Source organism: Streptomyces sp. SID13031, assembly GCF_010548305.1.
Lineage (GTDB): Bacteria > Actinomycetota > Actinomycetes > Propionibacteriales > Kribbellaceae > Kribbella.
Map to the genome: position 1 here is coordinate 1 of NZ_JAAGLV010000016.1, position 115,343 is coordinate 115,343.

Annotated in this window: 98 protein-coding genes and 2 riboswitches (1 of these 100 running past the window's edge); of the genes, 47 read left to right on the forward strand and 51 right to left on the reverse strand. The window is 67.9% G+C overall.

Features of this window, described 5'->3' with window-relative positions; translation table 11 throughout:
* The coding region (locus G3I17_RS28230) for a DDE-type integrase/transposase/recombinase (protein ID WP_239062993.1) at positions 1–512 on the forward strand (512 nt) is incomplete at its 5' end.
* A gap of 1,148 nt (positions 513–1,660) precedes the next feature.
* Positions 1,661–2,749, forward strand: coding sequence for a hypothetical protein (locus G3I17_RS28235; RefSeq protein ID WP_203590870.1), 1,089 nt, complete (start codon positions 1,661–1,663; stop codon positions 2,747–2,749).
* Positions 2,750–2,812: 63 nt separating this feature from the next.
* On the opposite strand, the gene G3I17_RS28240 is transcribed toward G3I17_RS28235, so the two are convergent.
* Positions 2,813–3,301, reverse strand: coding sequence for a GNAT family N-acetyltransferase (locus G3I17_RS28240; RefSeq protein ID WP_164600654.1), 489 nt, complete (start codon positions 3,299–3,301; stop codon positions 2,813–2,815).
* 1,657 nt (positions 3,302–4,958) lie between these two features.
* Here G3I17_RS28240 and G3I17_RS28245 point away from each other — a divergent pair.
* The 3 genes from G3I17_RS28245 to G3I17_RS28255 all read left to right on the forward strand — a co-directional run bounded on the left by G3I17_RS28245 (position 4,959) and on the right by G3I17_RS28255 (position 8,208).
* Positions 4,959–5,180, forward strand: a complete 222-nt coding sequence (locus G3I17_RS28245) for a hypothetical protein (RefSeq protein ID WP_164600655.1) — start codon at positions 4,959–4,961, stop codon at positions 5,178–5,180.
* A gap of 1,107 nt (positions 5,181–6,287) precedes the next feature.
* Positions 6,288–7,352, forward strand: coding sequence for a helix-turn-helix domain-containing protein (locus G3I17_RS28250; RefSeq protein ID WP_164600656.1), 1,065 nt, complete (start codon positions 6,288–6,290; stop codon positions 7,350–7,352).
* Between the two features lie 85 nt (positions 7,353–7,437).
* Positions 7,438–8,208 (forward strand): hypothetical protein, encoded by a 771-nt coding sequence (locus G3I17_RS28255; protein ID WP_164600657.1) that lies wholly within the window; start codon positions 7,438–7,440, stop codon positions 8,206–8,208.
* A 391-nt stretch (positions 8,209–8,599) separates the two neighbouring features.
* On the opposite strand, the gene G3I17_RS28260 is transcribed toward G3I17_RS28255, so the two are convergent.
* Together G3I17_RS28260 and G3I17_RS41760 are read right to left on the reverse strand one after the other, a co-directional pair.
* Entirely contained in the window at positions 8,600–8,827 is a 228-nt protein-coding gene (locus G3I17_RS28260; RefSeq protein ID WP_164600658.1) for a hypothetical protein, read from the reverse strand.
* Positions 8,828–9,771: 944 nt separating this feature from the next.
* On the reverse strand, positions 9,772–9,906 hold the full coding sequence (locus G3I17_RS41760; protein WP_275402563.1) for a hypothetical protein: 135 nt from the start codon (positions 9,904–9,906) through the stop codon (positions 9,772–9,774).
* Between the two features lie 271 nt (positions 9,907–10,177).
* Here G3I17_RS41760 and G3I17_RS41130 point away from each other — a divergent pair, with 271 nt between their 5' ends.
* From G3I17_RS41130 to G3I17_RS28275, 3 genes are all read left to right on the forward strand, one after another.
* The gene (locus G3I17_RS41130) at positions 10,178–10,753 is read left to right on the forward strand and encodes an esterase-like activity of phytase family protein (protein ID WP_343238441.1); all 576 of its coding nucleotides are present in this window, start codon (positions 10,178–10,180) and stop codon (positions 10,751–10,753) included.
* A gap of 286 nt (positions 10,754–11,039) precedes the next feature.
* Entirely contained in the window at positions 11,040–11,453 is a 414-nt protein-coding gene (locus tag G3I17_RS40060) for a hypothetical protein (protein ID WP_203590872.1), read from the forward strand.
* Between the two features lie 328 nt (positions 11,454–11,781).
* Positions 11,782–12,624, forward strand: coding sequence for a carbon-nitrogen hydrolase family protein (locus G3I17_RS28275; protein WP_164600659.1), 843 nt, complete (start codon positions 11,782–11,784; stop codon positions 12,622–12,624).
* 44 nt (positions 12,625–12,668) lie between these two features.
* Here the strand turns inward: G3I17_RS28275 and G3I17_RS28280 are convergent, their stop codons facing one another.
* Positions 12,669–13,787 (reverse strand): serine hydrolase domain-containing protein, encoded by a 1,119-nt coding sequence (locus G3I17_RS28280; protein ID WP_203590874.1) that lies wholly within the window; start codon positions 13,785–13,787, stop codon positions 12,669–12,671.
* A 133-nt stretch (positions 13,788–13,920) separates the two neighbouring features.
* Here G3I17_RS28280 and G3I17_RS28285 point away from each other — a divergent pair, with 133 nt between their 5' ends.
* Positions 13,921–14,376, forward strand: coding sequence for an NUDIX domain-containing protein (locus tag G3I17_RS28285; protein ID WP_203590875.1), 456 nt, complete (start codon positions 13,921–13,923; stop codon positions 14,374–14,376).
* Between the two features lie 110 nt (positions 14,377–14,486).
* Here the strand turns inward: G3I17_RS28285 and G3I17_RS28290 are convergent, their stop codons facing one another.
* Positions 14,487–14,984, reverse strand: a complete 498-nt coding sequence (locus tag G3I17_RS28290; RefSeq protein WP_164600661.1) for a hypothetical protein — start codon at positions 14,982–14,984, stop codon at positions 14,487–14,489.
* 311 nt (positions 14,985–15,295) lie between these two features.
* Here G3I17_RS28290 and G3I17_RS28295 point away from each other — a divergent pair, with 311 nt between their 5' ends.
* The 6 genes from G3I17_RS28295 (at position 15,296) to G3I17_RS28320 (ending at position 19,805) form a co-directional block, all read left to right on the forward strand.
* The gene (locus tag G3I17_RS28295; RefSeq protein WP_164600662.1) at positions 15,296–16,378 is read left to right on the forward strand and encodes an XRE family transcriptional regulator; all 1,083 of its coding nucleotides are present in this window, start codon (positions 15,296–15,298) and stop codon (positions 16,376–16,378) included.
* Positions 16,375–17,589 carry a hypothetical protein gene (locus G3I17_RS28300; RefSeq protein ID WP_164600663.1) on the forward strand — a complete coding sequence of 405 codons (1,215 nt, stop codon included), beginning with the start codon at positions 16,375–16,377 and terminating at the stop codon, positions 17,587–17,589. Before G3I17_RS28295 ends, G3I17_RS28300 begins: the two co-directional genes overlap by 4 nt.
* Positions 17,590–17,638: 49 nt before the next feature.
* Positions 17,639–18,484, forward strand: coding sequence for a PD40 domain-containing protein (locus tag G3I17_RS28305; protein ID WP_164600664.1), 846 nt, complete (start codon positions 17,639–17,641; stop codon positions 18,482–18,484).
* 164 nt (positions 18,485–18,648) lie between these two features.
* A complete protein-coding gene (locus G3I17_RS28310; RefSeq protein ID WP_164600665.1) occupies positions 18,649–18,939 on the forward strand; it encodes a DUF6247 family protein in 291 nt (96 codons plus the stop codon).
* An 8-nt stretch (positions 18,940–18,947) separates the two neighbouring features.
* Positions 18,948–19,181: a hypothetical protein gene (locus G3I17_RS28315; protein WP_164600666.1), complete on the forward strand. Its 234-nt coding sequence runs from the start codon at positions 18,948–18,950 to the stop codon at positions 19,179–19,181.
* Between the two features lie 120 nt (positions 19,182–19,301).
* On the forward strand, positions 19,302–19,805 hold the full coding sequence (locus tag G3I17_RS28320; protein ID WP_239062994.1) for a class I SAM-dependent methyltransferase: 504 nt from the start codon (positions 19,302–19,304) through the stop codon (positions 19,803–19,805).
* A gap of 46 nt (positions 19,806–19,851) precedes the next feature.
* Here the strand turns inward: G3I17_RS28320 and G3I17_RS28325 are convergent, their stop codons facing one another.
* The gene (locus tag G3I17_RS28325; RefSeq protein WP_164600667.1) at positions 19,852–21,279 is read right to left on the reverse strand and encodes an MFS transporter; all 1,428 of its coding nucleotides are present in this window, start codon (positions 21,277–21,279) and stop codon (positions 19,852–19,854) included.
* Positions 21,280–21,371: 92 nt separating this feature from the next.
* Between G3I17_RS28325 and G3I17_RS28330 the strand changes: the two genes are divergently transcribed.
* Positions 21,372–22,052, forward strand: a complete 681-nt coding sequence (locus tag G3I17_RS28330) for a TetR/AcrR family transcriptional regulator (RefSeq protein WP_164600668.1) — start codon at positions 21,372–21,374, stop codon at positions 22,050–22,052.
* Positions 22,053–22,165: 113 nt separating this feature from the next.
* Positions 22,166–22,351: a YegP family protein gene (locus tag G3I17_RS28335; RefSeq protein ID WP_164600669.1), complete on the forward strand. Its 186-nt coding sequence runs from the start codon at positions 22,166–22,168 to the stop codon at positions 22,349–22,351.
* Between the two features lie 79 nt (positions 22,352–22,430).
* Here the strand turns inward: G3I17_RS28335 and G3I17_RS28340 are convergent, their stop codons facing one another.
* Positions 22,431–22,793 carry a YciI family protein gene (locus tag G3I17_RS28340; protein WP_164600670.1) on the reverse strand — a complete coding sequence of 121 codons (363 nt, stop codon included), beginning with the start codon at positions 22,791–22,793 and terminating at the stop codon, positions 22,431–22,433.
* A gap of 87 nt (positions 22,794–22,880) precedes the next feature.
* Here G3I17_RS28340 and G3I17_RS28345 point away from each other — a divergent pair, with 87 nt between their 5' ends.
* Together G3I17_RS28345 and G3I17_RS41765 are read left to right on the forward strand one after the other, a co-directional pair.
* On the forward strand, positions 22,881–23,843 hold the full coding sequence (locus G3I17_RS28345; protein WP_164600671.1) for a threo-3-hydroxy-L-aspartate ammonia-lyase: 963 nt from the start codon (positions 22,881–22,883) through the stop codon (positions 23,841–23,843).
* A 271-nt stretch (positions 23,844–24,114) separates the two neighbouring features.
* A riboswitch (cyclic di-AMP (ydaO/yuaA leader) is annotated at positions 24,115–24,307 on the forward strand.
* On the forward strand, positions 24,307–25,161 hold the full coding sequence (locus G3I17_RS41765) for an NlpC/P60 family protein (RefSeq protein ID WP_164600672.1): 855 nt from the start codon (positions 24,307–24,309) through the stop codon (positions 25,159–25,161). It overlaps the preceding riboswitch by 1 nt.
* A 117-nt stretch (positions 25,162–25,278) precedes the next feature.
* Here the strand turns inward: G3I17_RS41765 and G3I17_RS28355 are convergent, their stop codons facing one another.
* Complete coding sequence (locus tag G3I17_RS28355) at positions 25,279–25,935, reverse strand: response regulator transcription factor (RefSeq protein ID WP_164600673.1); 657 nt, start codon at positions 25,933–25,935, stop codon at positions 25,279–25,281.
* A gap of 51 nt (positions 25,936–25,986) precedes the next feature.
* Complete coding sequence (locus G3I17_RS28360; RefSeq protein WP_164600674.1) at positions 25,987–27,123, reverse strand: histidine kinase; 1,137 nt, start codon at positions 27,121–27,123, stop codon at positions 25,987–25,989.
* A gap of 167 nt (positions 27,124–27,290) precedes the next feature.
* Between G3I17_RS28360 and G3I17_RS28365 the strand changes: the two genes are divergently transcribed.
* The 3 genes from G3I17_RS28365 to G3I17_RS28375 all read left to right on the forward strand — a co-directional run bounded on the left by G3I17_RS28365 (position 27,291) and on the right by G3I17_RS28375 (position 29,434).
* Complete coding sequence (locus G3I17_RS28365; RefSeq protein ID WP_164600675.1) at positions 27,291–28,178, forward strand: ABC transporter ATP-binding protein; 888 nt, start codon at positions 27,291–27,293, stop codon at positions 28,176–28,178.
* Positions 28,179–28,213: 35 nt separating this feature from the next.
* Positions 28,214–29,029, forward strand: coding sequence for an ABC transporter permease (locus tag G3I17_RS28370; RefSeq protein ID WP_164600676.1), 816 nt, complete (start codon positions 28,214–28,216; stop codon positions 29,027–29,029).
* Between the two features lie 216 nt (positions 29,030–29,245).
* Positions 29,246–29,434, forward strand: a complete 189-nt coding sequence (locus G3I17_RS28375) for a DUF3073 domain-containing protein (protein ID WP_020389018.1) — start codon at positions 29,246–29,248, stop codon at positions 29,432–29,434.
* Positions 29,435–29,715: 281 nt separating this feature from the next.
* On the opposite strand, the gene purM is transcribed toward G3I17_RS28375, so the two are convergent.
* A complete protein-coding gene (purM, locus tag G3I17_RS28380) occupies positions 29,716–30,795 on the reverse strand; it encodes a phosphoribosylformylglycinamidine cyclo-ligase (RefSeq protein ID WP_164600677.1) in 1,080 nt (359 codons plus the stop codon).
* 52 nt (positions 30,796–30,847) lie between these two features.
* Positions 30,848–32,410 carry an amidophosphoribosyltransferase gene (gene purF / locus G3I17_RS28385; RefSeq protein WP_164600678.1) on the reverse strand — a complete coding sequence of 521 codons (1,563 nt, stop codon included), beginning with the start codon at positions 32,408–32,410 and terminating at the stop codon, positions 30,848–30,850.
* Positions 32,411–32,673: 263 nt separating this feature from the next.
* On the opposite strand from purF, the gene G3I17_RS28395 reads away from it, so the two are divergent.
* From G3I17_RS28395 to G3I17_RS28405, 3 genes are read left to right on the forward strand one after another with little or no spacing between them, the layout of a single operon-like run.
* A complete protein-coding gene (locus G3I17_RS28395) occupies positions 32,674–33,657 on the forward strand; it encodes a LuxR family transcriptional regulator (protein ID WP_203590877.1) in 984 nt (327 codons plus the stop codon).
* A gap of 3 nt (positions 33,658–33,660) precedes the next feature.
* Entirely contained in the window at positions 33,661–34,290 is a 630-nt protein-coding gene (locus tag G3I17_RS28400) for a hypothetical protein (RefSeq protein ID WP_164600680.1), read from the forward strand.
* Entirely contained in the window at positions 34,287–34,652 is a 366-nt protein-coding gene (locus G3I17_RS28405) for a helix-turn-helix domain-containing protein (protein ID WP_164600681.1), read from the forward strand. Before G3I17_RS28400 ends, G3I17_RS28405 begins: the two co-directional genes overlap by 4 nt.
* A 63-nt stretch (positions 34,653–34,715) precedes the next feature.
* Here the strand turns inward: G3I17_RS28405 and G3I17_RS28410 are convergent, their stop codons facing one another.
* From G3I17_RS28410 to G3I17_RS28430, 5 genes are all read right to left on the reverse strand, one after another.
* Positions 34,716–34,901, reverse strand: a complete 186-nt coding sequence (locus G3I17_RS28410; protein WP_164600682.1) for a hypothetical protein — start codon at positions 34,899–34,901, stop codon at positions 34,716–34,718.
* 170 nt (positions 34,902–35,071) lie between these two features.
* Positions 35,072–36,442: an NAD(P)(+) transhydrogenase (Re/Si-specific) subunit beta gene (locus tag G3I17_RS28415; protein ID WP_164600683.1), complete on the reverse strand. Its 1,371-nt coding sequence runs from the start codon at positions 36,440–36,442 to the stop codon at positions 35,072–35,074.
* Positions 36,439–36,744, reverse strand: coding sequence for an NAD(P) transhydrogenase subunit alpha (locus G3I17_RS28420; protein WP_164600684.1), 306 nt, complete (start codon positions 36,742–36,744; stop codon positions 36,439–36,441). The genes G3I17_RS28415 and G3I17_RS28420 overlap by 4 nt, the downstream gene beginning before the upstream one ends.
* The gene (locus G3I17_RS28425) at positions 36,741–37,865 is read right to left on the reverse strand and encodes an NAD(P) transhydrogenase subunit alpha (RefSeq protein WP_164600685.1); all 1,125 of its coding nucleotides are present in this window, start codon (positions 37,863–37,865) and stop codon (positions 36,741–36,743) included. Before G3I17_RS28425 ends, G3I17_RS28420 begins: the two co-directional genes overlap by 4 nt.
* Before the next feature lie 52 nt (positions 37,866–37,917).
* The gene (locus tag G3I17_RS28430; protein ID WP_164600686.1) at positions 37,918–39,243 is read right to left on the reverse strand and encodes a dipeptidase; all 1,326 of its coding nucleotides are present in this window, start codon (positions 39,241–39,243) and stop codon (positions 37,918–37,920) included.
* 82 nt (positions 39,244–39,325) lie between these two features.
* Between G3I17_RS28430 and G3I17_RS28435 the strand changes: the two genes are divergently transcribed.
* Positions 39,326–40,267 carry a hypothetical protein gene (locus tag G3I17_RS28435; RefSeq protein ID WP_164600687.1) on the forward strand — a complete coding sequence of 314 codons (942 nt, stop codon included), beginning with the start codon at positions 39,326–39,328 and terminating at the stop codon, positions 40,265–40,267.
* A 4-nt stretch (positions 40,268–40,271) separates the two neighbouring features.
* On the opposite strand, the gene G3I17_RS28440 is transcribed toward G3I17_RS28435, so the two are convergent.
* A complete protein-coding gene (locus G3I17_RS28440; RefSeq protein ID WP_164600688.1) occupies positions 40,272–41,768 on the reverse strand; it encodes a serine/threonine-protein kinase in 1,497 nt (498 codons plus the stop codon).
* 188 nt (positions 41,769–41,956) lie between these two features.
* Here G3I17_RS28440 and G3I17_RS28445 point away from each other — a divergent pair, with 188 nt between their 5' ends.
* The 11 genes from G3I17_RS28445 (at position 41,957) to G3I17_RS28495 (ending at position 52,467) form a co-directional block, all read left to right on the forward strand.
* Entirely contained in the window at positions 41,957–42,283 is a 327-nt protein-coding gene (locus G3I17_RS28445; RefSeq protein ID WP_164600689.1) for a hypothetical protein, read from the forward strand.
* Complete coding sequence (locus tag G3I17_RS28450; protein WP_164600690.1) at positions 42,280–43,482, forward strand: hypothetical protein; 1,203 nt, start codon at positions 42,280–42,282, stop codon at positions 43,480–43,482. Before G3I17_RS28445 ends, G3I17_RS28450 begins: the two co-directional genes overlap by 4 nt.
* A 2-nt stretch (positions 43,483–43,484) precedes the next feature.
* Positions 43,485–44,690: a hypothetical protein gene (locus G3I17_RS28455; RefSeq protein ID WP_164600691.1), complete on the forward strand. Its 1,206-nt coding sequence runs from the start codon at positions 43,485–43,487 to the stop codon at positions 44,688–44,690.
* A 17-nt stretch (positions 44,691–44,707) separates the two neighbouring features.
* Entirely contained in the window at positions 44,708–45,925 is a 1,218-nt protein-coding gene (locus G3I17_RS28460) for a hypothetical protein (RefSeq protein WP_164600692.1), read from the forward strand.
* A gap of 319 nt (positions 45,926–46,244) precedes the next feature.
* On the forward strand, positions 46,245–46,466 hold the full coding sequence (locus tag G3I17_RS40065) for a hypothetical protein (RefSeq protein ID WP_203590878.1): 222 nt from the start codon (positions 46,245–46,247) through the stop codon (positions 46,464–46,466).
* A 17-nt stretch (positions 46,467–46,483) separates the two neighbouring features.
* Positions 46,484–47,614, forward strand: coding sequence for a histidine kinase (locus G3I17_RS28470; RefSeq protein ID WP_164600693.1), 1,131 nt, complete (start codon positions 46,484–46,486; stop codon positions 47,612–47,614).
* A gap of 10 nt (positions 47,615–47,624) precedes the next feature.
* Positions 47,625–48,371 carry a LytTR family DNA-binding domain-containing protein gene (locus G3I17_RS28475; RefSeq protein WP_164600694.1) on the forward strand — a complete coding sequence of 249 codons (747 nt, stop codon included), beginning with the start codon at positions 47,625–47,627 and terminating at the stop codon, positions 48,369–48,371.
* A complete protein-coding gene (locus G3I17_RS28480) occupies positions 48,368–48,748 on the forward strand; it encodes a hypothetical protein (protein WP_164600695.1) in 381 nt (126 codons plus the stop codon). The genes G3I17_RS28475 and G3I17_RS28480 overlap by 4 nt, the downstream gene beginning before the upstream one ends.
* Complete coding sequence (locus tag G3I17_RS28485) at positions 48,749–50,296, forward strand: cation acetate symporter (RefSeq protein ID WP_164600696.1); 1,548 nt, start codon at positions 48,749–48,751, stop codon at positions 50,294–50,296.
* A gap of 186 nt (positions 50,297–50,482) precedes the next feature.
* Positions 50,483–50,827: a DUF485 domain-containing protein gene (locus G3I17_RS28490; protein WP_164600697.1), complete on the forward strand. Its 345-nt coding sequence runs from the start codon at positions 50,483–50,485 to the stop codon at positions 50,825–50,827.
* Complete coding sequence (locus G3I17_RS28495) at positions 50,824–52,467, forward strand: cation acetate symporter (protein WP_164600698.1); 1,644 nt, start codon at positions 50,824–50,826, stop codon at positions 52,465–52,467. Before G3I17_RS28490 ends, G3I17_RS28495 begins: the two co-directional genes overlap by 4 nt.
* Before the next feature lie 225 nt (positions 52,468–52,692).
* Here G3I17_RS28495 and G3I17_RS28500 read toward each other — a convergent pair whose 3' ends face one another.
* Entirely contained in the window at positions 52,693–54,174 is a 1,482-nt protein-coding gene (locus tag G3I17_RS28500) for a CYTH and CHAD domain-containing protein (RefSeq protein WP_164600699.1), read from the reverse strand.
* Between the two features lie 126 nt (positions 54,175–54,300).
* Between G3I17_RS28500 and G3I17_RS28505 the strand changes: the two genes are divergently transcribed.
* Entirely contained in the window at positions 54,301–55,794 is a 1,494-nt protein-coding gene (locus G3I17_RS28505) for a PLP-dependent aminotransferase family protein (protein ID WP_164600700.1), read from the forward strand.
* On the opposite strand, the gene G3I17_RS28510 is transcribed toward G3I17_RS28505, so the two are convergent.
* A complete protein-coding gene (locus tag G3I17_RS28510) occupies positions 55,745–57,931 on the reverse strand; it encodes an MMPL family transporter (protein WP_164600701.1) in 2,187 nt (728 codons plus the stop codon). The genes G3I17_RS28505 and G3I17_RS28510 overlap by 50 nt on opposite strands.
* A 108-nt stretch (positions 57,932–58,039) precedes the next feature.
* Here G3I17_RS28510 and G3I17_RS28515 point away from each other — a divergent pair, with 108 nt between their 5' ends.
* Complete coding sequence (locus G3I17_RS28515) at positions 58,040–58,681, forward strand: TetR/AcrR family transcriptional regulator (protein WP_203590880.1); 642 nt, start codon at positions 58,040–58,042, stop codon at positions 58,679–58,681.
* Here the strand turns inward: G3I17_RS28515 and G3I17_RS28520 are convergent.
* The 8 genes from G3I17_RS28520 to G3I17_RS28555 form a co-directional block, all read right to left on the reverse strand.
* Complete coding sequence (locus G3I17_RS28520) at positions 58,611–59,423, reverse strand: ABC transporter ATP-binding protein (protein WP_164600702.1); 813 nt, start codon at positions 59,421–59,423, stop codon at positions 58,611–58,613. The two genes, G3I17_RS28515 and G3I17_RS28520, sit on opposite strands and share 71 nt — an antisense overlap.
* A 1-nt stretch (position 59,424) precedes the next feature.
* Positions 59,425–60,453, reverse strand: a complete 1,029-nt coding sequence (locus G3I17_RS28525) for an iron chelate uptake ABC transporter family permease subunit (RefSeq protein WP_164600703.1) — start codon at positions 60,451–60,453, stop codon at positions 59,425–59,427.
* Positions 60,450–61,472, reverse strand: coding sequence for an iron chelate uptake ABC transporter family permease subunit (locus tag G3I17_RS28530; protein WP_343238442.1), 1,023 nt, complete (start codon positions 61,470–61,472; stop codon positions 60,450–60,452). Before G3I17_RS28530 ends, G3I17_RS28525 begins: the two co-directional genes overlap by 4 nt.
* Positions 61,469–62,485: an ABC transporter substrate-binding protein gene (locus tag G3I17_RS28535; protein ID WP_203590881.1), complete on the reverse strand. Its 1,017-nt coding sequence runs from the start codon at positions 62,483–62,485 to the stop codon at positions 61,469–61,471. Before G3I17_RS28535 ends, G3I17_RS28530 begins: the two co-directional genes overlap by 4 nt.
* Before the next feature lie 21 nt (positions 62,486–62,506).
* Positions 62,507–62,691: riboswitch (cobalamin riboswitch) on the reverse strand.
* A 160-nt stretch (positions 62,692–62,851) separates the two neighbouring features.
* Complete coding sequence (locus G3I17_RS28540) at positions 62,852–63,826, reverse strand: hypothetical protein (RefSeq protein ID WP_203590882.1); 975 nt, start codon at positions 63,824–63,826, stop codon at positions 62,852–62,854.
* An 11-nt stretch (positions 63,827–63,837) separates the two neighbouring features.
* Positions 63,838–65,562 (reverse strand): thiamine pyrophosphate-dependent enzyme, encoded by a 1,725-nt coding sequence (locus tag G3I17_RS28545; RefSeq protein WP_164600705.1) that lies wholly within the window; start codon positions 65,560–65,562, stop codon positions 63,838–63,840.
* An 11-nt stretch (positions 65,563–65,573) separates the two neighbouring features.
* Positions 65,574–67,163 (reverse strand): FMN-binding glutamate synthase family protein, encoded by a 1,590-nt coding sequence (locus G3I17_RS28550; RefSeq protein WP_164600706.1) that lies wholly within the window; start codon positions 67,161–67,163, stop codon positions 65,574–65,576.
* A 10-nt stretch (positions 67,164–67,173) separates the two neighbouring features.
* Positions 67,174–68,472, reverse strand: coding sequence for an MFS transporter (locus tag G3I17_RS28555; protein WP_164600707.1), 1,299 nt, complete (start codon positions 68,470–68,472; stop codon positions 67,174–67,176).
* Between the two features lie 135 nt (positions 68,473–68,607).
* On the opposite strand from G3I17_RS28555, the gene G3I17_RS28560 reads away from it, so the two are divergent.
* Complete coding sequence (locus tag G3I17_RS28560; protein WP_164600708.1) at positions 68,608–69,417, forward strand: hypothetical protein; 810 nt, start codon at positions 68,608–68,610, stop codon at positions 69,415–69,417.
* A gap of 111 nt (positions 69,418–69,528) precedes the next feature.
* Here the strand turns inward: G3I17_RS28560 and G3I17_RS41145 are convergent, their stop codons facing one another.
* On the reverse strand, positions 69,529–69,858 hold the full coding sequence (locus tag G3I17_RS41145) for a sterol carrier family protein (protein WP_164600709.1): 330 nt from the start codon (positions 69,856–69,858) through the stop codon (positions 69,529–69,531).
* Between the two features lie 136 nt (positions 69,859–69,994).
* Between G3I17_RS41145 and G3I17_RS41150 the strand changes: the two genes are divergently transcribed.
* Positions 69,995–70,582, forward strand: a complete 588-nt coding sequence (locus G3I17_RS41150; RefSeq protein WP_239062995.1) for a hypothetical protein — start codon at positions 69,995–69,997, stop codon at positions 70,580–70,582.
* Positions 70,583–70,621: 39 nt separating this feature from the next.
* Here the strand turns inward: G3I17_RS41150 and G3I17_RS28575 are convergent, their stop codons facing one another.
* The 8 genes from G3I17_RS28575 to G3I17_RS28610 form a co-directional block, all read right to left on the reverse strand.
* Positions 70,622–72,151 carry an alpha/beta hydrolase gene (locus G3I17_RS28575; RefSeq protein ID WP_203590885.1) on the reverse strand — a complete coding sequence of 510 codons (1,530 nt, stop codon included), beginning with the start codon at positions 72,149–72,151 and terminating at the stop codon, positions 70,622–70,624.
* A gap of 2 nt (positions 72,152–72,153) precedes the next feature.
* The gene (gene ricT / locus G3I17_RS28580; RefSeq protein ID WP_164600815.1) at positions 72,154–73,296 is read right to left on the reverse strand and encodes a regulatory iron-sulfur-containing complex subunit RicT; all 1,143 of its coding nucleotides are present in this window, start codon (positions 73,294–73,296) and stop codon (positions 72,154–72,156) included.
* Positions 73,297–73,364: 68 nt separating this feature from the next.
* Complete coding sequence (locus G3I17_RS28585) at positions 73,365–74,357, reverse strand: DUF4190 domain-containing protein (RefSeq protein WP_164600712.1); 993 nt, start codon at positions 74,355–74,357, stop codon at positions 73,365–73,367.
* Between the two features lie 11 nt (positions 74,358–74,368).
* Positions 74,369–75,037, reverse strand: a complete 669-nt coding sequence (locus G3I17_RS28590) for a DUF4190 domain-containing protein (protein WP_164600713.1) — start codon at positions 75,035–75,037, stop codon at positions 74,369–74,371.
* Positions 75,038–75,143: 106 nt separating this feature from the next.
* Positions 75,144–76,313, reverse strand: a complete 1,170-nt coding sequence (locus tag G3I17_RS28595; RefSeq protein ID WP_164600714.1) for a DNA polymerase III subunit delta' — start codon at positions 76,311–76,313, stop codon at positions 75,144–75,146.
* Positions 76,310–78,394 (reverse strand): dTMP kinase, encoded by a 2,085-nt coding sequence (tmk, locus tag G3I17_RS28600; RefSeq protein ID WP_203590887.1) that lies wholly within the window; start codon positions 78,392–78,394, stop codon positions 76,310–76,312. The genes G3I17_RS28595 and tmk overlap by 4 nt, the downstream gene beginning before the upstream one ends.
* A 91-nt stretch (positions 78,395–78,485) precedes the next feature.
* On the reverse strand, positions 78,486–80,369 hold the full coding sequence (locus tag G3I17_RS28605) for a family 2A encapsulin nanocompartment cargo protein cysteine desulfurase (protein WP_239062997.1): 1,884 nt from the start codon (positions 80,367–80,369) through the stop codon (positions 78,486–78,488).
* Positions 80,344–81,285, reverse strand: a complete 942-nt coding sequence (locus G3I17_RS28610; RefSeq protein ID WP_164600716.1) for a family 2A encapsulin nanocompartment shell protein — start codon at positions 81,283–81,285, stop codon at positions 80,344–80,346. Before G3I17_RS28610 ends, G3I17_RS28605 begins: the two co-directional genes overlap by 26 nt.
* A gap of 165 nt (positions 81,286–81,450) precedes the next feature.
* Between G3I17_RS28610 and G3I17_RS28615 the strand changes: the two genes are divergently transcribed.
* Positions 81,451–82,383 (forward strand): LysR family transcriptional regulator, encoded by a 933-nt coding sequence (locus G3I17_RS28615; RefSeq protein WP_164600717.1) that lies wholly within the window; start codon positions 81,451–81,453, stop codon positions 82,381–82,383.
* A 177-nt stretch (positions 82,384–82,560) separates the two neighbouring features.
* On the opposite strand, the gene G3I17_RS28620 is transcribed toward G3I17_RS28615, so the two are convergent.
* The 8 genes from G3I17_RS28620 to G3I17_RS28655 all read right to left on the reverse strand — a co-directional run bounded on the left by G3I17_RS28620 (position 82,561) and on the right by G3I17_RS28655 (position 93,599).
* Positions 82,561–85,488, reverse strand: coding sequence for a glycoside hydrolase family 2 TIM barrel-domain containing protein (locus tag G3I17_RS28620; protein ID WP_164600718.1), 2,928 nt, complete (start codon positions 85,486–85,488; stop codon positions 82,561–82,563).
* A gap of 62 nt (positions 85,489–85,550) precedes the next feature.
* The gene (locus tag G3I17_RS28625; RefSeq protein ID WP_164600719.1) at positions 85,551–86,813 is read right to left on the reverse strand and encodes a crosslink repair DNA glycosylase YcaQ family protein; all 1,263 of its coding nucleotides are present in this window, start codon (positions 86,811–86,813) and stop codon (positions 85,551–85,553) included.
* Positions 86,814–86,825: 12 nt separating this feature from the next.
* Positions 86,826–87,143 (reverse strand): XRE family transcriptional regulator, encoded by a 318-nt coding sequence (locus G3I17_RS28630; RefSeq protein ID WP_164600720.1) that lies wholly within the window; start codon positions 87,141–87,143, stop codon positions 86,826–86,828.
* A 24-nt stretch (positions 87,144–87,167) separates the two neighbouring features.
* Positions 87,168–87,377 carry a type II toxin-antitoxin system RelE/ParE family toxin gene (locus tag G3I17_RS28635; protein ID WP_343238444.1) on the reverse strand — a complete coding sequence of 70 codons (210 nt, stop codon included), beginning with the start codon at positions 87,375–87,377 and terminating at the stop codon, positions 87,168–87,170.
* 250 nt (positions 87,378–87,627) lie between these two features.
* The gene (locus tag G3I17_RS28640) at positions 87,628–88,074 is read right to left on the reverse strand and encodes a Fur family transcriptional regulator (RefSeq protein ID WP_164600722.1); all 447 of its coding nucleotides are present in this window, start codon (positions 88,072–88,074) and stop codon (positions 87,628–87,630) included.
* Positions 88,074–90,842 carry a type I DNA topoisomerase gene (gene topA, locus G3I17_RS28645; protein WP_164600723.1) on the reverse strand — a complete coding sequence of 923 codons (2,769 nt, stop codon included), beginning with the start codon at positions 90,840–90,842 and terminating at the stop codon, positions 88,074–88,076. The genes G3I17_RS28640 and topA overlap by 1 nt, the downstream gene beginning before the upstream one ends.
* Before the next feature lie 160 nt (positions 90,843–91,002).
* Positions 91,003–92,139, reverse strand: a complete 1,137-nt coding sequence (locus G3I17_RS28650) for a hypothetical protein (protein ID WP_164600724.1) — start codon at positions 92,137–92,139, stop codon at positions 91,003–91,005.
* A gap of 125 nt (positions 92,140–92,264) precedes the next feature.
* Positions 92,265–93,599 (reverse strand): lipase, encoded by a 1,335-nt coding sequence (locus G3I17_RS28655; RefSeq protein WP_164600725.1) that lies wholly within the window; start codon positions 93,597–93,599, stop codon positions 92,265–92,267.
* 304 nt (positions 93,600–93,903) lie between these two features.
* On the opposite strand from G3I17_RS28655, the gene G3I17_RS28660 reads away from it, so the two are divergent.
* The 3 genes from G3I17_RS28660 (at position 93,904) to G3I17_RS28670 (ending at position 104,268) form a co-directional block, all read left to right on the forward strand.
* Positions 93,904–97,521, forward strand: a complete 3,618-nt coding sequence (locus G3I17_RS28660) for an NPCBM/NEW2 domain-containing protein (RefSeq protein WP_203590889.1) — start codon at positions 93,904–93,906, stop codon at positions 97,519–97,521.
* A gap of 388 nt (positions 97,522–97,909) precedes the next feature.
* Positions 97,910–99,130 (forward strand): cytochrome P450, encoded by a 1,221-nt coding sequence (locus G3I17_RS28665; RefSeq protein WP_239063011.1) that lies wholly within the window; start codon positions 97,910–97,912, stop codon positions 99,128–99,130.
* A gap of 353 nt (positions 99,131–99,483) precedes the next feature.
* The gene (locus G3I17_RS28670; RefSeq protein ID WP_164600727.1) at positions 99,484–104,268 is read left to right on the forward strand and encodes a choice-of-anchor P family protein; all 4,785 of its coding nucleotides are present in this window, start codon (positions 99,484–99,486) and stop codon (positions 104,266–104,268) included.
* Between the two features lie 49 nt (positions 104,269–104,317).
* On the opposite strand, the gene G3I17_RS28675 is transcribed toward G3I17_RS28670, so the two are convergent.
* On the reverse strand, positions 104,318–105,532 hold the full coding sequence (locus G3I17_RS28675) for a sigma-70 family RNA polymerase sigma factor (protein WP_164600728.1): 1,215 nt from the start codon (positions 105,530–105,532) through the stop codon (positions 104,318–104,320).
* On the reverse strand, positions 105,532–105,948 hold the full coding sequence (locus G3I17_RS28680; RefSeq protein WP_164600729.1) for a YciI family protein: 417 nt from the start codon (positions 105,946–105,948) through the stop codon (positions 105,532–105,534). The genes G3I17_RS28675 and G3I17_RS28680 overlap by 1 nt, the downstream gene beginning before the upstream one ends.
* A gap of 416 nt (positions 105,949–106,364) precedes the next feature.
* Here G3I17_RS28680 and G3I17_RS41775 point away from each other — a divergent pair, with 416 nt between their 5' ends.
* Together G3I17_RS41775 and G3I17_RS42270 are read left to right on the forward strand one after the other, a co-directional pair.
* Positions 106,365–107,942 (forward strand): GGDEF domain-containing protein, encoded by a 1,578-nt coding sequence (locus G3I17_RS41775; RefSeq protein WP_203590890.1) that lies wholly within the window; start codon positions 106,365–106,367, stop codon positions 107,940–107,942.
* 49 nt (positions 107,943–107,991) lie between these two features.
* Positions 107,992–109,560, forward strand: a complete 1,569-nt coding sequence (locus G3I17_RS42270) for a GGDEF domain-containing protein (RefSeq protein WP_203590891.1) — start codon at positions 107,992–107,994, stop codon at positions 109,558–109,560.
* A gap of 143 nt (positions 109,561–109,703) precedes the next feature.
* On the opposite strand, the gene G3I17_RS28695 is transcribed toward G3I17_RS42270, so the two are convergent.
* From G3I17_RS28695 to G3I17_RS28715, 5 genes are all read right to left on the reverse strand, one after another.
* Positions 109,704–111,158 carry a class I SAM-dependent methyltransferase gene (locus tag G3I17_RS28695; RefSeq protein WP_164600730.1) on the reverse strand — a complete coding sequence of 485 codons (1,455 nt, stop codon included), beginning with the start codon at positions 111,156–111,158 and terminating at the stop codon, positions 109,704–109,706.
* An 88-nt stretch (positions 111,159–111,246) separates the two neighbouring features.
* A complete protein-coding gene (locus G3I17_RS28700) occupies positions 111,247–112,041 on the reverse strand; it encodes a DUF2785 domain-containing protein (RefSeq protein ID WP_164600731.1) in 795 nt (264 codons plus the stop codon).
* Positions 112,042–112,179: 138 nt separating this feature from the next.
* Positions 112,180–112,944: an ABC transporter permease gene (locus tag G3I17_RS28705; RefSeq protein ID WP_164600732.1), complete on the reverse strand. Its 765-nt coding sequence runs from the start codon at positions 112,942–112,944 to the stop codon at positions 112,180–112,182.
* Between the two features lies 1 nt (position 112,945).
* Positions 112,946–113,947, reverse strand: coding sequence for an ATP-binding cassette domain-containing protein (locus G3I17_RS28710; RefSeq protein ID WP_164600733.1), 1,002 nt, complete (start codon positions 113,945–113,947; stop codon positions 112,946–112,948).
* 361 nt (positions 113,948–114,308) lie between these two features.
* Positions 114,309–115,343 carry the end of a sodium-translocating pyrophosphatase gene (locus tag G3I17_RS28715; protein ID WP_164600734.1) on the reverse strand. Its footprint extends 1,272 nt past the window's final position, so the window shows 1,035 of its 2,307 coding nt (coding positions 1,273–2,307); its start codon lies beyond the right edge, outside the window; its stop codon occupies positions 114,309–114,311.

The following is a 115,343-nucleotide window of genomic DNA, read 5'->3' on the forward strand; positions in this document are numbered from 1 at the left end:
CCATCGCAATGAACACGTGGAGAGCCGGATGCGGTGGAAGTCGCACGTCCGGTTCGGAGGGCGGGCCAGGGAAACCCACCAGCCGAAAGGCTGACAGGGCGCCCAGGTCCGACCCCTACACCGAACACGCCACCGCCGAGGGCAAGCTCTACCTGTGCGCGATCAAGGACATCTACTCCAACCGGATCGTCGGCTACTCCATCGACTCCCGCATGAAAGCGTCCCTGGCCGTGGCGGCTCTTCGCAACGCTGTCGCGCTGAGAGCACCAGCACCTGGCCTGATCGTTCATTCCGACCGCGGCAGCCAGTTCAGGTCCAACAGCTACCTCCGAACTTTGAAGACCCACCAACTGCGCGGATCGATGGGCAGAGTCGGAGCCTGCGGCGACAACGCCGCGATGGAATCCTTCTTCGCGCTGCTCCAAAAGAACGTCCCGGACCGGCAACGCCAGCTCGGCAAACTCACACCCATCGAGTTTGAGACAATTCAACCCGCCGCACACGCGGCCTGAACCACCACACCCCGCGAGTCAACTGAACCCGGGGCAGTCCCCCCGAGGCGCGGCCCCCAACCGGGAACCGCCCTCAGCGATCCTCTGTGGCGCACCCGCGACTAGAGCCTGACCGCCGATCGCCATCGCGATGGAGGGCCTGATTTCCCCATCGCCTTGCATCTGGTCGACCAGGACCGGCCGCCGATCCCCCAAGCTCGACCCGTCACCCCCGGGCGAGGTACCGAGGGGTCACGTCGGTGCCTCATCTGGCCTGTACCTCTCCTTCTCCCTGCTCGCCCTGGCGATCCACCGCAGCTGGCTCCGCACCCTGACGGGTCATCGTCTGCCTGACGATGCCCCTACTCGTTACGGTTGGTACCGTCACCGCAACCGAGCCGGGAACCGAAACTGTGTCCGAGCTCGCATCTCAGCACGCTGGACGACTCGCCAAGCGGACCGGTATCAACTCTCTGCTCCGGTGTACCGTGGCATTTCCCGTCGAACATGCGGAAGTGATCGTGGGCCCGTCGTCAGAGGCTGTGAGACCAGCCAGGAGATTTCGCGCCCTGCGAGGAAACCAGGAGCCAGTACGGACACGGTCCGCGTTCGCGCAAACGTCGACTGACGACTCGCGGGCGGTCGTGACGACGCTGAACGACCCGGAGTTGCCACCAGCGGGCCGTCGGCTCTCCTATGCGTTGTTTGTCTCCTGTCCCGGCCAATCGGCCACGGACACTCCAATCCTTAGGCGCGAGAACGACGTGTCGTCCGATCAACAAGAGACGCCGCCCGGCAGGAGGTCGGTGCACCCCGGGGGCGTCGGAAGCGTGCCGATCATGACTCGCGCCAGCTTCGCTTTGATGTACCTCCCTGCCGATTCCTACGCGCCGATCGAAGTGTGTGCAGGTCATCGGCGATGTCGCCGTCCGAGAAGGCAACAAGACCGTCTCTCCGACGAGTCCCCGAGGGATCCCTGCCGATCATGAACGGCGAGGCGATCGCGCTCGATCTCAAGATCCCGGCAACCAGCTCGATCAATGGTCTCCAGGTAGGGAGGTAGCTACCCGTTGAGTCGCCAGTACAGACACCACATGTCCCACGCTTCACTGCTGCGAGACGTTTCCGGTGTCTCTCCCTCGTCAACTCGCAACGGAATTGACGCGATAGTGGTTCCGGCGAGTCGGCCGTCGGCGCAACGCGCCATCAACCTTTCTGCAGAGCTGTCCATACCGCTGGTCATCCTCTGCAGCCGTCAGGCGAAGGCGGAGAGCATTGCCGAGCGAGTAGAGAAGACTTTCGGCGCACGAGCACTTGTCATCCACGTCCCCGACAGTTACGCGCTCTTACCGACGCCACTGCTGACCTCGAATCCTTACTTCGCCAAACTGAGCGCCGGTCGCTCCAGCGATCTCAGCGTCAAGCGCAATCTCGGCCTACGACTGGCGCGGCTCAGAGGTTGGCGAAAGATCCTCTTCCTCGACGACGACATCTCGAGCGTCCGCCCTCAAGACATCGCCCGGCTCAGCGGCTACCTCGACAATCACTCGGTCGCAGCGATGGCCAGCCGTACGTTCCCGGACAACTCAGTGGTGTTCCATGCCCGACGCCAAGCCCGCTTCAGGCAAGACGTCTTCGTAGGCGGTGCGGTGCTAGGAGTCAACATCCAAAACCCGGCCACCTCTTTCTTTCCGGACGTCTACAACGAGGACTGGTTCTTCTTCGCGCGGTTTGCTGCTCAACGCTCGCTGGTCAAAGTCGGCGAGGTGCGGCAGGACGAGTACAAACCATTCGACGACCCTCGGCGCGCTGCCCGCGAGGAGTTCGGAGATTTTCTCGCCGAGGGGCTCTACGCGTTGTTTGAGAGCACGTCGGACTTGAACTTCAACGATCAACTGACGGCAGCAGGCGACAATCACTGGCGCTGGTTCAAGGAGATTCGCCTGGAGATGATCGCGGCGACCTCGGCAGAGCTCCAACGGCAACTGACTGACGCCGACCCGGTGGAGTACCGCACTGGACTGCAAGCACTCGAATCCTTGCGTTTCGCCGGCGAGCACCTGCAGGCCATTTCTTCTGCGGATTGTGTCGAGTTCATCCGCAGATGGAGATGGGACGAGCGGACATGGAGACTGACGATGGCCAGGAGTGACTTCGGGCTGAGCGAACGCGATGCCCTCGATGAACTCGGCCTGACGACATGGTTCTCTTGTGGGTACGGGCGGTCCTCCAGGAACGGCTCAGTGGACTGCGCCTGACGACCGACTATCCTTCAGGCGATCGCATCACGGCGGCGAAGAGGGTTCGCCCTCCTGCTCGGCCTATCGGAGCCCTTTTTGGAACTCCTTTTCTGTCGTCACCCTGTCCACGCTGATCTTGATGTCCTGGTCCCTGACAAACTCGTAGCCCATCTTGACGTAGTACTGCCAGGCATCGGTGTTGCCGACAAACACCCAGAGTGCGATCTTCTCCTCACCCTGCCTTTTGGCCTCACTCTCGAGACGTTCGAGCAGAGCCCGGCCCACACCCGCCGTCCGATGGTCGGGTTCCACCCACATCGACTCGATGTGCAGGTACTTGTCTGGCCCGTGCCTCTTCGCCAGCATCCCCAGGCCGACATTTCGGCCGTCGAGCTCCGCGGCGAACCACTCTTCGTTGTTGCATCGACGCTTCCAAGCTGACGGTTTCAATGCGGACTCGGTGGCAAAGTCACCAAGGAACGCGTCCGGAGACTCTTCCAGCGCGAGTAGCCGCAGTCGTCTCAGCTCGGCCCACTCGACCGCGGAGATCCGAGACGTTGTGGGGCACATACGACCTTCTGAAGCGATCGTTTGAAGCTGCGACATGCGTGGTCTAGTCCCCTAAGTCGCCGGAGATACACCGAGCCATTGCGAACCTCGGTGCTAGTCTCCGACATTTTTGACCAGCATTGTCCGACGGAGTGTCGGACGCAAGCGGCCAACACTGTTCCAGTTTGATCTCGAAATGTTTCACTGGACGGCGAGCTCTCTTGGCAGGGGTCGGTTGGGCGCCCCAACGATGGGTGCTCTGCAGGATGAGGAGGTCGAACTTGAGGCCCCTGGACAGGGTAGGGGTCACGGAGGGGACTCAAGGGGACCTCGAAGGCAGGGTCGCCGATCACGCACCCGACTCCCTCCGTGTGCTCGGCGAGCCAGATGTCGAGGACGTCCTGCAGTTGGTCGATGGAAGCGTGAAAGACAGTGATGCGCGCTGGCGCGGATGGGGTCGCGACGTTCGCGCCTGGGAGGATCGAGTGGATGACCGGCTCGGCCTTCGTCATGACCACTCTGATGTGCGGTAGTTGATGGTCAGCGCGGCCAGGTTGATCCGATCGAGGCCGACTCGCTCAAGCCTCTCCTGCCACGACTCGGTGAGCGGTGCCGGGCTTGGGTGCGGTCGCCGACGACGACGGTGACGCTTCTCGACGGGCGGCGGAGCAGCACGTCTGCCATTCCGCGTCGGTCAGTTCCTGCGCCTCGTCGACCACGACGTGCGCGAACGGCCGGCTAGCAGGTCGGGTCGGTCGTGGGTAGTGGGGTGTGGTCAGTCAACGCCTCCTGATGTCCTTGCCGCGCAGCACCGGCGCCCAGCCCTCGTTGTCGGCCTCGATGATGTTGTCGATGACGTCGGACATCCGTTCGCGCTCGATCGCCGCGGGCCTCTGCCGACGCTTTCCCCGAGAGGCCCCGAGTCGTCGAGTCGCTGGCGCGCCGCATCCAGGAACAGCAGGCCGGACACCATCCACGCCAGTTGGTCTTGCGCTGCAGCAACTTCACGTCGTCGGGGCTGAGCACACATCCGGAGGTAAACCGGTAACGATCACAGATCGCCGACCAGGTCGGTCGGCTCGATCAGCGGCCACATAATGCCGAACGCGTCGACGAGATCCTCGTTGCTCTCCGGCGATCAGCGTATCAGGGCGAGTGAGACGTCCTCCTCGGCGTACGCTCTCGTACTTATCTAGCAGGATTGTGAGCAGGTCCTCCCAGACCTGGCCGCGCGCCTCGTTGTGCGGCGTACTGGGGTCGGCCGATCCGAACGCTTCGGCCCAGTCGGCTGGGCTCAACCAGATACCCGATCAATGGGGTCTCGACGGTCATCCCCTTGGTCGGCCCCCTGCGAGGAAGTCCCTCAGCGTGCAGGACTGCACGCCTTCCTCACCGAGACCGGGAAGGACGTCCGAGACGTATGCCACATAGGGCCTGGCGAATCGCCGCGAAGTGTTTCTCATCAGGCGATCAGACCGGCTCGGCCTTCGCCGTGAGGTTGGCCGGAAGCGTCGAATGCGTTGGTGGTCTAAATTAACGTCAGCGGCTCCCATTGAGCAACAGCGTCGCTGCCCTGCGCGGATCGTGCCGGCCACGGCGGTAGCCCATACGGCGGTCTCTGGGGTCAAGGCGGCTTCGAGTGTGGTCGACAGAGACTCAGTGGTCGGCATCGGCCGTCGTGCGCGACGCCGATGCCGAGGTCGGTGACGCGGCTGGCCCAGTGGGGCTGGTCGGTCGACTGCGGGATCACCGTTTGCGATGTATCGGCGCGGCGGCAGTCATCGCCTACCGGATCCGCCGTGGTGACGACGGCGGCAACGCGGCCGAACAGCTTCTGCTGGTTGATCTCATCGACGGCGAGAGACCATCTCCGTCGTCGATCAAGGCGAGCTCGGCCTAGCCACGACGGATGACGGCCCGGCGGCCCTACGTGCGCACCGCCTCGATAGCCAGCTGAGCGGCGTTGGCCAAGGCGTGCATGGGCGTGCTGCCGAAGTCCACGAATACAGCCGGTCCGCCGTTGTCGAGGGACTCGAGCTGTCACCGGGAACCGGACGCTCGTCCGGCAGGATCCACGCTCCGGTCCGTACGACGTCGAAGGTGGACGGCTCCTGCCCTGGATCCAGGACCGGATCGGTTGGCCAACCAGAGCCTGCCGCCGATGACGTAGTCGCGGACGTTGTCGAGCAGCGTCAGCCCGTGCTCGACCCGGATGAAGTTGAGCGCCCGCTTAAGAACACATTGTTACTGTCGGCATCCAGATCCCACAGCAGCCGGCTGCCGGTCACCTCCGGCGGGAGCTGGCGGCCCAAAGAGCCTGCGGCCGATGGGTCGGCGATGGCAAGGTAAGTCGCTGGAACGTCAACGACATGGCGTGGATCCAAGGCTTCTCGCCTACCGACAGCGAACAGCAACGGCCGGGCAGTAGGCCAGTCGCCACGATCAGGTCGTACCCTGGCCGCCTCGCGAATCACCTCGAACCGTTCCGCGCCCGTCGGCCGCGCGCTCGGGACTGGACGAGGGCGGAGGCGCCACCTTCGTCAACGCTGGCGCCGACCGCCCGATCCTCACGAACGGCACACCAACCGGCCCACCAGTTCCGCGAAGTCCTGCGGCGTGCACAGCAACGCCAACGCACCGCCGCTGCAGTTTCAGCGCTAGCGCCACCATCGGCTAGACGTCGCCCTGACCGTAGGTCGACAGAACACCCGGATCCACACTGTCCACTCCTCGAGGTCCTGGCTACGAGGAGCGATTCTCCGCCCAGAACGAGGCCTCGCTGCAAGCCCGGGGGTGCGCTGTAGGTCGGATAGTGGAAAGAGGTCCTCGGCTTCTCCCACCTTTTGTGCCCACACCGAGTAGGGCGACTGGCAACGTTGTGTCCTGTGCCTTGTGAGGGTTCACCGCGAACTTGATCGGCTGGACGGCTCGCCGCCGAAAGGCGTTGTGCAGGTACTCCGGGTAGCGTTGTACTCCCGTCGATGCCTCGGGAGGGACCGTGGCCCCTTTGCCAGAGGCCGTTCGACTCGCCAACCGACTCCGAGACCTGCGCGAATCTCACGGCGCCGGACTGTCCCAGCAATCGCTGGCATATGCGCTGAGCGACGACGTGCAGGTGACAGCCACGACAATCAACTCCTGGGAATCATCGATCGACGCAGAGCTGCCAACGGCAGGACGCTTGCGCTCTTACGCCCTCTTCTTCTGCACCGATCGAACAATCGACGGCACTCCCCGTCTGATCCCTGCGCGCGAACTGATGCCCGCTGAACAGGAACGCTTCGAGGAACTCTACGAGGAACTGATCGAGGCCCGCGAAGCCGTTCGCGCAGGGGCCGGTTCGCCGGGCAGTGGCTCCGACCGTACCTGGGTTTTCGAGAGCGGCCCAATCACGATCATCTGCCCCGAGGCGCCGCTCGAAGTGCGGTCACAGCTTTCCGATGAACGCGAGCACAATTACACCCAGATGTACCGGTACGGCGATCTTGACGCGCTGATCGAGTTGTGGGGTCATGTCCGCGCCTCCAACCCAGAACTTGAGGTCTCGCACCGGCTACCTGAAGAGGTTACGGCTGACGACTTGTCGAGCCATCTGGTTATGCTGGGCGGGATCGCCTGGAACCACGCGACCAGGCGACTGCTGAAGTATTTGCACGAACTGCCCATCGCCCAAGTAGAGGTCCCGGACCTGGACGACGGAGAAATCTTCAGGGCCAAGGACACTGGGACGGAGTTCTGGGCGCAGTACGAGCAGATCGATGACGTCCGTGGCGAACTGGTTGAGGACGTTGCTCTGTTGGCACGAGTGCGAAACCCGTACAACCACGACCGAACGATCACCATCTGCAATGGAATTCACAGCCGCGGAGTCCTGGGAGCGGTGCGGACGCTCACCGCTCGAAGCGTTCGCAAGCGCAACGAGGCTTATTTGTCGAAGCTGTTCCCCGACGGGTCGTTCGCCCTGCTCCTGAGGGTGCCGGTGATGAACGGCCAAGCTATCGCGCCCGACCTGGAAATTCCCGAGAACCGGCTCTTCCAGTGGGCGCCTCATGGAAATTCCAATATCGAATGATTCACGCAGGCCCGCCGTCGCTCGGCGCCGATCGAGCGCGCTGAGTCTGTCTGTCTGACTGCACGATTAGGAGAGGGTGGCTGTCGTGGACGGTGGCGAGATCTGGGACCACATCAACGACAGCGCGGATGCGGCATGGCCGCTGACCGTGCTGGTCTGCGGCTTGGTGTTCATGCTGTTGTTTCGCCGCCAGATCGGCGAGCGGATCTCGAAGATCGTCAAGGCCAAGGCGGGCATGGTCTCGCTGGAACTCGACGCGAATCAGCAGGCCAACGAGGTCTTCGGCGAGGCGGTGCCCGAAGTGCTCGCGCGGCCCGAGCGGAAGGCAATCACCGCTGGACCTGGCGATACGGCAGAAGTTGACGGGAGTTCCCAGACTGTCACCGCGAGCGGTCAAGTCATGGGTCGCACGGAGGCAGCCACCAGGGTGGACGCCAAAAGCGGCTCCGGGGATCCAGCGGATGCCTTTGCTGTAGAAATAGACGACCTCTTCGCCCGGCGGGAACAGATCGAGGAGATCATCCGTGCATCGTGGCGCGCCGGCGTCGAGGTAGGCCAGACGACCTCGTTCGCTGAGCCACCGGAACCAAAGATCGTCTGGACCGGATCCAAGCCCTCGATTGTCGGCTGGAACGTAGCCGTACGACCGACCAGCATTCGGGGCGCGGAGGGCGGCGGCACACCGAGCGGCGTAGAAAGCGCTAGCGAGGAGTTCCGCCGACTGGAGGACGAGATCCGTCGGCTCCGGGCAAGCGGCGCGGACAACCTACGCAAGGGCATGACCCCGGACTACTTGCTCTACCTGGAGTTGCTGGAGAAGCTACGACGCCTCGACCCCAACTCGCCGGTCACTTGAGAAGGCACGTCCCGGAGTAGGGCGTGCCCTCTGGAGTGGCGAAACACGAGGTCCGGCCCGTGAGAGACGACCACATCGTGCGCTGAGCAGCGGAAACACCGGTCGGATGACCTCTCGTCAGAGTGGCGGAGGATACGAGATTCGAACGCGTGAGGGGTTGCCCCCCAACACGCCCAGCATCCTCGATGAGATCGCATAGCAACTAATCGCAATTCCATAGCTGCGGCCGTACGGTCATTTCTAGGCTTATGCCATGAATGTGGAAGTGGTCGTGTTCTCGGTCGCAACCGGAGTCCTCGCCGTGCTGTTGGTTGTGGATTGCCTGCGTGACATGGCAGGGCGATAGTGCGTGAACGCTTCCGACACTTTCTATCCCGATGGTTCGGGCGACTCAATGATCACTTCCGGCGTCGCCGCGACGACGATCGATGACGAGGCCGACGGCCTGGTGGTGCTCGGCTACATGCGGCAGCACTTGTTGATGACGCAGATCGAGACCTGGCCCGCAGCGTTCGAGGCGTTCGTTGCCGACGCGATGTGCGACAGTATCAGCGGGGTCCTGCTGCCCAGCATGCTGCACTTCTCCGTCCTCGAGCCACCGCCGATGATCAAGCGGCACTTTGAGCGCCTCACTAAGACACGTGCGTCGCCGGTCGGGATGGGGCCGTGGCTTCCTCCGATGACTACTACCAGGTCGTCGAACTCGACAGCGTGGGCTCGGAGGTCGGGTTCGCAGACGGCGTGGTTGAGGACGAAGGTGAGGGGTGCTGGCCTCGGCTCGGGTGAGGCTTTCGACAGACTGCGACGGCGACGATCGCGCTCGACAGGCCCTTCGCGGCGAAGGACCAGGCCGGTACGGTCGCAGGGCCGCTACTGGTGTCCGCTTCGGTGGTTCCCAAGGAAGCGCCGGTGATCGTGAGGGTGCACGAGGACGCCGGGATGTCTCGGCAGTTGTTGTGAGGGGCTCCGATCGCTTCGGTCAGTGTGAGGCGGGCGTCGAGCACGCTCACCGGAAGGCTCGATCCGTTGGCGAAATCGACGCGCGAAGGGCCACCTGATCCGAGTTGGACGCCCGGTGCGATGGCAGCCCTCCCGGACGACCACGCGGACTTCGGCTCGGTCGTGTCGAAGGCCAGGCCGGGAATACGGGATGAGCGTAGGAAGATCCCTGTCGGAGGTTTCGGAATCCCGGCGGCCCGAACAACCTGCGCCACGACGTGTGCGCGGTCGAGAAGTGCTGCGGTCGGAGGGGCTGGCGGCAGCGTCGGAATTCCATCGCCGGCCGTTGTCGGACCGGCGGTGGGCGTTGCGCTGGTTGTCGCTTCAGAGGTTGGCGTTGCCTCGGTGCCGTAGGCGACAGGAGAAGACCGATGAGAGCGAAGACGGGACCCAAGTATGCACAGCATTTCCCAGCGCGGTTCATGGGCATCATGTTTGGTGACACTCGGGACCGCCGAATCGTTGCATTGGCCGTTGTAGGTCGAGTATCCGCACACTCCGGCGAAGAAACCACGACCAGCGGGCACCCGCATCATGCCCGCCGCCGGCCGGCAGGGCACACGGTCAGTTCCTTTCTACTGCTTCGTTGACGCCTTGCCTGGCCGCGTTGGCGCCTTTCGAGATCATCGACGTCGCTCTCGACCCGGTGCCGGCGGCGACACTGCCGGCGTTGATGGTGCCGCCGCCGGCGACGTACACGCCGCTGTTCTGGATGATCGTTTGGGCGTTGGGTCAGCTCGGCGGTGTCGATCCCTGGCTCGTACTGGGTTTCGGTCGAGAACGGACCGTATGTCACGCACTTCGACGCGAACGGGTACGAACTGGGTCGGCTGACTCCGTACCGGAACAGCCCGGACAATGCGTTCCACAAGATCATCGGGTACTTGCCGGCTGAGCTCGCGAATCGCGTGAAGAACAAGGGGATGGAGGGCCTGACGGTGACGCCGGACGGGTCGACGCTGGTGGGATCATGCAGTCCGCGTTACAGCAGCCGGATCTCGGGAGCACGAAGGCCGGCGGGGTTTCGCCGGCCCGCATCGTGGCGATCGACCTGCGGACGCACGAGTCGAAGCAGTACCTGTATTTGCTGGACAACCCGGCGACGACGGGTGACGCCAACAGCGAGATCACCGCGCTGTCGAACACGAGGTTTCTTGTCGACGAGCGCGATGGCACCTTCGGGCCGTTCGCCCAGAAGACTCTCTACGAGATCGACGTCAACGGTGCCGGGGTCACCGTCGCGCAGAAGCAGCCATACGTGAACGCTGGAATGCTGGTGAGCCGACTCGACCCGACCGGCAAGTTCTTCTCACACGACAAGGTCGAGGGCGTCGCCACGGCGGATGCGGGCCGGACCTTGTACCTGTCCAACGACAACGATTTCGGTATCGACATTATCGTGGTCGCCCCCGACGGCCAATGGACGGTTCACCAGAAGGCGTTGCCGACGACCGGCCGAACCGACAACGGCGAAATCCTGAAGATCGACACCACCAAACTCCCCGCAGTCCTGAAAACCGTCACGGTGACGATCCACGTGCGCTGACGCACTTCTAGGGCGGCGGGGTGAGCTCATGAAGACAGATCCGACTCGAGGGGCGAGCCGTTGCCTGGTTGGACCCTGGGAGTCGACCGGGGTGGTCGGTTCGGGTGGTGAAAGACGGTCCGCTGGCGAAGCAGGCCGTGGTCGGCGATTAGGAGCGCAGCAGTACCGGCCAATTCCCTCGCGGAATGACAGAGGTGGCAACTTGGGATGGATTGGCACTTGAGGACCCGGGGTCCGGTAGCGTGCGGCCGTTGAGGTGGGGTTGTTACTAGGGGTGGGGATTGTTGTGAATCTTGATTTCGGGCTTGATCCGATGTTCTCGTGGTACGTCGTTCTGCTGTGTCTCAGCGGCATCGTGATGGTCGTTCTGGGGGCGATCAACAAGGCCGAGCAGTCGGCTGGATCGCGCGCGCTGAGCGTGATCGCCGGGCTCGGATTCCTTGGGTACGGGGTTTATCTGGGGTTCATCTTCGATGGCGGCAGCTACATGATGTTCTTCCAGGCCTTCATCCTGCCGGTGCTCCTGGTCGTCAACTTCATCCGCTCGGTGGTCACGAAGCCGACCCCGCCGCAGCCGTACATGGGCGCTCCCGTGCAGGGCCAGTACCCCGGTACTCCCGCTCAGGGGCAGCCGTACGCCGGTGGGCCCGTGCAATCGTATCTGGGTCAGCCCCAGGCCGGCCCGACGCAGCCGAGCTGAACCGGCCTGCCGCGCTGTCGGCGGGTCGCTGATTGACGGGCTTGGTGGGGTCGGGCAAGATGTCGAGTCCGGCGTGGCTCGCGCCTCACCTTCGTTGACCGGTCCCAGCCTGGTCCGCTGAGAAGGCAAAGGGATTTCTGGTCTCGGGCCGCTCGTCCTGGTCAACTGCCCCGGGCGGGATCGCTGGGGGATCGCGTCCGGGTGCGTGGAAGGCCAGATGACAGCGCACAGGAACTTCAAGCGACGGGTTCGCGCCCGCGCCGCCAAAACGGGCGAGTCCTACACGGCTGCCCTCCGGCACTTCCGTCCGACTCCATCAGGAGAAGACATGCCGGAGAACACCCAGACCACCCTGCGGATCGCCGTCGCCCAGTCGACGGTTCGCGAGGATCCCACCGATGCCGACGGGCTGCGTGCGAGCGCGGCGGAGGTTCGTCGGCTCATGCAGGAAGCGGCGGGCGAAGGCGCCCGCCTGGTGCACTTCACCGAGGGGGCGCTCTGCTTCCCCAGCAAGGTCGTGATGTCCGAGCTCGGCCCGGACGAGATCGGCCCGTCCGACTGGAGCAAGGCCGAGTGGACCGTGCTCCAGGGTGAGCTCGACCGGATCGCAGTACTGTCCGGTGAGCTCGGCATCTGGACGGTGATCCCGTCGGTGCACCAACTGCAGCCCCGGCCCCACAACAGCATGTACGTCATCAACGACCAAGGCCGGATCGTCGACCGGTACGACGAACGCACGCTGTCGACCACGAAGGTCACCTGGATGTACTCCCCGGGCGAGAAGCCGGTCACCTTCGAGGTCGACGGGTACCGGTTCGGGCTCGCGCTCGGGCTGGACGTGCTCTTCGCCGAGCTGTTCACGGAGTACGACCGGCTCGATGTCGACGCCGTACTGGTGTCGTACGCGACCACCGGCATGCCGCATCACGAGCACATCGAGGTACAGACCCGCGGGCACGCCGTGACGAACACCTACTGGATCAGCCTCGCGGCACCCGCCGACCCCGGAGCCGGCCTCGAGTCGGGCATCACCAATCCGTACGGCCAGTGGACGGTCCAAGGCCCGGCGGATAGTACGCCGGGGATTGCGGTGACCGACCTGCATCATGCTGAGGTCACCCAGATCGGGCGCTCCTTCCGCAGCAAGACCCGAGTCCGCATCAACTCCTGACCGGCTCGAGCTGAGGGGCGCTTCCGGGCGCCCCTCACCTCGACTCAACCGCAGATGGCCTTGTCCAGGAATGCGTTGACGCCGGCGTCGGGGTCGCCGCGGAAGTTGGGCGTGAGGGCGATGGTGACCTGGCGACGGCCATCCGCCGTGGAGAACGACCAGGCGTTGTACGCCAGCGCATCGCCGTCGTTGCCATAGACACGCACCCCGCAGGTGGTGTCCTTCCACGCCAGCCCGAGCCCGTACTTCTTGGTCGACGTACCGGGCGTCTTCATCTCGTCCAGCAGGTACTGCGGCAGCAGGCGCCCGCCCAGCAAAGCGGCGAAGAACCGGTTGAGATCCCTCGTCGTGGAGATCATCTCGCCACCCGCACCCATCAGCGACGGGTTCATCTCCGTGTAGTCGATCAGGGGCGGCGTTGCGCTCCGCTCGGTCGGCAGGTAGCCGTGCGGATGCGGCCCAGGAATCCGAACAGCCGTTCCCGCCACTACGGTGCCGCGCAACTGCAACGGCTCGATGATCCGGCGCTTGATCTCCTGCCCGTACGACCGTCCCGTCACCTTCGAGATGACCTGTCCGAGCAGGAGATACCCCGTGTTCGAGTACGCGTAGGTCTTACCCGGCGTATCGGACGTCGGCGGGTGGGCCAGAGCGCGCTGCACCTGCTCGGTCGCGGTCCAGGTGCGCCAGCGATCGGCGAAGAACTCCGGGCTCGGTGGGAACGGGATCGTGTTCACGTAGTCGTACAACCCGCTGGTGTGGTTGAGCAACTGGCGCAGGGTGATGTTCTGACCATTGGGTACGACACCAGGCAGCCACCTCTCCACCGTGTCATCCAGCCGCAGCCGCCCCTCGCCGACCAACTGCAGCACAACGGTGGCAACAAACGTCTTGGTAATGCTCCCTACCCGGAACAGCCCATCAGTCGGCACCGCCCGCGACGTCCCCAGCACAGCGACCCCACTGGTCCCCCGCCAAACCCCACCCTCGCCCCGCACCTCCACCAGCGCCCCCACCGCACTAGCAGCCGCTACCCCATCCAACTCCCTCTGCAACCCGGCCCTACCCGGCGCTGCACCACCCCCCGCACTGGCAACGGCTGGTACCGACCCCACCGCCAGTACCGCCGCCGCAGTCACCAACACCCGAAGCACCCGCTTCATCCCGGCCTCCCATTCGCCATGAGCCACCCTGCGTCGCCGGCCACCGAGACCACATCGGGGAACACCCCCGTTCTTCCCACGGGAGGCGATGGGGGATTCGCTAGGGTCGGCGGATGCAGAGGAGTCGGTCGTAGTGCGGGCTGGGGTCATGCTGCTGGGGCATCGAGCACTACGGATCTGGTGGCGGCTGCGGCGGCCTACGACGTACGGGGTGAAGGCTTTGCTGATGCACCCCGACGATCCCGGGAAGTGCTTGGTGGTTCGGCATTCCTACGTTGATCGGGACCGCTGGGGCCTGCCCGGCGGCGGGTACAGCCCGCAGAAGGAGAGCGCTGAAGGTGCGGCCGTACGGGAGGTCGCCGAAGAGCTCGCACTGACGATCACCGAGCCGCCGACCGTACTGCACACCCTGACGACCACCTACGAGGGAAAGGTCGACAACCTCACCATCGTGGTCGCCACACCGACCTCGGCAGAGTTCCACCTGAACGCGGAGCTGACCGAGGCCCGCTGGGTATCCGTCGACCTCTCAGACCTACCGACAAACGCCCGCACCTCCCGCTGGCTCCGGCTGGCGCTGGCCGAGTAGCCGAATAGGCCGACCGTCACGCCACAGATACGGCCTCGTAGAGACCGTCTTGTCCAGGTCTCTGAGCCATCCGCCAGGCGTTCTATGCCCAGGTTCGCACCGGAAGGCGGTCAGCCTGTGCTGACTCGACCCACGGCGGCTGCGGCCGGCCTGACAATTCGTTTGAGCGCCAATTGCCGCAGTCCGCGGTACTGGTCAGCGCGATCCCAGGCAAATCTGGTCATGCCCCAGCCCGTCGGAAGAGCGAGACGCTGCAGGTTGGACGTACTGCACAGGAAAGCGTCGCGGCGACGATCCGCGAGCTCGGCGATCTGAGCCTCCAGTACCGCGATCTCCTCGTCTGGCGGACTCTTCGGCGTCCAGGTCTCGAGGTCGAACTCCACCCAGCAGGCTGCCTCGATGACCGCTAGCACCAGGATCCGCCGGTCGCCCGTCAAGCCGGCAGAGCTCTCGGCCTGTCGCCGGAGTTGCCGCAGCCCACCCTGCTCGCGGCAGACCAACCGGATCGCGTCGCACCGATCCTCGTCCCGCAGCAGGCGCTGGGCTGAGCGCCACTCGCCGATCTCGAGCGCGAGAATCGGATCGGTCAAGCCGGTCGCGGTACCCATGCGCACATGCTCTACTCACTTGCGGAGTAACTTCGGTGACTACACGCAGACTTCAGTACATACAGTAGAACCGTGACCATAAGTGGTCAACTCTGAGCGCGTAGCTCACATTCTGTATCCAGTCCGCTACTTTCCGTGAATTACTGCTTTTCAAACAGTCGCTTCCCATCCTCGGCGAGCCATGCCGGTCAAGCCGAGGCTCCGCTTTCCGGTAGTGGCCGGTAGTACAAGTATTTTCGGGTGTAAGTAGGTGTAGCATCGGCTTGAAGTTGGCCCGCGATGCGCGTGGGCGCCGACATCCGGGAGTAATTGTGGCCCCTTCACCAGAGGCCGTACGACTTGCCAGGAGGCTCCGCGGCCTGCGCGATTCCCATGACGCCGGGCTGACACAGTCCCAACTGGCCAAGGCGCTGAGCCGGGACACCCGGGTCGCCATTGCGACGATCAGCTCGTGGGAGTCGCTGACCAATCCCAAACTGCCGCCGGCCGAACGGTTGCGCTCCTACGCGTTGTTCTTCTGCACGGACCGGACGAACCGGGACGGCACACCCGAGGTGGTGTCCGAGCGCGAACTGACGCTGGACGAGCGAGAGCGCTTCGAGGAGCTGAACGAAGAACTGATCGGGCTCCGCGACGCCGCCCGCAGCCAGAGCGGCGGGACCGGTTCGTCGACCAGAGGCGCCTACAGCTGGGAATTCGAGAGCGGTCCGATCACGATCATCTGCCCGGAGTCGCCCGAGGGGGAACGTCCGGCCCTGGCCGACGAACGAGACCCCAACTACACCCGGATGTATCGATACGCCGACCTCGACGCGCTGATCGAGTTGTGGGGCCACCTGCGCGCCTCCAACCCGGAACTGCAGATCTCGCACCGGCTGCCGTCGGAGGTCAAGGCGGACGACATGTCCGGCCACCTGGTGGTGCTCGGTGGCATCGGCTGGAACCACGTGACCCGGCGGCTGCTGAAGACCCTGCGCGAGATGCCCATCTCCCAGTTCGAGATCTCCGACCTGAAGACCGGCGAGATCTTCAAGGCCAGTGGCGCCGGCGGCAAGGAGTTCTGGCCGCAGTTCGAGGACACCGACGGCGTTTCCGAACTGGTCGAGGACGTCGCGTTGCTGACCCGGCTGCGCAATCCGTTCAACCACAGCCGCACTATCACCATCTGCAACGGCATCCACAGCCGCGGCGTACTGGGGGCGGTCCGGACGCTCACCGACGTCGCCGTCCGCGAGCGCAACGAGGCCTACCTGTCCCGCCACTTCCCGGACGGATTGTTCGCTCTACTGCTGCGGGTCCCGGTAGTGAACGGCGAAGCAATTTCGCCCGATCTGGAGATCCCCGAGAACCGGCTCTACCAATGGGAGCCTGGGGAGACGGTGAGCCGCCCGTGAGCCGCTTCAAGCATCAGCAGTCGCACGCGTCCCTGCTGCGCGATGTGTCTCGATCTTCTGTCAGACTGACCCGCAGCGGCCTCGATGCGATCGTGGTTCCAGCCGCGCGGACATCCCCGCCACAGCACCTCATCGCCCTTTCCGTCGCGATGTCCGTGCCACTCGTCGTACTGTGCAGCCGGCGGGCACGGGTCGAACAAGTCGCCGATCGTGTGTCGGCCACCTTCGGCGCTCGCGGACTGATCATCGACGTACCCGACGGCTACCCACAGTCCTGGACCCCACTGACCTCTGGTCAGGCTTTCAACGCAGTGAGCGCGGGACGTTCGAGCGACCTCAGCGTCAAGCGCAACATCGGTCTCCGGCTGGCCCGCATGCGAGGCTGGAAGAAGATCCTCTTCGTCGATGACGACATTTCTCAGCTCAGCCCGCGGCACATCGAGCGGTTGACGGTCCAGCTCGACCGAAACCCGGTCGCATCGATGGCCAGCCGGGAGTTCCCGGACAACTCGGTGGTCTGTCACGCCCGGCGCCTAGCAGGCTTCAAACAGGACGTCTTCGTCAGCGGTGCAGTACTGGGCATCAGCACCTACCACCCAGCAGTGTCCTTCTTCCCAGACGTCTACAACGAGGACTGGTTCTTCTTCGCACGCCCTGCGGCCACCCGGTCGCTGCCCAAGATCGGCGAGGTCCGGCAGGACGAGTACAAACCGTTCGCGGATCCGTTGCGCGCCCGGCACGAGGAGTTCGGCGACCTGGTCGCCGAGGGCATGTACGGGCTGTTCGAGAGCAGGCCCGGATGGGACTTCGAGGATCAACTGCATGCCGCGGAGAGCCCGCGCTTCTGGCAGCGGGTGATCGACAATCGAAGGTCCTTCATCCACGAGACCGAACGACGTTTGTCCAACGCGATGAACAGAGGGCCTGCGAACTCCTGGACGATGACCGAGGCGTTGAAATCACTCAGCCACGCCGAGGACCAGTTGAACGCCATCTCCTCGGAGGTGTGCGTCGAGTTCATCGCCAGCTGGCGAGAGGACGACGCCCGCTGGCGCGCGGTACTGCGAAGTGACTACTCCGGTCTCAACGAACGCGACGCATTCGACGAGCTCGAGCTGAAGACCTGGATCTCCTGCGGTTATGGGGCGGAGAAGGCAGTGCGCCGCCGGCGCCACATTTCGATCCGGCCCGAGCTGTCGGCCAGCGGCTGACCAACTGACGCACGACAAACGGTTGCCAGAGGTCGCCTAGGCTGGCAACGTGCTCCGAAAATTGTGTCCAGGTCAGACCGCTGAGCTTTACGTCGTTGACGTCGTGACGAACGAGTCCCGATTGGTGTATGCGTCGGCGGTGGTGTTGTTCGAGGCGCCCAACTGGGTTGGGGATCGCCTGGTCGTGAACGGGGATGGCGGGTTGTTCTCGGTGCCGGTGGCTGGGGGTGAGCTGGTGCCGATCGAGTTGGGTGGGGTGCCGGAGATCAACAATGATCATGTGGTCGGGCCAGACGGGGCCACGGTTTACGTGTCGGCGGAGGATGGGCATCTGTACGCCGTACCGATGGCTGGTGGGGTGGGGCGGCGGGTGAGCAACGAGCATGGCGTTCACCATTACCTGCATGGGGTTTCGCCTGATGGGGAGCGGTTGGCCTATATCGGGTTGGCGAACAGGGGCGGTCGACGGATCACCAATGTGTATACGGTTCCGGCGGCCGGCGGGGTCGATGTGCAGGTCACGGATGACGAGTTCGCGGACGACGGTTCGGAGTACGGGCCTGATGGGGAGTGGATCTACTTCAACTCCGAGCGGGCGGGGCAAGCGCAGTTGTTCAGGATCAAGGGTGCGGTGGTCGAGCAGTTGACGTTCGACGAGCGGGTGAACTGGTTCCCGCATCCGTCGCCGGATGGTTCGCTGATCGCGTATGTAAGTTTTCCGCCGGGGACGGAGGGGCATCCCGCTGATGTCGAGGATGTGCGGGTGCGGTTGCTCTCGGCGGATGGACAGGTCCGGGAGGTGGCGACGGTTTTCGGTGGGCAGGGCACGATGAATGTGCCGAGCTGGTCGCCGGACGGGAGTTCTTTCGCGTACGTCGCCTATCCGATCAAGTAGTCGAGCGCTGCCTGTACTCCGTAGGTGTCAGGCCGGACAGCGTGCGGAAGCGGCGGGCGAAGTACGTGGGATCCGGCCAGCCGACCTCGGCGCCTATACGGCAATCGGCAGGAGTGAGTTGGCCAGGAGAGCATCGGACGCACCTGACCGAGTAGTCTCGGGTTGTGACCGCACAGCCGCATCAGGAGTCGCCGGACGACCCGGCCGAGATCTTGCTCGTGCTCCCGGCGAAGTGGCACGAGCAGTTTCTGCAGGAGTACCACGGCGCTCTGGACGCCGCGCACGAGGTTTGGCGGTTCCAGCAACTCCGCGACGTGTTGCACGTCTGGCGGCTCCGCGCCCTCGCGTACTCACGACCCGGGTTCGAGGAGGCCGCACAGGCCGCCCGCGAAGGCAGAGCCGACGAGTTCATCCCAGCTGACCAAGTCATCCCCGGCTGGGCCGAAAGGCAGTGAGCTATCGCGTGGAGTTCCACGCGGCCGCCCTCGCTCAGCTCGACGGACTACCCCCAGAGGCTTTTGACGCCCTGGTCGACCAAGTCGTCAAGCTCGTGGACGCTCCGTGGGACGCTCAGCCCCTCTCACCCGACGAGCCACAGTTTCGCCAATGCCAGTTCGGCGGGCTCGGACTGCTCTCCTTCTACGTCGACGATGACGGCCGGGTGTTGCGGATCTTCGACGTGACCTGGGCCGGTTGATTGCCGGGGAGGCAGGCTGGTTGCGTGGTGAGATGGGGTATGGGCGCTTTGGTGAGCAAGGTGGTTTTGAAGGGGTTTGGGCTGCCTGAGGGGGTGTTCGGGCGGTTCGGCGGGTGGGTTATGGCTCGGGGGAACGGAGCGATCGAGAAGCATGTGGTGAAGATGGCGCGGTTGCAGGGTAAGGAGCATGTGATGGTGCTGGGGCCGGGGCCCGGGGTCGGGCTGGTGGCCGCGGCCGAGCGCGCGGCGATCGTGGTGGGGGTGGATCCGTCCGACACGATGTTACTGGCGGCCCGGCATCACTGTGGTGAGCTGGTCGAGGCCGGCAAGGTGCAGTTGATTCGTGGGGATGCGGCCGACACGCACCAGCCGGATCACTCGGCGAGTGTGGTCATCTCGGTCAACAACGTGCAGCTGTGGGCGGACCGGCCGGCGGCGTACGCGGAGATCCGGCGGGTGATGAAGCCGGCTGCGCGGCTGCTCGTCTCGGTGTCCGAGAAACGGGCCCCAGGCAACCTTCTCGCCGAGCTCGAGAGTGCGGGGTTCAGCAACGTCAAGGTCAGCACGTGGGATCCGCCCGGCCGTCGCACCACCGCGGCCGCCATCTATACAGCGGACCGTTAGAAATGCCTTCACCCCCGCCGGAGATGCGGGGGTGAAGGCAAGAAGATCAGGCAGCGGCTGTTGCCTCGGTGAGTTGCTCCGCGGTGGGCTGCAGTTGCGGGGATGCCAACGTCAGCAGGACATTGGCTACCGCGAAGCCGGCTGCCACCAGTAGGCCACGCTGGAAGCCGTCGACCAAGGCCTGCTGCTGCGCGACTCCGTGAGCCAGTGCGTCCGTAGTACGGGTGATGGACAGCGTGGTCACGATCGCCAGGCCCAGTGCGCCACCGACCTGGTACATCGCGTTCACCACGCCCGACGCGGCACCGGCCTCGTGGTTCTCGACCTCGGAGACCGCGGTGATCTGCCCCGGTACGCCGACTCCGAGGATGCCGAAGCCGAAGATGATCAGACCCGGCAGGATCTGGCTGACATAGCTACCGGTTGCGTCAGCCTGCGAGAGGAGCAGGAGCCCGATCAGGCTGAGCACCGCTCCGCCCAACTGGACCGTGCGCGTGCCGAGCGTCTGGACAAGCTGCGAGGCGAGTACTGCGGCCACAATCGCGGCGCCACCCATCGGCAGGAAGTGCACGCCCGCCTCAAGCGCGGAGTCGCCGCGGACCTGCTGCAGGAAGATGGCGGTCAGGAAGAACATCGACAGGAAGCCCGCGCCGTTGAGCGCCAGCGCACCGCCCGACACGCTCAGCGCCCGCGACCGGAACAACCGCAGCGGAACCAGCGGTGCCTTCGACCGCGCCTCCACCATCACGAAGGCGGCGAGCAGCGCGACTCCGCCGATCAGGAAGAAGAGCACCTCACCCGAGCCCCACCCCTTCGGCTCCGACCGGACGACGCCGTAGACGACGGCCAGCAGACCACCGGTACCGAGCACTGCGCCCGCCGTGTCGAAGGCCCGGTTGGCGTTCTCGTTGTGCCGGGTGTCGCGGATGAAGGCCGGGATCAGCGCGACCAGGACGGCGACGATCGGTACGTTGACGAAGAACACCCATTGCCAGCTCAGCGAGTCGACCAGCAGACCGCCGGCCACCACCCCGAGCGTGCCGCCGAGGCCGGCCAGGCCGCCCCAGACGCCCATCGCGATGTTGCGCTCCCGGCCGTGCGCGAAGGTGACGGTCAGGATCGCGAGCGCCGCGGGTGACAGCAACGCACCACCCAGACCCTGGACCGCGCGGGCGCCGATCAGGAACTCCGGCGAGTTGGACAGCCCCGCGATCAGCGAGGTGACGCCGAAGATCACCAGTCCGCCGATGAAGACCCGGCGCGGGCCGAGCAGGTCGGCCATCCGGCCGCCGAGCAGCAGGAAGCCGCCGAACAGCAGCGTGTAGGCGTTGATCACCCATTGCAGGGAGTCGGCGGAGAAGTTCAGATCCGCCTGGATGTCGGGCAGCGCGACGTTCACGATCGTCACGTCGAGCACCACGATGAACTGCGCTAGAGCCAATACCGCGAGTGTCGCCCAGGGACTGCGTCGCATGCCTACCTCACAGGAGAGATGTTGTCTACGTTGTATGTATACGTTGTATGCGTACTTAGTAAACCGTAGGTCTACGTTGTAAACTTGTCAACATGCCCCCGACCAGCAGCCAAGCCGCCAAGCGGCTCGATCCGCAGACCCTCGCGACGAGCGCGCTGGAGATCGCTGACGCCGAGGGGCTGGACGCGCTGACCATCCGCCGGCTCGCCCAGCTGCACGACGTGACGCCGATGGCGCTCTACCGGCACTTCAGCGACAAGGACGACCTGCTCGCCGCGGTCGCCGACCGGATCCTGGCCGACATAGCCCTGCCCGAGCCGAGCGACGAGGCCTGGGACGTCCAGCTGCGCGCCGTACTGACGTCGTTCGTCAAAGCCCTTCGGCCGCATCCCAAGGTGGCGGGGCTGACGATGTTCCGCATCCTGATCTCGCCGGCCGGGCTCGCGTTGGCCGAGCGGACGATGGAGCTACTGACCCAGGGCGGCTTCTCCACCGACGACGCGGCAGAGGTCGGACGGCAGTCGGTCTGCTCGCTCATCATCCTGGTCACCGCGGAGCCCGGCGCCACCGAGGACACCGATCCGGTCGCTCGCGAAGACGGCCTGCGCGCCAAGCGCGCCTCCCTCGCGGCCCTTTCACCCCACCGCTACCCACTGATCACGTCAGCGGCAGACACCCTGGTCTGCCCGGCTTCGACCGACCGGTACTACGCGCTGGGCATCAACCTCGTCGTCGCGGGCATCCGTGGCGTGCTGGCCGACCCCGACGCCTGACCCCGACGCATGACGCCTGACGGTCGGCGACACTCGCGCCGGGTCCCGCCACTGGTCAACTACGGGGTCTACGCTCCGAAGCGGAGTCAGACCACCACACGGAGGGTTTTGCCATGGCGGGCAAGTTCGAGCTGTACGAAGACAAGTCGGGCGAGTACCGGTTCCGCTTGAAGGCCGGCAACGGCGAGGTGATCGCGACCGGCAGCGAGAGCTACAAGACCAAGGCTGCCGCGCTGAACGGCATCGAGTCGATCAAGAAGAACGCCGGCGACGCGAAAGTCGACGACCAGACTTCCTAGTACTTCCCAGTAGTACAGAACAGAACGGCAGGAACTCCCCGAAGCGGAGCTCCTGCCGTTCTGTCGTTCCAGCGGTGGATCAGAGGCCCAGCTCGTGGATCACCGCGCGAACCTCGACCCCGAGACCCTCGATCGACGCGTCCGGGATCATCGCGGCCAGCTCCTGCGCCCGCTCCGGAGTCGCACAGTCCAGGAGGTAGTACCCGGCCAGGAACTCCTTGGCCTCCAGGAACGGCCCGTCCGTCACCGCGGGCACGCCGTCGCGCACCTTGACCACCGACGTCTTGGCCGGCTCGGCCAGCGCCACCGTGCTGTGGAACTCGCCTGACTCCTGCACGACCTGCAGAAACTTCTCGTGCCCACTGAAGATCGCCTGCTGCTCGTCCTCGGTCAGCGCGTTCAGGACGTCGGGATTGATGTTCAGCACAACGAGGTATTTCACGATCTCTCCTTCGCCGTCGGCTCCCGGCCGGGAGCCTCTCGTCATCAGTACGGAGCGGGCTCCGCCACTTTGACATAACGTCGCGTCATGACTGAGCTGACTCTCGCGGACGTGCAAGCGGCGGCCGGACGGATCAAAGGCTTCGCGCACCGTACGCCGGTGCTGACCTCGCGCACGCTGAACGAGCGGGTGGGCGCCGAGGTGTATCTGAAGGCGGAGAACTTCCAGCGGATCGGTGCGTTCAAGTTCCGCGGCGCCTTCAACGCGATCAGCCGGCTCTCCCCCGCCCAGCTCGCCAGTGGCGTGGCGGCGTACTCGTCGGGCAACCACGCCCAGGCGGTCGCACTGGCCGCCAAGCTCGCCGGTACGTCCGCGGTGATCCTGATGCCGACGGACGCGCCGCCGACCAAGATGGCGGCCACCCGCGGGTACGGCGCCGAGGTGGTCACCTACGACCGGTACGGGCAGGACCGGGCAGCCCTGGCCAAGCAACTGTCCGAGGAACGGGGGCTGACCCTCATTCCGCCGTACGACCACTACGACGTGATGGCCGGGCAGGGCACGGTCGCCCTCGAGCTGGTCGAGGAGGTCGGCCCGCTCGATGCACTGCTGGTACCGATCGGAGGCGGCGGCCTGATCGCGGGGTGCGCGACCGCGGCGACCGCCTTGTCACCAGGTATCCGGGTAATAGGTGTGGAGCCGGCCGCGGGCGACGACACAGCCCGGTCGCTGGCCGCCGGCAAGCGGGTCGAGATCGAAGTACCGCGGACGATCGCCGACGGCCAGGCGATCTCCAGCCCGGGCGAGCTGACCTTCCCGATCGTTCAGCGGCTGGTGGACGGCGTCGAGCTGGTCAGCGACGACGAGATCCGGGCTGCGATGACGTTCCTCTTCGAGCGAGTGAAGGTCGTCGCGGAGCCGAGTGGCGCCTGCGCGCTGGCCGCGCTGCTGGCCGGACGGATCCAGAACCTGCCCGACCGCGTCGGAGTACTGATTTCAGGCGGGAATGTGGGCCTGGAGCGGTGGCTGGAGCTGCTCGGAAAGCGATGATCCCAGGCCTACCTGAGGGGAGCCTGAGTACGGACTGTGCTCGTTGTCACAGAAAGCCACCACGCGATGTGACTGGGGTCACACGAATTCGCTGTGCGGCCACCTGAGAGACGCTCAGACACGCTCAGGACACCTGGTGTTCAAGGTGGGTCCCTGATCCGTCAGAGAGCCGTCTGACGGCTTTTCGGAGGGTCTCTGTGGATCTGAGGGTTTGCGTCGTGATCATTCTGTTATACAGTCGTCGGCGGTTCGACAAATGCGCCGAACTGCGAGTGTGTCAACGCCGAGTCCTGCCAGGCACACCCGCTCCCCTCGAACAACCATGGCAGGAGTGGGGGACCCAGGAAGTTGGGTTTCGACCGTGAGTGGTCGGGACCCTGGGGTGAAGTCCGCGGGAGCGGACCGGGCTATTGTTTCTCAGCCCGAACCCGACAGCTAACTTCACAGGCGTCGGGAGACAACCATGCCCGTCACTGCCCGACGGACAGCGCTTCAGAGCGCCGTCAGTCACACCGGCGATGCCAGTACCCGGCCCACCGGCCGCGGATTGGCAAAGCACCGTAGGTCCAGCAAGTCCGCCACGGCCCCCCGGGCCGCAGCCGCCGTTCTTTCGGTCGGCCTAGCCGTCAGTGGTGGAGCCGCGCTCAGCGTGGTCGCCGCCCCGACGACCGCTTCAGCTGCAAGCACCACTGCCGGCCAGGTCCGCGGCAGCAGCACCATCGCCAGTCGCCCCCTGATTCGCTTCCGCGACTCGGGCTCTACCGTCAAATACATTCAGAAGACCCTGCACCTCAAGCAGGACCGGTACTTCGGCAACAGCACGGTCGCCGCGGTGAAGAAGTTCCAGGCTTCCTGGGGCATCCGCGTCACCGGCTACATGAGCGCGCCGACCTGGAACCGCTTGACCTGGGCCGCCCGCCACGGCGTGCTCTACGGCAAGGGTGGCGCTGCCAGCAGCACCACGACGACCTTCCGGGCCAAGGTTCTGCGCGAGGCCGCGAAGCTCAAGGGCACCCCGTACCGCTACGGCGGCACGACGACCAAGGGCTTCGACTGCTCCGGCTACACCGGCTACGTGTACAAGAAGGCCGGCAAGACGCTGCCCCGTACGTCGCGTCAGCAGTACAGCGCGACGAAGCACATCAGCCGCTCCGCCGCCAAGCCGGGCGACCTGGTGTTCTTCCTCAGCGGTGGCAGCGGCGTGTACCACGTCGGCATCTACGCCGGCGCGAACACGTTGTGGCACTCGTCGAAGCCTGGCAAGCCGATCGCCAAGGCGAAGATCTGGACCAGCAGCGTGGCCTTCGGCCGCGTCTGAGGTTCAACCCCGTCAGCGCCCCCGACTCCCCCCTCGGGCCGCTGACCTGACAACCGGTCGTGGCGTCGTCGCCCCCCACCCCTCAGACGACGCCCGGCCGGTTGTCCATGTCCGGGCTCAGGTGTCGAGCACTCCCGCGTCGTGGGCGAGGATCGCCACCTGGACCCGGTTGGTGGCGTTCAGCTTCACCAGCACCCGGGAGACGTGCGCCTTCACGGTCGCCTCGCTCATGAACAGCTCCCGGCCGATGTCGGCGTTCGACAATCCGCGCGCGACCGCCGCCAGTACTTCGCGCTCCCGGTCGGTGAGCGCGAGCAGCCGCTCCTTGGCGATCCGCTGCCGGTCCGTCCGCGGGTCCGCCGCGAAGTGCCCGATCAACCGCCGCGTCACGGCCGGCGACAGCATCGCGTCGCCGCCCGCCACCACCCGGACCGCCTGGACCAGCTCGCGCGGCGGGGTGTCCTTGAGCAGGAACCCGCTCGCCCCGGCCTGCAACGCCCGGAACACGTAGTCGTCCAGGTCGAACGTGGTCAGGACGATGACCTTCGGCGGATCGGGCAGCGCCTGGACCTCGCGGGTCGCGGCCAGGCCGTCCAGCCGTGGCATCCGGATGTCCATCAGGACGACATCCGGCTGGTGCCGGCGAACCATCGCGGCCGCGTCCGCGCCGTCGTCGGCCTCGGCGACCACCTGGAGATCGTCAGCCGACTCCAGGATCATCTTCAGCCCGGCCCGGACCAGCGCCTCGTCGTCCACGATCAGCAGCCGCGTCATCGTTCTCCTTCATTTGCCCGTCGGACTCTGCCATCTCTGCCCCAACCCCGGTCACCAGGGCAGCCAGGCCTCGACCCGCCAGCCGCCGTCCTGAGTCGGTCCGGCGTCGAGCCGGCCACCGGACAGGGTCACCCGCTCCCGCAGCCCGACCAGCCCCGCACCGGAGCCCGGCAACAGTGAATCAGCCGCCACCGGCCGTACGTTCGTCACCCGGACGTTCACCCCGGTACCGGGCGCGCCCTTCACCAGTACTTCGGTCGTAACGCCCCGCGCATGCTTGTGCACATTGGTCAGCGCCTCCTGCACCACCCGATAGACCGTTCGCCCGACCAGAGCCGGTACCTCGTCCGGCAGGGTCAACGAGCTCGTCACCTGTACGCCGGCCGCGCGCGACGCCTCGACCAGGCGGGCCAGGTCAGCTGCACGTGGTACCGGAGCCAGCTCCGCACCGCTCTGGCTCAGGTCGGTTCGCAGGACGCCGAGAACCTCGCGGAGATCCTCCATCGCCTGCCGGGCGGTCTCGCGGATCAGCCCGGCCGTGCTCTCCACCTTCTCCGGACCGACGGCCGGGTTCACCTCGAGGCCGCCGGCGTGCAGAGCGATCAGCGACACCTTGTGGGCGAGCACGTCGTGCATCTCCTGCGCGATCCGGGCCCGCTCTCCCAACCGGGCCTGCTCGGCCCTCAGCTCCCGCTCCGACTCCGCCCGCTCGGCCCGGTCGCGCAGGGACACCATCAGGTCGCGCCGGGCGCCGATGTAGGCGCCGATCGCGACCCAGGTGCCGATCACGAAGGGGCCGGTGAAGATCGGCACCGTGGGATCGCCGCTGGCCGGCCGGTTCCCGATCACGTACGCGACGTACGCCGCGAAGGTCAGGACGGCCAGTACGAGGTCGCGGCGGCGGATCGCGAGTGTCAGCAGCGCGAGCCCGATCGGCATGAAGATCCCGGCGACGCCCATCGCGACCACGGCCATGACGGTGACCAGGACCGGATACTTCCGGCGCCACCACAGAGCCAGTGAGGCGATCGCGCCGAGGGCGAACACCATCCAGTCGGGATGCCAGCCGGGATTGCCCCCTGCCGCCTGCAAGACGATCGTGAGCAGGCTGAACCCGACGTACATCAGGTCGCGGAAGCGCGGCGCGTGCCGGACGAACCAGGCATACCAGCGCCGCAACCGTTGCATTGAGTCAGCGTAGTCGCGGCACGTCACGACTTACGTCCCTCTTTCGGTGATGCCTGTCCTCCCCCCTGCGGTGGGGGGTCAGGGTCATTCCCGACGACTTAAGTAGGGGGTGACTGCAGACGCTCGGTCGATGTGGCGAGGGGGTCCCGACCGGTTGAGTAGGGGACATGATCACCGTCGAGAACCTCAGCAAGCGCTACGGCCAGCACACCGCCGTCTCCAACGTCTCCTTCACCGTCGAGCCCGGCAGCATCACCGGCTTCCTCGGCCCGAACGGCGCCGGCAAATCCACCACGCTGCGCATGCTGACGGGACTCACCCCGCCCAGCTCGGGCCACGCGACGATCGCCGGCAAGAAGTACTCCGACCTGCCGAACCCCGGGCGCGTCGTCGGCGTGATGCTCGACGCGGCGGCCCAGCACCCGGGCCGTACCGGTCGCGAGACGCTGCTGCTCAACGCGTCGCTGCTCGGCGTACCGAGCAGCCGTGCGGACGAGATGCTGGACGCCGTCGGCCTGACGCCGGCCGCCAAGCGCCGCGTCGGTCAGTACTCGCTGGGGATGCGGCAGCGCCTGGGGATCGCGGCCGCTCTGCTCGGCGACCCGGCCGCGCTGATCCTCGACGAGCCCGCGAACGGCATGGACCCCGAAGGCATCCGCTGGATGCGCGGCCTGCTGCAGGACTTCGCCTCGCGCGGCGGCACGGTGATCCTGTCCAGCCACCTGCTGGGCGAGGTCCAGGCGACCGTCGACCGGCTGGTCGTCATCGGCGGCGGCAAGATCGTCGCGAACGGCTCGCTGGAAGAGCTGCTGGCCGGTAGCGGCACGCTCGTCCGCGGCCTCGACCCGATCGGCCTGAACCAGGCGCTGACCGCCGCCGGGCTCGACCTCGAGCCCCTGTACGACGGCGCGCTGCGCGTCGACGCCACCGCCGAGCAGGTCGGTCGCGCCGCGGCCGCCGCCGGCCAGGTCCTGCTCGAACTGCGCGAGAGCGACGGCGCCGGCCTGGAGGAGCTCTTCTTCCAGCTCACCACGCCCGCCGCCGCAGCTGCCTGAAACACCGACCTTTCTACCTCCTGGAGTCCAAGATCATGGCTGTTTCCGAAATCACCTCTCCGGTCGTCGCGGCGACTCTGGGCAAGCACCGCGCCGCCGTCGCCACCTCACTGCCGCCCGCGCGCGCCCAGTCCTTCCTCAAGCTCGTCACGATCGAGCTGCGTAAGTCGGTCAACACCCGCAGCGGCCGGTTCCTGATCCTGGGCATCCTGGCCCTCGCGGTGGCCGCACTCACCTGGCAGCTGACCCACCTGACCGACGGCAAGCAGGCCTTCGACGGCTATCTGAGCGCCGCGTCGACCGGTGTGCTGTTGCTGCTGCCGGTGATCGGCGTGATGGCGATGACGAGCGAGTGGACCCAGCGGACCGCGCTGACCACCTTCACGCTCTCGCCGCGCCGGATCCGGGTCCAGCTCGCCAAGTTCACCTCCGCGATCGCACTGAGCGCCGTCGTCCTGACCGTGACCGCCCTGCTCGCGCTCGCCGCCACCGCGCTCGGCGGGGCCATCAGCGGCGACGGATCGACGTACGCCGGACTGGGCGGCGCGCTGGCCGGGGCCTACCTGACGACCGCGCTGAACGTCGTGATGGGTGCCGCCTTCGGTGCGGTGATCGCCCAGACCGCGGTCGCGATCCTGGTCTTCTTCGTCGCCCCGACCGCCTGGGCCCTGGCCGGGCCTGCCCTGTTCAAGGACAACGCCAACTGGCTCGACGTGTTCGGCGCCTTCGGCCGGATCGCCGAGCGCGATCTGCACGGGATGCTGCCCGAGACGCTCACCGCGATCGCCGTCTGGGTGGTCCTGCCGACGATCGTCGGACTGTGGGCAAGCTCACGTCGCGAGGTGAAGTAACACCCCCGTCAGGGGTCAAAGACGCGGGAGGCCTGGCCGGTTTGAGGGGACTGGTCAGGCCTCCCGGCCTGTTCTCGGACTTCTTCGGGGGTCCAGTCAGGGGCCGGTGCGTGTGTCGGACACCGGGTCCGGGTAACCTAGAGGCACGATTACTGACGACTGATCCGTGGGCGCCACGCTGCGTACCCGGTTGACTTGTGCGAGGGGGTCGACGCTATGGGGCGCGGCCGTGCAAAGGCCAAGCAGACGAAGGTCGCACGCGACCTGAAGTACCGCACCTGGGACACCGACTTGGACCAGCTCAAAAAAGAGCTGTCCGGCGGCGACGAGGGTGGTACCTCTGCGAACGGCAACAACGACACAGACGTCGGCGATGACGCCGACGACTACCACCCCCGTCGGTAAAGCCGCAGTAGCACTCTGATCGACCTGCCCAGCGCCTCAGGGCGCCTGGGCAGGTCGACTGTGCTTGGCCGACGAATTTCCACCACACGGCAGGACAGGGCACGCCAGCCTGCCCTTACGAAGCGTTCGCTGTGCTGAGATCCACAGTGCTGCGTTCGTTGCGCGGATGACCTCCGGCGCCCGAGGAAGCTCCTGGGCGCCTGAGGACCGTCGTCATGGGCCTTGCTCGTCATAGGCCTGCGCTGAGGGCCGTCGTTGCCTGGCCTGCAGCCGCGGCTGGATCAGCCGGCGTAGGTGCCTTGCAGCTCGACGCCTGTCGTGGCGTCGGTGACCGTGCTGACCTCGCCACACACCCAGGCGGCGATGTCGCGCTCGGCCAGCGCCGCGATCGCGCGGTCCGCCGCGGCCGGATCGAGGATCGCGACCATGCCGACACCCATGTTCAGCGTCTTCTCGAGCTCGAGCTGCGGGACGCCACCCAGCTGACCGACCAGGCCGAAGATCGGCGCCGGGGTCCAGCTGGACCGATCGATCCGGACCGCGAGGTCGTCGGGGATGACGCGGGCCAGGTTCGCCGCGAAGCCACCGCCGGTGATGTGGGACATCGCGTGCAGAGGCTTGTCCTCGGCTGCGTTGAGCTCCTGGATCAGCTCGAGGCAGTGCTTGGCGTAGACCCGGGTCGGGATCAGCAAGGTGTCGCCGAGCGTGCCGCCGAGCTCGGGGACCTCGCGGTCGAGCTGCCAGCCGGCCCGGTCGAAGAACACGTGCCGGACGAGGCTGTAGCCGTTCGAGTGCAGCCCGGAGGACGCCATCGCGACCACCACGTCACCCGCCCGGACCCGGTCGGCGCCGATCACCTCGTCGGCCTCCACGACTCCGGTCGCAGCGCCGGCGACGTCGTACTCGTCGGCCTCCAGCAGACCCGGGTGCTCGGCCGTCTCGCCGCCGACGAGCGCAGTACCGGCCTCTACGCAGGCCTCGGCGATGCCCTTGACGATCTGCGCGATCGTCTCCGGCACCACCTTGCCGGTGCAGATGTAGTCGGTCATGAACAGCGGCTCGGCGCCGCAGACGACCAGGTCGTCGACGACCATGCCGACCAGGTCGAAGCCGATCGTGTCGTGCCGGTCCATCTTCTGGGCGATCGCGACCTTGGTCCCGACGCCGTCCGTGGAGGTGGCCAGCAACGGCCGCCGGTACGCCGTCAGCGCACTCGCGTCGAACAGCCCGGCGAAGCCGCCGAGCCCGCCGACCACCTCGGGGCGGGTCGCCTTGGCCACCCATTCCTTCATCAGCTCGACGGCCCGGTCACCGGCCTCGATGTCGACGCCGGCGGCCGCGTAGCTCGCGCCCTCGCTCACTGTGGTTCTCCTTCTTGGGGGCCTGATGCACTGCAGACAGAACAGTCGGGCCTTACGGCCGGGACAGCGCGTCCGCTGCGCCGGCGCCGCCGGACACTGTGGCGAGGCCGTCGATATCGGTGTTCACCGGTACTTCGAGCAGGTGCTTGCCGAGGTGCTCCGGCTCCGGCAGCGCGATCGGGTAGATCCCGTCGAAGCAGGCGCGGCAGAGCTTGTCCTTGGGCACCGAGGTGGCCTCGATCAGCCCGTCCAGGCTGACGTACCCGAGTGAGTCGGCGCCGATCGAGCGGCAGATCTCCTCGGTGTTCAGGCCGTTCGCGATCAGCTCGGCCCGGCTGGCGAAGTCGATGCCGTAGAAACACGGCCACTTCACCGGCGGCGACGAGATCCGGACGTGGATCTCGGCCGCGCCCGACTCGCGCAGCATCCTGATCACCGCGCGCTGGGTGTTGCCGCGGACGATCGAGTCGTCGACGACGACCAGGCGCTTGCCCTCGATCACCTCGCGCAGCGGGTTCAGCTTCAGCCGGATGCCCAGCTGGCGGATCGTCTGGCTCGGCTGGATGAACGTGCGGCCGACGTAAGCGTTCTTGACCAGGCCGGACCCGTAGGGGATGCCCGACTCCTCGGCGTACCCGATGGCACCCGGCGTACCGGACTCCGGGGTGGCGATCACCAGGTCGGCCTCGACCGGGTGCTCGCGGGCCAGTTGGCGGCCGACCTCGACGCGAGTCGTGTGAATCCGCTGACCGGAGATCTGGGTGTCCGGGCGGGCCAGGTAGACGAACTCGAACAGGCAGCCCTTGGGCTCCGGCTCGGCGAACGTGGTCGAGCGCAGGCCGTCCTCGTCGATGGCGACGATCTCGCCCGGCTCCACTTCACGGATGAAGCTCGCGCCGACGATGTCGAGCGCGGCGGTCTCGCTGGCCACCACCCAGCCCCGCTCGAGCCGGCCGAGCACCAGCGGGCGGACGCCCTGCGGGTCGCGGGCGGCGTACAGGGTGGTTTCGTCCATGAAGACCAGGCTGTAGGCACCCTTGACCTTCGGCAGCACCTTGGCGGCAGCCTGCTCGATGGTCAGGTCCGGGTAGCCGGCCAGCATCGAGGTGAGGATGTCGGTGTCGGAGGAGGCGTTGTGCTTGGCATTCGCCCGCGCGTGCTCGATGTCGACGTCCAGCCCCAGGTCGAGGTCGTCGTTGCCGGCAAGCGTCGCGGCCAGTTCACCGGTGTTGGTGAGGTTGCCGTTGTGCCCGAGCGCGATCGAGCCGGTCGCGGTCGACCGGAACGTCGGCTGGGCGTTGGCCCAGACGCTCGACCCGGTCGTCGAGTACCGGCAGTGACCGACGGCTATATACCCCTTCAGGGATGCAAGCGTCGCCTCGTCGAAGGCCTGGCTGACCAGACCCATGTCCTTGTAGACCAGGATCTGACTGCCGTTGCTGACCGCGATGCCAGCTGACTCCTGCCCCCGGTGCTGCAGAGCGAAGAGTCCGAAATAGGAGAGTTTGGCAACCTCTTCCCCCGGAGCCCAGACCCCGAAGACGCCACAAGCGTCCTGCGGGCCTAGGTCCTGCGGGTCAAGATCATGAGTGAGCCGACCATCGCCACGAGCCACGCGGCTCAGTGTACGGGAGGGCTACATCCCCCAGCAGACCGCGGTGATCCCGCAGCCGGGTTCGGCCGGAGGCGGCGCCGCCTCGGCAGCGGTCTTGCCGGGCAGGAGCGTAATAGCCGTGAAAACCAGAGCAGCGACGACTACAGTGAGCCACTTCTTGATCACGAGACGTCCTTTCGAAATAATCGGGTGACCAATCAAGCGCTCATTGTCGGCGCGCTCTGTATATGGTCGGTTCCAAACAAGTACCGAAGGAGTGCGCCGTGCTGGAACCGCTGGGTGTGGATGGGGCCACCTTTGCGGTCTACCACGCCCTCCTAAGCCATCCCGACAGCACTCCGGCGGAGATTTCGGCATTGGTAAAGCTACCTTTGGCCGAGGTCAGCCAGATCCTGGACGATCTGCGGAAACTCGAACTCCTGGTCCCGACCTGGACCAACCCGGACGCCGAGCACGCGGTGCATCCCCGGGTCGGACTGTCCGGGCTGGTGGAGCGCCGCCGCGGCGAGCTGAACCGGATGGCCGACGAGCTGCGCCAGGCGGAGACCTCGGCCGAGGTGATCTCGGAGCAGTACAACGAACTGCTCACCTCCCGCAGCAGCGGCGACGTCGAGGTGCTGAAGGGACGCGCCAACGCGTCGCGCCGGATCGAGGAGCTCGGCCTGAACGCCCGCGGCTCCTTCTGGGGAATGATCCCCGCGCACATCGACGACACCATCCACCCAGACTCGGTCACCCCCGACCTGCAACTGCTCCAGCGCGGCATCAAGCTGCGGACCCTCTACCTGCAGAACATGACCGTCTCCAAGCCCGGGCTCGACTACGCGGCCACCCTGCACCGGCACGGCGGTGAAGTCCGGGCGACCCCGACCCTGCCGATGCGGCTGCTGATCATCGACCACGAGCTGGCCGTGATGGCGATGGACCCGCAGAACCCGACGGCAGGCGCGCTCATCCACCGCAGCCCCGCCGTCGTCGCCCTCGCGATGTCGCTGTTCGACTCCTACTGGTCGCGCTCCGCGGAGCTTTTCTCCCCGGAAGACCGCGACGACAACAACCCGCTCACCCCGCACGAGGCCGAGGTACTACGCCTGCTGGCCGGCGGCGCCAAGGACGAGCAGGTGGCCCGCCTCCTCGGCATCTCGCTGCGCACCGCCCGCCGCATCACCGCCAACCTCTCCGAACGCCTGGACGCCACCTCGCGCTTCGAACTGGGAGTGGCCGCCGCCAAACGCGGCTGGGTCTGACGGGTGTTCGAGTCACTTGGCGTCACAGAGCAGACGCTGACCATCTACCGCGCCCTCCTGCAGCGGCCGCAACTGCTGCAGGGGTCTGGCGGAGAGCTTCAGACCTCCCTCGCCGCTCAGGCAGCGATCACCGAGGCCGAGGCCGTCCGGGAGCTCGGGCGACTGCGGGAACTCGGACTCATCGTCCCGCGCTGGAACATCGCAGACCAGGAGTACCCGCTCGACCCCGCGGTCGGATTCGAACGCCTGGCCGCCCGGCAGCGGGAGCAGATCGACGGTCTGGCCGAGACCTTGAAGAACGACGAGACGAACGCCAAGGGATTCACCGCGGACTACCACGAATTCCTGACCCAGAAGACTGCCCGCGAGGTCGAATTACTCGAGGGCAGCGAAGCCGCCTATCAGCGACTGCAGAAGTTTCAGCCGCAAAGATTGGTCGGGGGAATGTTGCCGGCCAATGGAGTGCGCACCCACGAACTCGAGGATTCGCCGGACCGGCCATTTCTCGAACGCGGTGTAGATGCCCGGTATTTGCTCACCGAAGCGCATTTGAAGACGCCGGGCGCCCGGGAATACGCGCTCTGGAGCATGGGTTACGGCGCCAAGTCCGCACCGTGCCGTCACTGCCGATGAAACTGGTCATCTTCGGCGATGCGGTGGTGTTGGGCATCGACCCCCAGGACAATTCCGTCGGCGCCGTCGTGCACCACAGCATCGCGGTCGTGAACCTGGCGCGGGAGTACTACGAGAGCTACTGGCGCCGCGCCGACGACCCGTTCGCCGATGAGCAGCGAGACGAGGACGGGATCAGCTCGCTGGAGGCTGAACTGCTGCAGTTGCTGGTACAGGGGGCCACCGACGAGCAGGCCGGGCGGAAGCTTGGGGTTTCCTTGCGGACGATCAGGCGGATGGCGGCGAAGCTGAGTGAGCAGGCGGGGGCTTCGGGGCGGCTTGAGTTGGGAGTGCGGGCGGCTCAGCGGGGGTGGGTTCGGTGAATTTACGGACTAGACCATTTGGCGATGATCGAAGCATTTGATTGATGAGCGGACTGGACCGGTTCAGATACACCAGCCAGGTTTGTGGCCGGAAGCTGCCATCGGGTGGTGATCGCGGCAGAAGGATGCCTGCTGCGGCCAGTGTTCGATGGTGGTCGAAAGCCGGGCGGTGAGGCCGAGCAGGATGATGATCAGTACGGTGGTGGCGGCGAGAACGGCCGGTGAATACACCATACGTTCGGCAATCATGGGCGTCGACCACTTTCGGGCATGGCAATGAGACCGCATGAGCGGTGCCATTGACGCGGGGCGGAATTCGGTGCGGGACTATCGCCGCAACTGGGCGAAGTGGTCCACTTCGCCCACCAGCGAACTTATTTCCCGCCCCGTGCGCGGCGCGGTAGTGCGAGGTCGGGGCGCTAGACGTTCTTGACGGCGGCCAGGAGTTTGGTGAGGGAGTCTCGGGCGTCGCCGAACAACAACGTGGTCTTCGGGTCGTACAGGAGTTCGTTCTCGATGCCGGCGAAGCCGGGGCGCATGGAGCGTTTGAGGAAGATGACCCGCTGGGCCTCGTCGGCGTTGAGGATCGGCATGCCGTAGATCGGGGCGCTCGGCGTAGTCCGGGCGGCCGGGTTGACGACGTCGTTGGCGCCGACGACCAGGACGACATCGGTGGACTTGAAATCGCCGTTGATCTCGTCCATCTCGCGCAACTGCTCGTAGGGCACCTGGGCCTCGGCGAGCAGGACGTTCATGTGGCCGGGCATCCGGCCTGCCACCGGGTGGATCGCGTAGTCGACCTTGACCCCACGGCTCTGCAGCTCCTCGACCAGGTCGCGCAGGATGTGTTGGGCCTGGGCGACGGCGAGACCGTAGCCGGGCACGATGACCACGCGCTGGGCGTAGCCGAGCAGGATCGCGACGTCCGTCGCGGTACCGGAGATGACCGGCCGGTCGGACGCGACCCCACCACCCAGGGTCGAGCCGCCCTTGACCGCGCCGAAGAGGATGTTGAAGACCGAGCGGCCCATCGCGTCGGCCATCATCTTGGTCAGCAACGTACCGGCCGCGCCGACCAGCGTTCCCGCGATCAGCAGCAGCGTGTTGCCGAGCACGTAGCCACCCGCGGCAACGGTCAGACCGGTGAACGCGTTCAGCAGCGAGATGACGATCGGCACGTCGGCACCGCCGACCGGCAGCACCAGCATGACCCCGAGCGCGAGGCCGACCAGGCAGAGCAGGACACCGACCCAGACGCGCGGATCCGAGACCAGCCAGACCGAGAGCGCGACGCCGCCGACGATGCCGGCCACGAACAGCACGGGCAGCCCGGGGAAGGTCACCGGACGGCTCGTCATCAGATCCTGCAGCTTGGCGAACGTCACCACCGAGCCGGAGAAGCTGATCGCCCCGACCACGATCGTGAAGGCCGTCGCGATCGCGGCGATCGTCTCACCGTCGCGCACCTCGCCGAGCTCCATCAGCGCGACCAGGGCGGCAGCGCCACCGCCGACGCCGTTGAACAGCGCGACCAGCTGAGGCATGTGCGTCATCTGCACCCGGCGCGAGCCGACCACCCCGGCGACCGTGCCGATCAGGAGCGCGATCAGGATCGGTACCAGGTGGTCCGGCTTGTACGCGACGAAGGTGATGATCACCGCGAGCACCGCACCGGCCGCGCCGAGCAGGTTGCCACTACGCGCCGACTTCGGCGACGAGAGGGCCTTCAGCGCGACGATGAAGCAGACCGCCGAGATCAGATAACCGATCTGGGCCCAGGTGTCGATCACTTGTGCAGCTCCTTCTTGCGCGCCGCCGGACCGCGGAACATCTGCAGCATCCGGTCGGTGACGACGAACCCGCCGACCATGTTCACCGTGGCCAGTACTACCGCCAGCAGCCCGACGATCACCACCGGAGTGGAGTCGGCCGCGCCGGTGACGATGATCGCGCCGACCAGGATGACGCCGTGGATCGCGTTCGCGCCGGACATCAGCGGGGTGTGCAGGGTCGAGGAGACCTTGCTGATCACCTCGACCCCGACGAACGCCGCGAGCACGAAGATCGTCAGCAAAGCGATGGTCTCGGTCATGCCATCGGTCCTTCCAGCAGCTCGCGGGTCGGCTCGTGCAGCACGGTGCCGTCGTGGGTGAGGCAGCAGCCGCTGACGATCTCGTCGTCGAAGTCCGGGTTGAACTCCGCGTCCCGGGTCATCAGCGCGATCAGGTTCGCGATGTTCTGCCCGTACAGCCGGCTGGCCGGTCCGGCCATCTGGCTGGGCACGTTCGCGCCACCCCAGACCAGCGCGTTGCCGATCATCAGTTCGGTTCCGGCCACCGAGCCCTCGACGTTGCCGCCGGACTCCGAGGCCAGGTCGACGACGACCGAGCCGGGCTTCATCTGCTCGACCATCGACCGCGACACGAGCATCGGCGCGGTCCGGCCCGGAACGGCGGCCGTGGTGATCACCGCGTCGGCGCCCGCGATGTACGGCGTCAGCAGGTCGCGCTGTAGCTGGGAGCGTTCCTCGGTCATCTCGCGGGCATAACCGCCCGGGCCGTCCAGCGTGCCGAGCTCGAGCTCGATCGGCTGGGCGCCCATCGAGGCGATCTCCTCGGCCGCGGCGGTACGGACGTCGTACGCCTTCACGACCGCGCCGAGGCGCTTCGCGGTGGCGATCGCCTGCAGCCCGGCGACGCCGGCGCCCAGGACGAGGACCTGGGCGGGCGGCACCGTGCCGGCGGCCGTCATGTTCAGTGGGAAGAACCGGGGCAGGCGTTCCGCGGCGACGATGGCCGCGCGATAGCCGGCCACCAGCGCCTGCGAGGAGAGCGCGTCCATCGACTGGGCGCGCGAGATCCGCGGGATCATCTCCATCGCGAACGCCGTCAGCTTGGCCCGGGTCGCCGCCCGGATCACGTCCGGCGGGTTCGTCGGCAGGAACGACATCAGCGCAGTACCGGCGTGCAGTCGCTGCAGTCGCTCGCGTTCGAGCGGTTGCACCGACACCACCACCGTCGCCGCGTGGTCGGCACCCCAGGCCACCTCGGCGCCGGCGTCGCGATAGGCATCGTCGGAGTACAGCGCGCGCTCGCCGGCCGCGGGTTCGACCGCGACCTCATAGCCCAGCTGGACGAGCTTGACGACTTGCTCCGGCACCAGGGCCACCCGGCGCTCGGCCGGTCTGGTCTCGCGCACTACTGCGATCTTCACTCGCCGAAACCTATGCCAAACACACCGTGCCCGGAAAGCCCGGTACCACCGATCATGCCAAGTTCTGAAGAAGCTGCGCCTCGGCCAGACAGACCTTGGCGAACTCCTCCAGGTGCAGACCTTCGTCGATCCCGTGTGCCCGGGTGTCCGGATCCTCCACCCCGGTGACCAGGACGGCCGCGTTCGGGAAGGCCTGCTGGAACTCCGCGATGAACGGGATCGAGCCGCCCATCCCGGTGTCGACGGGCTCGACGCCCCACGCCGACGCGAAGGCCGAACGGGCCGCGTCGTACGCCGCTCCGCGCGCGTTGATCGAGCACGGCTGGCCGATATCCCCGTCTGTCACGGTGACTTGGGCACCCCAGGGGGCGTTCTGCTCGAGGTGGTTGCGCAGGGCCTCCATCGCCTTGACGGCGTCGTCACCGGGGGCGACCCGCAGGCTCACCTTGGCTCGCGCGACCGGTACCAGCGTGTTGCTCGCGTCGGCGACCCGCGGCGCGTCGATGGCCAGTACTGCGATCGCCGGGCGCGTCCACAGCCGGTCGACCAGGGTGCCCGAGCCGATCAGCTTGACCGAGTCCAGCACGCTCGACTCCGACCGGAACCGGTCCTCGGGATATTCGAGCTCGGCCGCGCGTGTCGCGTGCAGTCCGTCGACCGCGACGTCGCCGTTGTCGGTGTGCAGGGTGGCGAGCAGCCGGCAGAGCGCCGTCAGCGCATCCGGCACAGCGCCGCCGAAGAGGCCCGAGTGGACCGCGTGCTTGAGCGTCCGGACCTCCACGAAGCAGTCGACCAGGCCGCGCAGCGATACGGTCAGGGCGGGCTGGCCGATCGCCCAGTTGCCCGAGTCGGCGATCACGATCGCGTCGGCGGTGAGCTCATCGGCGTACTCGTCGAGCAGTTGCAGCAGGGTCGGCGAACCGATCTCCTCCTCGCCCTCGACGAACACCGTCACGCCCACCGGCAGGTCGTTGCCGAAGGCACGGACGGCGGCGAGGTGGGCGGCGATCCCGGCCTTGTCGTCGGCGGCGCCGCGGGCGTAGAGCCGGCCGTCGCGCTCGGTCGGCACGAACGGCTCGGAGGTCCACTCCTCGACGGCGCCGGTCGGCTGGACGTCGTGGTGCGCGTAGAGCAGCACGGTCGGCTTGCCCGCCGGCGCCGGCTTCTTCGCGATCACCGCGGGCGCGCCGTCACCCGCCCGGACGATCTGGATCGCGAAGCCTTCGGCCTCGAACAGCGCGGCGGTCGCCTCGGCGGACCGCTGGACATCGGCCGCACGGGCCGGGTCCGCACTGACCGAGGGAATCCGGATGAGGTCCTCGAGGTCGGCACGAACGGAGGGCAGAACGCGGTCGATCGCCGCACGCAGGTCGGTCATGCGCCCTACCGTACTGCGGGGCAATCATTTACCTTCTACCGAGAAGATCCCGAAGGTTATCGCCCGAACCCCAGAGGACATCATGACCCGTCGCTTCGCCGTCTTGACCGCCTTCCTCACCTCCGCCAGCGCGCTGACCGCTTTCAGCGCACCGGCCAGTGCCGCGATCACCTGTGACACCGCGACCACTGGTGGCAGTACCTTCTACGACGGACCATCGGCCTCCAAGAAGTACGACGCCCGGTTCAGCAACAGCGCGAGCCTCCCCAACCTCAGCACGTACACCCCGCAAGGCGCCGGCACTTGGTACAACTGGGACGGCTCCGGCAAGAACCTGCTGCTGGTCGCCTCGTACCGCGCGGGCGCCGACTCGCAGATCTACGGCATCGACCCGGCCACCGGCTCCACCGTCGGCGTTGTGGCCATCGCCGAGTCGCACGTCGGCGGGATCACCACCACCAAGGGCTGGGCCTTCATCGCCGGTGCGGGCAGCTCCATCCGCAAGTACCGGCTCACCGAGCTCCGCGACGCCCTGAAGGCTGCCGGTACGCCGTACCTGGCCCAGGTCGGTACCGCACGCGATGTCGCGGGCTCCTCGTTCCTGACCAGCTACGGCGACTCCATCTTCTCCGGCACCTTCAACGAGACCGGCCGCGGCGCCATGTACGAGTACAAGGTCGCCGCCGACGGCACACTGACCACCCTGCCCGGCGCGTGGGAGGTACCGACCAAGACGCAAGGCCTGATGGTCACCGCCAACCACTTCGTCTACAGCACCTCGTACGGGCGGGGCAACCGCAGCAACCTGTACGTCGTACGCCGCGGCCAGAAGGACCTGGACGCCGCCTCGCTGAGCTGCTTCCGGGCGCCGAGCATGACCGAGGGCATCACGGAGTACAACGGCACGGCCTACCTGGTCTACGAGTCGGGCTCACACCTCTACAGCGGCGACTCGGCCACGCTGAACGTCATCCCGCGGATGCACAAGGCCACGGCGTCGTCCCTGACCTCACTGGTGCCGTAACGCCTTACTTGATGAAGGTCGCCGAGTCGAGGACGTCCGCGACCTCTTGCCGGTCGCTACTGCGGGCTTGTGCCCGCAGTAGCGTCGTGCCGGGCAGAGCCACCTTGTAGCGCTCGCCTACCGTGCTCTTCGTCTGCGTTGCGAGGTCGGTGCACTCGTAATAGAAGGTGATCTGGTTGTCGGCGGAATCCTGCCCCGTCGACTTGCAGTCGGCCGGTGTCTTGCCCGCCTTCGGCAGAGTGACAGCACTGGCCCCGGTGAGCGTCTCCACGTAGACCCCTGGCACCTTGCTGTCGCTCTGCCAGTGCGAGGTGTCTGTCGTGACCAGTAGCGCTGTCGCGTCATTGGTCGACTTCTGGTCCCAACTGCGCGGGACCTCCACCGACACAGTCCCGGTCCCCACGGTCACCGGCTGGCTCATCACCAAGCGGTAGCCGCCGTAGCCGCCGCCGGCGGCCAGGATCAGGGCGAGCACCGCGGTGATCACCCAAGCGCGGGCAGAGCGCTTCGGAGCGGGAGTCGCGAGCAGGGCAGCCGGGGCGGTCGTGGCATCTACCGAGCCAGCACTGCCACCGGGCGTGACGGTTGGCGCGTTAGCCGCCGAGAGGGCTGTCTCCTGGTCGACTCCGCCGGGCCCGGCTGGTACCGGCAGGACCTCCGCCGGGACGAGACCGGCGGGGATCTTGCCGGTCTTGTGGGCCTCTTGCAGAGCGTCGAGGAAGCTGTCGAGATCGGGCCAGCGCTTGTCGCGATCCGGCTCGAGGGCACGCCGTACGACGGCGTCGATCGCGTCCGGGACGTCTTCCCGCAACGTGCTCATCGACGGCGGCGGGGACTCGATCCGCATCACCGCGCCGAGGCTGATCAACCCATGGGGCGCCTGCCCGGTGAAGGAGGCGTAGGCGACCGCGCCGAGTGAGTACAGGTCGGCGCGGTGGTCGAGCCGGTCGCCCATCACCTGCTCGGGCGCGACGTAGGCCGGCGTACCACCCGGCATCGTCAACTGGGACACGGTTTCCAGCGACTTGCCCAGGCCGAGGTCACCGAGCATCGCGCGCTGGCCGGACTCGTCGGTGCGGAACAACACGTTGGCCGGTTTCACGTCGCGGTGCAGTACGCCGCGGGCGTGCAGTTGCTTGAGCCCGGCGCCGACCTGGGTGACGATGTCGACGACGTCGGCGATCTCCAGCGGGCCGGCCTTGATCCGGTCCGCGAGCGAGCCGCCGTCGGCATACGTCAGGACGAGATACGGCCGGCCGTCCTCGGTCTCGCCGACGTCGTGCACCCCGACCACGTGCGGTGAGTCGACCCGGCGGAGGAACCGGCCCTCGGCCAGGAAGCGGCGCCGGACGTCGTCCTCGTCGATCCAGTTGTCGGACAGGATCTTGACCGCGACATCCGCATCGAGCTCCTCGTCCCGGGCCAGCCAGACGGTCGCGAAACCCCCGGCACCCACCCGGCGGACCAGGGAGTACCGGCCGATCCGCTGGGGCTGGTCCATCCCCGCATTATGCTCGATCCCACCTGCGACCGGGTCGCCGGAGCGTGTGTTCGAGACCGAAACGGGGCCTAAAGGGGTGCGAAACCTGCGCGTCGCGCTACTCGTGCTCGTCATCGGATCGTGACGAACAAAACGGTCCCGCCCGGCGTCCCACCTCGAACGGGGACGAACCGATGGGATGACCGAAGGTGAGAACGGGCAACGGCCCGCTGGCCGTAGGGGTGGCAGCGGTCGCGGTACTGGCTGTGGTCGGTGGTGGAGCTCTGGCAGCCCGCCACGGCACGGCCACGTCCCCCGCCGCCGAGGCGCGAGCGCTCCCTGCGACACCCACTCTGCAGTTCCTGGGTACGACCGCCGAGGACGACGACCACCTGCTGATGGTCGTCGACACCGGTGAGAACACCGCGAGTGCGATCATCAGGTGCAGCATCGCCTCCGGCGCCTGCGAGCTGGCCACCACCCCTGCGCGGACGTCGCGGCGGGACGCGCTGCGGCTGACGGGAGGCTGGTCATGAAGCACCGGACCGGCTCGCTGGTCGCTGCGGTGGCGGCCTCTGCAGTGGCCGCTGTGTTGGTGGGTGGCGCAGTCGCGTACCGGCAGGTCCCGAGCGCCAGTACTTCGGCAGCGGTGCCACTGCCCCACCTCGACACAGCGATCCCGCAGCTCTCGAAGACCCCGTCCGGAACTCCCTCCACTCCGCTGCCGGTTCTGCCGGCAACCCCGAAACTGGTACCGCCCACGATCGCCCTCAGCCCGCCGACCCCGGCCTGGACCGGCCCGGTCAAGGTTCCGGTCGTACTGGCGAAACTCAGCAAAGGCCGGGCGCCACAGCTGCCCTACCTGGTCGACCGCGAGGTTCGCGGAGGTGACGGGTGGGCCAGGAAGATTCCGGGCACCGACACCATCTTCGACATCGTCCGGATGGGCGACGAGGTCCTGGCCACCCTCTCCGGCACCGGCGACCGGCTTGTCAGGGTCGGCCCGAACGGCCGGACGAAGTACACCGAAGGCATCACTTCCCTGGTCGGCGGGGAATTCGACAACGTCGCCTACGCTGCGATGCCACCCGACTCGCGCGGCGGCGTCGTCTACTTCGAGCGGGCCGGGTCGGTCTGGAAGGTCCAGGCGCCGGCCACGGCCCAAGGGCTGCAGGTCCTCGGTGTGCAGAACGAGAACAAGGTCTTCTACCGCTGGCAGGACTCCCCTGGCAGTCACTGGAAGCTGTTCGAGTGGGTTCCTGGCTCCACGAGCGAGTCGGCGCCCGTGCAGGTCAAGTCCGTCCTCTCGGCCGACTACGTCTCGGCCGATGGCACTGTGGCCGGCTCGATCTCCGACTCCGCTCCCGCCGAGGGCGCGCGGACCTGCTCGACCGTGACCCAGCTGGCCACCGGCAAAAGGCTGTGGCGGACCTGCGACAGCTGGGTCCAGGGCTTCACCCCCGACCACTCCGTCACCATCGGCACCGGCGGGCGCGGCGACGACGGGACCGCGACCTCGATCGTCGCGCAGGAGACCGCCACCGGCAAGGTGATCCGGGAGTGGACGGGTGAGTTCGAGACCGTGGTGGCCGAGGACGACCAGCATCTGCTGATCGTCGCCGGGCACACGGTCAAGAACACCCTGAGGTCGATCATCCGGTGCGACATCGGAACCGGCAGCTGTGAGCTCGCCCTCGACCTGGCCCACAACTACCTGAAACTCAGCGGGGACTGACGATGCCGCAGCACAGGAACGGCCGACTGGTCGCAGTCGTCGCGTCGGTAGCCGTTGCCGCCGTTGTGGTTGGTGGTGTGGTCGCGTATCGGCAGGCGCCGCAGACGGGTGGCCCGGCGGCGGCGCCGCTGCCGGGGCAGTCGACGCCGACTCCGAGTACTACGCCGTCGAAGACGGCGGTCGTCACGCCACCGCTCACTCCGTCACTCACTCCGCCGAGCGTGCCGAGCAAGACGCCGAGCAGCGCGCCGCCTGGCTTCACCGGGCCGACCAAGATCGCGCTGAACCTCACCAAGCTGGCCAAGGGCCGCGATCCCCAGGTCCCGTATCTCGTCGGCCGGGTGATTCGCGGCGGGCCGGGCGGGCCAATCACGATCCCCGGCAAGCAGGAGATCTACGAGTTCGCCCGCACCGCCAGCTGGGTGTACGCCGTCGTCGCCAAAGGCGTGGGGACGGAACTGATCAAGGACGGACCGGGAGACGACCAGGTCGAGCGGGTGCCCGACGTCTCGGCGGTGGTGAGCAGCGCCGACGGGACGACAGCGGCGTTCTCGACGACCCGGACCGGCGAGCTGGGCCAGGCGCTCAAGGGCGGCGTCCTGTACTTCGACGAAGGCTTGACGCAGCAGAAGCTCAACCTTCCGGCTGCCACCAAGCTGCGCGTCCTTGCCGTGGTGAGCGGCAAGGTCTATTTCAAGGCCAACGACGACGAAACCGGTCCGTCGGCGCTCTACTCCTGGACGCCGGGCGCGGCGAAGGCCACCCGGATCAAGGCCGACTCGCCCACCGGCATCTCCCGCGACGGCCGGCTGGTCGCCTCGAGGGGCCTGGTCAGCGATGGCGGCTCCTGTACCGACATCGCCGAGATCGCGACCGGCAAGCGACTCTGGAAGACCTGCGAGAACACCATCGGCGGCTTCACCCCGGACGGCCTGACCGTCTTCGGAGGACCCGCGTACCTTGACGGCTACTGCTCCAGGACCGCCTCCGCGCTCGACGGCGTGACGGGCGTGCTCCGGCGCGAGTGGAGCAGTTGCTTCTTGCAGACCGTCCCCGAGGACGACCAGCACCTGCTCTACCTCGCGGACGCCGAGAACGGCCAGGGCGAGGGCAACGGTCAGCGCGCGATCATCCGATGCACCATCCCCACCGGCGCCTGCGAGCTGGCGACCCCGTTGACCAAAGCTAGCGTGAAGATCGGCCAGTGAGCCATCAGGAGCAAGCCATGAAACAGAAGAACGGCCGTCTGGTCGTGCTGGTCGCGTCGGTGGCAGTTGCCGCGGTCGTGGTCGGCGGGGTGCTCGCGTACCGGCAGTCGCCGAAGCAGGCCACGGCGGCCGAGGCGGTGCCGTTGCCTGGTCAGGCCAGTACGCCGACACCGGCTCTTACGCCGTCGAAGACACCGGTGGTGCCCCCGTCGATCAGTCCGTCGGGCAAGCCGCCGAGTGTCCCGAGCACGACGCCGAGTAGCACGCCGCCGGGCTTCACCGGGCCGACCACGGTCGAGCTGACCGTGAGCAAGCTCCCCAAGGGCCGCGAGCCGCAGGTGCCGTACCTGGTCGGTCGCGAGGTGCGTGGCGGGGCGGGGGAGGTGGCGAAGGTCCCCGGCAACGGGAGCATCTACGCGGTGGGCAGGCTCGATCCTTACGTGCTGGCGATCGTCGACAAGGGTGAAGACACAGGGACCGAGCTGGTGCGTTTCGACGGCTACAGCAACGACGTCCGGCGTACGGCGGGTGTGTCGTCGCTGGTGACCACCGAGGACCAGTCCTCGGCGGCGTACGCGGCCGCCCGGATCAGCTCGCAGGGCTCCGCCACCAAGGGCGCCACCGTGTACGCCGAGCACGGCGGCACGGTCCAGAGCCTCAAGGTGCCGAACGGCTGGAACGTCGAGGTGCTCGCCTACGCGAACGGTAAGGTCTTCTACCGCTCCGGCGAAACAGAGCAAAGCGCCTGGAATCTCTACGCCTGGACCCCCGGCGCGGCAAAGGCCGTCCTCCAGAAGGTCCCCGCCCCGACCGCCGTCTCTTCCGACGGCCGGATCGCCGCGTCCGCCGGCCTGATCAACAACACCGGCAGCTGCAGCACGATCAGCGAGATCGCCACCGGCAAACAACTCTGGCGAACCTGCGACAACCTGATCAGCGGCTTCACGCCCGACGGCGCCACCGCGATCGGCGGTCCGGCGTACGCCGATGGCTACTGCTCGCTCGAGCAGGCGGCACTCGACACCAAGGGCGGAACCCTCCTCCGCGAATGGAAGGGCTGCTTCCATCAGATGAAGGCCGAGGACGACCAGCACATGCTGATGGTCGCCGTAGCCTCCGGCGGCGGGGGCGACCCGGGCACCAAGAGCGCCATCATCCGCTGCAACATCACCAACGGCACCTGCGAACTCGCCACCCCGATCAGCACCGACGTCCCCCTGAGCATCGGCGACTGATGTCTGCCGGCAGCTAACCAACGGACGTAGGGAGGCTGTCCGGCGGCGTCGAGACACTGGATCTGTTGGTGGGGTTGGGCGAGCGGGCCGTGTGGGTGCGGGGTAATGCGGACCGGGAGCTGGTGGAGATGGCTCGGGGGTCGTTCGAGGGCGATCCGCCGGATCCGGTGAGCCCTTGGGCGGCCGAGCAACTCCGGGAGGATCAGGTCGAGTTGCTGTCCAAGCTGCCGACCACTGTGACTCTTGGCGACACCTTGTTCTGCCATGCGACTCCCCGGGACGACGAGGAGATGGTGCTGGTCGACAGCCCGATCTCCCGGTGGGCGACGGTCCTCGGCGGCGTACCGGAGGAGATCAGGACGATCGTCTGCGGCCGACTGGCGTCCAGCTCCGCCGTACTGCGCTGGCCCCCACCGCTGCCGACCAGCTCGCGAGGAACTCGTCGTACCCCGGGATCGAGGAGTGGCTGGACGCGTACCTGCGCTCCAACTACTCCGACACCGAGGCCCTCGAGGCGTTCAGGCCGCGCTCGGAGGTCTGAGCGGCTACCGTCAGGGCATGTTTGCGCGGCGACGGAAGCACTTCGGCACCTCGGCCGACAAGGCGACGTACGCGACGCTGCACACTGCCTCGCTGGCGACGCCGAGTCTGCGCGAGGGGCTGACCCCTGCGGCCGCCGGCAAGGCCAGCAAGCACCTGCGCGACCTGCTCGGTACTGCGGCCATCGCCATCTGCGACTCCTCGGGCGTGCTCGCCTGGGACGGTGTCGGCGGCGCCTACGAGAGCAACCATCGGGGGGACGCCAAGGCCCTCGCAGCAACCACCCTGCGCACCGGGCGGACCGCAGTACTGGGTATTCATGATGTGGCCTGCGGCGACCCGCAGTGCCCGGTCCGTACTGCGGTAGTCGCGCCGATCGTCACCGAAGATCGCGTAGTTGCCGTCCTGGTCGCCTACAGCCCTCGCTCGTCGGCAGCACTCGTCAGGGCGACCGAGGAGGTCGCCAGGTGGGTGTCCGGCCAGGTGGAGCTCGCTGAGCTCAACAAGGAGCGCACCCGGGCCATGGAGGCCGAGTTGCGGGCGCTCCGGGCCCAGATCAGCCCGCACTTCATCTACAACGCCCTCGCCGCGATCGCCTCCTTCGTCCGGACCGACCCCGAGCGCGCCCGCGAACTGCTGCTCGAGTTCGCCGACTTCTCCCGCTACGCGCTGCGCCGCGGCGGGGAGTTCACCACGCTGTCCGACGAGCTGCGCAACGTCGAGCGGTACCTCGTACTGGAGCAGGCGCGGTTCGGCGAACGGCTCAAGGTCTCGCTGCTGATCGCGCCCGAGGTGCTGTCCGTGGCGATCCCGTTCCTGGTCGTCCAGCCGCTCGTGGAGAACGCGGTGCGGCACGGTCTGGACGGCACGACGGGCGTCGGCCGGATCACCATCCGCGCCGAGGACCGCGGGCAGGAGGCCGAGATCAGCGTCGAGGACGACGGCGCCGGCAGCGACCCGGAGGTGATCCGCGCAGCGCTGGCATGCGAGTCGAGCGGCGACTCGGTCGGGCTCGGCAACGTCGACGCCCGGCTGCGCCAGGTCTACGGCGACGCCTACGGCCTGGTGGTCGAGACGGCACCCGACGCCGGTACAAAGGTCAGCTTCCGGGTGCCCAAATACTCCTCAGGGGTGCATGCCTCGGCTTAGTGTGTGGGCCATGACCGACTCTCCCCTGCGTGCGCTCGTTGCTGACGACGAGGAGCCGGCGCGGAACGAGCTGGTCTACCTGCTCGGCCAGGACCCCCGGATCGGCCCGATCCAGACCGCTGCGAACGGGCCCGAGGCGCTGAAGATCCTGGAGAAGTCCGACTTGGACGTCGTCTTCTGCGACATCAAGATGCCCGGGCTGGACGGGATCGATCTGGCCAAGGTGCTGGCCAAGTTCAAGAGCCCGCCGCAGATCGTCTTCGTCACGGCGTACGACGAACACGCGGTCGCCGCCTTCGAGCTGCACGCCACCGACTACGTGATGAAGCCGGTCCGGGCCGAGCGCCTCGCCGAGGCGGTCCGCCGGGTCATCATCGCCAGTACGCCGACCGCCGTACCGCCGCAGGAGGACTCCGACGACGAGACGATCCCGGTGGAGCTGGCCGGCGTCACCCGGTTCGTGCAGCGTTCGACGGTCCGGTACGTCGAAGCGCAGGGTGACTACGCCCGACTGCATACCGGGCAGAACTCGCACCTGGTCCGGATCCCGCTCAGCACGCTGGAGGAGCGCTGGCGCGACGCCGGCTTCACCCGGATCCACCGCAGCACGCTGGTCGCGCTCGCCCACGTCGACGAGATGCGCGTCGACGGCGGCCGCTGTGCCGTCCGAGTCGGTGACGACTGGCTCCCCGTCAGCCGCCGCCACACCCGCGAACTCCGCGACCTCCTGGTCCGCTCGACCTCGCTGCGCGGATGAGCACTTCAGAACCACCCCGGCGGGTTCGCGTGACCAGTCCTCGGACGGCAGCCGCCCGCCGGATGACCGCGCACACCGGGACCCGGGAGATCGACGAGCAGACCCGGGTCGGCGAGGTCTACATGCACTCGCTGATCCAGTCGCAGCTCCGGCTCGCGCTCGTCGTCATCGCCGGCGCTGCCGTAGCACTGGGCGGCCTGCCGTTGCTCTTCCTGCTCGTCCCGGCGACCCGCACCCTGCCGGTCTTCGGGATCCCGCTGCCCTGGCTGCTGCTCGGCGTCGTCGTCTACCCCGTCGTCTATGTCGCCGCCCGCATCTACGTCCGGCACGCCGAACGGATCGAAGCCGAGTTCACCGAGTTCGTCGGGCGGAAGTAGATGTCCTCGGCAATGAGTCTGACCGCGATCGGATTGGTGATCGCGGCAACCATCGGGATCGGCCTGTTCGGGTTGCGGATCTCCCGGACGACGAGCGACTTCTACGTCGCCAGCCGGGCCGTCAGCCCGTCCTGGAACGCCTCCGCGATCAGCGGCGAGTACTTGTCGGCGGCATCTTTCCTCGGCGTCGCCGGCCTGGTGCTGGTCAACGGCGCCGACATGCTCTGGTTCTCGGTCGGCTACACCGTCGGCTACCTGATGCTCCTCGTCCTGATCGCCGCGCCGCTGCGGAGATCCGGCGCCTACACGCTGCCTGACTTCGCCGAGACGCGCTTCGAGTCCGCCGTCGTCCGCCGAATCTGCTCCTGCCTCGTCGTCGGCATCGGCACCCTCTACCTGCTGCCCCAACTGCGCGGCGCCGGTCTGACCGTCCACACGGTGACCGGCGCACCGCCCGCGGTCGGAGCGGCCCTGGTCGCGCTGATCGTGGTGATCAACGTCGCCGCCGGCGGGATGCGCTCGATCACCTTCGTACAGGCCTTCCAGTACTGGCTCAAGCTCACCGCCCTGGCCGCACCCATCTTCGTTGTCCTGATCGCCTGGCGGTCGGGCGATCACCCGGTCGGCGTCCTGGATTCCCTGCAGGGCGCCGGCGCCGAGTGGGCCGAGCCGCTCTCCCGGGCCGGCGGTCGCGATCACCCGCTCTACGCGACGTACTCGTTGCTGCTGGCCCTTTGTTTCGGCACGATGGGCCTGCCGCACGTCCTCGTCCGCTTCTACACCAACCCGGACGGCCGCGCGGCCCGCCGTACGACGGTCGTCGTGCTCTCCCTGCTCGGCGCGTTCTACCTCTTCCCACCCCTGTACGCCGTACTGGGCCGAACCTTCGCGCCAGACCTGATCGGTGGCGGCGCAGACACCGTCGTGCTCGAGCTTCCGAGCCGAATTTTCCCTGGCACAACAGGCGATCTGCTCGGTGCGCTCGTCGCGGCCGGAGCCTTCGCCGCGTTCCTGTCGACCTCCTCGGGGCTGACCGTCGCCATCGCCGGCGTGATCGACCAGGACCTCCTGCGCAACCGCCTCAACCGCCTGACCGGCGGCGACTACCTGGCCGTCAACAGCTTCCGGATCGCTGCTGTGCTGGCGATCGCGGTCCCCTACCTGGCCTTCAACCTCACCGGCGCGTTGAGCCTCGCCGACACCGTCGGCCTCGCCTTCGCCGTGGCGGCGTCGACCTTCTGCCCCCTGCTGGTGCTGGGGATCTGGTGGCGCAGGATGTCCATCATCGGCGCCGCGGCCGGCCTGATCGTCGGCGGAGTCGCCGCGATCGCCGCAGTAGTGGTCAACGTCGTCGGCCCACCCCTGGCCGGCTGGCCGAAGGCCCTGATCGGCCAGCCCGCCGCCTGGACGATGCCGCTGGCCTTCATCACCGTGATCGTCGTCTCCAAGCTCACCCCGCACAAGATCCCCCGCGGCACCGCCCGCAGCATGGTCCGCCTGCACACCCCCGAAGCCGTCGACGTCGACCGAGGCCTCCCTCCAGCCTGACCGCCGCTCGTCGTGGGATTGGGACCGTTCGTCGCAGGGACGGGGGCCGTCGGACGAGGCGTGGGCGCCGCTGGGCGCTCGATGCTGTTCGGTGCTGTCGGGAGCGGAGTGAGCTGGACCACAGTACGGACCAGCAACCCTGCACGCCGGTTTCCGCCCGGCCTGATCCCGTCTGGAGGTCCCGCGATGAGCGATACGCGCCGCGCGGCCGGCGATCCGGAACTGACGACGTACCGAGATGTCCAGCTGTCACCGGACTTCTCCGAACTACGTCGCCGGTTCCGGCGCTTCGTGTTCCCGATGACCGGCCTGTTCCTGGTCTGGTACTTCGTCTACGTCCTGCTCGCCGACTATGCGCACGGGTTCATGTCGCACAAGGTCGGCGGCAACATCACCGTCGCGCTCTTGTTCGGGCTCGGCCAGTTCGTCTCCACCTTCGCGATCACGCTGCTCTATGTCCGCTGGGCCGACAAGTCGTTCGACCCGGAGGCCGAGAAACTGCGTGACCTGATCGAGGGAGACCACAGATGAGCGCGCCACTACTGTTGCCATTGGCAACCGTCGGGGACCCCAAGGTCAACATCGCGATCTTCGCGCTGTTCGTGGTGGCCACCCTGGCGATCGTCATCCGGGCCTCGCGCAACAACAAGAGCGCGGCCGACTTCTACGCCGGCGGACGGTCGTTCACCGGCCCGCAGAACGGCATCGCGATCGCCGGTGACTACCTGTCCGCCGCGTCGTTCCTCGGCATCGCCGGCGCCATCGCGCTGAACGGGTACGACGGCTTCCTGTACTCGATCGGCTTCCTGGTGGCCTGGCTGGTGGCCCTGCTACTGGTGGCCGAGCTGCTCCGGAACACCGGCAAGTTCACGATGGCCGACGTGCTGTCGTTCCGGCTCAAGCAGCGTCCGGTCCGGATGGCCGCAGCCATCTCGACGCTCGGTGTCTGCTTCTTCTACCTGCTGGCCCAGATGGCCGGCGCTGGTGGCCTGGTCGCGCTGCTGCTCGGCATCGATGGCCGAGCCGGGCAGAACCTCGTCATCGCGGTCGTCGGCGGCATCATGATCACCTACGTGCTCGTCGGTGGCATGAAGGGCACCACCTGGGTGCAGATCGTCAAGGCCGTGCTGCTGGTGATCGGCGCCGGCATCATGACGATCTGGGTGCTGGCGAAGTACAGCTTCAACCTGTCCGGCCTGCTGGGCGCTGCAGTCGACAAGAGTCCCGCCGCCGGGGAGAAACTCCTCAGCCCGGGTCTGCAGTACGGCGCAACGGGGATCAGCAAGCTCGACTTCATCTCGCTCGGCCTGGCGCTCGTGCTCGGTACGGCGGGCCTGCCGCACGTGTTGATGCGCTTCTACACGGTCCCGAACTCCCGCGAGGCGCGCCGCAGCGTCACCTGGGCGATCTGGATCATCGGCATCTTCTACCTGTTCACCCTGGTGCTCGGGTACGGCGCCGCGGCGCTGGTCGGACCGGACGCGATCCGGGCGGCCCCCGGCAAGGCGAACTCGGCGGCTCCACTGCTGGCCTACGAGTTGGGCGGGGAGATACTCCTGGGCGTGATCTCAGCGGTCGCCTTCGCCACCATCCTGGCGGTCGTGGCGGGCCTGACCATCACGGCGAGCGCGTCCTTCGCGCACGACATCTACGGTCAGGTGATCAAGAAGGGCCAGATCAGCGGTGACGGCGAGGTCCGGGTCGCCCGGATCACCGTCGTCGTGATCGGCGCGGTCGCGATCGTCGGCGGTATCTTCGCCAACGGCCAGAACATCGCGTTCCTGGTGGCGCTCGCCTTTGCGGTCGCGGCTTCGGCGAACCTGCCGACGATCCTCTACTCGCTGTTCTGGCGGCGCTTCAACACCCGTGGCGCGCTCTGGAGCATCTACGGCGGCCTCGGCTCGGCGATCTTCCTGATCATCTTCAGCCCGGTCGTCTCGGGCAAGGTCGACGCGAAGACGCACGCGAGCCTGTCGATGATCACCGACACCGGGATCGACTTCCACTGGTTCCCGCTCGACAACCCCGGCATCGTCTCGATCCCGCTCGCCTTCGTGCTCGGCATCGTCGGCACGCTGACCAGCAAGGAAGGCACGAACGTCGACAAGTTCGCCGAGATGGAGGTCCGCTCCCTCACCGGCGCGGGCGCCGAGAAGGCGACGCAGCACTAGACGCCCACCCAGACCTGTCAGGCAGGCCCTGCTGATTCCTCGCGAACCTGCCTGACAGCTTCAACCCCGAGACGGGGGACCCGGCATCCAGCCAGGTCCCCCGTTTCTTGTGTGGAGACCGGACGCCCAGCACACACCAACGACCGATTCCGGCGCCCCGCGGGGCGCCGCTGAGCGTGGGCCGGAAGGCGTGCCCGCGGTTGGTGTGTGGTGGCGGTCCGGGCGCTAGTGGAGCGACGGCCACAACTCGAGGAACGCGATCCGGGAGGCCTCGCCCCGCTGCTCCTCGGCGGCATGCAGCCGGCCGAAGGTGAACGCGTTCCCGCCGTCCAGATAGACCTGTACCGCCAACTGACGCAGCAAGTCGCGAGCGACCACGCTGTCCTGGTGGTCGCCGAGCACCTCCTGAACCTCCTTGGCCCGCGAGACCAGCCCGGTCGCGTCGTCCCCGAGGACCGGGATCGCGGACTCCGCGGCGTACCGGAGTCGCTTGCTGGCCTTGCGGACCTCGTGCAGCTCGTGGTCCTGCTCGGCCGCGTCCTCGGCGTCTTCCATCCGGCTGACGGCCTTGCTCATCCGCTTCCAGTCGTGATCGAGCAGCTCGGGCAACTGCTTCGCCGCCTTGCGCGCCTCGCCGGTCAGTGGCGGGTCGGTGATCAACTCGTCCAGCGCGTCCAGCAGGCGGAAGTACCGCTCGCTCTCCAGCGCGGCCAGCGCCTCCACCCGGGCGGCCTTGTAAACGCTTCGCAGATGGGTGTCGATGTAGCCGCCGACCCTGCCCATCACCAGTTCGTCGGGCTGCTTGTCGACCGCAGTACTGAAGTGCTCGCGCAGTACTTCGGCGTCACGCGCGCCGCCCAGCTCGCCCGCGAACCACTTCAGCTCGTCGCGCAGCGGGTCGCCCACCTCACGATCGATGACCGGCCGGTACGTCGCCAGGGCCGAGCGCAGCCGTCGAGTCGCCACCCGCATCTTGTGCACGGAGTCGGGCTGATCGCGCCGCACTCCGGGGTCGCGCCGGTGAATCGCTTGCACCTGCTCGATGGCGTAGGCGCGGAAGAGATCAGCCGTGGTCGGCTTCTTGGGCAGCTCCCAGGTGTCACGCTTCGGCACCCGATCGCCGAGCGCCCGCGCGAGCTTGCTCGGCCCGGACGCCGGCTTGGCGCCCGCGGCCCGCAGTACGGGCTCGGCGGCTTCGAGGAGGTCCGTCTCGCCGTTGACGAGCTCGACCTCCCACTCGCGCCAGGTCTGCGACTCGCCGTCCACCGTCGACGTCACCTTGTCGTCGGCGATCTCGGCGAGCACCTCGCCGTCGGCGTCCAGCAGCCGGTGCACGATCCGCCGCGTCGACAGGGTCACCACCGGGACGAGCTCGTGGTCGCGGGCGTGCACGCGGACGATCCGGGCCACCTGGATCGGCACCTTGCGCACCGCACGGCCGAGCGGGTGCTGGATCTCCAGCCGCTCCCCCGACGCCACCGGCAGCTTCACGTGCCAGCCGTCGTCCTCGCCACCGGTCCGGCGCCTGAGCGTCACCTTGGCAGCGGCCAGGTCGAGCCCGGCCGTGTCGAAGTACACGGCCTCCAGATTCAGCTCGACGGGCTGAGCCACACTCGCGACCCCCGGCAACTCGTGCAGCGCGGGCAGGATCGCGTGCTCGTCGACGTCGTACTTGGTCTCGATCTCAAGCTGCTCAGTCGGCGACATGCCCCTTGTTTACCAGCCCGGGTCAATCGCCCGCACCCGGTTGCACGTCAAGATTCCCGGTCGGCCACACCACCTCCGGGCAGGTTGCCGGTTCCCAGATCTCCAAGATGTGCCCACAATGGTCCGGTGGACAGGTCCAATCGTGGCGAGACCGGCAGGACCAAAACGGCGGGTGCGGACTTCCTCCAGTTGCGGGCCGAGGAGGCGCCGGCCGGCGGGCTGGCCGAGTGGCTGGCCGGCGAGTTGCGCGCGGCGATCGCCGACGGGCGACTCGCGATCGGGAGCCGGCTCCCGCCGACCCGACAGCTCGCGACCGAACTGCAGGTCTCCCGCGGAGTGGTGACGGAGTCCTACCAACGCCTCACCGAAGACGGCCACGTGACCGGCCGCGGCCGGGCCGGCACCGTCGTGGTCGCCGCGCCGATCAGCCAACCTGCGAGTGGACCATCAGGGCGAGCGCGGGCCGAGCGGCCTGTGCTGGCTGATCCTGGGCAGGAGATCTTCGATGAGATGCGGGCTGCCGAGGCGCGGATCGACCTGACCCCCGGCGTACCGGATCTCGCCGCCTTTCCCCGCGCCGCCTGGTTGAAGGCTGAGCGCGCGGTGCTGACCGACCTGTCGGCATCGGCCTTCGGCTACGGAGACCCAGCCGGTACTCCGGCGCTGCGGCTCGCCGTGGCCAACTGGCTCGCCCGCAACCGTGGCATCAAGGCCGACCCGGCCGACCTGATCATCGTCGCGGGCGTATCCCAGGCGCTCGCCCTGATCGCGCAGGTGCTCACCCACACCGGCATCACCGAACTCGCGGTGGAGGACCCGGGCTCGCTCGGCTCCCGCCAGCACCTGCAGGTCTGGGGCATGCAGACCACCCCCATCCAGGTCGACGACGGCGGCCTGCGCGTCGACGTACTGCGAGACAGCGGCGCCCCAGCCGTCCTGGCCACGCCGGCTCACCAGTTCCCGACGGGCGTAGTACTCGACGGAGAGCGCCGGCGAGAGCTGATGCAGTGGGCCATCGAGGGCGGGCTGATCATCGAGGACGACTACGACGCCGAGCACCGGTACGACCGGCCGCCGGTCCCCGCCTTGCGGGGAATGCTCAGCGAGCAGGTGATCTACACCGGCAGCATCTCGAAACTGCTCGCCCCGGCGCTGCGCATCGGCTGGATGCTGCCGCCACCGCGCTACCGGCGCGCCCTGATCGCCGCGAAACGCCACGCCGACCTCGGAAACGCGGGCCTACCGCAACTAACTCTCGCCCACCTGATGGAATCGGGCGAGCTCGAACGCCAGCTCCGCTTCGTCCGCCGCCGCCACCGCGCCCGCCGCGACGCGATGATCGATGCCATCAGCAACCACTTGCCGACGGCAACCGTGCACGGCGCCGCAGCCGGTCTGCACCTCACCATCACCTTCAACGAAGCCGGCGACGGTGACGGCCCCGACGACATCGCCCTGGCATCAGCGGCGCTGGAGCTGGGTGTGAAGACGCAGCCGCTCTCCTGGCACTGTCAGCAGCCGCTGACGCCGGGCCTCGTCCTCGGCTACGCCGCCCGCACGCCGTCCGACATCACCGAGGGGATCGAGACAATCGCCGAAGCCCTGGCAACCCTGACCTGACCGTCGCGGGCGACCACCAGTTGGCGCGTCCGGCGAGCTTCATGAACGCGGGGAGCAGGACGCCACGGATCAGCGTCGCGTCCACCAGCACCGCCACCGCCATCCCCACGCCGATCATCTTCAGGTACACCACTCCACCGGTCGCATAGACCGCGAACGACAACGCGAGCACCGCCGCGGCGGTGCTGACCAGTGGCGCCGTCCGTTGCAACCCGGTGGCCACCGCGAGCGCGCTGTCCCCCGTCAGCAGGTACTCCTCCCGGATCCGCGACACGATGAACACCTCGTAGTCCATCGACAACCCGTAGACGATGCAGAACATCAGCAACGGCATGCTCGCCTCCAGCACCCCGGTCGCAGTGAACCCGAGCAGCCCGGACAGATGGCCCTGCTGGAACACCCACACCATCACCCCGAACATCACCCCGAGACTGAGCAGGTTCAGCACGGTCGCCTTCAACGGGAGCAGCAGGCTTCCGGTCGCCAGGTACAGCACGCCGAAGCTGAGCAACAAGATCAGCCCCAGCACCAGCGGGATCCGCTCGGTCAGACTCGCGCGCCAGTCCAGCATCTCGGCCGGACTCCCACCGATCAGTACGTCGTACGGCGCCGGCACCGAGCGAAGGCGATCCACCAGCCCACCGATGTCCCCCTCGAGCGACTCCTGCGTCGGCGTCGCCGTGAGGAAGGTGCCATCGTCCCGGCTGAAGCGGTCGGCACCCGGCGGAATCACCCGCCGGCCGTCGACGAACACTCCGGCAGCCGAGTCCACCTGCGCGACTCCGTCGACGCGGGACAGCTGCTCGGCGTACGACGTGAGTCGGCCGAGGTCGCCCGCCTCGCCGGCCACCAGATACAAAGCATCGGACTCCTCCTGACCGAAGTCGACGCGGATCTCGTCGGCCGTGATCCGGCTGGACGCCTCGGCCGGCAGGATCCGCGCGTCGGGCAACCCGAACCGCAGCCCGAGTACCGGCGCCGACAGCAGCAACACGAGCGCGAGCACCGCGCCACCCGTGACCAGCGGGCGCCGCATCACCACCCGCGAGATCCGGAACCACCAGCCCTGCTCGACAGCCTGACCTGGAGCCCGGCCCGCCGCCCGTTCGCCCAGCAGCGCAAGTACCGCGGGAAGGAACACCAGCGATCCGGCCAGCGCCGCGAACACCACCAGCGCTCCGGCATACCCGAAGGAACGCAGGAACGACAGCGGGAACAACAGCAAGGCCAGCAACGAGGTCGCGACTGTGAGGCCGCTGAAGAAGACCGTGCGCCCGGCCGTCCGGACCGCGATCACCACCGCTTCCTCGACGTCGGCGCCGGCCGCGAGTGCCTCGCGGAAGCGAGCGACGACAAAGAGGCAGTAGTCGACCCCCAGCGCCAGGCCCATCACCAGGGCGAGATTCGCGGCGAAGGTGGAGACCTCCGTAGAGGCCGCGATCAGCCGCAGACCGGTCAGCGCCCCGCCGATCGCGAACAGGCCGACCCCGAGGGTGGCCAGGGCCAGGCTCACCCGGCGGTAGATCAGGATCAGCAACAGCAACACCATCGGGACGACGATCACCTCGGCGCGCAGGAAGTCCGCCCGGGCCTGCGCGCCGATCTCCCGGAACACCTCGTCCTGACCACCCGATCGAACGGTGACACCGGCACGCTCCCCGGAGAACTCGGCGGCCAGCGCGCCGACCCGCACCCTGGTGTCGTTCACGTTCCCCGGCACCCGGACCAGAACCAGCGCCTTGCGCCCATCTGTACTCCGAAGGGCAGGACTGGCTCCGCGTGACCAGTAGGAGCCGACCTCCGCCACCCCGGTGGCGGCGGTGAGTTCGCCGGTCAACCGGTCACCTACGGCACGGACCGCGGGATCGTCGACGCCGCGAGCTCCGGCGTCGACCAGGAAGACCAAGTTGGGAGGTCCGGTCCTGAACTGCTCGGCCAGGACCTGTCTGGCCTGGTCGGACTCCGAGCCCGGTGCGGCGATCCGCGACAGGGAGAGGGCGCCAAGGGCTCCTGAGCCGATGGCCAGCACGACGACGGTCAGCAGTAGCCCCGTACCGGCCACCCACCTGCGGCGCCGGACCAGGGAGCGGGCGAAACGGTCGGCGGACCAGCGGGTTCGGACAGCGCTTTCGGGCATGACGGAGTCCTCCGGGATACGCTGTGAAATGCGAGCGATTGCTCACATAAGGAAAATACGAGCAAATGCTCGCGTTTGTCAACGGATCTGCCCGGAGAGGCGGTCGGGGTGCCCGACGAACCACGGCGGCAGGCGCGCGGTCAGCGCCGGATGGCCGAGCTCACGGACGCCGCCGCGGTGGTGTTCGCGCAGGTCGGGTACGCCAAGGCGACGACGAACGCGATCGCCAAGCAGGCCGGGGTCTCACCCGGCACGCTGTACCAGTTCTTCGCGAACAAGGAGGCCCTGGCCGACGCGCTGGGTGAGCGCTACCGGACCGAGCTGGCCGCCGCGCACCAGAAGGCGTTCGATCCGGCCGCGGCCCACCTGCCGCTGCCGGAACTGGTCGATCGGATGATCCGGCCGATGGTCGAGGTGAACCTGGCGAACCCCGGATTCAAGGCCCTCTTCGGCGGCGCCGGACTGCCCGAATACCTGACCGCACCGACCCGCGCACTCCAGCAGGCGGTCACCGGCAAGGTCGCCGAGGTCCTCGCCGCCCGCGCCCCGAAACTCCCCAGCGACCAACTGCAGACGTCCTCCGCCGTCGCCACCCAGATCTTCGCCGCCTTGCTGGGCACCATCGTCTCGTCGCCCGCCGATACTCGCGAAACCTGGATCACAGAGCTGAACCGGGCCCTCACCGGGTACCTCGCCCCGATCCTGGCCGAGGCCGGCGAGGGCGAGGCAGAACCAGCGGAGTACCGGTGAGCGGGTCGGGAATCACGGCACAGGGCAGGCCGAAGACCTGCTCGACCACGGCTGCGGTGACCACCTCGACTGGGTTGCCTGAGGCAACTACTTTGCCGGCCTTCAGGGCGATCAGGTGGTCGGCGTAGCGGGCGGCGAGGTTGAGGTCGTGCAGGACGAGTACGACGGTCTTGCCGCGGTCGCGGTTGAGGTCGTGGACCAGGTCGAGGATCTCCAACTGGTGGGCGAGGTCGAGGAAGGTCGTCGGTTCGTCCAGCAACATGGTCTCGGCATCCTGGGCCAGCGCCAGCGCGATCCAGACCCGCTGACGTTGGCCGCCGGACAGCTCGTCCAGGGAGCGGTTCGCCAGTTCTGCGGTGCCGGTGGCTTCCAGCGCGGCCGTTACGACGCGCTCATCCTCGGCCGACCATTGCCGGAACCAGCGCTGATGCGGGTGCCGACCGCGCCCGACCAGATCGGAGACGGTGATGCCGTCCGGCGCCACGGGCTGCTGCGGCAGCATTCCGAGCTTCGTCGCCAGCGCGCTCCCCGACAGCCGGGTGAGATCGACGTCGTCCAGATAGACCGTGCCACCCTTGGGCGCCAGCAACCTGGCCAGCCCGCGAAGCAGGGTGGACTTGCCGCAGGCGTTGGCCCCGACGATCACGGTGATCTGCCCGGCGGGGATCTCGACCGACAAGTCGGTCACCACGGGCGTCGCGTCGTACGACAAGCTCAGCTTCTCGGTACGTAGTACGGGCATCTCAGCCTCCTCGGCCGACGCGGTTGGCGCGGGCCATCAAGATCAGCAGGTACGGCGCGCCGACGAAGGCGGTGACGACACCGACGGGCAACGCGGTCGGCGCGAAGATCTCCCGGGCGACCAGATCGGCCGCGACCACCAGCAGCCCGCCGACGGCGCCGGCCGCGAGCAGTCCCGCCACGCGTTCGGCCACCAGCCGCCGGGCGATCTGCGGTGCCACCAGCGCGACGAAGGCGATCGGGCCGGCCGCAGCGGTCGCCAGCGCGGCCAGGCCGACCCCGATGGCGATCAGCAGGCCGCGGGACAGCTCGACCCGGCCGGCCAGGGTCCGGGCGAGGTCGTCGCCCAGTTCCAGCAATCGCAGCTGCCGCGACGAGGCCAGCGCGGCCGGGACGAGCACCAGCAGGCTGATCCCGATCAAGGTCGCGTGCGGCCAGCTCCGGCCGGCCAGGCTGCCAGCCAGCCACATCGTGGCGCTCTTGGCCGTGTAGATGTCAGCCAGCGTCAGCAGGTAGACGGTGATCGAGCTGACCATCGCGGTGATCCCGATCCCGACGAGCACCAGCCGGTAGCCCGCCACGCCCTTCTTGTACGCGAGCAGGTAGATGGTGGTCGCCGTCAGCACCGCTCCGATCAGCGCGCCGGCCGGCAGCCAACCGGTCCCGGCACCGATCACGGTGATCACCAGTACCGCGGCCAGCGCGGCACCGGAGTTGATCCCGATCAGGTCCGGGCTGACCAGCGGGTTGCGGGCCAGGCGCTGGAAGATGGCGCCGGAGATCCCGAACGCGACGCCGACCCCGATCGCCACCAGCACTCGCGGCAGCCGGTGGTTCACCACGACGTCCGTCAGGATCAACGAGCCGTTACCGGCCAGCGTGTCCAGTACTTGCGCCAGCGGGATCTCGTAGTCGCCGATCATCAGCGACACGGCTCCGATCACCATCGCCAGTACCAGCGCGATCACCGTCACCACGATGCTGGTCACATCGATCCGGGTGGAGACCGGCCCGATCCGGAGCGCCTTCACAGCTCGGCCAGCTTCCGGCGTCGTACGAGGGCGATGAAGAGCGGGGCACCGACCAGTGCGGTGATGATGCCGACCTGGAGTTCGTCCGGGCGGGCGGCGAACCGGCCGGCCACGTCGGCGAGCAGCAGCATCGTCGGGGCGAGAACCAGCGACCAGGGCAGGATCCACCGGTAGTCCGCGCCCACCAGGGCTCGCGCGACATGGGGGACGGCGAGCCCGACGAAGGCGATCGGCCCGGCCATCGCTGTCGCCGTACCGGCGAGCAGCATGATCGCGAGAGCGGCCAGCACGCGCACCAGGCCGACCCGGGTGCCGAGGGTCGCCGCGAGCTCCTCACCGAGCGCGATCTGGTTCAGCGACCGGCCCAGCAGCAACGCGAGAACGATGCCGATGGCAAGGAACGGCAGGCTCTGGGCGACGATCGCACCCGTTGCCAAGGTCAACGATCCGACCACCCAGAAGCGGAACTCGTTCAGGGTGGACAGATCCAGCAGGGTGATCGCCGAGGTCACCGAACCGAGCAGGGCCGAGAACGCGGCACCGGCCAGCGCGAGTTTGACCGGCGTGGCACCGCCGCGGCCGGCCGAGCCGACCAGGTAGACCACGATCGTGGCAACCAGCGCGCCGCCCATCGCGAACCAGACATAGCCGGTCAGCGACTGCACGCCGAGCAGACCGATCGCCGCCACGATCGCCAGCGCCGCGCCCGCGTTCACGCCCAGGATGCCCGGATCGGCCAGCGGATTGCGGGTGATGCCCTGCATCACGGCACCCGACAGGCCCAACGCCATCCCGGCCAGCAACCCGACGGCCGTCCGCGGGAAGCGGAGATAGCGAATCACCCGGTCCGTATCGGACCCGGTGAAGTCCGCTGCGGCGACGTACACGTCATGCGGCCCGAACCATTGGTTGCCGGCCAGCATCGACAACAGCGCGGCGGCCAGCAGCACGGCGACAGCCACGAGCAGACCGGCCGCCCGGGAGCCGCCACCCCGCAGCAGGGCCGGCTCGGGCCTCACTTGACCAGGTCGGGGTGGATGATCTTGGCGATCAACTCGGTCGAGTTGGCGCCGCGGACGCCGGCCGAGTGGTGGGCGAAGAGCCAGGGGTAGACGTGCTTGTTCTTGACCGACTTGAGGTTGGCGTAAGCGGGGTTGGCCAGGATCTTCTGGACATCCGGCTGGACCTGCGCTTCGGTCAGCGAGGCGTCGCAGCAGCCGCTGATCAGCACGTAGTCGGGGTCGCGTTTGATGAACTCCTCGACGCTGATCTTCACGTTCCGCTTCGAGGTCAGGTCGGCGAAGGCGTTCACCCCGCCGGCCTGCCGGATCAGCACGGTGCCGAAGTCCGGGCCGCCCGACACGGTCAGGCCGCCACCCTCCAGGCCGGGGCGCAAGATCGCCACCGTCGGCTTGTCCGCACCCTTGACCTTCGCCTCGACGGCCGCGATCCGCTGCTGCTGCTCGGCGATCACCTGCTCGGCCCGGTCGGAGGCGCCGAACAGCTTGCCGAGGTCGCGCAGATCGGCGTACACGTTGTTCATCGAGACCGTCGACGGGTCGATCGCCTCGTCACCCTTGCCATCCGCGGTCGGGCAGAGCGGGCTGAAGATCCAGGTCTGCACGCCGAGGTCGGACAGGCTCTTCCGGCTGCCGAAACTCCCGTCGCTGCCAGCGCTGCTGAAGACGTCGTTGAAGCCGGAGAGCACGAAGTCCGGGTTCTGGCTGAGGAGTTCCTCGCGACTCGGCAGGTTCTTGTAGTACTTGCGATCCTTCTGCGCCGCCGCGTACTGCGGCAGCACCTCCGCGTCCAGGTACGCCGTACCGACCAGCCGGTCCGAGATCCCCAGCGCGTGGGCCATCTCGATCGCGGGCTGATAGGCCGCGAACACCCGCTTCGGCGGCCCGTCGACACTCACGTCGATCCCACAGTTCTTGCCCGTGATCGCAGCGGCCCCGGGTCCCGCCTTGGCAGTACCCCCGCAACCGGTCAGCAGGGACAGTACGACGACAGCAGCAACCAGCGTTTTCACGCGCGCCTCCAGCACCTCGTGGACGGTGTGACACGCCGTGGCCGGTCTCCTGGCTGACGGGAACAGCACCCCGGGGTCTGACCTTCCCAGCCACCCTCAGCCAGTGGTCTCCACAACAGAACAACCCCAGAACATCCCGATCACAGTGGCGAGGGCCGCACCGGTATCCCACCGGCTTCCCGAACACCACGGCGCCGCAAAGGTAACCCACCTGCAACCAGGTCGCAGAAGCACCCCAGCTGCCCAGCTCCCCCGCCCCACCAGGAACTCTCGGGGGTTAACCCCTGAAAGGGTGGGTTGCCTAGCCAGAATCTCAGGGGGCAACCCCACCTCTGAGGGGTTAACCCCCGAGAGGGTTCTGGGTGGTCAGCGGGTGTAGAGGCCGGAGATTTTCAGGGCGAAGGCGATCATGTTGTCTTTGTCGGTGGTGCCGGCTGGGAGGGGGACCAGGTCTATGAGTTTGCCGGGGCCTACGCGGATGATCGAGCGGCCGGTGGCGGTGTCGACGTAGCCCTCGTCGCCCAGGGGGACCGGGAAGGACGTGGGGGCTTTGCGGGTGGGGGCGATGACTGCTTCGGCGTCGGCGACGTGGCGGACGGTGGAGTAGAGGACGCGCGTTTTGGTGATCCAGCCGCAGACGACGTCGCCGGCGTCGGTCTGGCTGTCGCGGCGGATGCGTGCTTCGCCGCCCATCACGTTCGCGGCAGCGCCGGTACCGCGCTCGCACTCCGGGCGGGTGATGAAGGGCAGCGGCTCCGGCAGGCCATCTGCCTGCTGTGCTGCGTCCTGAGCCAGTACTACGTACTTCGCCAGCGTCGCGGGCGGCCCGGAGATCTTCACCAGCTTGCCACTGAGCAGGAACACCACGAAGCGACTCGTCCCGAACCCGGGCCGCCCGCCGACCGTCGTCGCCTTGGCCGGCTCGCGCTTGGTGGCGTCATAGGCCTTGCGGGCTGCAGCAAGGTCCGCGGGAGTCGCCGCGAAGACAGCGGTGCCAACCCGAAGTACCGGACCGGTGGGGCTCGTACTGAGCCCCAGCTGGCACACGTCGTACGTCGGGAAGCCGAACTCCGCCGGCACCTGCTTCGGCTGGATCTCCACTACCGGGACACCCAGAGTCGTCTGCACGAGCGTCTGGCTCATCCGGACACACAGGGTGTCCGCCACCTTCGATCCAGTCGGAGTACTGCTCGGCGTCTCAGTCGGTGTAGGCGTCTCCGTCGGCGTGGTGCTGACCGAGACGAGCGGCGGCACATTCGGAGCCGTCTCGCCCCCAGGACCGCTGCAGCCGGCCAGCAACGCAGTACAGCCGAGCAGAACCACTACAGACCGGGTACGCATGCTGACAGAGCCTACTCGTGGCTCTCGATGAACTCCTTCGTCTTGGCGATCGCGAATCCCCACCCCTGCTGCACGGTCGGCGAAGGCGGCAGAGCGATCTCGTCCGGGTTCGTCAGTACGTCGATCAGCACCGGCCCAGGAGTCTCGAGCGCCCGCGAGACGGCACTATCCACGTCGCCCGGCCGCTCCACCCGGAAGCCGGTCAGCCCGATCGCCTTGGCCACCTCCGAGAAGTCCGGGTTCGCCAGCTTCGTCCCGTACTCCGGCAGCCCGACCTGCTCCATCTCCAGCTTGACCATGCCGAGCCGCCCGTTGTTGAACACCACCAGCTTGACCGGCAGCTCGTACGCCACCGCCGTGATCAGATCGCCGAGCAGCATCGACAACCCGCCGTCACCGCAGAACGCCACCACCTGGCGAGAACGATCCACCGCCGACAGCCCGAGCGCGTGCGGCATCGCGTTCGCCATCGAGCCCAGGTTGTACGACCCGATCAGCCGCCGATCGCCGCGCATCCGGACGAACCGCGCCAGCCACACCGTCGACATCCCGGTGTCGCTGGTGAAGAGTGCATCGGCTGCAGCATGCCGGTCCACAGCCGCCGCCAGCAGCTCCGGCCGGATCCGCGCCTCCGGGTTGTCCACCTTGCGCCGCAGCAACCCCTTGGGCTTGCGGTCGAAGGCCGGGTCGGTGAACTGCACCTGACGCTTCCGCCACGCGGCGTACGACCCGAGCGCCTTGTCCAGATGACCCGTGTCGCTCTTCTGGTTCAGCAACGGCAGCAACTGCGCCAGCGTCGGCTGAGCATGCCCGACCAGTCCGTGGTCGACCAGCACCCGTCGGCCGATATGCGCACCCCGCAGATCCAGCTGTACGACGGTCTTCCCGGCCGGCAGGAACTCGCGATAGGGAAAGTCGGTCCCCACCAGGAACAACACGTCACACCCGTCGAACGCCACCTTGCTCGCGTGGTTGCCGAGCAACCCGGACTGCCCGACCTCCTGCGGCAGGTTCTCCTCGAAGCGTTCCTTCGCCTTCAGCGTGAGCACAGCGGGCGCGGCCAGCGTGCTCGCCAGCTGCTGTACCTCGGCCAGCGCCTCCCGCGCTCCGGCACCGACCAGCAACGTCACCTTGTCGGCAGCGTTGAGTACCGCCGCGACCTTTGCCAGCTCGGCCGCCTCGGGCACCGTCGCAGAGGCAGACTCGAGGAACCGCGGTACCGGCGTACCGTGCGGTACTTCGAGCCCGCCGACGTCACCGGGGATCGACAGTACGGCGACGCCCCGCTCGGCCAGTGCCGCGTTGACCGCCTGCTCGATCAGCCCGGGCGCCTGCTCGGCCGTCGACACGGTCGCGCTGAAGACGGCGACGTCCGCGAACAACACGTCGTTGTTGACCTCCTGGAAGAAGTCGCTGCCGATCTCCTCGCGCGGCACCTGGCCGCAGATCGCGAGCACGGGCACCCGCGACTTGGCCGCGTCGTACAGGCCGTTGAGCAGGTGGATCGCTCCCGGGCCGACCGTGCCCATGCAGACGCCTAACCGATCGGTGAGCGAGGCCTGCGCACCAGCGGCGAAGGCACCCACCTCTTCATGCCGGACGCCGATCCAGTCGACCCGGTCCTCGCGCCGGATCGCGTCGGTGACCGGGTTGAGCGCGTCACCGACGACACCCCACACCGACGTGACGCCATGCTCGGCCAGCGACTCGACCAGCAACTCAGCGACAGTGCTCACCTGAAACTCCCCTACGGTCGGAAGGCATCCGGATCCGCCTGTACCCAATCGTGGGCCCAGGCCTTCGGCAGGTCGTGCACGCCGGTCAGCAACTGCCCCGGCGCCAGGTGGTCGAAGAGGTCGGCATAGCTCTCCGTCCGGGTGTGGTCGATCCGCCGGAGCAGCATCCGCGGCTCGAGCTGGTCCGGGCCGTCCAGTCCCATCGAGGCGATCACCTGCATCGCCTGCTGGACCGTCTCGCGCTGGTAGTTCGCGACCCGGCTGGTCTTGTCGGTGACGTCGAGCGCGCGCATCCGGCGTGGGTCCTGGGTGGCGACGCCGACCGGGCACGTGTTGGTGTGGCAGGTCTGCGCCTGGATGCAGCCGGTCGCCATCATCATCGCCCGCGCCGCGTTGGTGTAGTCGGCGCCCTGCAGGATCCGCTTCACGATGTCGACGCCGGTGGCGACCTTGCCGCTGGCCCCGATCTTGACCCGATCGCGCAGCCCGACGCCGGTCAACGCGTTGTGCACGGTCAGCAGGCCCTCGGTCAGCGGCGTGCCGACGTGGTCCTCGTACTCCTGCGGCGCGGCACCTGTGCCGCCCTCGCCGCCGTCGACCACGATGAAGTCCGGAGTGATGCCCTCGGCAACCATCGCCTTGCAGATCGCCAGCACGTCGGTGCGGGAGCCGACGCAGAGCTTGAAACCGGCCGGTTTACCGCCGGCCAGCTCGCGCATCCGGGCGATGAACAAGACCAGCTCGCGCGGCGTCGAGAACACCTGGTGGTACGGCGGCGAGACGACCTTCCGGCCGACCGGTACGCCGCGGACCGCCGCGATCTCCCTGGTCACTTTCGCGCCGGGCAGGACGCCGCCGAGACCCGGTTTCGCGCCCTGGCTGAGTTTGAGCGAGACGAGTTTCACCTGGTCGTCGGCGGCCTTGTCGCGGAACTGGTCCGGGTCGAAGCGACCGTGCTCGTCGCGCGTCCCGAAGTACCCGCTGCCGATCTCCCAGACCAGGTCGCCGCCGTTGCGGTGGTACTCGCTGATCCCGCCCTCACCGGTGTCGTGCGCGAACCCGCCGCGCGCCGCACCCCGGTTGAACGCCTCGATCGCGTTGGCGCTGAGCGCGCCGAAACTCATCGCCGAGACGTTCAGCAGCGCCATCTCGTATGGCGAGGTGCAGTCCGGACCGCCGATCCTGACCCGCGGGACCTGCTGCGCGATCGGCCTCGGCGCGGTCGAGTGGACCAGGTACTCGTACCCGATCTCGTTGACGTCCCGCTCGGTGCCGAACGGTTGCTCCTCGTTGCTGCCCTTGGCCCGGGCGTAGATCGTCGAGCGGGTGTCGCGGTCGTACGGGCGGCCGTCGTAGTTGCGCTCGATGAAGTACTGCTGCAGCTCCGGCCGGAGCCCCTCCATCAGGAAGCGCAGGTGCCCGATCACCGGGTAGTTGCGCAGGATCGAGTGTTTCTTCTGGGTCAGGTCGTGGACCCCGACCACGCCCAGCAGCACGACGATGGCGAGCAGCACCCACCAGCCAGGACCACCGATCACGGCCGCCAGCAGGGTCAGAGCACCGAGCGTGACGAGCGTCCCCAGCACGTAGAACCGCACCATGCTCCCGAAGCTACCCCGTGGGCTGTACTCCGCCACGGAGGTCGCGCTGGCGGATCGCGTGTTCGTCGGTGCGGGAGTCGTATCGCCAGAACTCGCGCAACCACACCGCAGTACCGGCCACGCCCACGACGCAGAGCGCGCCGCCGCTGACGATCGCCGTGCGGACCGACGTCGCGTCCGCGACCAGGCCGGAGCGCGCTTGCCCACCGAGCGGGCCGAGCGAGTAGCCGAGCATCTCGATCCCGGCGAGCCGGCCGCGCATCTCATCGGGGATGGTCTGGTTCCAGATCACCGACCGGAACAGCACCGACACCATGTCCGCGCCGCCGGCGATCGCGAAGAAACCGATCGCGAACCAGATGTTCGGCGCCAGCCCGGCGATCCCCACCGAGGCTCCCCAGACCAGCGTCGCGATCACCACCGCCCGGCCCTGGTGATGGACCCGTTTGGCCCAGCCGCTGGTCAGGCTCGCGCACATCGCGCCGATCGCCTCTGCGCTGTAGAGCAGGCCGAGCAGCTTCGGTTCCTTCAGCACCTCGGTCGCGAACGCCGGGAACAGCACGATCGGCATCGCCAGGAACATCCCCACCATGTCGACCAGGTAGGTGGCCAGCAGGTCCTTGCGGCGGTAGGCGTAGACGATGCCCTCGCCGATCCCGCGCAGGCTCGGCGGTTTGCTGTGCTCACTCGTCTTGTACGACCCGAGCCCGGCGTACAGGCCGGTGGCGATCACCAGCCCGGTCAGCTCGATCCCGAAAGCCCAGCTCACCCCGGCCGTGCCGACCAGTACGCCGCCCAGCGCGGGCCCGGCGAGCTGGCCGATCTGCATCGTCAGCGAGGTCAGCGCCACCGCCGCGGCCATCTCGTCGTGCTTCACGACCCGCGGGAAGAGCGCCTCCCGGCTCGGCCGCTGCAGCGAGGTGGCGATCGCGTTCAGCGCGCCGCAGACGTAGATCAGCCAGACCTGCGGGTTGGCCAGCAGCGAGTTGGTGAGCATCAGCGCGCAGATCAGCGCCTGCGCGACACCGGTCGCGATCAGCATCTTCCGGCGGTCGACGTGGTCGGCCAGCGCACCGCCGTACAGGCCGAAGATGACCAGCGGGACGATCGTCACCAGGCCCATCGCGCCGACGGCGAAGTTCGAGCCGGTGAGTTGGTAGAGCTGGAACGGCAACGCGACGTAGCCGACCATGCCGCCGAGGAAGAACACCGAGCCGGAGATCACCAGGATCCGGAAGTCGCGCGATCCGCGCCACGGCGTCAGATCGATCTTCAGGCGGTCCAGCCGGCTGCGGAAACTTGTTGCCACTGGCACATAGTGACAGGTGCAGCAGCCCAGGATGAACCTGTCTCAGCCCTACCCCCAGGCCTCTGACCTTCAGCGCCCCCTGCCGCGTCGTACGCTGCGAAGGCCTTCTCCGCACCTCACCAGGGGGATACCCAGATGCTCAAGAACGCCCTGCGCGTCACCGCCCTCGCCGCCTCCGCGGCCATCGCCACCAGTACTTTCCTGCCGGCGAGCACAACACCGGCCCAGGCGAGTAGCACCTCCGGCAGCGCCACGACGCAGACCGCGGCGGTCGCCGACAAGCTGTTACCGGGCCAGAAGCTGAAGCCTGGGCAGTACATCCTTTCCCAGAATGGCCGGTACACGCTCAAGATGGAGAACTCCGGCGTGCTCCGGCTGGCCCAGCGCAGCGTCCAGCCCGATCTGTGGACGTCCGGAACCTACTTCCCGGGCTCCGTCGCGGTGATGGGAACCGACGGCAACCTGGCGATCATCTACGGCCGGACCCAGATCGGCTGGATCGGCGCGACGGCCAGCCCCGGCGCTTATCTCCGCCTGCCGAACACCGGCAACCTGGAGGTCGTCAACTCCAAGGGCAAGGCGGTCTGGAACCGGCACATGGTGATCGGGACGCTCACCCCGAGCTTCCAGATCCACGCCGTCGATCCCGGTGGCCGGGAGGTCATCCTGTACTCGTCCAACCGGGTCTACACGCTGCAGCTGCGCGCCGACGGCAACCTGGTGCTGCTGAAGAGCGGCAAGACCGTGCTGTGGAGCTCAGGCACCAAGGGCTGGGTGGAGTCGTCGGCCCGGGTCCGGAGCGACGGCGTCTTCGAGATCACCAACCGCGACGGCGACATCGTCTGGTCGATCGAGTCCTACCGGGCGCGCAACGTCCTCCAGCTCCGCGACGACGGCAAGCTGCTGCTGATCAACGGCCGCACCATCGTCCGCACCCTGCACTGAGCGGACTACTCGGGGCCGCACAACCGTCTCGTCCAGCAAGACTGCAGGTAAGTAGATATCGGCCCCGGCCACCTCGTCCGCCGCAGCGAGCAGCGCTGCGGCGGACTTCTTTCAGTGGTTGATGAGGGGGAGGAGGTCGGTCAGGTCCGTGCGTTCACCGGAGGCCCTGACCTTCCCAGTGGCACGAGCGTCCAGCCAGCTGATGCGCCCCAGGGCGAGGGCGATCCACAGATCAGCCTGCATCTCGATCACCGCGCCGGGGGTGCCGCGCGTGTGGCGGGGGCCTTCGATGCACTGGACGGCACCGTACGGCGGGACCCGGACCTCGACCGCGTGGCCGGGCGCCTTGGCCACCAGGAGCTTCAGCAACTCCTTCACCAGCAGCTTGAGTTCGGTGCGACCGGCTTCGCCGGCGTCGTACCGGCGCAGTGCTTCGTCCATCTCCACAGGCGGCAAGGTTACGCGGGTTTCGCCCACGCCCCCTTCGTACCCGATAATCGACGAAGCACCGAGACGCGGAAGTGAGGTCGGGATGCTGACGTCCAGGCACCAGGCGCTAGTGGCGACACTTGCGGGGATGACCGTAGGGGTTGCCGTTTTCGGCACCGTTCTGGCGATCAACGGCAACTTCTCCGGCGGCGGAGACGACAAGACGTCGAGCCAGGTGGTGAACACCCAGCCGACCCAGCCGACCAGCACGGGCGACGGTCTGCAGGCCGGTTCGCTCCAGTTCACGTCCCAGGCGTTCGGCGCCGATGACGCACCGGCGACCGCCGACATACCGACGGGCTGGAAGAGCGCCACCGGCGGCACCAGACCGAAGTACGTCGACCCGACCGGCGTCTGGCAGATCCGCTTCGACACCCGCGGCAGCAAGCAGACGCCGGACCAGCTCGTCGAGTCTCGCGCGAAGAGCATCGAGGAGAAGGATCTCCAGATCATCAGCCGCGACGACGGCACCCTGATCTACACCTACGTCGACCAGACCCGCGGGCCGCGGATGGGTCTGTCCAGCTTCCGCCCGACCCCTGACGGCAGCCGCACGCTGGTCGAGATCACCGTCGGCGGCCGCCCGCAGGACGAGGCCGGCCTCCGCGCCGTCCTCCAGCGCGCCACCGAGACCATCCAGCTCTCCGGCGCGACCGGCGACACCCGCCCGAACTAATACGGCGCAGTCAGCACCTCAGGTCCTAGTACTGCGCAGTCAGCACTTCAGGTCGGCCGTCGGCGGCGTGCCCTTCAACAGGTACGCCTCGACGGCGTCATCGACGCACTTGTTGCCCGCGTGGTAGCCGGTGTGGCCGTCGCCGTCCCGCGTGATCAGGACGCCGCTCTCCAGCTGCCCGGCGAGCCCGACCGCCCAGTCGTACGGCGTCGCCGGGTCGCGGGTGGTACCGACGACGACGATCGGCTTGGCGCCGGCCGCCTTGATCGTGTGCGGCTTGTCCTCCGGCTTCACCGGCCAGTTCGCGCACGGCAGCGATCCCCAGAGCAGGAACGAGCCGAACCGCGGTGACGCGGCCTTGAACTTCGCCGCGTCCGCCTTCGCGTCAGCGATCGAGGTGATATCCGGCCGGTCGATGCAGTTGACCGCGTAGATCACCTCGTTCTTGTTGTTGCCGTAGCCGCGCGGCGTCCGGCCGGTGAACTCGTCGGCGAGCGCGAGCAGCCGGGCGCCCTTGCCGGCCAGCCCGTCGACCACCGCATCCTCGAGCCGCGGCCAGTAGTCCTCCGTGTACATCGGATAGATCACCCCGAGGACGACGAGCGCCTGCGGCACGTCGCGCTTGCCGTCACCCGGCAGCGGCTTCGCGTCGCTCTCGTCGATCAGCTGGTCGATCTTCGCCAGTACTTCGGCCTTGGAGCTCCCCAACCGGCATTCCCGTTGCGCGCAGTCCTCGGCGAACGCGTCGAGCGCGGTGTCGAACCCCTTCGCCTGGGCGAGGTTGTTGTCCTCGGACGACTTCGACGGATCGACAGCGCCGTCGAGGACCAGCCGGCCGACGTTCTTCGGGAACAGCTCCGCGTAAGTCGCGCCGAGCAGGGTGCCGTAGGACATACCGAGGTAGTTGAGCTGGGTGTCGCCGACGATTCCGCGCAGTACGTCGATGTCGCGGACGGCGTCCTTCGTGGAGACGTGCGGCAGCAGGTCGCCGGAGCGCTGCTGGCAGCCGTCCGCGAGCGCTTTGGCCTGGGTGTTCAGCGCCTCGATCTCGGCCTCGTCGTCAGGGCTGCCGTCGGCGGAGATGAACTTGTCGAGCTGCTCGGTGTCGAGGCAGCGCACCGGGGTCGAGTCGGCCACCCCGCGCGGATCCCAGCCGACCACGTCGAACTTCCGCAGCAGCGGCGCGCCGAGCACAAAACCGGCCGAGGCCGCGAACTGCTGCCCGGAGCCACCTGGCCCGCCCGGGTTGATGAACAGCGTGCCGATCTTGCCGGTCCGGTCCCGGGCCGGCACCTTGCGGGCGCGCAGCTCGATCGTCTTGCCCTCCGGCTTGGTGTAGTCGAGCGGCACGTTGATGGTCGCGCACTGGTTGCCGGAGCCGCAGCGCTGCCAGTCGGGCTGCTGGTTGTAGAACTTCTCCAGCCCCGCCGGTACCGGCCCGGCCGGCCCCTTCGGCGCAGCGCTCGACTGACTCCCGCCAGGCCCGTCAGCGTCCTGGGCCCGGCTGGCCACCCCACAAGCAGCCAGCAAGAGCGCGAGGCCGGTCACCACCACGGTCGTCCTGCGCATCATCACAGCGAGCTGTCTCCCGTACCCTCGTCCGACCCGTCCCCTGCTCCGCTCACGCCGTCTGCGCTCTCACCGTCAGCCTGTACTGCGCTGTCGGCCTCGCCTTGACTCAACCGGCGCCGCCGACGCGGCTTGCGACGGCGCGCTGGCTCGACAGCCTCCGCTGCGTCCTCAGCCTGCGGTGTGTCCTCTACCTGCGGTGCTTCGACTGCCTGTGGCGCTTCGGCTGCCTGTGGTGCTTCGACTGGGTCAGCCTCTCGTACCGCGGGGGCAGGCGGCTGGGTCAGCTCCACCATCACCGGCGGAGCGTCCGAGGTAGTGGTGCTGGAGGCGTCGTACTGCTGGCGTGGGGAGCAGACGTCGGCCCGGCTGCAGGCGCAACGGCGGCCGGAGGCGGCCAACCGGACCACTACCGTGTCGCTCGGGACGTTGTGCCCGACGACGACGCCGTCACCCGCGGGGGTCTCGACCTGCGTACCGGTGGCAGGGGCCTTCGCGTTGAACTCCTGGTACAGCGGGTGCTCGTACTTCAGGCAGCACATCAGCCGCCCGCACGCGCCGGAGATCTTCAGCGGGTTCAGCGGCAGGTCCTGGTCCTTCGCCATTCGCACGCTGACCGGCTCGAAGTCCTTCAGGAAGGTCGCACAGCACAGGTCACGCCCGCACGGCCCGATCCCGCCCTGCAACCGCGCCTCGTCGCGAGCGCCCACCTGGCGCAGCTCGATCCGCGCTCGCAGCCCGCGGGCGAGATCCCGGACCAGCTCACGGAAGTCCACCCGGTGCGGCGCGGAGAAGTACACGATGACGAGCTGGTCGACATCCGCCCGGCGGTCGACGAAGTCGATCCCGACCACCTTCATCGGCAGCCCGTGCTCGCGGATCAGCCGCTTGGCGATCAGCCGCGCGTCGCCCCGGCGCTGCCGGTTCTGCTCGTCGCGCTCCAGGTCGGCCGGCGTGGCGACGCCCTCACACAGCGGCAGCCCACCGATCTCCTCGGTCACGTACTGCGGCGCCCAGACGCACTCGGCGACCTCCGGCCCGTCGTCGGTCGGGACCAGCACTTTTTCCCCGACCCGCGGTCTGTGCGAGCCGGGGTCGAGGTAGTACAGCCGCCCGTACCGCTCGAACGACACCGCCATCACCATGCCCACCGCGCCAGACTACGTGCCAAGGCGCCCCGGAGTGCTCTTTCGAGTTCTCGAGGCGGTGTGGCTCAGCGTTTGCTGTCCTTGACGGTGCCGGTCAGTAGCTCGTCGTCGGGGCCGTACGCGGCGCACATGACCAGCCGGTCGCCGTCGTTCCACTGGTCCTCGCTCGGGTACCAGTAGTTGGACTCGAGCTCCGACTTGTCCACCGTGTTCCCGATGTACTTGCTGAACTCGACAGCGCATCGGTCACCGGCCAGCCCGTTCACCCGGTCCTCGCCCGGATACACGGCGGTGGCCTGCAAGATGTAGTTCGCGGTGATCTCGCCGTCGTGTGGACCGGCGCAGTCCTCCCGGTACACCTCGTCCTCGCCCCAGCCGTCGTCGAAGCACTCCCCGACCGCCAGCGAGTCGGCGTAGGTGATGCCACCCGCCCCCTCGCCCTCGTAGCCGTCGGAGGCGACGCCGACGACGATCATGAGCGCGAGCAGCCCGGCGCCGAACAGCGTGACCAGCCCGCCGGTGACGATGCCACCCACCGCCAGCCCTTTGCCGGACTCTCCCCGCCGCTTGATCTGCACCAGCGCGGCGATCCCGAGCCCGATCGCGACCGGCGCACTGATCCCGACCACGAACCCGGCCAGCCCACAGACGAGCGCCGCGACCGCGAGCCCGTTCGTCTTGAGCGCCGGCGCCCCCTCGTACCCATAGCCATACCCGTACGGCGCCGGGTACTGCGTGGGGTACTGCCCCTGCCCGTACGGCAACTGCTGCCCGTACTGCGCAGGCTGCGGGGGTTGCCCGTACTGCGGCTGCTGGCCGTATTGCGGCGGTTGCCCGTACTGCGCCGGCTGCTGCCCGTATGGCGACTGCTGCGACGGCGGCTGCCCGTAGGGGTTGGCCTGCGCCGGCGGCGGCTCAGGCTGCCGCCCATACGTCGGCAGCGGCCGTGTGGAGTCCGCCGCCGGCAGCGCCTGCGTGGAGTCTTGCGTCGGCAGCGGCTGCGTGGTGTCCTGCGGCCGGTCCGGGTCAGATCCCGGTGGTTGTGGTGGATAGCTCACAGCAACTCCCCCTAGCGCTGAGATCCGCGCATGGAGCCTGCCAGCTGCTCGCCAGGCTTCCCGACCATGCACAGGACGTTGCCGTCAGCAACGGCACGATCCTCCAGTACGACGTAGTACATGTCCAGCTCCGACCGCTCGTACGGCTTCCCCACGAAGGTCTGGAACGCGCTCGCGCACTGCTGCGTCGCCGCCGCGCTCTTCTGCTCCGTGGACAACCCGGTCAGCGTCGCACGAACCTTCGCGTACGCCTCACCAGTGTGCGCTCCGACACAGTCCGCGATCGTCACCTGGCGAAGGGTGTCCACCTCCAGGTCCGCGTCGAAGCACTGCTGGACTTCCACCTGCGAGATGACCGTCGATCGCCCGATGCCCGCGCGGCGTTCGCCGTACAGGTTGAGCGCGGCGGCGACGCCGAACGCGATCAGCCAGCACCCGCAGATCACCAGCGCGGCGACCGCCAGCCCACGCCCGCGCGCCCCCGACTTCCGGATCCGCGGCAACGCGATCAGCCCCAGCACCGCCGCGATCGGCACCAGCCCCGGCAGGCTGGTCGCGAACGCCACGACCGCATAGCGATCCACCCGACGCTGCGCGGGTGTCGGCACGCCCTCCAGCCAGGACTCAGCCGACGGAAGCGGAGTCCGCGCAGGCTGGATCGGCGGGGGAGGTTGGGTCAAGGAACATCCTTCGGAAGGGTCACGCCAAACGGCGAGGGCTAGCCACCCACGTATCGCGGGGGTCCCTGCCTTCGTTACAGGCGTGTCCGCTCGCCAGACGCGAGTCTCAGCCCTCGAACAGGGCGATCGTCATCGCTTCGAGCGCCAGCAGCGGTGCGACGTTGCCCTCGATCGCCTCGCGGCAACCGGTCAGCGCGCCGATCCGGCGGATCGTCTGCTCGGGGCTCGTCCGGCCGGCCAGCTGTTTGATGTCCTGGCCCAGCTCGGCGTTGATCAGTTCTGCTCCCGCGGCGGTCTGAACGACCAGAACGTCGCGATACAAGGCCATCAGATCCACCAGTGACCGATCGAGCACATCGCGTTCCCAGCGTTTGGCGCGCGCCTTCTGCTGGTCTTCGAGCTCCTTCAGCGCAGCGCCCGCCTCGCGCGGTTTGGCGCCCTTGGTGCCGACACCGAGTGCCTGCTCGAGATCGGTCCGCTCTTTCTCGTCGACCTTCGCCGCGCTCGCCTTGGCCTCGACCTTCGCCGCCTCGACGAGTCGCTGGGCCGCGTTGAGGCAGGCCCCGATGTCATGCAGCTCGAACGGGACTTCCAGCACCTTGCTCCGCCGGCTTCGGACCTCCTCGTCCCGCGCCAGCGCCTTCGCGCGTCCGATGTGCCCCTGCGCCGCCCGCGCCGCGAATCCGGCCAGCTCCGGCTCGATCCCCGACTGCCGGGTCAGCATCTCGGCGACCGCGAGCACCGGCGGGGTTCGCAGTACGAGCAGCCGGCAACGGGACCGGATGGTCGGTACGACGTCCTCGACCGTCGGCGCGCAGAGCACCCACACCGTGCGCGCGGCCGGCTCCTCGATGCTCTTCAGCAACGCATCCGCGGCCTGCTCGGTCAGCCGGTCCGCATCCTCGACCACCATCACCTGCCAGCGCCCCTGGGTCGGACTCATCGCGGCCCGGCGGACCAGTTCGCGGATCTCGCCGACGCGGATCGACAGCAACTCGGTGCGGATCAGCGATACGTCGGGGTGCGCGCCGTTGAGCGCAGTACTACAGACAGCGCACTCGCCACAGCCGTCGGTCTTGCATTGCAGCGCGGCGGCAAACGCCCGGCCCGCATTGGACCGGCCCGATCCAGGCGGACCGGTGATCAGCCAGGCATGCGTCATCCCGTTCGTGGCCGGGCCACTCTCGCCCCGCAACCGCGCCGACGCCCCGCCGACAGCCTTACGTAGTACGGCGACCGCAGGCTCCTGCCCGACCAGATCGTCCCAAACGCTCATGACTCCACCTTCGACTGCGACTCCGCCGTCTCCACGTCCGGCTGCAACTCCGCCTGCGGCTGCTGCTCTGGCGCTGGCTCCGTCGTCGGCTGCGGCGCTACCTGGCCCAGCATCGGGAGTAGGCGGGCCTTGATCTGCGCGGCCAGGTGGGCGCGGTCCTGGGTCGCGTCGAGGACCAGGTAGTGCTGCGGCTCAGCGGCGGCGAGCTCCAGGAACGCCTTCCGGACGCGCTCGTGGAAGTCGGCCGACTGCGCCTCGATCCGGTCCCGCCCCTCGAACCGGCCGAGCCCGCTCTTGGGCGGCAGGTCCAGCAGGATGGTCAGGTTGGGCCGCAGGTCGTCGGTGGCCCAGCGGTTCACGCGCTCGACGTCCGCGAGATCCAGATCGCGCCCGGACCCTTGGTAGGCGAGCGCGGAATCGACGTACCGGTCGGTGATCACCACGGCGCCGGACTTCAGCGCGGGCTTGATCACCGAGTCGACGTGCTCGGCCTTGTCGGCGGCGTACAGCAGCGCCTCGGCGCGGTCCGAGATCTCACCGGTCGCCGGGTCGAGCACGATCTGACGCAGCTTCTTGCCGAGATCGGTGGCGCCCGGCTCGCGGGTGAGCAGCACCTGGTGGCCTTGCTCCTTCAGCCACTCGACCAGCAGCGCGGACTGCGTCGACTTGCCCGCGCCCTCACCACCCTCGAGCGCGACGAACAGCCCGGTCGTCGGGTACACCCCAGGCGTCTTGCCGAAGCTGCGGCGCAGGTCGCGCCAGAACGGTACGCCGGGGCGGTCGTCCATCTGCCGCCACGCGACCACACCGATCACGCTGGCCAGCACGGCCGCGATCAGCATCGTCATCGCGGCGCCGTTGTAGGTGATCGAGTGGTCACCTGCCGACAGCGTGTGCCGCCCGATCGCACCGGCGACGAACGGCGCCACCGCCAGCGTCACCGCGAGCACCGTCCGGACCGCCGACTGGACGAACGCGAACGTCCGGCCGCGCACGTTGTCGGGCACCTCCAGCCCGAGCAGCGTGTACCCCGAGACCCAGGACGCACCCGCGCAGAAGCCGAGCACGATCGCGATCATGGTGGCGATCTCGATCTGCTGGATCAGCGCCAGCCCGGCCAGCCCGACCCCCGACCCGACCAGCCCGGCCGCGAACAGCCGGCGGCGCGACAACCCGGAGAAGATCCTTGGCGCGAAGCCCATCCCCAGGGCCAGCCCGCCGAAGACGGCTCCGAAGAGCACGCCGTACCCCGGGTCGCCGCCGCCCAGGCCCTCGACGTACGTCCGGCCGAGGCCGATCACCACGGCACCGGCCGCGAAGGCGCCGGAGATCCCGACCACGAGCCCACGGATCACCGGCGTACCGGTGACGTAGGACCAGCCCTCGACCATCGTGCGCCACAGCGTCGGGTGCTCGTCGTGGTCGTTTCTCGCGGATCGCCCGATCTCGGCGACCGAGATGATCGCCAGGCCGGAGATCGCGAAGGTGGCGGCGTTCACGTAGACGGCCAGGTTGATCGAGAAGAAGTCGCCGAGCCCGCGGGTGACCAGGGTGATCACGGTGAAGATCGCGGCCGCCGGCAGCGCGGTCCCGTACGTCGTGATCAGGCTGAGCTGGTTGGCCGCCTCCAGCCGGTGCCGGGGAATCAGGTTCGGCACGCTGGCGTCCTTGGCCGGACCCCAGATCAGGCTGACGATCTCGATCAGCACGGTCGCCACCAGTACCCAGGTCAGCGTGCCGACGATCGGGATGCTGACGAAGAACGCCGCCCGGATCATGTCGCCGAGGATCATCGTCCAGCGCCGATCCAGCCGATCCGCCACCCAGCCGGCCACCGGCCCCATCACCAGCGCAGGCAGCACCCGCAGGAACAGCACGCCACCGATAGCGAAGTTCGCCGCCTGATAGTCATCCCCGGCGAACGCCTTCGCCATCGCGGTCAGCGCGAGCAATCCGATCCAGTCGCCCAGACTCGACAGCCCGAAAGCGATCCACAACCGCCGGAACGCCCTGATCCGCAACACCGCGCGCAGGTCGTGCGCCGGTGCAGGATCAGTCAACGGGTCATAAACCTCCGGCACGGAAGAGAGCCTAGTCGGGCCCCCCGACATCCCTCACGTGGCGTCTGCCATCGTTCGCGCAGCCGCACGGAGCGAGCCGGGGGGTCACCTACTACCGGTTGCCCTTCCGCGCTGACAGCCGGCGCACGGCCGTCACCAGAGAGTCGACCTCGTCGTGCGTGTTGTAGAACGCGAACGAGGGCCGCACGGTCGCCTCCAGGCCGAAGCGGCGCAGGATCGGCTGTGCGCAGTGGTGCCCGGACCGCACCGCGATGCCGTCCTCGTTGAGCGCGGTGCCCACCTCGACGGGCTCGTAGCCGTCCAGCACGAAGGACACCACACTGGCCTTCTCCGCCGCCGTGCCGACCAGCCGGAGCCCGGGAATCTCTCGCAGGCACTCGGTGGCGTGCTCCACCAGGCTGTGCTCGTAGGCTGCGATGTTCGGCAGCCCGATGCGCTGAACATAGTCCAGCGCGGCGCCCAGCCCGACCGCGTCGGCGATGTTCCCGGTACCGGCCTCGAACCGCCCGGGCGGCGGCTGGAAGACGGATCGCTCGAGGGTGACATCGGCGATCATGTTCCCGCCGCCCTCCCACGGCGGCATGTCCGCAAGCACTTCCTTGCGGCCGTACAGCACTCCGATCCCGGTGGGTCCGAAGATCTTGTGACCGGAGAAGACCAGGAAGTCGGCGCCCAGTGCCGACACGTCGATCGGCATGTGCGGCACCGATTGCGCGGCGTCGATCAGCACGGTCGCCCCGGCGCGGTGGCCGAGCTCGATGATCTGCTCGACCGGCACCACGGTACCGAGCGCATTGGACACCTGGGTGACGGCGACCAGTTTGGTGCGACTGGAGAGCAGCTTGGTGTACTCCCCCAGCAGCACCTGCCCGTCGTCGTCCACCGGGATGACCTTGAGCACGGCACCGGTCTGCTCGACGAGCATCTGCCAGGGCACGATGTTGGCGTGGTGCTCGAGGTGCGAGATGACGATCTCGTCCCCCGCGCCGATGTTGGCGGGCCCCCAGGCCTTGGCGACCAGGTTGATCGCCTCGGTGGTGCCCCGGACGAACACGATCTCCTCGGCCGAACCAGCGCCGATGAACCGGGCCACCGTGTCCCGGGCCTGCTCGTAGGCGTCGGTCGCCCGGGCCGCGAGCTCGTGTGCGGCGCGGTGGATGTTGGAGTTCTCGTGGGAGTAGAACCGGACCAGCCGGTCGAGAACCGCCTGCGGTTTCTGGGTGGTCGCCGCGTTGTCCAGCCAGATCAGCGGGCGTCCGTTGACCAGCTCGGACAGGATCGGGAAGTCCCGGCGTACTGCGTTGACGTCGAACGCCGGGTGGGGGTCCAGCGGCAGTTGTGGCACCGCCGGGCGCTCCACGTCCAGGAAGTAGAACGGCCCACTGTCCGATACCGGTGCGATGGCGGGCAGCTTCGGCAGCCCCAGGTGCCCGAACCCCGGCAGCGCGGGCGCCGACGGGAGCTCAGTCTGCTTCCCGGACAGGAAGTAGAAGGCCCCGGTGTCCGGCGCAGCAGTCGAGTTCGCGGCCGGCGCTCCGGCCGGCACTCCGCCCGGTACTCCGGTTGCCACTCCGCTCGGCAGTCCGGTTGCCTTTCCGGCCGACACAGCGGCCGCCACGGCGGCCAGCTCTGACGGATCCAGACCAGCAGGCAGTTCCGGCAGTACCGGAAGCTCCGGGGTGTAGGTCAGCCCGGCGGCCGTGGTCGCATACGAGGCCGGAGCGGTACCCGACGGCAAGCTCCCATGCGGGCTCACGCCGGCCGTCGGCGCCGGCGGCGGCACATCCGGTGCCGGGCGGTCACCGTTACTGGGCAGACCGTTGCCGGGTAGGTTGCCGGGCAGACCGTCCGGTGCTGCCCCCGACGGCGTCCCCGGGATGGCAGCGAAGAACTCGCCGGCCATCCGGCTCAGCGTCGCCTCGTCGGGCAGCCAGTCCGGGGCCTGCCCGTTACCGGTAGACGGGGGCGTAGTCATGGAACTTGTCCACATCGACGTCGTCCAGCACTGCCAGCGCATCCTCGGTCAGCACCGCGAGCGAGCAGTACAGGGAGATCAGGTACGAGGCGATGGCGCTGCGGTCGATCTGCATGAACCGCACCGACAGCCCCATTCCCTGCTCACCGGACAGCCCGGGCTGGAACAACCCGATCACGCCCTGACGGCTCTCACCGGTGCGGAGCAGCAGGAACTTCGTCTTGCCGTTCTCCAGCGGCACCTTGTCCGAGGGGATGATCGGCAACCCACGCCAGGTGAGGAACTGCGACCCGAACATGCTGACGGTCGCCGGCGGCACCCCGCGCCGGGTGCATTCCCGGCCGAACGCGGCCACGCCTTCGGGGTGGGTGAGGAAGAACGCCGGCTGCTTCCAGACCTTGGTGATCAGGCGGTCCAGATCGTCAGGAGTCGGCGGACCGGCCAGGGTGGAGATGCGCTGTGCGTCCGTGACGCTGTTCACCAGCCCGTATTGCGGGCTGTTGATCAGCTCGTTCTCCTGGTGCTCCTTGACCGCCTCGATGGTCAGCCGCAACTGCTGGGCGACCTGGTCGTGCGGGCTGGAGTACAGGTCCGACACCCGGGTGTGAACGTCCAGGATGGTCTGGACGGCCTTGAGCCGGTACTCCTTCGGCTCCCGCTCGTAGTCGACGAAGGTCTCCTGCAACGGCGACTCGTCGTAGTTGTCGCACTGGATCTGCACCGACTCGGGATGAACTACCTGGTTCACCCGGTAGATGCCGGCCTCGACCGGGACCCAGGACATCAGGTGCACCAGCCACCGGGGGGTGATGCTGGCCATCTGCGGAGCGGTCTTGGTCTTGTTCGCCAGGTTCTGAGCGGCGGCATCACTGACCGAGGTCGAATGCGGTGCTGGATTGTTCGCGGTGGTCGTCATGCAACGGCTCCTTGTCCCTGCCTGAGGGGCAGGCGAGCGTACTGGGATTGGGATCGACGACGGTGCCGGTGCGGTCGCACGCGCCGACGCCATCCTTGCAGCGGGGCCAGTGCCGGACTAATGCCTGTTTTCGAGGCTGTCATCAGCGGAGGATATGATTCCTCGATGATCGACCTGGGCCGATTACGCGTACTGGTCGCGGTCGCCCGGGAAGGCTCCATCACCGCGGCAGCCGAGGCGTTGCACTACGCGCAGCCTTCGGTCAGCCACCAGCTCGCCAAACTCGAGGCGGAGGTCGGCGTACCGCTGCTGCAGCGGATGGGTCGCGGTATCCGGCTCACCGATGCCGGGCGGCTGCTGGTGGACCGGGCCGAGTCGATCCTGGCCCAGGTGGAGTCGGTGCATGCCGAGATGGACGAGCTGGCCGGGCTGAAGACCGGCCGGGTCCGGCTGGCTGCCTTCCCCTCGGCGCTGGCCACCCTGGTGCCGCTCGCGGCGGCGCTGATCACCGACCAGCATCCTGGGATCGAGCTGGCGCTGATCGAAGCAGAGCCGCCGGCGGCGCTGAGCGCCCTGCGGAACAACGACGTCGACGTGGCACTGATCTTCGAGCACGGCGACCCGCCCCAGGCCGATCGCCGCGACACCACGATGACGGTGCTGCTCGACGAACCGTTGTACGTGGTCACCCCGGCTGACCGCTCCTGGGACGCACCTCGCGCCGAACTGGCCACCTATGCCGACGCACGATGGATAGCAGGATGCGAGCGGTGCCGGGAGCACCTCGTCGGGGCGTGCGACGACGCCGGGTTCAAGCCGACCGTGGACTTCGAGACCGACGACTACGTCGCCGTGCAGGCGCTGGTCGCGGCCGGACTGGGCGTCAGCCTGTTGCCCGGCCTGACCCTCGTCGCCAATCGGCACCCCGCGGTCAGGCTCGACCGCGTACCCGGCCTACGCCGGCAGGTGCTGGCCGCCGTCCACGGCAAACCACCCGCGTCACGGCCCGCCCAGGTGCTCCTCGACGCACTCAGCACAACAATCTCCGAACCAAACTGGCCCTCCGAAACGGCCCCCCAGCCACCCAACAGGCCATAGCAGCAGGCCACTAGCTGGGAACTGGATGCTGACCTGGGGGCTCGGGGCGCCTAGCGTTCAGGGATGTCGTCCCCGGCGCTTACCAAGAGCCGAGCGGCGTGCACAACGACAGGAAGTAGTCGTCCCGCCGGCCGACCGCCAGGCGTTCGCCCGTGGCCGGCCGGCGGTCTGGCGCGACTACTGCCTGTCGCTCTGTACAGCCAACCTCACCGACAGCGAGGCTGGGGCTGTGTGTAGCTGGTAGCGGTCGGGCAGAGCTGGGCCGCAGGAGTTGGAGCCGATGCCTGCCTGGGCCAGGTCCAGAGTCACGTAGGTCGTGTCGCCGGGGACCAGGTCTGGTGCGTGCTTCGCGTTGGCCAGGTCGGCTGTTGTCCAGTCGCGCACGGTCAGGCCGAAGAGGTCGGGGGCTGCCTCGACGCGCAGTGAGTCCAGGCGGGCCCAGCGGGTGTCGATACGGTGGCCGTTCTCTTGTGGGCGGACGTACGGCGTCTGCAGTTGGGCGACCGTGCCGGAGTACTTGCCGACCGCCGCAGCCGCGCGGGTGTCGACGTACGCCTCGCTCGGGCCGGTGCCGAACCACTCGACCTGGTTGACCTTCGGGAGTTCGAAGGAGATGCCCAGGCGAGGCAGTGTCGCCGGGTACTGCCCATCCGGCTGTACGGACAGGTCCAGTACTACGGAGCCGTCCTGCACATGGGTCCAGCGCCAGGTTGCGACTAGACCCCATTGGAGAGCCGGGGGCGCAGTACGGGTGACTACTTCCCATGCGCCGTCGACCAGGCCGGCCGACACCACTCGGTGCTGGACCCGGTGGAGTCCGGCTTCCTTCCAGGCCTCTGAGACGCCAGGGATCACGTCGTTGTCGATCGGAGCGCGCCAGACGTCCAGGCGGACGTTGCGGACACCCAGGGAAGCAACGTCGATGCCGTGGCTTCCGGCGGTGACGTCCTCCCCCGCATCAGCCCGCGCATGCCGCGCCTCGCCGCCTTCGGCGACCTCGGCGGAAGGGGAAGAGCCGGAGGCTTCTCCAGCGCCCGCGGCGGCGCCGGCCGCCGCGCCCTCGTCAGCGGTTCTCGCCCCGACGTGGCGGGCCGCGACCGGTTGGTCCAGCCGGATTTGCCCCCACGCAACCCGGTGCCCAGCCTCTGCCCACGTAGTGGGCTCGGTGAGCTCCGCAGTGACAGTGACCCAGGTTTCCGGCTGTGCAGCCTCAGCCTCGGTGATGATGCCCGGCGGCAGCTCCACCAACGCGGTCTCACCAGGGGCGATCGCCGGGACCGGGAGGTTCCCGCTGCCGACTAGCTCGCCCTCGACCTCGGTGACCACCCGGAAGGTCAGGTGACTCGTGTCGAGGACCTCGTGGCGGTTGGCGATGGTGATTCCGGTGGAATCGCCGCCGATCACCAGCGGCTCGATCACCTTGACGTACTCGAGCATGCCCGGCGACGGCGTACGGTCCGGGAACAGCAGGCCGTCGCAGACGAAGTTGCCGTCGTGGATCTCCTCGCCGAAGTCACCGCCGTACGCGTAGATCTCCTGGCCGTCCACCGACGTCCGCAGCCCGTGGTCGATGAACTCCCAGATGAAGCCGCCCTGGCAGCGCGGGTACTTCTCGAACAGCGCGTGGTAGTCCGCCAGCCCGCCCGGCCCGTTGCCCATCGCGTGCCCGTACTCGCACAGGATGAACGGCAGCCCCCGGTACGACGAGGTGTCCTCGCCGATCCGGGTGACCTCCTCGGGCGAGGTGTACATCTGCGAGTAGATGTCGACGAACTCCGCCTGCGTGTCCCGCTCGTAGTGCACCGGCCGGGACGGGTCGCGGTCGTGCGCGAACGCGTACATCGACTTCAGGTTCTCGCCCATCCCGCACTCGTTGCCGAGCGACCAGATGACGATGCTCGGGTGGTTCTTGTCCCGCTCGACCATCCGGCGCATCCGCTCGACCAGGTCGGCCTCGAAGCGCGGATCCATCACCGGGTTCGGCAGGTTCGGCGGCTCGGGCTCGTAGCCGAAACCGTGCGTCTCCAGGTCGCACTCGTCCACGACGTACAGGCCGTACTGGTCGCACAGGTCGAGGAAGTGCGGGTGCGGCGGGTAGTGGCTGGTGCGGACCGCGTTGATGCCGGCGCGCTTCATGATCAGGACGTCGTCGAGCATGTCCTGCTCGGTCAGCGCGCGACCGCGATCGGGGTGGAACTCGTGCCGGTTGACGCCGTTGAAGAGCACCCGGTTGCCGTTGACGGTCAGAACGCCGTCCACGATGGCGACCGTGCGGAACCCGAGCTTCAGGCGCACCACGCCGCCCGCGCTGCGCAGTACGGCGTCATACAGGCGCGGACTCTCGGCGCTCCACGGCTCAACGGCCGGTACCGGCGTCTCGAACCCGGTCGGGAACTCGAGCCCCAACTCCTCGACGGTGACGGTGCCCGGTACGTCGGAATCGACCTTCAGCGTGCCGGCGCCGTCGGAGTAGGTGGCGTGCACGAACACGTCGGTCGGCGCCTGCGGCCTGAGCGCAAGCAGGTTGACCTCGCGGAAGATGCCGGACAGCCACCACATGTCCTGGTCCTCGACATAGCTGCCCGCGGACCACTGGTGCACCCGGACGGCGACCTTCACCTCATTGCCCGGGGCAACCAATTCGGTGAGCTCGAACTCACTCGGCAACCGCGACCCCGACGACCAGCCGACCGGGCTCCCGTCGACGAACACGGCGAACCGCGAGTCGACCCCCTCGAACCGCAGCACGACCCGGGAGCCGTCCCACTCGGCCGGCACCTGCACCGTACGGACGTAGTCGCCGGTCGGGTTGGCGGTCGGCACATGCGGCGGATCGACCGGGAACGGGTAGTCGATATTCGTGTACGCCGGCGCCCCGTACCCACTGAGCTGCCAGTGCCCCGGCACCGCGATCGTGTCCCACCCGGACACATCAGGATCCTTCAGGTCGTCAGGCGCCTCGGCCAGACTCGGCGAGAGCCGAAAACTCCATTCCCCACCGAGCGACACCCGCGCGGAATCGTCATCGAGCCAGGCCCGCGGGGCCAGCACACCCGCACCCGAAGCAAAGTCTTCGACATAACTGTGGTCGTAGGTCACAGCCATCGACCCTACGACCGATCTGTTCACAAATCCACACCGATGAACAGATATGGACAGAATTTCGCCTACCTTGTGCTGACCTGCCCGGGCAACTGCACCCGCTCAAGGTCGAGCCAGTGGGCCAGTTGGGCCAACTCAGCGGCCAGCGGCTCGGTGAACTCGGGGGCGCCGGGCTCGGGGGTGATGGTGGGGACGAGGAGGGTCGAGTTCTTGCGGTCGGCCTTCAGGTCGACTCGGGCGACCAGGCGGTCACCGAGCAGGAACGGCAGGACGTAGTACCCGTGGATCCGTTGGGCGGCCGGGGTGTAGATGCTGATCCGGTAGAAGAAGTCGAAGAGCCGGTGGGTTCGGTCGCGGTTCCAGATCAGGGTGTCGAAGGGCGAGAGCAACGCGCGCGCCTGGATCGGGCGATCCTCGGCGGTCGACCATCGATAGCTCTGCTGAGTCACTCCCTCGACCCGCACCGGGATCAGCTCGCCGGCCTCCACCAACTCGTCGACGATCGCCTTGGCCGTTGCTGCGGGCAACGGATAGTGACCGCCCGTACTTCCGCACAGCTCGCGAAGGGTGGCAATCCCAAGGCTGCGGGCCGAGATCCGCACCAGCTCAAGCCGCGCCTCGTCGGCGGTGAGCTCCGGCGCGCGGAGCACTGCGTCGGGAAGAACCCGCTCGGTGAGGTCGTACAACCGCTCGAAACTCCGCCGCCCGGCGATCATCACCTGGCCAGTACTGAACAGATACTCGACGGCGATCTTGGCGTCCTGCCAGTTCCACATCGACCCGGTGCTCGGATCCGGATCGGGATCTCTCCGCTGACGCCGTGCTTCGCCGCCGCCCGCCTCGCCCGCCGTCATCGGCCCCTCGGCGGTGATCCGCGCCAGCACTTCGCCGACCAGCCCCGGCCGCTCGACACTCAGCCGCCGCATCCCCACCACCACCGACCACGGCACAGACACCGCAGGATCACGCGGCTCATCCCAGACCTGCCGCTCGGCCGCCCGCATCCGCCACCGCACCAACGGATAACTGCCCACCGGCAACAAGCTCGCCTTATGCCCCCAAAACCCCTCGAACAGCTCCGGCCCATCACCCCAGACCATCCGGTCCAACGTCGCCCGCGAGTACTCCCCCACCCGAGCAAACACCGGCAAATAGTGCGACCGACACAACACATTCACCGAGTCCACCTGCAACACACCGACCCGCCCGACCACCCCCCGAACCCGCCGCACATCAACCCGCCCCGCGCGCACTCCCCCAAACCCCTGCGCCCCCAACACGACCCGCCGAGCCTCTCTCACCGAGATCGACTCCCCGACCACCACCATGAGCCGAACCCCTCAGCCGAGAACCAGACGCTCGTCACCGAAGTCGGCGACGATCTCGAGTTTGCCGCCGATCGCCTCGACATACCTGCGGATGGTGCTCAGCTCAGAACGGGCCAGTTCACCCCGCTCGATCTTGGACACCGCCGTCTGACTGACGTGCAGCCGCTCGGCGACCTCGACCTGGGTCAGACCATGCTTCTGGCGCACATCGGCCAGCCGATAGGCACGCACCTCATCCAGCGCCTCCTCCCGGAATGCGGCCACCTCGGCCTCGTCCCGCGAAGTGCTGACGAACTCGTTCCGCACCTCGTCACGCCTGCGACACTTCATTCACTCCCCTGTTCTGCCAGGCGCTCAACAGGCGTGCGCTGGGTAGGGCTCGGATCGAATCTCCTTCAGATTCGGATGCCGCGACCCTTTGATCGTCTCCACCACTGGCCAACCGAGCCCCGGGCCGTACTCAGCAACCAGATCCACCCGAGCCAGCAGCCGATTCCGCTCGATCGCCGGCAACTGCCGCAACCACCCGAGCAACCGTCGGTTAGACAACCTCGAACACCGCACCCAAAGCCTAACCCCTAGAGGTTATAGAACCCATAGGTTCTACCATCTTCGGGCCAGGCTCCCGACACCCCTTTTGCGGGCTCCGAGCGGTGCCCACTGGCGGGTTGTTGTATCGCTGGTGTCATGCAACCCGCCAGCGGTACAACAACCCGCTAGCCGACCTCCAACCACCGCCGCCGGCAAGTGCACGACCGCGCGCCGGCAGTACGAGGCTCGAGGTGACGCTGACCGGCACGAGCTGAGGGGTGCGCTAGCTGCTGCAGTCTTTGCAGAGGCCGACTAGGGCTACCTGCTCCGGCGCTAGGTGGAAGCCGAGTTCTCGGAGGAGTTTTCGGCGGACTGGGTCGAGGATGTCGCCGGCTACGTCGAGGACCGTGCCGCAGTCGCTGCAGCGGAGGTGTAGGTGGCGGGGGGCCAGGTCGCCGGCCAGGTGGTACGTCGTGCCGGCGCGACCCAGGTGGACGTGGGTGACCAGGCCGAACTCGCCCAGCGCGTCCAGTGCCCGGTAGACCGTCGCCCGGTGGATGCCGGGGCGCAGCTCCTCGGCGCGTTCGCCGATCTGCTCTGCGCTCAGGTGCTCGGCCGTGGCGGCGAGCACCTCCACCACGGCGAGCCGAGCCGGGGTCACGCGTTCGCCTCGTTCGCGGAGGCGTTGCGCGGTGACCTCGGCCGGGCCTTTCGCGGCGGCGGGGGTCATCAGGCCTTCTTGGCGGCGGTCTTCTTCGCCGTGGTCTTCTTGGCGGTCGTCTTCTTCGCCGCCGTCTTCTTCGCGGCAGTCTTCTTGGCCGCCGTCTTCTTGGCAGCGGTCTTCTTCGCCGGCGCCTTCTTGACCGGCTTCTTCACCGGCCCACGAGCCCGCTTGTCGGCGAGCAGCTCAGCGGCGCGCAGCAGCGAGATCGTGTCGACCGAGTCGTCCTTGCGCAGCGTCGCGTTCGTCTCGCCATCGGTGACGTACGGACCGAAGCGGCCCTCCTTCACCACGACCGGCTGACCGGACGCCGGGTCTTCACCCAGCTCCTTCAGCGGCGGCGCGGCGGCACGGCGGCCACGCGCCTTCGGCTCGGCGTAGATCTTCAGCGCTTCCTCGAGGGTGATGTCGAACATCTGGTCCTCGGTCTGCAGCGAGCGCGAGTCCGTGCCCTTCTTCAGGTACGGCCCGTAGCGCCCGTTCTGCGCCGTGATCTCGTCCCCGGACTCCGGGTCCTTGCCGACCACCCGCGGCAGCGACAGCAGCTTCAGCGCGTCGGCCAGCGTGACCGTGTCCAGCGCCATCGTCGAGAGCAGCGACCCGGTCCGCGGCTTGGCGCTCTTCGGCGCGTCCTCCGGCAGCACCTCGGTCACGTACGGTCCGTAGCGGCCCGCCTTCGCGACCACCTTGAGCCCGGTGTCCGGCGTCTTCCCGAGCTCCAGCTCGACACCAGAAGGCTGCGAAAGCAGCTCCTTGGCCCGCTCGACCGTCAACTCGTCCGGCGGCAGGTCCTCGGGCACGTTCGCCCGGGTCTCCTCCGGCCCTTCGACGTACGGTCCGTACCGGCCGACCCGGACGACGATCCCACTGTCGGCGTCGCCCACCGGGAAGGTGGACATCTCCCTGGCATCGATGTCGCCCAGGTCACTGACCATGGACTGCAGGCCCTCGACCCCGTCGTCACCGAAGTAGAACCGTCCGAGCACGCCCTCGCGCTGCAGGTTCCCGGCGGCGACGTCGTCCAGCACGTCCTCCATCGAGGCCGTGAACGCGTAGTCGACCAGCCGGGTGAAGTGCTGCTCCAGCAGCCGCACGACGGCGAAGGCCAGCCAGGCCGGCACCAGCGCGGTGCCCTTCTTGTAGACATAGCCACGCGCCTGGATCGTGCCCAGGATCGAGGCGTACGTCGACGGCCGGCCGATCTCGCGATCTTCCAGCTGTGCGATCAGCGTCGCCTCGGTGAAGCGCGACGGCGGCTTCGTCTCGTGGCCGGAGGCGAACACCTCGGTGGCCGGCAGCACGTCGCCCTCGGACACGTCCGGGATCTGCGTCTCACGGTCGTCGGTCTCGGCGGACGGGTCGTCCGCACCCTCGACGTACGCCTTCAGGAAGCCGTGGAAAGTGATCACCCGGCCGGACGAGGTGAACTCGCAGTTCTCCCCGGTCGAGGCCTTCGCGTCGATCTTGATCGAGACGCTGTTGCCGGCCGCGTCCTTCATCTGGGACGCGATCGTCCGCATCCAGATCAGCTCGTACAGCCGGTACTCCGAACCGCTGAGCCCGGTCTGGGCCGGCGTCTGGAAGTGCTCGCCGGCCGGCCGGATCGCCTCGTGCGCCTCCTGCGCGTTCTTCACCTTGGAGGTGTAGACGCGCGGCTTGTCCGGCAGGTACGACGCGCCGTACAGCTCGCGGACCTGCGCCCGGGCCGCCGTGATCGCGGTGTCCGACAGCGTGACGCTGTCGGTACGCATATAAGTGATGTTGCCGTTCTCGTACAGCCGCTGCGCGACCTGCATCGTCTGCGAGGCGGACATGTTGAGCTTGCGCCCGGCCTCCTGCTGCAGCGTGGTGGTCCGGAACGGCGCGTACGGCTTGCGGGTGTACGGCTTGGACTCGATCGAGCGGACCTTGAAGGTCGACTCCTGCAGCGCCGCGGCCAGCGCGGTGGCGGTCGTCTCGTCCAGGTGGACCGTGCTCTCGCTCTTCAGCTCACCCGTGGAGGCGAAGTCGCGCCCCTGGGCGATCCGCCGGCTGTCCACCGAGACGAGCCGGGACGGGAAGATTCGCGGCGTCTTGCCCTCGCCCGCGTCGAGCTTGGCGTCCAGGTCCCAGTACGACGCCGTCCGGAACGCGATCCGATCGCGCTCGCGGTCGACCACCATCCGGATCGCGACCGACTGCACCCGGCCCGCCGACAGCTTCGGCATGACCTTCTTCCACAGCACCGGCGAGACCTCGTAGCCGTACAGCCGGTCCAGGATCCGCCGGGCCTCCTGGGCGTCGACGAGCGCGTCGTTGATATCGCGCGCACTGCCGACCGCGTCCTGGATCGCCTTCGGCGTGATCTCGTGGAAGACCATCCGCTTGACCGGGATCTTCGGCTTCAGCTCGTCCAGCAGGTGCCACGCGATGGCCTCGCCCTCGCGGTCCTCATCTGTCGCGAGATAGAGCTCGTCGGCGTCCTTGAGCAGGTCCTTCAGCTTGCGGATCTGCGCCTTCTTGTCCGCCGGTACGACGTACAGCGGATCGAAGTGGTCCTCGATGTTGACCCCGAGGCGCGCCCAGGGCAGCCCCTTGTACTTCGCCGGGATCTCGTCGGCCCCCTTGGGCAGGTCGCGGATGTGGCCGAAACTCGACTCCACCACGTAACCGGCGCCCAGGAAGCCGGCGATCATCCGCGCCTTCTTCGGCGACTCGACGATCACCAGGCGGCGCTGACCGCCGGCAGCCGTCGAAGACTTGCCGGACGTTGCCTTGGTGCCTGTTGCCCCTGCCACTGCGCTCCTCGCCTGTCAATGCCCTAGCTGTGCTCTCAACGCCTGCAGCCGGACAGCTTGTTCCCCCGAACAACAAAACCGCACCGTCCACGGACAGAGTACGGCCGACAGCAACGCATTTCTCAACGCACGGTAACCGCTCGGGGCACCATCGGCCTCATCAGGGTTTCAGAAACTCACCGAAAAACTCGTCCAGCGCATGTCGCGTGAAGGCGACCGCAGCGTCCGGAGAGACCGTTCCGAGCCCCTCGGACAGCACCGAAGGGTCGATACCTGACACGCGCGCGAGGCCGGGCAGGGTAAACGCGTAGTCACCGAGCGAACCGTGCCCGCCGTCGGGCAGCAGCACCTCCTTCTTCCAGCCGCGCTGAGCCGTCCAGAAGCTGGACCAGGTCGCGTCCGTAGACCGGGAATGCCGCCCGGCGCCGACCAGAAGGAACGGCCGGTCGAGCCCGCGCCGGGTCACTTCGCTGGGTTGGTCGCCGTCGTACATGCCGCCGTCCAGGTTGACCCCGGCGTCGATCCGGCGGTCCACCAGCATCGCCGAGGCGGCCGCCGAGCCACCCATCGAGTAGCCGTACATCCCGATCCGGCTCAGGTCCATCGCCCGGCTCAGGCGACGCGGCAGCCCGGGCAGCGCGTCGAGGACGAATCTCACATCCGCCACCCGCGTGTCCGTGGCCTTCTTCACAACTCCCGGCTCGTCCCAGGGCACCAGCGCACCCACCACCCGGCCGCCCGGGAACTCGACCGGCGCCTCCCCGGTGTGGTCGATGGTCACCACCACGTACCCGCGACTGGCGAGCTCCTCGGCCTGGTTCGTCCCGATCACTCGGGAGGCGCCCGAGCCGGGTGAATAGAGCAGTACCGGGTGCCGCCCGCAGGGCTTCGCGTGACGCCGAGCATTCGTAGTACTGCCGGCCAGGTCGACCTTGTCGCCGGCCAGGCCCAGGTAAGAAGCCATCTCGGCTCCGAGGGCTGGGGCGGCGGCCGGCTGGACGTAGGGGGCGTGCTTGCGGCGAGTAGCCCTGGTCGGATACCAGACGCTGACCATCAACTCCCGCCGCTTCCCCGGCTGCCACGGGTCGGCGCGCTTGGGATCCGTGAGGTGCACCTCAGTCGTCCCGATCCCGTACGGCCCGGTCGGCTCCGGCAGCACCACCCGGTACGGCGTACTGACGGCCGCCGCCGGCGCTGCCTCCACCGGGGAAGGCAGGACTCGGGCTGCTGCGACCGGTACGGCGAGCGCTGCGCAGGCGGTCGCAAGGGCGGTTGCGATGATTCGGCGCTGGATCATCTGTCCAGCCAATCCCAGCAACAGCCCCAGCGGATCGTCCTAAGGCGTGATCTCGGAGTCATCCCTTGGTAGCACTCGGCTGCCTGATCAGGCGACGAACTCCATCACGGGGTGGCGGACCGGGGTCAGCGCACGAAGCCGACCTCCGGGAACTCCGCGGACTCTTTCTCCAGCAGTCGTTGCGGCCGGCCCTGCAGGAACTGGTCGAAGAACGCGGTCAGGTAGGTGCGCTGGGCGAGCAACATCCGGTGCCGATCCAGGATGCCGCCCACGTTCGCCTGGACCTGGATCGCGCCGTCGTCGTCCCCGGTCAGCGCGTAGAAGACGTCGTAGAAGAAGAACTGGTAGTCGGAGAAGCCGAGATGGTTCGTGCCCGGCAGTTGCAGGTTGAGCTTCCAGCCCCGCTGGTTCTTCCAGAACGCTGCCCACGACTTGTCGTAGGTGTCCGGGACGGCCGGGTCCGTCCGCTGGCTGCCGTCCGAGCCGAAGAGCATGAACGGACGATCCAGGCCGCGCTCGGCGGCCGGCCCGAGCGGGCCTAGCTGCATGTCGTAAGCGAGGGTTCCGTCCAGGTCCACCCCGGCGTTGATCCGTCCGTCGACGGCCATCGTGTCGGCCGCGGTGTGACCACCGGCCGAGAAGCCGAACATCCCGACGTTGCGGATGTCCAGCGCCTGCCGCAGACCGGCCGGCAGGTTGCGCCGCTCGGCGTCCGGGTTGAGTCCGTACGCGAGCAGCGTGACCTGATCGAGAACGAACCGGGTGTCGGCCACCCGGGTATCGAGGGCCGCCCTGGTCTGGTCCGCGGTCGGCAGCAGCACGTCGGTGCCCGGCACGAACCGGCCGCCCGGGAACTCGACCGGCCCCTCGTGGGTGTGGTCCATCGTCACCACGACGTACCCCCGGCTGGCCAGCTCCTCCACCTGAGCGGTGCCGTAGTACCGGCTGAGCGGGTACCCCGGTGAATACAGCACCACGGGATGCTTGCCGCGCTCCGCCGGTACGCCGACGCGGGCCTGGGTGTCGCTGCCGGCGAAATCGAAGATCGGGTCATCGAGGCCGAAGGCCGCTTTCGACAGGCTGTGACTCAGCACATCCGCGGTCTTCGGCGGCATGTACTTGGCGAACGGCCCCTCGGCGCGCGGCCGCGCGGGGTACCAGACGCTGACCATCAGCTCCCGCTTGCCGCCCGGTGCGCTCGCGTCGTCACGGGCCTGGTCGATCAGGTGCAGTTCGATCGTGCCGATCTTGTTCGGCCCGGTCGGTGCGGGCACGTGGATCTTCGTCGGCGGGTACGTCGTCGCAGTGGCGGCCGCGGCGAGGCCGCTACCGGCGGCCGGATCGGCATCGCGCTCACCAACGGGGTACGCCTGGGCCAGCGCGGTAGTCGACAACATCAGGCTCGCCGCCAGGCCGGTCCCGAGGATCCAGCGGCGGCTGAAGCTTTGATAGTTCGTCATGCGAATCATCGTCGCCGTCGGGGCCGCCCGCATGATCCACCGCCGGATGGAGACCACATCCCAACTTCATGACAGCTGCTTCACCACGAACTAGTGACAAGCGGTGGGCCGGTGAGCTATCAATAGCGCAATCCTGTTCATAGATGCGTGAAGTGAGGCACTCGTGAGCATCTTTGTCCGCGTTAAACGTTCAGTAGTCATCGCCGGGACATCCCTGGCCTTAGTCGCGGGTGCCCTGGCCAACGCCGTCGGCCCCGCCAGCGCAGAACCGGCTGCAGCCGCAGCGGGCACCTCTCTGGGTGCCGTGACCGACTTCGCCGCCGACAGCGCGCAGTACACGCTGACAGCCGGTACTGCGAAGGTGCGGGTCGTGTTCGTGAAGGACGACGTGTTCCGGATCTGGCTCGCGCCGGACGGCACGTTCACCGACCCGGCCAACACCCCGCCGACCGACCCGACCGCCCCGGCGTCGAACATCGTCGCCAAGACCGACTACCCGAAACCCGCGACCAGCTGGACCGACAAGGGCAGCTACTACTCGCTGACGACGGGCAAGATCGAAGTACGGGCGAACAAGTCGCCACTGCGCTTCTCGCTCTACCGGGCGGGCGGCCAGCAGGTCTGGGCCGAGACAGCACCCCTGTCCTGGACCGACAGCTCAACCACCCAGTCGCTCAGCCGCGGCGCCACCGAGCAGTTCTTCGGCGGCGGCATGCAGAACGGCCGGTTCTCGCACCGCGACCAGACCATCACGGTCGCCAGGGACTTCAACTGGGAGGACGGCGGCAACCCCAACGCCTCCCCGTACTACATGAGCACCGCCGGGTACGGCGTCCTGCGGAACACCTTCGCGCCGGGTAGCTACAGCTTCACCGCCCCCGTCGTCACCAAGCACGACGAGAAGCGGTTCGACGCGTACTACTTCGTCGGCGACCTCAAGACCTCGCTGAACCGCTACACCGAGCTCACCGGCCGGCCGTTCATGCCGCCGATCTACGGACTCGAGTACGGCGACTCCGACTGCTACAACCGCGGCCACTACGCCACCGACCCGGACTCCAGCAATGACTGGAAGGTCAATCCGGAGAAGACGACCACGCTGGACGCCGTCAAGGTCGCCCAGAAGTTCCAGGACAACGACATGCCCGGCGGCTGGATGCTCGTCAACGACGACTATGGCTGCGGCTACTCCGCCAACACCGAGTCCGAGCAGGTCGACGGCACCTGGTGGGGCAAGCGGGACATCTCCGCGCTCAAGCAGACCGGCGACGAACTGCGCAAGCGGAACATCCAGATGGGCTTGTGGACACAGTCCTCGCTCGACCGCCAGCCGGCCGAGGTCGGCGACGCAGGAGTCCGCGTACGCAAGCTGGACGTCGCCTGGGTCGGCCCGGGCTACCGGTACGCACTGAGCGCCTGCGACACCGCCCACGACGGCATCGAGCAGTACAGCAACGCCCGTGGCTACGCCTGGATGGTCGAGGGCTGGGCCGGCGCGCAGCGGTGCGCAGTGCAGTGGACCGGCGACCACAGCGGCTCGCTGGACGCGATCAAGTGGCAGATCCCGGCCATCACCGGCTCCGGCAACTCCGGGATCGCCTACAGCGCAGGCGATGTCGACGGCATCTTCGGCGGCTCCCCGACCAGCTACACGCGAGACCTGCAGTGGAAGACGTTCAACCCGGCTTTCATGACGATGTCGGGCTGGGCCACCCCGGCGTTCAAGCAGCCGTGGACGTACGGCGAGCCGTACACCTCGATCAACCGCAAGTACCTCAAGCTGCGCGAGCGGTTGCTGCCGTACTTCTACTCGTACGCCGCCGAGGCGCACGAGACCGGCGCGCCGCTGAACCGGTCGCTGGTGCTCGAGTACCCGAACGACCCGAAGACCTGGGACGACACGACGAAGTACGAGTTCCTTGCGGGCAAGGAGTTCCTGGTCGCGCCCTCCTGGAGCGCCGACGAGGTCAAGAACGGCATCTACCTGCCCAAGGGCAACTGGGTCGACTACTGGACCGGCAAGGTCTACACGGGTCCGACCACGGTCAACGGCTACAAGGCCGGGCTCGACACGCTGCCCTTGTTCGTCAAGGCCGGCGCGGTCGTACCGATGTGGAAGAGCGGCATCAACAACGCCGCCGAGCAGGGCTTCGGCGATCGACTCACCGTCGACATCTACCCCGAGGGCAACTCGTCGTTCAGCCTCTACGAGGACGACCGGGTCACGCGTGACTACAAGCAGGACAAGTCGGCCACGCAGCTACTCGAGGTGTCCGCACCCGTCGCGGGTCGCGGCGACGTCACCGTCAAGATCGGCACCAGCAAGGGCTCGTACGCCGGTAAGCCGGGCGCGCGTCCGTACGAGCTGACTGTCCACACCGGCACCGCTCCGCGCGATGTCTCGGTGGGCAGCGTGCAGCTCAACAAGCAGGCCAGCAAGGACGCCTACCTCGCAGCCACCACCGGCTGGTACTACGAGAACGGCGTCGTCCTCGTGAAGACCGCGTCCATCTCCACCGCTGGCGATGCAACCGTCCGACTGGGCGGCACCACCTCCGTCGGCGGCGGCAAGTCAGTCCTGGAGTCCACCGGTACGCCGGAGCTCTCCTCGCCGTCGCTGTGGAACGCACCGGGCCAGGCCACCGAGCTCACGGCCACCTTCACCAACCCGACCGCGTCGACGATGCGCGACGTCAAGCTCGCGCTGGCTCTGCCGGCCGGGTGGACGTCGACCGGTACGAGCACCTTCGCCAAGGTCGACCCGGGCAAGACCGTCACCACCAAGCTCGCGGTGACTCCGGCGGCCTCGGTCAAACCCGCCAGCTTCACCTTGCAGCTCGACGCGTCGTACCTGGTACACGAGACCGGCTACAGCAACAGCGCCGTCGCGACCGCACAGTTGCCTTATGCATCATTATCGCAAGCTGCGACCGTGGTCGGCGTCAGCGATGTGAAGAGCTTTGCCCAAGGCAACTTCGACGGCTCGGGCAACAGCTTCAACGGCGAGGCCCTGGCCGCGGCCGGCTACACCCCGGGCGCCAAGGTGACCGTGCAGGGCGCCGACTTCACCTGGCCGACCGGAGCACCCGGTACGCCGAACCTGGTGAAGAACCAGTCCGCACCGATCCTCGTCTCGGGTACCGGTTCGCATCTGGCCCTGCTGGGTGCGGGTGCGAGCCTGAACGCCAAGGGCGACGTGACGATCATCTACACCGACGGAACCGAGTCGAAGGCACCGCTGCAACTGCCCAACTGGTGCTGCCAGGACCCGACGACGGGTGGCGCGAACCTCGCCGTCTCCGTGAAGGGCCGGTATACACAATCCGGTCTGGCCAACACCACCACGGACTACCGGGTCTTCTACACCGCCGTACCGCTGACGGCGGGCAAGACGGTGAAGGCGATCAAGCTGCCCGGCGGCGGACTCGGCTTCTTCGCGGCGACCCTGGCGAACAAACCGTTGCCACCGGCTCCCACTGGTCAGCCGTGGGTGAGCGACCTGCAATGGGTCGACTCGAGCAACGGCTGGGGTCCGGTCGAGCGGGACAAGAGCAACGGCGAGGACGCTGCCGGCGACGGATCGGCCCTGACGCTCGACGGAACGCAGTACGCGAAGGGCCTGGGCACTCACGCACCGTCGTCGGTGACGGTACGGATCGGCGGCAACTGCACGGCCTTCACCGCAAAGGTCGGTGTCGACGACGAGATGGAGGATCGCGGCAAGGTCAGCTTCAAGGTGCTCGTCGACGGTGTGGCGAAGTACACATCGGATCTGCTCACCGGAACGTCCCCCACCGTGCCCGTCACCGTCGACACGACGGGTGGCCAACTGCTGACACTGCAGGTAACCGATGCCGGTGACGGCGTCACCAGCGATCACGCGGACTGGGCGGAGGCGCGGCTGACCTGCAAGAACGCCTGAGTCGACAGCCGGCCGGCGAACGCACAAGCGACTTTCGGCTGGACTTTCCCTGACTGATCCCGGAACCCACCTGTCAACCGTCCCAGGGGACGGTACAGGTGGGTTCCGGTGGTATCTGGGCCCTCGTCCATGACAAGGTCTGACCTGCAAGACCAAGCAGCCGCCGTGGCCCCCTCCCATGGTGGTGCTGGAGCCACTGCAGAAGTAGTGCCAACACCATCAGATCTGGTCCCCGGCAACGCTACTTTCAAAGTAGACGAAAGCCGTCGGGGGCAGCAGTTTTCAGAGAGGGCGCGTGGAAGTCATGGTTGCGACATACCTGAAGAGATGGGTCGGCAGCCGAGTCTTGAGCCGAACCACTCGCAAGGGTGGTCTGAACTTGTCCAAGATGCGGGTCTTCCCGCGCCAGGTCTCGATGCCGCTGCGTCGCGTCGGCCTCGACCCGGTACCCGAGCTCGGCGCGATCCGCGAGGTCGAGCCGATGCACAAACTGGCCAACCTGTTCGGGCTGAACGTCTGGATGGTCAGCGGCCACGCCGAGGCCAAGGTGGTGCTCGCCGACTCCGCCAACTTCAGCAACGACATCCGGCCGATGATCGGCTCGGACCCGAACAAGCCGTCCGAGGGCATCGGCGGCCTGGGCTTCACCGACCCGCCGGACCACACCCGGCTGCGCAAGCTGCTGACGCCGGAGTTCACCAAGCGCCGGCTGGCCCGGCTGGAGCCGATGATCGAGAAGATCGTCAACGACCAGCTCGACCTGATGGCGGCCAAAGGCCCGGTCGTCGACATCGTCGCCGACTTCGCCTTCAACGTGCCGTTCCTGCTGATCGCCGACCTGCTCGGCGTCGAGGAGCAGGACCGCGACCGGTTCCGTGCGCTCGGCCCGGCCCGGTTCGATCTGTCGGGCGGTGGCATCGGGGTCTTCGGTTCGGCGAGCGAGTCGCGCGAGTTCCTCTTCGAGATCGTCGGCAAGCAGCGGTCGCAGCCCGGCGACGGCCTGATCGGCTCGATCATCCGCGAGCACGGCGACGGGATCGACGACATCGAGCTCGGTGGGCTCGCTGACGGCGTCTTCCTCGGCGGCTACGAGACCTCCGCGAGCATGCTGGCCCTCGGCACCCTGGTACTGCTCCGCGACCCGGAGAACTTCGCCCGGCTCCGCGACGAGCCGGAGTCGGTGGACGCGATCGTCGAGGAACTGCTGCGCTACCTGACTGTCGTCCAGGTGGCCTTCCCGCGCTTCGCCAAGCACGACCAGGAACTATTCGGCCACCAGGTCAAGAAGGGCGACCTGGTCGCCGTCTCCCTGTCCGGCGCCGACCGCGACAAGGCCGTCTTCGGTACCGACGCGGAAGACTTCTGGCCCCGCCGCGCCCCCGCCGCCCACCTCGCCTTCGGCCACGGCATGCACCGCTGCGTCGGCGCCGAACTGGCCCGGATGGAACTCCGCGCAGCCTTCACCGCCCTGGCCAACCGCTTCCCCGACCTGGCCCTGGCCATCCCCGAAGACCAACTCCGCTTCCGCGACTTCTCCATCGTCTACGGGGTCGAGTCACTCCCCGTGCAACTCCACGCAGCAGCCGGCGCACAGCAGGCGGCCGGCTAGAAGCCCCCACGCATGCGACGCTGACCGTCGTGCCGGGCTAGACACGTGGCGGCGCTTGGCGCGGCGACCGTGTCGGATTGACGACTGGTTGGTGGCGTGCGCAGGGGCTCACCGCCGTCCGGTCGGCGTGCGACGGGACTGCAGGGCAGTGCCTTTTGGGCACTGGCTGTGGTCGTTCGCGCACGGGTTGGCCGGGGCCGGTCATCTCCCACCCGATCGAGGGCACCCTGCTGTTCGGAACCGCGCATTCGCGGCCGGACTACGAGGGGAAGATCGTGATGGGTGGACGAAAGTCCGTTCGGTGGCGGGTGGGGCGCTGGGGCCCGCGGAGCGCCGCTGCTGTAGGGGTGATGATGAGCTTGTCCCTCGTCGCTGGGTTGGGCCAACTTCAGGCGGCGCAGGCGGTCCCTGCGGCGCTGGACGCCGAACCGGCCGGGTTGGCCGATGTGCTGCTCGGCAGCTACATCCTGGTCACCGACAAACAATCGGCCGAGCACCTCGTGGTGAGCGCGGACCTGCTCGACTGGCAGGCCAGGAATCCGCAGGCCGATCCTGACGCGATCCGCGAACACGCTGCGGCGACCGAGGACAAGATCGATGCCAAGGTCGCGGACTACCTCTGGCAGCGCAATGCCGCCGAGGCCGTCGGTGCAGCGATCGAGGCGATCGGGCCGGCCTCGGCCGCCGCGCCGATCGGACCGAAGGTCCGCGAGCTGATCTTCTCGATCGTCGGCACCAGCAACGTGTCGCGCTCCGGCAAGGCATCCGACCGGGTGAGCGGAGCCCAGCAGCAGATCGCCTGGAACTCCGACTTCGCGAAGGCACAGTCGTCGGTCTGGGCCGGAGTGGCCCAGCAGGCCCGCGCGAATGCGTCGTTCCGTGGCGGCTGGAACGCGGCCATCGGCGCGACCCTCGGTGTCGATGCCGCGACCACCGGAGCGATCCTTGCCGCGACTCCGCAGTTGCGGGGCACGCTTGATTTCGGGGCGATCTTCGCGGCCCAGGGCAGCCCGTCGTACCCGCTGGTGATCAATGAGCAGCTGACCAAGCTCACCGACAAGCTGAAAGCGGATCGGGACAAGGACTTCGCCACCTTCGGGAAGGCGCTCGACGACCGTCCGCCGGGTGCCGCGTGGACGGAGCCGGACGCGAAGCAGCGGGAGGAGGCCAAGAAGGCGAGCGAAGAGCGACTGGCACGGATGAACGATGCCAAGGCAGGGATGGACGGGCTTGCGTTCCTGGCCGGTCTGGTCAGCCCCGATCTCGGCCGGCAGATCAGGTTGTTCGGTGACGGAGCGATGCAGATCGCTCAGGCTGTCGACAAGGTGATCACCGCGGCCCAGTTGGTGAATACGGCGTTCTCATTGGCGGCGGTCGGCCTGACCGGCAACTTCATCGGTGCGATCAGTACGCTGGTCACCTTGTTCGCCGGTGCTGGGGAGACCGTGGACCAGCAGATCCTCAAGGCGATCGCCGCCTTGCAGAAGCAGATCGCAGACCTTCGGGTTCATCTGGATCGCCAGTTCGACCGGATCGACCGGAAGCTGGACGACCAGTTCGTCGCGATGCTGGGCGAGTTCCAGAAGCTCGGCGAGGACGTCCAGGAGGTCAAGGACCAGGCCGGGACGATCGCGGTCAACCTGGCCAACGTGGAGAACCAGTTGCAGGTCCTGGGCGTCACGCTGCTCAAAGCGATCCAGTCGCTGGCGAAGGGTCCGCTGTGGACTACCACCGACGCCCTGATCGACTACAGCTTCTACCATCGCGATCGCCTCCTCACGCAGGAGATGTACGACCAGGGTGAGGCATCCTTCTTCAGTACGGCCCGAACCACGTCGGCCGAGGACGCGTTCGTGGTTCCGGAGGAGGCCTATACCGACGTGAGCGCAAAGGTCGGCCCGGTCCTCGAGCAGTACGGACCGTACGGCTCGATCTCGTTCCTCGGCGCCTATGCGCACAAGGCCCTCGACAGCACCTACCCGCAGCCAGGCAAGGTGGGGAACGCTGCGGTCTGGGAGCTCGCGGCGAACGGCTACAGTCTGCTGTCGAGCCAGAATCCCACCTTGGCCAAGGAAGTCAGTGAGATCAGGGCCGGGCAGGTCATCACCGCCGGCCGGGAGATCCGGGACACCGCCCAGTCGTTCAGTGCGCCCGGACCGGACGGCAGCACCAACAAGATCTTCGGCTCGCTGACCACCAAGTACCGCGACGAGTTCGTCAAGCTGATGAACACCGTCCAGGACCGCGAGCAGTTCGTGAAGGACGGCAAGACCTACAAACTGTTCGGCGGTCTTAACCAGACCATCCCTTCCAACGGACTCGAGAGCCCCCTGCAAGCGCCACAGTGCGACGGCTCGCTGGGACCGCTGGACACGCCGACCAATGTGTCGGGGAAGCTGCTCCCGACCGCGGAGATGTTCGCCCGCTACATCGGGCTCAACAACCAGAACTGGGCCGGCCCGGCGTACGACGTGTGCTGGCGAGCCACCTGGGAGAACAAACACTCGGAGTACGACTACACCGGACCGTTCCAGATCCGAGCCGATTTCGGCGACCTGGCCGTCGTCTTCGAGGAAGGGCTGACCTGGCCGGAGAAACCACGGGGAGTTGCCCGCACCACCAGCAAGATCGTGACCAAGGACTATCAGTACCAGGGCTGCTCGCGGGCGTCGCCGGATGTGCCGTTCTACTGCGGTGACGATCCGCCCATCACGCCGCCGCAGAAGCTGGTTGCGGATTGGGACGGGTCGGCGAAGGCCAACTTCCAGACCGATGCCGAGAGCAACTCTCCGGTGGCGCCCGCGGAAGATGCCACGAACCGGATGACCCAGTTCCTCACCAACAAGCGGATCGAGCACTACCAGAAGGCGGCAGCCTTCCTCCGTCAGAACCCTTCGACCACCAGTGAGCTCAACCTGCTGGTCAGTCTCCACCGCGCCTATACGCAACTCGGCTTTCCGCGGGCATTGGAAGGTGACGACAACCTGCGGGCGCTGCTGTTCGGCGACCACGCCATCTACAACGACACTCCCGACGAGTACAACGCGATCGCCGGGATGATCGATGCCGCCGCGGTCAACCTGGCGGATAACAAGCCACCGGAACAGCAGGACCAGATGGAGGGCACAGACAAGTGCCAGCGGCTGGACGGGTTGACGGGGGACGACCCGTTCATCGCCTGCCTGGCCTGGAGTTCCGCGGTTCGGCTCAACCGTTTGGCCGGGCGGTACGCAGAGCACTTCAAGGCCCGGTCGGAAGGTATCGACGAGACTCTGCCGTTGGTGCAGACAGCGATGCGGAACCTGCGCCTGGTCACCGACGCGGTAAATCCCGGAACTGTCCCCGGACCGCCGGCCGATGATCTGCCGGCGCAGGCGCCCGCGCTGGCAAGTTGGTCCACGGCAGGTCCCGCCATACCGGCCGCGGGAGTCGTCAACGGCCCGGCAACGACGACGTACAAGGGTTTGCAATTTGCGCTGTGGCGCGGCGCGGACTCTGGGCTCTACCTGTCGTCCAGCACGGATGGCAGCAGCTGGAAGCCGGCTGAACACATCCTCGCCAGTAACACCACGAGTGCCGCCCCGGCGCTGACGGTCCACGATGGCAAGTTGTTCGCGTCCTGGACGGGCGCGGAAGATTCACAGGTCTACACGTCGTCGAGCGCCGACGGCAGTTCTTGGTCCGCTCCCACCCGGGTGACGCCGCAGGGCGTGCGATCGGCCGCTGCTCAAGGTTCCAGCGCGGGTCCTGCTCTTGCGTCAGTTGGCGGGAAGCTCCACGCCGTCTGGAAGGGCGCGGGCGACGACAGCGCGATGTACGCAGCGAGCAGCGTAGACGGAGTCACGTGGTCAGCGCCGGTAGCGGCCGGCACCGACGGACACACATCGGCCGGCCCGGCGACTACCGCCTTGGGTGACAAGCTTGTCCTGGCCTGGACCAGCACTGACGGTGCGGTCGTTCGCTCGTCGACCAGCAAGGACGGCATCGCCTGGACGGCACCAGTCGGGGTGGCAGCCGACAGCAAATCCGGTACCGGGCCTGCCTTGACGGTTGCTGACGGCGCGGCCTATATCGCCTGGAGAGGAGTCGGTGATGACACAGCGATGTACCTGTCGAGTTCCACCGACGGTTCCAGCTGGGCCGCACGGGTTCAGGCCGGCCGCGATGCCCGGACCTCGACCACCCCGGCAGTCGGTGCGTTCAACGGCCGGCTGTGGCTTACCTGGGCAACCGGCGCGGACAATCTCTGGTCCGCCTACGCGACCAGACTGCCGATCGCGAAACAGCCGACCGCGGTGGCTCTCGGCACCGGAATCCGGATCGCGAACGGGGAACCGGCACAGCTGACGGCCGTGCTCAGCAGTCAGGGACCGATCGCGGGTCGCCCCGTGACGCTCTCGCTGGGAGCCGGAGCAACTCAGCAGAGTTGTTACGGCACCACCGATCTCACCGGTACGGCCCGATGCACCATTGCCAAGGTTGACCAGCAACTGACCGATGCCGCCAGTACCAGATTCGCCGCGTCCTTCTTCGGAGACCGTGGCTATCAGGGGTCGGATGCCGCCGGTTCGGTCAGCCTCGAGTTCATGGCCGGCCGGGCGTTCGGGTTGTCAGCCGGCATCCACCTGCCGCTGGTACGGCTCGATCTGCTCGCCACACCCGACACCGGGCAGGTCCGTACTACCGGCGCTGGAATCAAAGAACCACCTTGTACGGCGCGAGTTGACACGCTCGTCATCACTGCAAGTGCCGTCTGCGCCAAGGTCACGACCAGCACCAGTCCGAGCGTCTCGAAAGCTGCTACCACTGTGTCCGAGGTGCGGATCGGGATTCCCGGGATCGACGTTCTGGAGATTTCCGGTCTGACGGCAACCTCCACCAGTACCTGTACGTCGGCGACCGGTTCGGCCTCACTCACTCTGAAGGTGGCCGGCAAATCGGTGCCGATCTCGGGTGATCCCAACTCGGCGATCGACCTCGGCGCCGGCGCGCGCCTGGTCGTCAACGAGCAGAAGCCGGTCGCGGGCGCCGACCGCGGTCTGACCGTCAACGCTGTTCATCTGACAGCGCTCGTCGGAACTGTGGACGTCGTCGTGGGCTCCAGTACCAGCAGCCTCCACAACTGCGCGTCCCGCTGAAGCGGACCCCTGCCCGGTCGAAACCCGACCGGGCAGGGCTGCGGTGAGGTCAATCCAGTGCGGCTGCCTTGCGTAGTAGTACTGAGCGTTCGTGTTGGTTGGTGCACAGCCGGGCCGCCAGTTCCAGCTCCGTGCGCGCCTCCGGTCGCCGTCCGAGCCGAGCCAGCAGCTCCCCGCGTACGGTCGGAACCAGATGCGAACCGGGGAGCCGGTCCAGGGCGATCAGCTCGTCCACGATGGCCAGGGCTTGCGCCGGGCCCGAGGCCATCGCCACGGCGACGGCCCGATTGAGCTCGACCACCGGCGAGGGCGCGACCCGGCCGAGCGCCTCGTAGAGCACCACGATCCGGTCCCAGTCGGTGTCCTCGACCGAGGGCGCCGACGCGTGGGCGGCGGCGATCGCGGCCTGCAGGCCGTACGGACCGAGCCCGCGAGCCGATGCCTTGACCAGCGCGGCCAGCCCACGGTTGATCGCCGAGAAGTCCCACCGCCGCCGGTCCTGGTCCGCCAGCAGGACCGGCGAACCGTCCGGGTCGGTCCGAGCCTGGAAGCGCGCGGCCGTCAGCTCACACAACGCCAGCAGGCCGTGTACCTCCGGCTCGTCCGGCTGCAGCGCGGCCAGCGTGCGGGCCAGCCGGATCGCCTCGTACGCAACGTCGGGGCGCAGCAGCCGATCGCCCGACGTGGCCGTCGACCCCTCGGTGAAGATCACGTAGATGACGCTGAGCACACCGCCCAGCCGCTCCCGCCGCTCGCCGGGAGCCGGCAGCTCGAACGGCACCCCGGCCGCCGCGATCGTCTTCTTGGCCCGGGTGATGCGGGCCTGCACGGTCGGCACAGGTACCAGGAACGCGCGGGCGATCTGTTCGGTGGACAGCCCGGCGACCACGCGCAGGGTCAACGCCACCCGGGCTTCGGGGGAAAGTACCGGGTGGCAGCTGACGAACATCAGCGCCAGGATGTCGTCGTCGATCCGGTCAGGGTCGATCTCCTCGTCGATCACCGGGTCCTCTGCCAACACGGCGTACCGGTCCTTCAAGGCGGTCCGGCGGCGGATCGCGTCGATCGCCCGTCGCCGGGCCGTGGCCATCAGCCAGCCGGCCGGGCTGGCCGGAGGGTTCAGTGGCCACGACACGAGCGCCTCGGCCACCGCTTCCTGGGCGGCGTCCTCGGCCAGCCCGAAATCGCCGGTGAACCGGGTCAGCGCAGCAACGATCCGCGCCGACTCGATCCGCCAGACGGCCTCGACGTCGGCTGTACCCATCAGCTCCGGCCGGCGCTCTCGCTCCCGGCCCGCTCCTCGACGGCCCGCTCGATGCCCTGCGGCATCTCGTCATCGCCGACCACCCGCCGGACCTCGATCTTGGACCCGGTGACCGCCGGGATCCGCTTGGCCCACTCGACCGCCTCCTGCTTCGAGGCGACATCGAGCAGGAAGTAGCCCCCGAACAGTTCCTTGGTCTCTCCGTACGGCCCGTCCGTGACCACCGGCGTCTCGCCACTGAAGTCGACCACGACGCCCTGGCCCGCATCGTCCAGCCCGGCGGCCTCGACGAACACCCCGGCCTTCACCAGCGCCTCGATGTACTGGTAGGTCGAGGCCGCCAACTCCTCGAACCCGTCCATCAGCGCCGCATTCGACTCATCGGTGCCCCGCATGATCAGCATGTACTTCGACATCGCGTTCTCCTCGTCCGGCGGAACCGCCTCTCGGCCCTCGCACCCACAGGTCGAACGGCCGGCCCACGGATCGACACAGCCCCGGAAAAACCTATCGTCGCAGCAACAAACCCCACGCCTGCTCCGCCACACCTGGCGAACAGGGTGAGCGCGGGCGCTGACTGACCGCCGTTCCTGGCGAACGGGTGACCCGCACGGGCTGCCTGCGAGTGCTCCTCAGTGGGCCTGCCATTTCGCTGAGCCCCGGCACGCTTTTCGTTGGTGGCTACGGATGAGCCCCCGGGGGTTGCGGTCGGATGGTGCGTCGGCCCGCTTGCAGTCGCCAAGTGGCGAGCCGCGCACCTGGGTGGCGTGGGGTTGGGCAGTGACAGGGAACCTCCGCGCCGCCACAATGGGCGGTCTCAGCGGAGCAGTGGGTGACGGAGAAGGGGAGGGCGGGCATGGAGGCCGGGCGGATTTCCGCACGGATCGCGGCGGCGATGACGCTTGCCCAGTCGGGCGGGCATGTGGTTGCGGCTGCCCAGATCGAGGCCATCCGCGCCGAGCTCGGCGGCGTACCGAGTTATGAGCTGGCCGCGGCGGAGTACGTGCGTGGAGTGACCGCACATCACGCCAGCGATGCCGACGAAGCGCTGGCCGCGGTGGATGCGTGCCTCGACGTCGCCCGGGCGATCGACGAGCCGGGCTGGGAGGCCAACGCGTATCCGATCCGCGTGATCAACCTCGCCCGGAGCGGACGCGGTGGCGACACCATCACCGACCTCGTCGCCGCGGAGCACGCCTTGAGCCGGACTACCCATCCGGGGTTGCGTGGTTGGGCCCACACCGGTCTCGGTTACGCGTACGACGTACTGCGGCTGTTCGAGCTGTGCATCCCGCACTACGAGATCGCCGCCGGCATCGAGGAAGACGCACTCGACCTGATCGAGTCCCCCGCGATCGACCGGCTCAACCTCGCCGAGACCCAGCTCCGGTGGGCCCACGAACTCGAGCGCCTCGGCGATCCGTCGTACCAGGCCGAGATCGACGAGCGGCTCGCCTCGGCCGCGCACTGGGCGCGCGAGGCGGAGACGGTGATCGTCGATGACGAGAGCCAGGAGTACTGGCGGTTGAGCGCGCAGATCTGGCTGGCCGCGGCGGCGACCTCGACCGACCCGGCGGCCGCGATCGAAACGCTGACCCAGTGCCGCGACGAGATCAGCAAGCTCGGCGAGACCGAACGGCTGGCGATCGCAGGCGCCTACCTGGCAAGGGCTTTCGCAGCGCTCGGCGACGTGGAGCGGGCTCGCGCGGCCGCCGATCGCGCCATCGAAGACCTGCTCCCGTTGGCTGATCCGTCGACGCAACTCCTCGTCCTGCAGACCCGGTCCGAGCTCGCAGCGCTGGCCGGCGACCACGGTGCCGAGGCCGCACTCGACTACGCCTACTCGGTGGCGCGGGCCTGGTGGAAGGAACGCCAGCGCGCGCTGAACGGAGTACGGCACGCACTGGTCACCCATGACCTCTCGGCCCGCCACGATGCCGAGTGGCACGCCGCGCGCCAGGACGCGTTGACGGGGATCGGCAACCGCCGGGCGATGGACGAACGGCTGACCGCGGCCCGTGATTCGCAGCGCGCGGTGACCTTGCTGGCCATCGACGTCGATGACCTCAAGGTCGTGAACGATACCTTCGGGCATGCCTACGGGGACGAATTGCTGCAACTTGTTGCAGATCTGCTGGTAGAACAGGCGCGTGCCACCGATGCCGTGATTCGATCGGGAGGGGACGAGTTCTTCGTGGTGCTGGATCAGCCCGACGCCAAGGGTGGCGCGCAGCTCGCCGAGCGGATCCGCGCCGCGGTCGCCCTGGTCGCGGCCACGACGGCCAAGCCGTGGCTCGGCAAGCTGGGCCTGAGCATCGGGTACGCCGCGACCGCGGAAGGCGTGCCGGTGGAGCTGCTCGTCCCGATGGCGGACGGCCGGCTGTACGAGGACAAGCGCCGTTCCAGGTAAGCGCAGACGCAAGACAGGCTCGAGCAAGACAGAGGGACGGGGAGGCTGGGTGCGGGAAACGTCGGGGGTGACCGCGCGGATCGCGGCAGCGATGACGCGGGCCCAGTCGGGCAACCCGGCCGGAGCGGCGACCGACATCCGCGCACTGCTCGCCGAGCTCGGCCCGGAGCCGAGCAGCGAACGCGCTGCCGCGGAGTACGTCCGGGCCGTCGCGGCGCATCACGCGACCGACACCGACGCGGCCATGGACGCCGTCGACGGCTGCATCCGGGTGTCCCGCGCGATCGAGGAGCCCGGCTGGGAGGCCAATGCGATCGCGGTCCGGATCGTCACGCTGATCCGCACCGGCGAAGGTGGCGACTCGGTAGCCGACCTGGTCGCCGCCGAGAACGCGTTGGCCCGGACGAAGGACCCCGGCCTCGCGAGCTGGGCGCACACCGGGCTCGGGTACGCCTACGACCTGCTGCGGTTGTTCGAGCTGTGCATCCCGCATTTCGAGTTCGCCGCCGCGGCGGAGGTCGACCCGCTCGGGCTGCCCGAGTCCCCCGCGATCAACCGGCTGAACCTGGCCGAGTCCAACCTCCGTTGGGCGCACGAGATGGAGCGGCTCGGCGACCCGGCGTACGACGAGGAGATCCTTCGCCGGCGCCAGGAGGCCAAGCGCTGGGCGGCGGAGGCGAACGGCGTGATCGTCCGCGCGAACCTGATCGGCTACTGGCCGATCGCCGGGCGGATGTGGCTGGCAGCAAGCGATTTCGACGCGGATCCGGCCGAGGCCGTGGTCATCCTCAAGGACTGCCGCGACCAGCTGGCCAAGCTGGGTTCGCCGGAGCCGGCCGCGATCGCCGGTGCCTATCTGGCCAAGGCCTACGCGTCGATGGGCCGGCTCGACGAGGCGATGGAGGCTGCCGAGCGGTCCGCGACAGATCTGCCACCGACCTCGGATCCGCCCGTTGAGGCGCTGGTCCGGCACACCGCAGTACGGATCGTGGCGGACTCCGGAGACGCCGGTGCCGCGTCCGGCCTGCAGTATGCGCGAGCGATCACGCGTGGCTGGTGGGCAGAACGGCTACGCGGCCTGTACGCCGTACGGAGCGCGCTGGCGACCCATGAGCTCTCCATCAGGCATGACGCCGAGTGGCGAGCGGCGCGGGAGGACCCGCTGACCGGCGTGGGCAACCGCCGGGCGCTGGACGAGCGGATGGGCGCGGCGCTCGACTCCGGCCGCTCGATCGCCGTGCTCGCGATCGACGTCGACAACCTGAAGGTCGTCAACGACAGTCATGGCCATGCCTGCGGCGACGAGGTACTGCGCCGCGTCGCCCAACTGCTGACCGAGCAGTGCCGCGCCGACGACGTGGTCGCGCGGGCGGGTGGGGACGAGTTCGTCGTCGTCCTGGACAACCCCGACGAGCGCGGCGCCGGCGAGCTCGTCGAGCGCATCAAGGCCGCCGCGGACCGGGTCGCCCGGGGCGCGGTCGAGCCGTGGTTCGCCATGCTCCGGTTGAGTATCGGCCAGGCGAGCAGCACCGACGGTACTTCGATCAACGAACTGCTGACCGTCGCCGACCGGCGCATGTACGAGGAGAAGCGCCACCGCCGCACCAAATCAACCTGACCGACCCGCTCCAGCACCAATCCGCACCCCGCGCCAGCACTGTCTCCACCCCCTGCACCCATCGCGAACGACGACTCGCCCGCCGCCAGTCGGGGCGAGCGCCGAGTGGGTTTCAACCGAAACCACCCGGGCGTCGCTTGGGGCTAGTCCGTCAGGAAGCCTTCGGTGATGAGGCCGGCGATCTTCGGTAGGTAATCCGCGTGCAGGTCGTCGCGCTCCAGCAGGCTCGCCAGCGCGTCCAGGATCTGCCCGACGCTGAGGTCGCCGTCGCAGGCGCCGACGAAGCCGGCGAGCACGGTGTCGACCTGCTCGGCCCGGCGCATGCCGCGCTGCCGGCGCAGCACGATCGTCGCCGGATCCTCGGCGCCCGGCGGGCCGGCCGTCTCCTGCACGAGGTCGTCGGCCATGGTCAGGTGGAGCCCGGTGAGATCGGTGGGCAACCCCTCGATCCGCTCGAACCTGTCGAGCACGTGCGGGCCGATCGGCTGCTCGATCTCGTACGGCCACTCCTCGGCGGTTGTGCTGCCCGCAGTGTTGTGGAGGTTGACCCAGCCCATCCCGATCGCCTCGACCTGTTGCTCGTCGAGCCACCGCAGCCAGGCGTCGTACCGGCTCGTGTACTCCGGACGCCCCTGCAGACCCGCGTCGCGCAGCCACAATTCGACGTACTCCGCTGGGTCGAGTTGCTCGCGTTGCACCACCCAGCTGGACCTGTCGCCGGTCCAGCCGGCGACTCGTTCCTGCCAGTCCTGGCCACGGACGCAGGTCCAGTTGGCGAGCAGTTGGCACCAACCGCCCTCCGTCAGGTGCTGTGGAGCCTGCCGAACCAGCTGCTCGACCACCGCGTCGCCGGCGAACCCTGTCTCGCGATAGGTGAGTCGCGCATCAGCAGCGGGCGGCGCGATCACGTACGGCGGGTTGCTCACGATCAGGTCGAACCGCTCCCCCGCGACCGGCTCGTAAAGGCTGCCGTCGCGAACATCGAGATCGACGCGGTTGAGCGCGGCGGTCCAGCGGGTCAGCTGGAGAGCGCGCGGGTTGATGTCGGTCGCCACGAGCTGGCCGATCCGGTCGGCTAGATGGAGCGCCTGGATGCCACAGCCAGTGCCGATGTCGAGCGCCCGCTCGGCCTTGATCGGCACGGTCAGCTTGACCAGGCTCAGGCTCGCCGGGGCGATCCCCAGCACATAGTCGGGTCGCATCGGCTCACGCAGGCCGTCCAGCCCCGGCGTCAGATCGGCGATCACCCACCAGTGCCGGTCGTCCTCGGCGTACGGCCGAACGTCGAGCGCGGCCGTGACCTGACGGCCTTCCTCCTTAAGGATGCCTAAGGCAACCAATGCACCTAGATCCCCTGGGAACGCCTTGTCCACCAGGTCCTTCGGTTCCGTGCGTTGCAACAAGAACAGCCTGATCATGGTGTCGAGCGAGTCTCCCGCAGCCGTCTGCTGGAAGGCCGGCGTCGTCTCGTTGCGCGCCAACGCGTTGTTGGCCGCCGCACCCAACCGCTCCGCCACGCCTTCGACCGTGTACGCCGCTGCCTCGAAGGCGCCGCGCAACCGGTCGACCAGTCCGGCGCCCAGCTCTTGCTCGTCCATGTCCCTATCCTCGCAGGCCGCCGCGATGGCGCCCGGCGGTTATCCACAGGTCTGGAACTCGTCGAGGGTAGCCCCCAGCCGCGGGGCGTCAGAAGTAGTACGGCGTTGCGATGCGGAAGAGTTCCAGGAGCTTGGTCTTGATCTGGTCGCGGTGGGGGATCTGGGCGTTCGGGTGGGCGTCGTCCAGGTGGAGGCCGTGGTCGGCGAGCAGATAGACGACGCGCATCGTGCGCAGGGTGTTCGAGATCTCCGGGCGGATGCCGGCCGTCGGGACCGTGGCGACGGCCCGTACGGCGGGGTCGAGCCAGCTGGTCGCGTCCTCCTCGGAAAGATCCTGGCGGATCAGGGCGATGGCGAGGGCGAACCCCAGCCGATCGTCCTCGAAGTCGCGCAGCACGTACTCAGTGGGCGTCAGGAGCCGTCCGATGCCCAGCCGGAGCATCTGCACGGGCTCGACGGCCTGGACGCGCGCCAGGGCCCCCAGGAGGTCGCTGCCGTGGGCGACAGCGTGCAGCCAGCCCAGCTTGGCGTCGAAACCGCGCAGATCCTCCTCGGCGACGTACCAGCGCTCGAACGGCGGCACCCAGGACGGCTCGAAGACACCCTGCGAGATGATCGAGTCGAGGATCAGCGGCGCGAAGGTCCGGGCCTGGATCTCCGGGTCGGCGAGCCGGTCCACCATCTCGTCCCCGAGCGCGCGCAACTCGTCGCGCCCGAGCTGACCGTCGCCGATCCAGGTGGCGAGCGTCGAGTAGGCCTGCGTGTCCCGGACCTGCGGATCGGGTGACCGGAGCATCGCGGAGAGCTCGGCGACGAGGTCGTCGAGCGGCCGGTCGCCCGGTACGGCGAATCCGTCCGCGCGTACCCGCGCCCAATCGGTCATGCCCCGCAGGCTAACAAAGGGAACGGCCCGTGGGACATCTGGAAACCAGATGTTCCACGGGCCGTAGCGACCAGGACCCCTCAGCCCGGCCGGACCTCGCACCGCCGAGCGGCAGAGCCACCCGGCGGCCGTCTCATCTCAGGCGTCGCGCTTGTTCGCGGCGCCGATGGCGATCACCAGCAAGCCGATACCCCAGGCGGCGAAGTACGCCAAGGCCCACCATGGGCCGAGCTGGGCCGATGGACCCGCGGCGTCGGCGCCGGCCGCGCCCATGTCCTGACCGCCGTTGATGAACTGGTTGGCATTCGTGAACGGCGCCCACTTCTGCAGGTCGTCACCGATCTTCGGGATCAGCGTCAGCAAGTTCTCGACCAGCAACGGCCACAGGATCAGGATGGCGATCGCTCCGGCGCTCTGCCGGATCAGGATGCCGACCGCGACCGCGAAGATCGCGCCGATCCCGTAGACCAGGCCCTGCCCGAAGAGCAGCCGCCACTCGGCCGACGTGTCGATCGCCATGTCCGCGGAGCCGGCCAGCAAGTAGCCCATCCCCCACGAGCCCCAGGACGCGATCAGGCCGACGACGGCGGACAGTCCGGCGACCACGACGGTCTTGCTCAGCAGCAGCGACGCACGCTGCGGGACGGCCAGAAAGCTGGTCCGGATGGTGCCGAACCGGTACTCCGTGGTGACGGCCAGCGCGGCCATCACCATGATGACCATCTGCCCGAGGTTGACGCCGAACTGCGACATCGCGGGAGTGACCTGAGCTTCGTCGGCCCCGGTGGACAGACCGGTGGCCAGCGACGCGAGCCCGATCGACAAGACGGCGGCGACGATCATGCACCACCACGGCGACCGGGTCGAGAAGAGCTTGATTCGCTCGACAGTGATCAACGACATGTCAGTTGTCCTCCTTCGGCCCGGCGGCCACCTCGGCGCCGGAGACCGGCGGAACCGCGGTCGGGTCGGTGACCGCGGCGCCCTCGTCGTGCGCGTGGTACTGGACCGAGTCGCCGGTCATCTGCATGAACGCGGCCTCCAGCGAACCGCGCTGCAGTGACAGTTCGTGCAGCACGATGCCCTGGGCCGCGGCCGTCTCGCCGATCGCGTCGGTGGTGATCTCGCTCTCGACGATCAGGACCTTGCCCTGGTCCTCGATGTCGTCGATCCGGGTCTTCAGATTCTGCTCCTGCAGGATGCTCTGCAGTTGGTCGAGCTGTGGGCTCCGTACCTTGACCGTGGTGCCGCTGGCGCGGTCGACGAACTCCGTCGTGCTGGACTGCGCGATCAGCTTGCCGCGGCCGATCACGATCAGCTCCTCGGCGGTGAGCGCCATCTCGGACAGCAGGTGGCTGGAGACCAGCACGGTCCGGCCCTCGTCGGCCAGCCGGTGCATGAAGGTCCGGATCCAGACGATGCCCTCCGGGTCGAGGCCGTTCACCGGCTCGTCGAAGAGCAGGATCTCCGGGTCACCGAGCAGCGCACCGGCGATCCCGAGCCGCTGCGACATACCCAGCGAGAAGGCGCCGGCCCGCTTGCCCGCGACCTCGGTCAGACCGACCATCTCCAGCGCCTTGCCGACACTCGACTTGGGCAGCTTGTTGGAGGCGGCCATCCAGGCCAGGTGGGCCCGGGCGGAGCGGTTGGGGTGCACCCACTTCGCGTCCAGCAGGGCGCCGATCTTGGTCAGCGGCTGCCGCAGGTCGCGGTAGTGCTGGCCGTCGATCCGGACGTCACCGGAGGTCGGGGTGTCCAGTCCCAGGATCATCCGCATGGTGGTCGACTTGCCGGCCCCGTTCGGGCCGAGGAAGCCGGTCACCTTGCCGGGTTTCACCTCGAAAGAAAGGTTGTCAACGGCAATGGTGCTGCCGTAGCGCTTGGTGAGGCCTTTTGCCTCGATCATCCCGTGCTCCTCGTTCGGTGGCGCGCCAATGAGTTCATGGGCGGGCTGTGTCCCCATCAGTATCGAGGCCTGGGTGGGTCATCACATCGGACCCGGGGCGGATCCGGTGTGTCCACCCCTGGGTGGATTCTGTCGCCCACCGGACCGCGGGTGCCATCGGTTGACTCCCTGACCCACCCCTGACGATCCCGTACTACGGCCCGGGGCCGCATCCGACCAAAGTCGATGCCCGGTGGCCGAACGTCTCGTCCAGCCAGGAAATGGGGGTGACTCCCAGCTGATGGTTGATGCCCGACAAACGAAAGACCCGCCGGAGACGAACTCCGGCGGGCCTTTCGGGGTACTGCGGTCGATCAGCCCATCAGACGGCGGCGTTGACCTCGGCCGGGGTGTCGGAGATGACCGACTCCCGGCGCTTGGAGATCACCACGGCCACGACGATGATCGCGAACGCGACGAGCGCGATCGTGATCCGCAGCGCGGTGTTGGTGTCCTCGCCGATCGACGACATCCCGACGACGGCCGGTGCGATCAGCACGGAGACCAGGTTCATCACCTTGATCAGCGGGTTGATGGCCGGGCCGGCGGTGTCCTTGAACGGGTCGCCCACGGTGTCACCGATGATGGTGGCCTCGTGCGCCGGCGAACCCTTGCCGCCGTGGTTGCCGTCCTCGACCAGCTTCTTCGCGTTGTCCCAGGCGCCACCGGAGTTGGCCAGGAAGACGGCCATCAGGGTGCCGCTGGCGATCGCGCCGGCCAGGTAACCGGCCAGCGCCGAGGCGCCCAGCCCGAAACCGACGGCGATCGGGGCCGCGATCGCGAGCAGACCAGGAGTGGCCAGCTCACGCAGCGAGTCGCGGGTACAGATGTCCACGACCTTGCCGTACTCCGGCTTGCCGGTGCCTTCCATGATCCCGGGGATGTCGCGGAACTGGCGACGAACCTCGTAGACGACCGCACCGGCGGCGCGGCCGACGGCGTTGATCAGCAGTCCGGAGAACATGAAGACGACGGCCGCACCGATGATCAGGCCGACCAGCGTGGACGGGTCGAAGACCAGCGCGTCGCTGTTGAAGGCGGCGTCGCCGGCGTCGTTCAGCACCGCGTAGATCGAGTCCGTGTAGGAGCCGAACAGCGCGGTCGCCGCGAGTACGGCGGTGGCGATCGCGATGCCCTTGGTGATCGCCTTGGTGGTGTTGCCGACGGCGTCCAGCTCGGTCAGGATCTGGGCCGCTTCGCCGTCTACGTCACCGGACATCTCGGCGATGCCCTGCGCGTTGTCGGAGACCGGACCGAAGGTGTCCATCGCGACGATGACGCCGACGGTGGTCAGCAGACCGCCACCGGCCAGCGCGATCGCGAACAGCGCGAGCACCCCGGAGCCGCCGACCAGGAA

What these genes read in the sequence shown, in the direction of transcription:
- G3I17_RS28240 (WP_164600654.1), bottom strand. Translation starts at nt 3,301, where the DNA reads ATGTGCCCCACAACGTCTCGGATCTCCGCGGTCGAGTGGGCCGAGCTG.
- G3I17_RS41130 (WP_343238441.1), top strand. Translation starts at nt 10,178, where the DNA reads ATGCAGTCCGCGTTACAGCAGCCGGATCTCGGGAGCACGAAGGCCGGC.
- G3I17_RS28275 (WP_164600659.1), top strand. Translation starts at nt 11,782, where the DNA reads ATGCCGGAGAACACCCAGACCACCCTGCGGATCGCCGTCGCCCAGTCG.
- G3I17_RS28280 (WP_203590874.1), bottom strand. Translation starts at nt 13,787, where the DNA reads ATGAAGCGGGTGCTTCGGGTGTTGGTGACTGCGGCGGCGGTACTGGCG.
- G3I17_RS28290 (WP_164600661.1), bottom strand. Translation starts at nt 14,984, where the DNA reads ATGGGTACCGCGACCGGCTTGACCGATCCGATTCTCGCGCTCGAGATC.
- G3I17_RS28320 (WP_239062994.1), top strand. Translation starts at nt 19,302, where the DNA reads ATGGCTCGGGGGAACGGAGCGATCGAGAAGCATGTGGTGAAGATGGCG.
- G3I17_RS28325 (WP_164600667.1), bottom strand. Translation starts at nt 21,279, where the DNA reads ATGCGACGCAGTCCCTGGGCGACACTCGCGGTATTGGCTCTAGCGCAG.
- G3I17_RS28330 (WP_164600668.1), top strand. Translation starts at nt 21,372, where the DNA reads ATGCCCCCGACCAGCAGCCAAGCCGCCAAGCGGCTCGATCCGCAGACC.
- G3I17_RS28335 (WP_164600669.1), top strand. Translation starts at nt 22,166, where the DNA reads ATGGCGGGCAAGTTCGAGCTGTACGAAGACAAGTCGGGCGAGTACCGG.
- G3I17_RS28345 (WP_164600671.1), top strand. Translation starts at nt 22,881, where the DNA reads ATGACTGAGCTGACTCTCGCGGACGTGCAAGCGGCGGCCGGACGGATC.
- G3I17_RS41765 (WP_164600672.1), top strand. Translation starts at nt 24,307, where the DNA reads ATGCCCGTCACTGCCCGACGGACAGCGCTTCAGAGCGCCGTCAGTCAC.
- G3I17_RS28355 (WP_164600673.1), bottom strand. Translation starts at nt 25,935, where the DNA reads ATGACGCGGCTGCTGATCGTGGACGACGAGGCGCTGGTCCGGGCCGGG.
- G3I17_RS28360 (WP_164600674.1), bottom strand. Translation starts at nt 27,123, where the DNA reads ATGCAACGGTTGCGGCGCTGGTATGCCTGGTTCGTCCGGCACGCGCCG.
- G3I17_RS28365 (WP_164600675.1), top strand. Translation starts at nt 27,291, where the DNA reads ATGATCACCGTCGAGAACCTCAGCAAGCGCTACGGCCAGCACACCGCC.
- G3I17_RS28370 (WP_164600676.1), top strand. Translation starts at nt 28,214, where the DNA reads ATGGCTGTTTCCGAAATCACCTCTCCGGTCGTCGCGGCGACTCTGGGC.
- G3I17_RS28375 (WP_020389018.1), top strand. Translation starts at nt 29,246, where the DNA reads ATGGGGCGCGGCCGTGCAAAGGCCAAGCAGACGAAGGTCGCACGCGAC.
- G3I17_RS28405 (WP_164600681.1), top strand. Translation starts at nt 34,287, where the DNA reads ATGAAACTGGTCATCTTCGGCGATGCGGTGGTGTTGGGCATCGACCCC.
- G3I17_RS28410 (WP_164600682.1), bottom strand. Translation starts at nt 34,901, where the DNA reads ATGATTGCCGAACGTATGGTGTATTCACCGGCCGTTCTCGCCGCCACC.
- G3I17_RS28420 (WP_164600684.1), bottom strand. Translation starts at nt 36,744, where the DNA reads ATGACCGAGACCATCGCTTTGCTGACGATCTTCGTGCTCGCGGCGTTC.
- G3I17_RS28430 (WP_164600686.1), bottom strand. Translation starts at nt 39,243, where the DNA reads ATGACCGACCTGCGTGCGGCGATCGACCGCGTTCTGCCCTCCGTTCGT.
- G3I17_RS28435 (WP_164600687.1), top strand. Translation starts at nt 39,326, where the DNA reads ATGACCCGTCGCTTCGCCGTCTTGACCGCCTTCCTCACCTCCGCCAGC.
- G3I17_RS28440 (WP_164600688.1), bottom strand. Translation starts at nt 41,768, where the DNA reads ATGGACCAGCCCCAGCGGATCGGCCGGTACTCCCTGGTCCGCCGGGTG.
- G3I17_RS28450 (WP_164600690.1), top strand. Translation starts at nt 42,280, where the DNA reads ATGAAGCACCGGACCGGCTCGCTGGTCGCTGCGGTGGCGGCCTCTGCA.
- G3I17_RS28455 (WP_164600691.1), top strand. Translation starts at nt 43,485, where the DNA reads ATGCCGCAGCACAGGAACGGCCGACTGGTCGCAGTCGTCGCGTCGGTA.
- G3I17_RS28460 (WP_164600692.1), top strand. Translation starts at nt 44,708, where the DNA reads ATGAAACAGAAGAACGGCCGTCTGGTCGTGCTGGTCGCGTCGGTGGCA.
- G3I17_RS28470 (WP_164600693.1), top strand. Translation starts at nt 46,484, where the DNA reads ATGTTTGCGCGGCGACGGAAGCACTTCGGCACCTCGGCCGACAAGGCG.
- G3I17_RS28475 (WP_164600694.1), top strand. Translation starts at nt 47,625, where the DNA reads ATGACCGACTCTCCCCTGCGTGCGCTCGTTGCTGACGACGAGGAGCCG.
- G3I17_RS28480 (WP_164600695.1), top strand. Translation starts at nt 48,368, where the DNA reads ATGAGCACTTCAGAACCACCCCGGCGGGTTCGCGTGACCAGTCCTCGG.
- G3I17_RS28485 (WP_164600696.1), top strand. Translation starts at nt 48,749, where the DNA reads ATGTCCTCGGCAATGAGTCTGACCGCGATCGGATTGGTGATCGCGGCA.
- G3I17_RS28490 (WP_164600697.1), top strand. Translation starts at nt 50,483, where the DNA reads ATGAGCGATACGCGCCGCGCGGCCGGCGATCCGGAACTGACGACGTAC.
- G3I17_RS28495 (WP_164600698.1), top strand. Translation starts at nt 50,824, where the DNA reads ATGAGCGCGCCACTACTGTTGCCATTGGCAACCGTCGGGGACCCCAAG.
- G3I17_RS28500 (WP_164600699.1), bottom strand. Translation starts at nt 54,174, where the DNA reads ATGTCGCCGACTGAGCAGCTTGAGATCGAGACCAAGTACGACGTCGAC.
- G3I17_RS28510 (WP_164600701.1), bottom strand. Translation starts at nt 57,931, where the DNA reads ATGCCCGAAAGCGCTGTCCGAACCCGCTGGTCCGCCGACCGTTTCGCC.
- G3I17_RS28520 (WP_164600702.1), bottom strand. Translation starts at nt 59,423, where the DNA reads ATGCCCGTACTACGTACCGAGAAGCTGAGCTTGTCGTACGACGCGACG.
- G3I17_RS28540 (WP_203590882.1), bottom strand. Translation starts at nt 63,826, where the DNA reads ATGCGTACCCGGTCTGTAGTGGTTCTGCTCGGCTGTACTGCGTTGCTG.
- G3I17_RS28550 (WP_164600706.1), bottom strand. Translation starts at nt 67,163, where the DNA reads ATGGTGCGGTTCTACGTGCTGGGGACGCTCGTCACGCTCGGTGCTCTG.
- G3I17_RS28560 (WP_164600708.1), top strand. Translation starts at nt 68,608, where the DNA reads ATGCTCAAGAACGCCCTGCGCGTCACCGCCCTCGCCGCCTCCGCGGCC.
- G3I17_RS41145 (WP_164600709.1), bottom strand. Translation starts at nt 69,858, where the DNA reads ATGGACGAAGCACTGCGCCGGTACGACGCCGGCGAAGCCGGTCGCACC.
- G3I17_RS41150 (WP_239062995.1), top strand. Translation starts at nt 69,995, where the DNA reads ATGACCGTAGGGGTTGCCGTTTTCGGCACCGTTCTGGCGATCAACGGC.
- G3I17_RS28575 (WP_203590885.1), bottom strand. Translation starts at nt 72,151, where the DNA reads ATGCGCAGGACGACCGTGGTGGTGACCGGCCTCGCGCTCTTGCTGGCT.
- ricT (WP_164600815.1), bottom strand. Translation starts at nt 73,296, where the DNA reads ATGGTGATGGCGGTGTCGTTCGAGCGGTACGGGCGGCTGTACTACCTC.
- G3I17_RS28595 (WP_164600714.1), bottom strand. Translation starts at nt 76,313, where the DNA reads ATGAGCGTTTGGGACGATCTGGTCGGGCAGGAGCCTGCGGTCGCCGTA.
- G3I17_RS28605 (WP_239062997.1), bottom strand. Translation starts at nt 80,369, where the DNA reads ATGACTACGCCCCCGTCTACCGGTAACGGGCAGGCCCCGGACTGGCTG.
- G3I17_RS28610 (WP_164600716.1), bottom strand. Translation starts at nt 81,285, where the DNA reads ATGACGACCACCGCGAACAATCCAGCACCGCATTCGACCTCGGTCAGT.
- G3I17_RS28615 (WP_164600717.1), top strand. Translation starts at nt 81,451, where the DNA reads ATGATCGACCTGGGCCGATTACGCGTACTGGTCGCGGTCGCCCGGGAA.
- G3I17_RS28620 (WP_164600718.1), bottom strand. Translation starts at nt 85,488, where the DNA reads ATGGCTGTGACCTACGACCACAGTTATGTCGAAGACTTTGCTTCGGGT.
- G3I17_RS28625 (WP_164600719.1), bottom strand. Translation starts at nt 86,813, where the DNA reads ATGGTGGTGGTCGGGGAGTCGATCTCGGTGAGAGAGGCTCGGCGGGTC.
- G3I17_RS28630 (WP_164600720.1), bottom strand. Translation starts at nt 87,143, where the DNA reads ATGAAGTGTCGCAGGCGTGACGAGGTGCGGAACGAGTTCGTCAGCACT.
- G3I17_RS28640 (WP_164600722.1), bottom strand. Translation starts at nt 88,074, where the DNA reads ATGACCCCCGCCGCCGCGAAAGGCCCGGCCGAGGTCACCGCGCAACGC.
- G3I17_RS28650 (WP_164600724.1), bottom strand. Translation starts at nt 92,139, where the DNA reads ATGATCCAGCGCCGAATCATCGCAACCGCCCTTGCGACCGCCTGCGCA.
- G3I17_RS28655 (WP_164600725.1), bottom strand. Translation starts at nt 93,599, where the DNA reads ATGACGAACTATCAAAGCTTCAGCCGCCGCTGGATCCTCGGGACCGGC.
- G3I17_RS28665 (WP_239063011.1), top strand. Translation starts at nt 97,910, where the DNA reads ATGCGGGTCTTCCCGCGCCAGGTCTCGATGCCGCTGCGTCGCGTCGGC.
- G3I17_RS28670 (WP_164600727.1), top strand. Translation starts at nt 99,484, where the DNA reads ATGAGCTTGTCCCTCGTCGCTGGGTTGGGCCAACTTCAGGCGGCGCAG.
- G3I17_RS28675 (WP_164600728.1), bottom strand. Translation starts at nt 105,532, where the DNA reads ATGGGTACAGCCGACGTCGAGGCCGTCTGGCGGATCGAGTCGGCGCGG.
- G3I17_RS28680 (WP_164600729.1), bottom strand. Translation starts at nt 105,948, where the DNA reads ATGTCGAAGTACATGCTGATCATGCGGGGCACCGATGAGTCGAATGCG.
- G3I17_RS28695 (WP_164600730.1), bottom strand. Translation starts at nt 111,158, where the DNA reads ATGGACGAGCAAGAGCTGGGCGCCGGACTGGTCGACCGGTTGCGCGGC.
- G3I17_RS28700 (WP_164600731.1), bottom strand. Translation starts at nt 112,041, where the DNA reads ATGACCGATTGGGCGCGGGTACGCGCGGACGGATTCGCCGTACCGGGC.
- G3I17_RS28705 (WP_164600732.1), bottom strand. Translation starts at nt 112,944, where the DNA reads ATGTCGTTGATCACTGTCGAGCGAATCAAGCTCTTCTCGACCCGGTCG.
- G3I17_RS28710 (WP_164600733.1), bottom strand. Translation starts at nt 113,947, where the DNA reads ATGATCGAGGCAAAAGGCCTCACCAAGCGCTACGGCAGCACCATTGCC.